Origin of the sequence: Streptomyces sp. MUM 203J (assembly GCF_022414595.1) — a bacterium.
Taxonomy (GTDB): domain Bacteria; phylum Actinomycetota; class Actinomycetes; order Streptomycetales; family Streptomycetaceae; genus Streptomyces.
Genome location: NZ_JADWYO010000004.1, coordinates 115,344 through 202,625 on the forward strand (window position 1 = coordinate 115,344; position 87,282 = coordinate 202,625).

Sequence of the window (87,282 nt, forward strand, 5' to 3'; positions counted from 1 at the left end):
GCGTTCGGCACGGTGGGAGCGCAGAAGAGCGCCCGTGTCGGAGACGCTGTACAGCACTTCCAGATCGAGGTCACCACCTATCGGTCCGAGGCGTACGACCGCACTTCTCGTAAGCCCGAGGTCTCCTACGGTGACTCCATCGAGGAGGATCTCGTGCGGCGCGACTTCACCGTCAACGCGATGGCGGTCGCGCTGCCGGAGAAGGAGTTCATCGATCCGCACGGCGGGCTCGAGGACCTGGCGAAGCGGGTCCTGCGGACGCCGGGCACCCCGCAGGCCTCCTTCTCGGACGACCCGCTGAGGATGATGCGGGCGGCTCGCTTCGCCGCCCAGCTGGACTTCGAGGTTGATCCCGAGGTCGTCTCCGCGATGAAGGAGATGGCGGAGCGGCTGGACATCGTCTCCGCAGAACGCGTGCGGGACGAGCTGAACAAACTGCTGTTGTCGGAGCACCCGCGCACGGGGCTGTCCCTCCTGGTCGACACCGGTCTCGCGGGCCGCATGCTGCCGGAGTTGCCCGCCCTGCGGCTGGAGAGTGACGAGCACCACCGGCACAAGGACGTCTACGAACACTCCCTCACGGTGCTGGAGCAGGCCATCGATCTGGAGGAGGACGGGCCGGACCTCGTCCTGCGGCTGGCGGCGCTCCTGCACGACATCGGCAAGCCGCGCACCCGGCGCTTCGAGCCGGACGGCCGTGTCTCGTTCCACCACCACGAGGTGGTCGGGGCAAAGATGACCAAGAAGCGGATGACCGCGCTGAAGTACTCGAACGACATGGTCAAGGACGTGTCCCGGCTGGTGGAGCTGCACCTGCGGTTCCATGGATACGGATCCGGAGAGTGGACCGACTCGGCGGTTCGCCGTTATGTGCGGGATGCCGGCCCCCTGCTGACCCGGCTGCACAAGCTGACACGTTCCGACTGCACCACGCGTAACAAGCGCAAGGCGGTGACGCTGTCGCGTGCGTATGACGGGCTGGAGGACCGTATCGCGCAGCTCCAGGAGCAGGAGGAGCTGGATGCGATCCGGCCCGACCTCGATGGCAACCAGATCCAGGAGGTCCTGGGTATCGGGCCCGGCCCTGCGGTGGGGCAGGCGTACAAGTTCCTGCTCGAGCTGCGGCTGGAGAACGGACCGATGGGGCAGGACGCAGCCGTCGCCGCCCTCAAGGAGTGGTGGACGGCCAGAGGGTGACGCGAGTGTCGTGTTTCACGTGAAACACGACACGGGCCCGGGCAGGCCCGGCAGGGGGCTGTGTTTCACGTGAAACACAGCCCTCCGCGGCACGGTCAGGGGCGTCGGTGGACCAGTGAGGCCGCGGTCAGGGCGTACAGTCCGGCAACGACGAGGATGAGGGGCGCGGAGCGGCCGTCCGGAGGAAGCATCAGCGCGGCGAAACCTGCTGCCGCGACGAACGCCGAGTTGTAGAGCATGTCGTAGAGGGCGAAGACCCGCCCTCGGTAGGCGTCGTCGACCGCCTTCTGCACGACCGTGTCTGTGGTGATCTTGATGGCCTGAGAGATGAGGCCCAGCACGAACGCGGCGACCAGCGTGGGTACCGGTGCAAAGGGAAGCCCGAGGGCAGGTTCCAGGACCGCCGCGACCGCCGCGCAGACCGCCATCCATCCGGTTGTCCCCAGCTTCGCCACCGACCATGGGGTGAGCACGGCCGCGGTGAAGAACCCCGCACCCGACACAGCCACGGCCAGCCCCAGCAGGGCCAGGCCCTCGGACTCCGTCGAGGTCCAGGCGTACCGGGCCAGCATCAGCACGGTCACCGTCAGCGCGCCGTAACAGAACCGGGCCAGGGTCATCGCGCCGAGCGCGCGTGCCGCCGCCCGTCGCTCCCAGAGGTGCCGCAGCCCGAGCCACAGGCCCCGTACCGTCGAGGCCAGCGCCGCGCCGATGCCCGGTATCACCGCGTCCGGATCCGGACCGAGCAGCTCCCGCCCCAGGCGCAGCGCGGCGAGCGACGAGGTCAGATACAGCGCCGCGGCCAGCAGCACGACCAGTGCGTCAGAGTGAGGGGCGCCCAGGCGGACGAGGAACGCCATGCCGCCGCCCGCTGTCGCGGCCAGCGTGCCGGCGGTCGGGGACACCGAGTTCGCCATGACGAGCCGGTCGGGGGCGTCGACGACCCGGGGCAGGGACGCGGACAGACCGGCCAGCACGAAACGGTTGACGGCCGTGACCGACAGCGCGGAGCCATAGAAGAGCCAGTCGGGAACGGACGCCAGGATCAGCAACGCGGTGCCTGCGGCGAGCAGGGCCCGGAGCAGGTTTCCGTACAGCAGGACCTGGCGGCGTCGCCAGCGGTCGAGCAGGACGCCGGTGAAGGGGCCCAGAAGGGAGTACGGGAGCAGGAGGACCGCCATGGCCGAGGCGATGGCCGCGGGTGAGGCCTGCCGCTCGGGGGAGAACACCACGTACGTGGCCAGCGCCACCTGGTAGACACCGTCGGCACCCTGCGAGAGGAGCCGTACGGCGAGCAGGCGGCGGAAGTTCGACAGGCGCAGGAGTACGCGCAGGTCACGTACGACGGACATGCCAGCAAGCGTCACATACGCCGAAGGCCCCCGGGCTGAGCCACGGGGGCCTTCGGGCGGGAGACACGGCCTCCGCAGGAGGGTGCTCCGGGGCGGGTCCTAGCGCTCGACCTCGCCCTTGATGAACTTCTCGACGTTCTCACGGGCCTCGTCGTCGAAGTACTGGACCGGCGGGGACTTCATGAAGTACGAGGACGCGGAGAGGATCGGGCCGCCGATACCCCGGTCCTTGGCGATCTTCGCGGCGCGCAGCGCGTCGATGATGACACCCGCCGAGTTCGGCGAGTCCCACACCTCGAGCTTGTACTCCAGGTTCAGCGGCACGTCACCGAAGGCGCGGCCCTCCAGGCGGACGTACGCCCACTTGCGGTCGTCCAGCCAGGCGACGTAGTCGGACGGGCCGATGTGGACGTTGTCCTCACCCAGGTCGCGGTCCGGGATCTGGGAGGTGACGGCCTGCGTTTTGGAGATCTTCTTGGACTCCAGGCGCTCGCGCTCGAGCATGTTCTTGAAGTCCATGTTGCCGCCGACGTTCAGCTGCATGGTGCGGTCCAGGATGACGCCCCGGTCCTCGAACAGCTTCGCCATGACGCGGTGCGTGATGGTGGCGCCCACCTGGGACTTGATGTCGTCACCGACGATCGGGACGCCGGCCTCGGTGAACTTGTCGGCCCATTCCTTGGTGCCCGCGATGAACACCGGGAGGGCGTTCACAAAGCCGACCTTGGCATCGATGGCGCACTGCGCGTAGTACTTGGCGGCGTCCTCGGAACCCACCGGCAGGTAGCAGACCAGCACGTCGACCTCGCGGTCCTTCAGGACCTGGACGACGTCGACGGGCTCCTCGGCGGACTCCTCGATGGTCTGGCGGTAGTACTTGCCGAGACCGTCGAGGGTGTGCCCGCGCTGGACCTTCACGCCGGAGGCCGGCACGTCACAGATCTTGATGGTGTTGTTCTCGCTGGCGCCGATGGCGTCTGCGAGGTCGAGGCCCACCTTCTTCGCGTCCACGTCGAAGGCGGCGACGAACTCGACGTCCCGCACGTGGTAGTCGCCGAACTGGACGTGCATCAGTCCCGGCACCTTGCTCGCCGGGTCGGCGCCCTTGTAGTACTCGACGCCCTGGACCAGCGAGGCGGCGCAGTTGCCCACGCCGACGATGGCTACGCGAACCGAACCCATTCCGGTTGCTCCCTGTTTGTTCTCTACGAGTCCCTGCGGCGCAGGGACTCAGGTGGTGGTGTCGTCGGACGGATCCGGCCGGGTACTGCCCCCGTGCCGGGGCAGGCCGCCCGTCTCTCCGGATGTGCCGTGCTGCCCGGCGGGCTCCTCGGAGTGCCCCGGACCGGATCGTCGCTGATCCCGCCCGGCGCGCTCGCTCTCGATGAGCTCGTTCAGCCAGCGCACCTCACGCTCCACGGACTCCATGCCGTGGCGCTGCAGTTCGAGCGTGTAGTCGTCCAAACGCTCACGCGTCCGCGCGAGCGAGGCACGCATCTTCTCCAGCCGTTCCTCAAGGCGGCTGCGACGGCCCTCCAGGACCCGCATGCGCACCTCGCGCTCGGTCTGCCCGAAGAAGGCGAAACGGGCCGCGAAGTGTTCGTCCTCCCAGGAGTCCGGACCGGAGTGGGAGAGCAGCTCCTCGAAGTGCTCCTTCCCCTCGGCCGTCAGCCGGTAGACGATCTTGGCGCGCCGTCCGGAGAGGGAGGCGGCCAGGGCTTCTTCGGGGGCGCTTCCCGGTTCCTCGATCAACCAGCCGTTGGCGACCAGCGTCTTGAGGCAGGGATAGAGGGTCCCGTAGCTGAAGGCGCGGAAGATGCCCAGTGAGGTGTTGAGCCGCTTGCGCAGCTCGTACCCGTGCATCGGGGCTTCCCGGAGCAGACCCAGGACGGCGAACTCGAGGATGCCGGAGCGTCTGCTCATCAGCCGTCTCCTTCTCCGCGCCGCTCGCTATACCGCCCTGATGTATCGACTCGATACATCAAGACGATAGAGCGGTGTCGGAGTGCGGACAAGTGGGGTGGTCGTGAACGGCGTCACATCCCCAATTCGCAGTAAAGGACTTGCCTGGTTTGGGGTGAAGTCGCTGTCAAGGGGGGTTTTGGCCGTGCGTAGTCTGTGCGGCATGCACACCACCGGGAACCAGGTGACGACGGGGAACGTCATCGTCGTGGGGGCATGGCGGACAAGCCCGTCGGGCGTGTCCGCGCCATTTCGGGGGGACCGGAACTCAGCTGCCGCTTCCAGGCGTACGCGCCTGCCCGAGGAGTAGTCGTTCGATGAGCGAGCACCGTCGTAAACCGCCGCAGCCGCAGGGTGGCGGCCGTGCCGCGGCCCGGCGAGCTGCAGAGCAGCCCTCCGGCCGCCGGTCGGCGCGGGGGCGTGATGTCAGTACAGGATCCCCCTCCGAGCCGTACGGCGAGGGTCGCCCCCCCCGGAGGCCGCGCCGAGGCCCGCCGGGCAGCCCAGCGGGGCGGTCGGCGGCGCGGCGCCGAGGGCGCCGGACACGGGGGCCACGGGGGAGGCGGCGCTCGGCGCGGCGCCGGCGCCGGGGGCCATGACGGCCGGGGCCGCGGCGGTGGGCCCGGCAAGAAGCGGCTGATCGACTACCCGCGGTACGACAAGTACGGCTGGCGCCGCTGGCTGCCCTCCTGGAAGCTCGTGACCGGGCTCTTCGTCTTCTTCGTGGGGTCCGGTGTGGGTGCCGCGGCGTTCGCCTACGCCACGGTGGTCGTGCCGAAGCCGGAGGAGGCGGCGACGGCGCAGAACAACGTCTACTACTGGTCGGACGGCTCTCAGATGGCCGCGACCGGTGGCGAGGTGAACCGCCAGATCATCGGGATCGACAGCATCCCGAAGGACATGCAGAACGCGGTGATCTCCGCCGAGGACAAGACCTTCTACGAGAACTCCGGCGTCGACCCCATGGGCATCGCCCGGGCCTTCTGGAACATGGCCAAGGGCGGCAACACCCAGGGCGGCTCCACGGTCACCCAGCAGTACGTCAAGAACAACCGGCTGAACGACCAGTCCCAGACCCTTGAGCGGAAGTTCAAGGAGCTGTTCATCTCCATCAAGGTGAACAACGAGATGGACAAGCCGCAGATCATGGCCGGCTATCTGAACACCGCGTACTACGGGCGCGGTGCGTACGGCATCCAGGCCGCCGCGCGCACGTACTACGGGAAGGACGCCAAGGAGCTCACCACCAGCGAGTGCGCGTTCCTCACCTCCCTGCTCAAGGGATCGACGCTCTACGACCCGCACGGGGCCACGGAGCTCAACCCGATCGCCACGGGGCCGGAGAACCGGAAGCGCGCCACCAAGCGGTGGAACTGGATCCTCGACGAGATGGTGGCGGACGGGCATCTCGACGCCGCCAAGCGCGCGAAGATCAAGGACTTCCCGATGCCGGACCCGCCGAAGAAGAAGGCGGAGCTGAGCGGGCAGATCGGCTATCTGGTCGACCTGGCCAAGGCGAACTTCGTCAACACCAACGAGCAGGGCTACACGGCGAAGGACCTCGCCGACGGCGGCTTCGAGATCCACACGACCTTCGAGAAGGAGAAGGTCAAGGCGATGGAGGAGTCGGTCAAGGCCGTCTACGACAAGCACATCAAGCCGGAAGAGCGGCCCAAGACGGACACCCATGTGCAGTTCGGCGGTGCCACCGTCGAAGCGGAGACCGGCGCGATCGTCGCCATCTACGGCGGCACCGACGCCACCAAGCACTTCACCAACAACTCCGACACGACCGGCGCCCAGGTCGGATCGACGTTCAAGCCCTTCGTCCTCGCCGCCGCGATGCGCGACGGCGTCCGCGATCCGAACCTCGGCGTGCAGCAGGGCCCGGAGAGCCGCACCCGGATCGACCCGGACACGGCGATCTACAACGGCAAGAACAAACTGAAGATCAGGAACTACGACGGCTCCATCTGGCACGACGAGAACGGCGGGGAGTGGCACCAGGTCAACGACGATGACCAGAGCTACGACGACATCAACCTGCGCGAAGCGATGATCCACTCCGCCAACTCGCCCTTCGTGCAGCTCGGCATGGACGTCGGCATCCCGCAGGTCCGCAAGGCCGCGATCGACGCGGGACTGCTGGAGAGCAGCCTCAGCCCGGGCAACGTCCCGTCGTTCTCGATCGGCATCTCGGAGCCCAGCGCCATCCGTATGGCCAGCGCCTACGGCACCTTCGCCGCCAACGGTGTGCAGCGTGACCCGTACTCGGTCGAGAAGGTGCTGAAGCAGGGCAAGGAGATCTTCAAGCACGAGGACAAGTCGAAGCCGGTCTTCACGTCGGCGATCGCCAGCAACATCACCGATGTGCTGGTGGACGTCATGGAGAAGGGCACCGGCACGAACGCCAAGGTCCCCGGCCACCCGATGGGAGGCAAGACCGGTACGACCGACTTCAACAAGTCGGCCTGGTTCGTCGGCTACACCCCGAAGTACGCCACCGCCATCGACATGTACCGCTTCGACGACGACGCGTCGAACAAGAACCGCGAGTTCCTGAGCATGTTCGGCACCGGCGGTGAGCCGAAGGTGCACGGTTCCGGCTTCCCCTCCACGGTCTGGAACTCGTACATGTCCAAGATCCTCAAGGGCCAGTCGGCGGAGAAGTTCCCCGCGCCGGAGGATCTGGACGCCGAGCCCGTGTACGGCGGCGGTGCGAAGACCCCGAAGCCTTCGCCCACCGAGGAGGCCCCGGAGCCCAGCGACACGCCGGACACAAGCCCCTCCCCGAGCATCTCGGAGGAGTCGAAGCAGCCGCCCAGGCCCAGCAAGGAACCCAAGCCGGGCAAGTCGAGCTGCAGCCTGCTCGACTGGGACTGCGACCCGGATGCCACCGGCGGCACGACGGGCGGAACCGATACCGGAGGTACGACGGGCGGAACCGATACCGGAGGTACGACGACGGGCGGGACCACCGACGGCGGGACCACCGACGGCAGCACCACCGGCACCGGCGGGACCACCACGGACGGCGGGACCACGACCGACGGCACCACGACCGACGGCACCACGACCAACGGCAACGGAAACGGCAACGGAAACGGAGGCGGCTGGTTCGGCTGACGCCGCCACCCGCAGCCCCTGAGGGGCGTCCGGGCGGTCCCGCACCAGACGAGGGCCGCCGCACCGGGGATGTACAGCATCGCGCTCCCCGGTGCGGCGGCCCTCGCCGCGCTCCCGGCGCGGTGCGGCAGGATAGCCCCCATGCCGAGCCCACAGCAGACGCCCCAGCAGACGACTGCGGCCCAGGACGAGCCCGTCGTGGCCCCCACCCGCCGCGACAAGGTCGCGGCCACCGGCAGTGAGGTGATCGGCGGGCCCCTCGGCCGCTGGGCACGGCTCGGCGGCAGCCGGCTCACCCCGGTGCGGGTGGTGGCCCTGGTGGCCATCGGCATGTTCGCCCTGGGCATGGTGCAGAAGCTGCCCTGCTACGAGTGGGCCTGGTTCCGGGGCGCCGCGTCCCAGTACACCCACGCCTGCTACTCCGACATCCCGCACCTGTTCGTGGGGCGCGGCTTCGCCGACGGGCTGATCCCGTACTTCGACCGGTTCCCCGGCGACATGCAGTACCTGGAGTACCCGGTGCTGACGGGGCTCTTCATGCAGGTCGCGGCCTGGCTCACGCCCGGCGGCAGTGACCTGCAGTTCCGCGAGCAGATGTACTGGATGGCCAACGCGGGCATGCTGCTGGTCTGCACCGCGGTCATCGCGGTGTGCGTGGCCCGCACGCATCGCCGCCGCCCGTGGGACGCGCTGCTGATGGCCCTCGCCCCGGCGTTCGCGCTCACCGCGACGATCAACTGGGACCTGCTGGCGCTGGCCCTGACCGCCGCCGCGATGCTGATGTGGAGCCGGGGCCGGGCGCTGGCCTTCGGCGTGCTCCTCGGGCTCGCCACAGCCGCCAAGCTCTACCCGGTCCTGCTGCTGGGGCCGGTCCTGGTGCTGTGCTGGCGGGCCTGGAAGTGGCGCGAGTTCACGCTGGCCCTGCTGGGTGCGGCCGGGGCGTGGCTCGCGGTGAACCTGCCCGTGATGCTGCTGGCCCCCGACGGCTGGAAGCGGTTCTACGTCTTCAGCCAGGAGCGCACCATCGACTTCGGCTCCGTGTGGCTGGTCATCACCCAGCGCTTCGGGGTGGGCATCGACGTCGAGGCGGTCAACCGGTACGCGACGCTGCTGATGCTGCTGGCCTGTGCGGGCATCGCCGCGCTGGCCCTGGCCGCGCCCCGCCGCCCCCGCTTCGCCCAGCTGGCCTTCCTCGTGGTGGCCGCGTTCATCCTGACCAACAAGGTCTACTCACCGCAGTACGTACTGTGGCTGATCCCGCTGGCCGCGCTGGCGCGGCCGCGCTGGCGGGATTTCCTGATCTGGCAGGCCTGCGAGGTCGCGTACTTCCTGGGTATCTGGATGTACCTGGTGTACGTCACGACCGACAACAAGCAGGGCCTGCCGCAGGAGGGCTACCACATCGCGATCGTCCTGCACCTGGCCGGCACGCTCTTCCTGTGCGCGATGGTCGTCCGCGACATCCTGCGGCCCGGCCACGACCCCGTGCGGCAGGACGGCTCCGACGACCCGTCCGGAGGCGTGCTCGACGGCGCGGAGGACGTCTTCACGGTGGGGCGGGCGGCGGCTGGGCCGACGCCCGCCCAGGAGGCGTACGCGTCGGCCGACCGGCGGGAGGACCGGCAACCCGCCTAGCGGTCGACGAGCCGGTCGTACTGCGTCGTCGTGTGGCGCAGGTGGGCGACCAGCTCGTCACCGACCTTCGGTTCCTGCGCGTCCGAAGGAACGAACAGGATGGACACCTGCATGTGCGGCGGCTCCGCGAACCAGCGCTGCTTGCCCGCCCACACGAACGGTGAAAGGTTCCGGTTGACGGTCGCCAGACCGGCCCGGGCCACGCCCTTGGCACGCGGCATCACCCCGTGCATGGCCTTCGGCGCCTCCAGACCGACCCCGTGCGAGGTGCCGCCGGCCACCACGACCAGCCAGCCGTCGGACGCGGCGCGCTGCTGCCGGTAGCCGAAACGGTCACCCTTCGAGACCCGCGTGACGTCCAGGACCGCGCCCCGGTACTCCGTCGCCTCGTGGTCGCCCAGCCACAGCCGGGTGCCGATCCTGGCCCGGAACCGGGTCTGCGGGAACTGCTGCTGGAGCCGAGCCAGCTCGTCGGCGCCCATATGGCTGACGAACATGGTGTGCAGCGGCAACCGGGCGGCCCGCAGCCGCTCCATCCAGCCCATGACCTCCTCGATGGCGTCAGAGCCGTCCGTGCGGTCCAAGGGCAGATGGATCGCGAAGCCCTCCAGGCGGACGTCCTCGATCGCCGCGTGCAGCCGCCCCAGATCCTCCTCCGCGATGCCGTGCCGCTTCATGGAGCTCATGACCTCGATGACGACCCGCGCGCCGACCAGGGCGTGCACGCCGTCCACGGACGACACGGAGCGAATGACGCGGTCCGGCAGCGGCACCGGCTCCTCGCCCCGCCGGAACGGGGTCAGAACGAGCAGGTCACCCCCGAACCAGTCCTTCATCCGGGCCGCCTCGTAAGTGGTGCCGACGGCCAGCATGTCGGAGCCGAAGCGGTTCACCTCTTCCGCCAGGCGCTCGTGCCCGAAGCCGTACCCGTTGCCCTTGCAGACCGGGACGAGCCCGGGGAACTGGTCGATCACGGACTTCTGGTGCGCCCGCCAGCGAGCGGTGTCGATGTAGAGGGAGAGCGCCATGACCGGTCCGGAGCCTTTCTTCGGCGGTGACTGACTGAGGTGTGCGAGACGCGTACGAGCCTACGGAGGCGTCAGCGGCGCGACATGTAGATGTCGAGAGCCTTGTGCAGCAGCTTGTTCAGCGGGAAGTCCCACTCGCCCACGTACTCGGCCGCCTCGCCGCCGGTGCCGACCTTGAACTGGATCAGGCCGAACAGGTGGTCCGTCTCGTCCAGCGAGTCCGAGATGCCCCGCAGGTCGTACACCGTCGCGCCCATGGCGTACGCGTCGCGCAGCATCCGCCACTGCATGGCGTTCGAGGGCCGGACCTCGCGGCCGATGTTGTCGGAGGCACCGTACGAGTACCAGACGTGCCCGCCCACGACCAGCATCGTCGCCGCCGCCAGGTTCACGCCGTTGTGGCGCGCGAAGTACAGCCGCATCCGGTTGGGGTCCTCGTTGTTGAGGACGGTCCACATGCGCTGGAAGTACGACATGGGGCGCGGCCGGAACTTGTCGCGCACGGCCGTGATCTCGTACAGCCGCTGCCACTCGGCCAGATCCTCGTAGCCGCCCTGGACGACCTCGACACCGGCCTTCTCGGCCTTCTTGATGTTGCGCCGCCACAGCTGGTTGAAGCCCTTGAAGACATCGTCCAGAGAGCGGTTGGCCAGCGGCACCTGGTAGACGTAGCGAGGCTGCACGTCTCCGAAGCCCGCGCCGCCGTCCTCGCCCTGCTGCCAGCCCATCTTGCGCAGCCGGTCCGCCACTTCGAAGGCACGGGGCTCGATGAACGAGGCCTCGACGTCCCGCAGCCGCTTGACGTCGGGGTCCTGGATGCCGGCCTTGATCGCGGGCGCGTTCCACCGGCGGATGACCACCGGCGGGCCCATCTTGACCGAGAACGCACCCTGGTTCTTGAGGTGCTGGAGCATGGGCTGCAGCCACTCCTCCAGGTTCGGCGCGTACCAGTTGATGACCGGTCCCTCGGGCAGGTACGCGAGGTAACGCTTGATCTTCGGGAGCTGGCGGTACAACACCAGTCCGGCGCCGACCAGTTCGTTGTTCTTGTCGAACCAGCCGAGGCTCTCCGAGCGCCATTCGGTCTTCACATCGGCCCATGCCGGAACCTGGCAGTGACTCGCCGCGGGCAGGGTCTGGAGATACGCCAGATGCTGCTCTCGGCTGATGGTCCTCAGGGTCAGGCTCATGTCGGGGCGCTCCTCGGCTGGTAAGTCCCCCATCGGTCAGGGGTTCCGGCTCTCGCGCCGAAGCCTACTTGCAGCGAGGAGCGCCCTGGAGTGGGCGTACGCCAGGATCGTTCAGCCGATGACTCCGCCGAAGAGTCCGCCGCGGGCCATACCGAGGAAGAACCCGACCGCCGAGGCGCCCAGGCCCACGATCAGGAAGGTGCGCTCGCGGGTCGTCACGGAGATGAACTGGCCGTAGGCGCCGGTGAGGATGCCGATGAGCCCGGACCAGGAGGCGAGCAGGTGGAGGTTGTGGAACTGGGCGGTGACGACGGCCAGCGCTCCCAGGACCAGGGTCACGACCATGAGCGTGTCCTGGAGGGGATGGGGCTTGCCGTCGGTGGCGAACAGGGACGAGGAGGGATGACGCTGGAATGCCTGAGCCATTGGGAGACCTCCTGGCTGTGCCGGAAGGCGGCGCAATGTAGCACCGCCCGTACCCGTTGTGTACAGGTTGCGTCCCCTCGCCACCGGATTTCAACCGGAAGCCGGTGTGCGGGTACTCTGTACCGTCTGCACAGGTGTCTGCCCATGTTCGGGACCGGACGCCGTGCGGAACGCATCACGACCCTCCTGCCACGGAACGACCGTGGCCGCTGAGTCCAAAGGAGGTGGGTTCCACATGCGTCACTACGAGGTGATGGTCATCCTCGACCCCGATCTCGAAGAGCGTGCTGTCTCCCCGCTGATCGAGAGCTTCCTCTCCGTCGTCCGCGAGGCCGACGGCAAGGTCGAGAAGGTCGACACCTGGGGCCGTCGTCGTCTCGCTTACGAGATCAAGAAGAAGCCCGAGGGCATCTACTCGGTCATCGACCTGCAGGCCGAGCCTGCGGTCGTCAAGGAGCTCGACCGCCAGATGAACCTGAACGAGTCGGTCCTCCGGACCAAGGTCCTCCGCCCCGAGACCCACTGAGCCTCGGGCTCACAGGTCTTCGGGTCCGAGTAGCAGCAAGCAGCCAGCAGCAATCCCGCCGAGAGGTTCACCCATGGCAGGCGAGACCGTTATCACGGTCGTCGGCAACCTTGTCGACGACCCCGAGCTGCGCTTCACGGCGTCCGGTGCGGCGGTCGCGAAGTTCCGCGTCGCGTCCACTCCCCGTACCTTCGACCGCCAGACCAACGAGTGGAAGGACGGCGAGAGCCTCTTCCTGACCTGCTCGGTCTGGCGCCAGGCGGCCGAGAACGTCGCCGAGTCGCTTCAGCGAGGCATGCGCGTCGTCGTGCAGGGCCGCCTGAAGCAGCGGTCGTACGAGGACCGCGAGGGCGTCAAGCGCACGGTCTTCGAGCTGGACGTCGACGAAGTCGGCCCGAGCCTCCGCAACGCCACGGCCAAGGTCACCAAGACCACCGGCCGCGGCCAGGGCGGCTACGGCGGCGGCAGCGGTGGTCCGCAGGACAGCGGCCCCTGGGGCGGCGCCCCGGGTGCCGGTGGTCCGCAGGGCGGCGGCGGTGCTCCCGCCGACCCCTGGGGCTCCAGCGCTCCGTCGAGCCCGCAGCAGGGTGGCAACACCGGCTGGGGCGGCAACAGCGGCAGCGGCAGCGGCGGCGGCTACTCGGACGAGCCCCCCTTCTAAGGAGCCACGGCTCTGGGGACGGTTCGTAACCCCACTTCTTGATCACACAGGAGATACACATGGCGAAGCCGCCTGTGCGCAAGCCCAAGAAGAAGGTTTGCGCTTTCTGCAAGGACAAGGTCGCGTACGTCGACTACAAGGACACGAACATGCTGCGGAAGTTCATTTCCGACCGCGGCAAGATCCGTGCCCGTCGCGTGACCGGCAACTGCACGCAGCACCAGCGTGACGTCGCCACGGCCGTCAAGAACAGCCGTGAGATGGCGCTGCTGCCCTACACGTCCACCGCGCGCTAAGGGAAGGGTGACCGACTGATGAAGATCATCCTCACCCACGAGGTCTCCGGCCTCGGTGCCGCCGGCGACGTCGTCGACGTCCGTGACGGCTACGCTCGCAACTACCTGGTCCCGCGCGGTTTCGCGATCCGCTGGACCAAGGGCGGCGAGAAGGACGTGGCGCAGATCCGCCGCGCCCGCAAGATCCGCGAGATTGCGACGATCGAGCAGGCCAACCAGATCAAGGCCCAGCTCGAGGGTGTGAAGGTGCGTCTGGCTGTTCGCTCCGGCGACACCGGCCGCCTCTTCGGCTCCGTCACCCCGGCCGACGTCGCCTCGGCGATCAAGGCCGCGGGCGGTCCGGACGTCGACAAGCGTCGTGTCGAGCTCGGCGCGCCGATCAAGAGCCTGGGCTCGCACCAGGTGTCCGTGCGTCTGCACCCCGAGGTCGCCGTGAACCTCGGCGTTGAGGTCGTCGCCGCCTGAGTGACGCTTCAGCGAAGCTGAGCACGTGGAGGGCCGCATCCCCTGAGGATGCGGCCCTCTTGCGTTTCACGTGAAACATGATGTCGGGATGACAGGGACACTGCGCCGTGTTTCACGTGAAACACGGCGTACTCAGCGGGTGGCTCCCGTGACGAGCCAGTGGCCCGAGCGAGTCCGCAGCCAGAGTGTCAGCAGCCGGACCGCCATCATCAGGGTCATCGCCCACCAGAGCGCGGTCAGCCCGCCGCCCAGGGCCAGCACCAGCAGGGCGACCGGAGTGAACGCCACCAGGGTCACCACCATCGCCCCGGCCAGGTACGGCCCGTCGCCTGCGCCCATCAGTACACCGTCCAGGACGAAGACGACCCCGGCGACGGGCTGTGAGAGAGCGACGACCACGAGCGCGGGCAGCAACGTGTCCTGCACGGCTCCGTCGCCGGTGAAGAGCGGGATCAGCGCGGGCCGGGCGGCCACGAGGAGGATGCCCAGGGCCAGCCCCGAGACCACACCCCACTGCATCATGCGACGGCAGGCCGCCCGGGCGCCCCCGGTGTCCCCGGCGCCGAGATACCGACCGATGATGGCCTGCCCGGCGATGGCGATGGCGTCGAGCGCGAAGGCCGACAGGCTCCAGAGCGACAGGATGATCTGGTGAGCGGCCACCTCGGTGTCGCCCAGGCGGGCCGCGATGGCCGTAGCGATCACCAGTACCGCGCGCAGGGAGAGGGTACGGATCAGCAGTGGCACCCCGGCCTGGGCGCTCGCCCTGATGCCTGCGGTATCGGGCCGGAGGGAGGCCCCGTGACGCCGCGCTCCCTGGACGACCACCACGAGGTACGCCGCCGCCATGCCGCACTGGGCGATCACGGTGCCCCAGGCCGACCCGGCGATGCCCAACCCCATGCCGTAGACCAGGGCGAGGTTGAGGGCGACGTTGGCGCTGAAGCCGCCGATGGCGACATACAGCGGGGTGCGGGTGTTCTGGAGACCGCGCAGGACGCCTGTGGCGGCGAGCACGACAAGCATGGCGGGGATACCCAGGCTGGAGATCCGCAGGTAGGTGATGGCATGCGGGGCGGCCGTGGGGGAGGCTCCGAAGATGTCGACGACCCAGGGGGCGGTGGGGAGAGTGACGGCGACGACGGCCAGTCCCAGGAGCAGGGCGAGCCAGATACCGTCCATGCCCTGACGAATCGCGGCAGGAAGATCGCCCGCGCCGATCCGCCGGGCGACCGCGGCGGTGGTGGCGTAAGCGAGGAACACGAAGACGCTCACGGCGGTGGAGAGCAGGGTGGCTGCCACGCCCAGGCCGGCGAGCTGGGGAGTGCCGAGATGGCCGATGATGGCACTGTCGGCGAGCACGAAGAGAGGTTCCGCGACGAGGGCGCCGAAAGCGGGCAGGGCGAGGGCGAGGATCTCTCGGTCGTGGCGGCGCCGGGTACTCTTCGGGGCCGGGGGAGCCTGGGACATGAGGGCTAATGTAGTCGTCCACAGGTAATAGACACAATGTGTTTGTGGTCATTACATGGGAACGTGCTGCCGGAGTGGGCCCGGGAGGCCTGCGCTGATCTTGAGCCGCCTGGGGAAGTTTTTCTCCCCCACAGGCAGTGGATGGAAAACTCGCAGCTCAAAGAGGGTGCGCTGAAGAGCTTATGAGTTTGTCCACATGGCTTTCCCCCGCTCCGTGCACAGGATCCGGAGAGTTGTCCACAGCATCAGAGTGTTCATTCACAGGGCCTGTGGATAACCAGATTGGCTGACGCCCCCGGTGGGCCTACCGTTGTGCGGCGCCCGAGTGGGCGCATGGCAAGGTCCGCCCCGGTGCGGACGGGAGGAGGTGGGCCGGTGAGCATCCCCGAGCCCTTGGACGACCCCTGGACCGAGAGCGGCCCGAGCGACCGTCTGCCCGTCTCCCGCCGGCGTGGTGAGGGCCCCGGTCCGGAGGGCCGCGGAGGTCCACGCGGCGGTCGTGGCCGAGGGCGGGACGAGCAGCACGAGCGGGGCGGCGACGACGCCGCTCCCTGGGACGGCGGCGCGGCCGGTTTCGAGCGGGTCCCACCGCAGGACCTGGACGCCGAGCAGTCGGTGCTGGGCGGCATGCTGCTGTCGAAGGACGCCATCGCGGAAGTCGTGGAGGTCATCAAGAGCCACGACTTCTACCGGCCTGCCCACGAGACGATCTACCAGGCGATCCTCGATCTCTATGCCAAGGGCGAGCCCGCGGACCCCATCACCGTGGGCGCCGAACTCACCAAGCGCGGGGAGATCACCCGCGTCGGGGGTACTCCCTACCTCCACACCCTCGTGCAGTCCGTGCCGACCGCGGCGAACGCCGCGTACTACGCGGAGATCGTCCACGAGCGGGCCGTGCTGCGCAGACTCGTCGAAGCGGGCACCAAGATCACGCAGATGGGATACGCCGCCGACGGCGACGTCGACGAGATCGTCAACTCGGCCCAGGCCGAGATCTACGCGGTCACGGAGCAGCGCACCAGCGAGGACTACCTGCCGCTCGGGGACATCATGGAGGGCGCGCTCGACGAGATCGAGGCGATCGGCTCTCGCAGCGGTGAGATGACCGGTGTCCCCACCGGCTTCTCGGACTTCGACTCTCTCACCAATGGGCTCCATCCGGGCCAGATGATCGTCATCGCTGCCCGTCCCGCCATGGGTAAGTCCACGCTTGCGCTGGACTTCGCCCGGGCCTGTTCCATCAAGCACAACCTGCCCAGCGTGATCTTCTCCCTGGAGATGGGGCGCAACGAGATCGCGATGCGTCTGCTGTCGGCCGAGGCCCGGGTCGCGCTGCACCACATGCGGTCCGGGACGATGACCGACGAGGACTGGACGCGGCTGGCCCGTCGGATGCCGGACGTGTCGCAGGCGCCGCTCTACATCGACGACTCGCCGAACCTGTCGATGATGGAGATCCGTGCAAAGTGCCGCCGCCTGAAGCAGCGCAACAACCTGAAGCTGGTCGTCATCGACTACCTCCAGCTCATGCAGTCCGGCGGTTCCAAGCGGGCCGAGAGCCGCCAGCAGGAGGTCTCCGACATGTCGCGGAACCTGAAGCTGCTGGCGAAGGAGCTGGAGGTCCCGGTGATCGCGCTGTCGCAGCTGAACCGTGGCCCCGAGCAGCGCACCGACAAGAAACCGATGGTGTCGGACCTCCGTGAGTCCGGCTCGATCGAGCAGGACGCGGACATGGTCATCCTGCTCCACCGTGAGGACGCTTACGAGAAGGAGTCCCCCCGCGCCGGCGAGGCCGACCTGATCGTCGCCAAGCACCGTAACGGCCCCACCGCCACGATCACGGTCGCCTTCCAGGGCCACTACTCCCGTTTCGTCGACATGGCCCAGACCTGACGGATCCAGGAACGAGGTGCCCGGTCGCGAAGGCTGCTGCCCGGCGGCCGGAAATGGCTTGCCCCACCGGCCGGGCGTCGCGAGGATGCCGCGCATGACGAAGAACTCCGCCCTCCCGCTCCTGCTTCTCTCCCGCGCCTCCTCGCGTGGCGAGCAGCAGCAGCCGACGGCCCGGGAACGGGGTACGACGCCTGTGCGCCCGTGACGGGGGCGCTGGTCTCCGGGCTGGTGGCCGGGTACGGCATCGCGGTACCGGTCGGGGCCGTCGGGGCGTATCTGGTCGCGGTCACCGCGCGAACGGGTCTGAAGGTGGGAGCCTGCGCGGCGCTGGGGGTCGCTGCGGCTGATGGCGCGTACGCCCTGGGCGCGGCCTTGGGCGGAGCAGCCCTGGTGCCGTTCCTTCAGCCTGTGACGGTTCCACTGCGGTGGGCTGCCGCCTTCGTGCTCGTCGGCCTGGCGGTCTGGAGCGGGGCCGGGGCGATCACGCGGTACCGCCGGGACCGGAGCGATCCCGGGCGGGTCCAGCAGGCTCTGACAGGCGGCCGGGCCTTCCTGGGGTTCCTGGGCATCACGCTGATGAACCCCGTGACCGTGGTCTACTTCACCGCGCTGGTGCTGGCCACCAGGACAGCCTCCGATCCCACACGCCTGGAGCAGCTCCTCTTCGTCGGAGGTGCCTTCGTGGCGTCTGCCAGCTGGCAGCTCCTGCTGGCCGGCGGCGGCGCTCTGCTGGGGAAGGCGCTGACCGGGAGACGCGGGCGACTGGTGACCGCACTGTCGTCCAGCACACTGATCGTGGTGCTGGCCGTCCACCTCCTTCTCACGGCCGGTGAACGGTGAGCGGTTCGTCAGCGAGTGCGTACGCACCTGCGACCGTGCTGTTTCACGTGAAACAGCACGCCGGTGTACTCACAGTGTCATTTTGAAACCGACGTGGGAGGCGACGAAGCCGAGGCGCTCGTAGAAGCGGTGCGCTTCTCCGCGGGAGGTGTCAGATGTGAGCTGCACCAACTGCGCTCCCTGACGGCGTGATTCATCGATGGCCCACTGGATGAGGTCGGTGCCGAGGCCGTTGCCGCGTGCGTCGGCACGGATGCGGACCGCCTCGATGAGGGAGCGGGAGGCTCCGCGCCGCGACAGCCCGGGGATGATCGTCAGATGAAGTGTGCCAATCACCCGGCCGCCGCGGACGGCGACGACCAGATGCTGGTTCGGGTCAGCAGCCACGCGCTCGAACGCGGGCAGATACGGGGAGAGGTCATCGGGCGACTCGCGCCGGGAGCCCAGGGGATCGTCGGCCAGCATCGCCACGATCACCGGTATGTCGTCGGAAGTCGCTCGTCGGATCTCAAGATCGCTCACGAAAGGAACGCTACCCGGTACCTGCGCCCCCTGGGTCCGGTCACCCCAGGTCGGGTGCGTGCATGGCCCGTACTCCCTCGATGTTGCCGTCGAGGTAGTGCCGCAGTGACAGGGGCACCAGATGCACGCCGGCGATTCCGAGCCGGGTGAACGGCACCCGTACGATCTCGTACTCACCGAGAGGCTCGTCGACCTCGGGGCCGTGTCGCTGCGCCGGGTCCATGGACTCCAGACGGCACACGAAGAAGTGCTGGACCTTCACCCCGGCGACGCCGCCGTTCTCGATGTGCTCGACGGTGTCGACGAAACAGGGCACCACGTCGGTGATCTTGGCGCCCAGCTCCTCGTGGACCTCGCGGTGAAGGGCATCGACGACGGTAGCGTCCCCGGGCTCGACGCCGCCGCCCGGAGTGAGCCAGTACGGATCCATCCCGGGTTTGGTCCGCTTGATCAGGATCAGGTCGTTTTCGTCGAGGAGGATGGCGCGTGCGGTGCGTTTGACCACTGGACGTTCGGTCATGGCATGAAAATGGCCCGTGCCGCCCGCTCTGAAACTCCCCGGTGGAGCCCGCCACTCCGTGTCACCAGTCGGCAGCGGCCCGCAGCAGCACCTCATGGGCCCGTGCGATGTGCGCCAGAGTGAGCGTGCCCGTGCGGACGACCAGGAAGTATGTCCGCAGCGGCGGCACGGGCGGATCGAGCAGCGCCACCAGACGGCCGTCGGCCAGTGCGCTCTCACACAGATAGCGGGGCAGAACGGCCAGACCGGCACCCGAGACAGCGGATGCCAGTACCGCTCGCAGATCCGGCACCACGACCGTGCCGGATGCGGCCGGTTTGGACTCGAAGACCGCCGCCCAGTAGCGGCTCACGAACGGCAGCGACTCGTGGACCTCGATCACCGGCAGTCGGTCCAGTGCCACAGCCCCCTTACCTGGCAGGGCGTCCGGCCCCAGCCGAGCCGCCCACCGCGGTGCCGCCACCAGCACGTGCTCCTCGTCGCACAGCGGTGTCGCTGTGAGCAGTCCGCCCCGTGGCCGTGCCGTGGCCACCGCCAGGTCATGTCGCCCGGCGGCCAGTCCGTCCAGGCTCTCCTCGGCTGCGCCGAACAACGAGGACCGCAAGGTCAGCCCCTCGGACACGAGCGGCGTCAGCGCGGGTAACACCCGCAGCGAGACGAACTCCGGAGGTCCGGCCAGATGCAGCGTCCGAGCTCCGGCCCGTCCGTGCGGCCCTGTCTCAGTGATCTCGACGAGGGCGTCCAGATGCGGCGCTGCGCGGTGGGCGAGTTCGTCACCGATGGTCGTGGGCGTGACGCCCCGTGCCTGACGCAGGAACAACGGGCGCCCCAGCTGGCGCTCCAGTGAGCGGATCTGGCTGGTGACCGCGGGCTGCGAGAGTCCCAGCAGGGCGGCGGCTCGGGTGAAGGAGCCCGCGCGGTGCACGGTGACGAAGGTCCGCAGCAGGCTCAGGTCCATGTCAGTCCCACCCCCTGCTTCCCCCCGTGTCGGCTCTCCCGGAGGCGTACAACTATAAATATGTCGATAGGTCGCTGTCGCTGGTGTGATTGGACACTGACGTAGGGTCAACTAGCCTGGTTCAGGCCTGATACAGGCACACAGACCAGGACGGTCCGAGCCACGAGGGGGGAGGCTCGGACCGTCCTTCCTGCGTAGGGCGCCTAGTTGGGCGGTGTAGGCGGGAGACGCCTGGACCGGGGTGCGTGCGGCACGCCGCCCCCACGCTCCCGGCTGCGGCGGGGCAGGAGGTATCCCCCCGGGGGCGTCGTCGCGGCTGCAGGCGCACCGCACCGATGCCCTCCGCCGCCGTGTATCTGCACGCACCAGTCCGCGGTCGCCAACCGTGGGGGCGCGCCCGGCCCCGAGTCCGGCGTGATCCGTCGAGCGCTCCCTACCCCGCCGCCGCGTCCAGAGCACGCAGGACGTCCGCCACCAGGTCGTCCGGGTCTTCGGCGCCCACGGAGAAGCGGATGAAGCCCTCCGGGACGTCGTCCCCGCCCCACCGGGCGCGCCGCTCCGCAGTGGAGCGCACGCCGCCGAAGCTGGTGGCGTCGTCCACCAGGCGCAGCGCGTCCAGGAACCGTTCCGCCCGCTCCCGGTCGGCCAGGGCGAACGACACGACCGAGCCGAAGCGCCTCATCTGCCCGGCGGCCACCTCGTGTGACGGGTCACCCGGCAGACCCGGATGACGCAGCCCCGAGACTTCGTCCCGATCGGCCAGCGCCCGCGCCAGCAGCAGGGCGTTCTCGCACTGCCGGTCGACCCGGAGCTGCAGGGTGGCCAGCGACCGGTGCGCCAGCCACGCCTCCATGGGCCCGGGGATCGCGCCGGCCAGCTTGCGCCAGCGCCGGACGGCCGCGGTGAGATCCGCGTCCAGGCAGGCCACATGTCCGAGCAGGATGTCGCCGTGCCCGGTCAGCCCCTTGGTGCCGCTGGCAACCGAGAAGTCGGCACCCAGCTCCAGCGGGCGCTGCCCGAGCGGAGTGGCGAGCGTGTTGTCGACGGCGACAAGTGCGCCCTGGCCGTGCGCGGCCTTCACCAGCCGTCGTACGTCGCATACGTCGAGGCCCGGGTTCGAGGGCGTCTCGATCCACAGCAGGCGCGCCCCCGCCAACACGTCCAGCTGGGCGTCCCCACCGGTCGGGGCGGTGCGTACCTCGATCCCGTACGCCTCCAGCTGCTCCCGTAGCAGCGCAAGCGACTGGTAGCCGTCGCTCGGCAGGACGGCCACGTCCCCGGTCTTGAGCAGCGAGAAGAGCACGGCGGAGATCGCGGCCATGCCCGAGGCGAAGACGGCCGTCTCCACATCAGGGCTGCCAGGGGCCTCCAGCTCTCCGATGGCCCGTTCCAGGTGCGTCCAGGTCGGGTTCTCGTCCCGCCCGTACCGGTACGGGCCGGTCGGCTCGCCGGGCAGGTGGTAGTGCGCCGCGAAGACCGGCCCGGGGAGGGTCGGCTCGTGCTTCTCCGGCTCGGGCAGCCCGGCCCGTACGGCTCTGGTGCCGTCGCCCCAGCCCCGCTGGTCGGTCATGGCGTTTCAGTCCCGGCCGTCGGGGAGCACGACGTTCAGCGCCCAGGACACGACCGAGATGATCAGGCCGCCGAGTACCGCCGTCCAGAAGCCCTCCACATGGAAGCTGAGGTCCAGCTTGTCCGCGAGCCACGAAGTGAGCAGCAGCATCAGGGCGTTCACGACCAGGGTGAACAGGCCGAGCGTCAGAATGAACAGCGGCAGCGTCAGCAGCTTCACGAGCGGCTTGACGAAGACGTTCACGACACCGAACAGCAGGGCGACCAGCAGCAGGGTCCACGCCTGCTTGCCGGTGCTGTCACCGGTCAGTGTGATGTTGTCGACCAGCCAGATAGCGACGGCCAGGGCACCCGCGTTCGCGAGCGTCTTGACGAGGAAATTCATCATGTGTCTGATCGTGGCAGACACGATCGGAACAAGGCAGGGGCGAGGACGAACCTCATGAAGGCATTCCGACTGGACGAGCTGGAGGCGGAGCGCGCCGCGAACGACGGTGCGTATCTGCAGTTCCTGCGCGAGCGGAACATGTCGGTGGGGCTGTACGCCCTCAACGCGGGCGAGCTGGACCCCCAGCAGCCGCACAAGGAGGACGAGGTCTACTTCGTGGTCAGCGGCCGTGCGGCGATCACGGTCGGCTCCGAGACCCAGGCGGTCGGGCGGGGCAGCGTGGTCTATGTACCGGCCGGGGTCCCGCACAAGTTCCACCACATCACCGAGGACCTCCGGGTCATGGTGGTGTTCTCCCCGCCCGAGAGCTGACGGCCCGGACCGGTGCGGCCGGAGCCTGGTTCCCTAGGGGGTGCCTCAGGGGACTTCAAGGGATGCGGGGTCCCCGGGAGCCCGGTGCTCCGCCCTAGCATCGAAGCAGCGACGCTCGACCGCGGCGCACACGACAGAGGAGTGAGGCGGGGAACATGACGGCGATAAAGGACATGCTCGCGGGGCTGCCCTGGTGGGTGAAGTGGGTGGCCATCCCGGTCATCGCGGTGGCCGTCTTCGGCGGGATGATCGCGTCGGCGGTCTTCTTCCTGGTGAACGTGCTGTTCAAGGTGCTGCTGTTCGTGGCACTCGTCGGCGGACTTGTGTACGTCGTCCGCAAGGTCACCGGAAAGTCCTCGTCCTCCTCTTCTTCCGGCTGGTGACGCCGGTCGGCCGGTGACAATCGGCCGCCGGTGTCAGGCGACCGGCTGCCGTTAGTCCGCTCGGGGGAACGGCCCCGGCGGAACGCACCCCCGAACGGGGGCTGCCATTAGAGTGGCAGCGCTTCCGCCGCCCTTGGATTCAGGGGCCGAGTGAACGCCCTGCCAGCGGTTTGTACGACTTGTCGACGGCGCCGACCGGAGACCGGCGACGACCTGCGACCGCTGGGGGCGAATGCCTGGGGGTGACCTTTGGTCATGGCTTCGACTTCCGCTGCCCCAACCCTGATCGGCTCGGTGCAGCGGGCGCTCAGACTGCTGGAGGCCGCTGGTTCGCACCCCGGCGGTGCCCCGGCCAAACAGCTCGCGCGCGAGACCGGGCTGGCCCTGCCCACTGCGTACCACCTGCTGCGCACGCTGGCGCACGAGGGTTATCTGCTGCGCGACAAGGGGCTCTTCGTACTCGGGGACGCGGCCAGGCGGCTGGCGGACGCCGAAGCCCTGCAGAATCGTCGCACCAAGATCGAGGATTCGCTCGCGGAGTGGCGGGACGCCATCGGCGTACCCGTCTATTTCGCTGTCTACCGGGACGGTGAGATCGAGCTCGTCGCCGTCTCGGACACCCCGGCCGCTCCTGCTGTCGAAGCGTGGGCCGACTTCCGCGAGACGGGACACGCCCACGCGATCGGCCAGTGCCTTCTCGGCCAACTCGACGAGGAGTCACGTGAGGACCACCTGGACCGCCATCCCGTGAACGCGATCACGCCGTACACGGTGCGTGACCGGCGGACGCTCCTGGAGCGGCTTGGTCAGCGGCAGTCGACGCTCCCGTTTATCGAACGCCAGGAGTACGCGCTGGGGACCGTCTGCGCCGCGATTCCGGTCACGTCGGCCGGTGCTACGGCCGCGATGGCCATCTCTCTGCCGCTCCATCAAGCAGACCGGCTGCTGCCCGCGATCGAACAGCTTCGCCACGAGATCGGAAAGCTCCTCACTGCGCTCGCCCTCTCTATCAGTATCTGAAAAATCACTCCTTGTGATCTGTTGGCGGTTCCAGGACTATTGCGTCAAGAGGGCCAGGAGCGATCAATCCTGGCCGTTTTCACATCATTGCTCACACGGCACCAGCGGGGTACACGATGCGCGAGTCGGTTCAGGCCGAAGTCCTGATGAGCTTCGTCGTCTCGGAAGAGCTCTCCTTCAGGATCCCGGTCGAACTCGGTTACGAGGGGCGGGATCCGTTCGCGGTCCGGATGACGTTCCACCTGCCGGGGGACGCCCCGGTGACCTGGGCTTTCGGCAGAGAGCTGCTCCTGGACGGCATCAACGCCCCCAGCGGTGAGGGGGATGTCCGCATCGAGCCGGCCGACGGCGAGGAGCTGTCGGACGTGAGTATCCGGCTGTGTGTCGGACCCGACCAGGCGGTCTTCCGGGCCAGCGCCCCGCCTCTGATCGCGTTCCTCGACCGCACCGACCGGCTGGTGCCGCTGGGGCAGGAAAGCACCTTGGGCGACTTCGGAGATGACCTGGAAAAGGCACTCGGCCGTATCCTCGCGGAGAACGCGGGCTGAGACGATGTGCCGGCCCGCCTCAGGCCGGCACTCGGCGGGGTCGGCAGGCGGCCGGGCGGGCGTCTCGACGGGTCGTGGCAGGACCCCCGGCGCGCCGGACAGAACGGCTGCCTAGCGCTTGCGGCGCCGTCCGCGCCCGGTGCGGGCAGCCGGGGCGCCCGGCTCGCCTGCCGACGGCCGGTCCGCCGACACGACCAGCGCGGCCAGCCCGGTGGTGACCGGCACCGAGGCCACCAGACCGATCGAACCGACCAGCGTCCGGACGATTTCCTCCGCGACCAGCTCGCTGTTGGCGACCGTCCCCACACTGCTCTGCGCGATCGAGAACAGCAGCAACAGCGGCAGCGCCGCGCCCGCGTAGGCCAGGACCAGTGTGTTCACCACCGACGCGATGTGGTCCCGCCCGATCCTGATGCCCGCCCGGTACAGCGCCCGTGGCCCCATCCTCGGGTCGGCCTGATGCAGCTCCCACACGGCGGAGGTCTGTGTCACCGTCACATCGTCGAGCACCCCCAGCGAACCGATGATGACCCCGGCCAGCAGCAGACCAGACATGTCGATATCGGGGTACAGCCCGTGGATCAGCCCCGTGTAGTCGTCCGTGTTGCCGCTCAGCCGCGCCCAGCCGATGAACAGCGAGCCGAGCAGACCGATCAGCAGCAGGGAGAGCAGCGTGCCGAGCACCGCGACCGAGGTACGGGCACTGAACCCATGGCTCAGATAAAGCGCCACCAGCATGATGGCGCTCGCCCCGACGACGGCCACCACCAGCGGGTTCGAGCCCTGCAGGATCGCCGGCAGGATGAAGAAGGTCAGGAACGCGAAGCTCGTCCCCAGCGCGACCAGCGCCATCACGCCCCTGAGCCGACCCACCGCGACCACCGCCAGGGCGAACAAGGCGGCCAGCAGGACCAAGGGGAACTTCCGGTTGACGTCCGTCACCGAGTACTGGAGCTCCTCCGGCGCGTCCGGCGCGTACGCCACGATCACGCCTTGGCCCTGCTCCAGCTGACGGGGCGCGTCCGGCTGCACGATCTCCGTGAACGTCCGCCCTTCGTGCGGACCTGTGGTCACCTCGATGGTGACCCGCTTGCAGTCTCCCTGCTGGGCGTTGACTGCCTCTCGGCCTTCCGGGGTACTGGTGTCCCCCGTCGGCGGCACCTGGGCGACGTTGACGTCCTTGCAGTTCACCTGCTCGACCTGGACGACCTTGCCCTGCTCCGTCTGCCGGTCGAAGCCGACGCCGCTGGGCTCGTGCGCAGGGGCTCCGCCCGGCCACAGCACGGCCAAGCCCACCAGGACGGCGGTGGCGAAGGGAATCAGCACCGCGGCGATGACTCTGCGCAGATGGGTGGAGACAGGGGCGGCCGGACCGTGCGCGTGCGTATGGACGTGCGCCAACGCATCGCCCTGGTGCGGGCCGTGGCCGGAACCCTGCTCGGAGCCGTGGCTCGAGCCATGGTCCGGGCCGTGATGCGGGTCGTGCGCCGGGGGCTGCTGTGAGGAAGTCACCGACCGATCATCGCAAGAACGCCAGGGGCCCCCTGTTCAGCGTGGCCGGAAGGGCGCTAGCGTGGTGGCACCTTTGCACACGCGGGAGCTCGGAGCACCGGGCTGAGAGGGCGCTGACCTTCGTCCCGCGGTGTTTCACGTGAAACGTGGCGTTTCACGTGAAACACCGCCGACGAGAGCCGCTGCGCCGACCGCCGAACCTGTTACCGGGTAATGCCGGCGTAGGGAGTAGGTCAAGATGACCGTTCAGGACGCACGCACGCCTGCCTCCAGCAGCACCAGCGGCTCTGCCGCCGAGGAGAGCGGGAAGTCCATCGGCTGGCACAAGGGGTACGTCGAGGGTTCGCGCCCTGACGTCCGGGTGCCGGTCCGCAAGGTGCACCTCACCAACGGCAAGGACGTCACCCTTTACGACACGTCCGGGCCGTACACCGATCCGAATGTCGAGACCGACGTACGTCGCGGACTGTCACCCCTGCGAGAGAACTGGATCATCGCGCGCGGCGATACCGAGGAGTACGCGGGCCGCCCGGTCCGCCCCGAGGACGACGGCATCAAGCACACGTCGCCCCGCGGCGGGCTGCGCAACCTCGACGCCGTCTTCCCAGGCCGGCCACGCCAGCCCCGACGGGGTCGCGAGGGCCAGGCGGTGACCCAGCTCGCGTACGCACGCCGGGGCGAGATCACCCCGGAGATGGAGTACGTCGCGGTCCGCGAGAACGTCTCTCCGGAGGTCGTACGGGAGGAGATCGCGGCGGGCCGCGCGGTGCTTCCGGCCAACGTCAACCACCCGGAGATCGAGCCGATGATCATCGGTAAGCGGTTCCTGGTGAAGGTCAACGCCAACATCGGCAACTCGGCGGTGACGTCCTCCATCGAGGAGGAGGTCGAGAAGATGACCTGGGCGACCCGCTGGGGTGCCGACACGGTCATGGACCTCTCCACCGGCCGCAACATCCACACCACCCGTGAGTGGGTGCTGCGCAACTCCCCGGTCCCGATCGGAACCGTGCCGCTCTACCAGGCCCTGGAGAAGGTGGATGGCCGGGCCGAGGATCTGACCTGGGAGATCTACAAGGACACGGTCATCGAGCAGGCCGAGCAGGGCGTCGACTACATGACCGTCCATGCCGGGGTGCTGCTGCCGTATGTGCCGCTGACAGCCCGGCGCAAGACCGGCATCGTGTCGCGCGGTGGCTCGATCATGGCCGCCTGGTGCCTGGCGCACCACAAGGAGAACTTCCTCTACACCAACTTCGAGGAACTCTGCGAGATCCTCGCCCGGTACGACGTCACCTACTCGCTGGGTGACGGTCTGCGGCCCGGCTCGATCGCGGACGCCAATGACGAGGCGCAGTTCGCTGAGCTGCGGACACTGGGTGAGCTGAACACGATCGCCAAGCGCCACAACGTCCAGACCATGATCGAGGGCCCGGGGCATGTCCCGATGCACAAGATCAAGGAGAACATCGACCTTCAGCAGGAGATCTGCGAGGAGGCGCCGTTCTACACGCTCGGCCCGCTGACCACGGACGTCGCCCCGGCGTACGACCACATCACGTCGGGTATCGGTGCGGCGATGATCGCCTGGTGGGGCACGGCCATGCTCTGCTACGTGACCCCGAAGGAGCACCTGGGCCTGCCGAACCGTGACGACGTGAAGACCGGAGTCATCACGTACAAGATCGCGGCTCATGCCGCAGACCTGGCCAAGGGCCACCCGGGCGCTCAGGAATGGGATGACGCCCTGTCGGACGCGCGGTTCGAGTTCCGCTGGGAGGACCAGTTCAACCTGGCGCTCGACCCGGACACGGCACGGGAGTTCCACGACGAGACCCTGCCGGCGGAGCCCGCCAAGACGGCCCACTTCTGCTCGATGTGCGGACCGAAGTTCTGCTCGATGAAGATCTCCCAGGACATCCGCCGCGAACACGGCGGTGACCTCGGCGGTGAGGCTGAGGGCAACCTGAAGCCGGAGGAGATCGAAGCGGGCATGGCGGAGAAATCCAAGGAGTTCGCCGCCCAGGGCAACCGCGTCTACCTGCCGCTCGCCGACTGAGCCGAATGCGGACCGGTCGGCCGGGAGGCCGGTCGGTGCAGTCATCAGCGCCGTCCTGAGGGGGATTTCCTCCTGGGGCGGCGCTGTCACGTTACGGAGAACGCAAGGCATACATGACGTTGCGTCGGCATCGAACGGGACACGGTTGGACGGCGGGTCGGTGTCCTTGTGCGGCAGCGGCTGCCGATGCCTTGACCTTACCTCTCGCGAAGCGCACGCTTTCGGCCGCTTGACCGAAAAGTTGCGTCCCTGACAAGGGGCCAAGGGGAGGGAACCTCAGTGAACTGGTACCTGGCCGTACTCAAGAACTACGCCGGATTCAGCGGTCGTGCCCGCCGCAAGGAATACTGGATGTTCGTTCTCTTCAACTTCCTCGTCGCGGTCGTCCTCGCGGGCATCGGCATGGCGATCGAGACGACGATCCTCTCCGCCGTCTACTGGCTCGCCGTGCTGATCCCGAGCCTGGCCGTCGGTGTCCGCCGGCTGCACGACACCGGCCGCTCGGGATGGTGGCTGCTCCTCGCCTTCGTCCCGCTCGTCGGCGCGATCATCCTGATCGTCTTCTTCGCCGGCGAAGGCGAGACCGCTCCGAACAAGTACGGTGCCAACCCGAAGCTCGCGCCCGCGGCGTGAGACACCGCTCCGACCGGGTCTAAGCCCACACGGAACGAAGGCCGGACGCGCCACGAAAGCGCTGCTCCGGCCTTCGTCACGCCGTCACTCCGGCCGCGGATCCGGGGCCGTGAGGTCCGGGCTGGTGAAGCCCGTGCCGGGGGAGCGGCCGAGGGCCGACGGTGGCGCCGGGGCCACAGGCGTCGTGCCGGGCTCTGCCAGGACGGTGCGGAGGAACGGGAGGATGCCCCGCTCCACCAGGGCGTGCCGCCAGGCCTCCCGGGCCCGGGAGATCTCGTCGGGCAGGTCGCCGCCGGGCTCCTGAGTGGCGTGCACCTCGGTGGAGCGGTTCCGCAGGGCCGTGACCAGCAGTCCGATCGCGGCTGTCAGCAGGCCGGCGGCCGTGACGGCGGCGAAGAACCAGCCGGCTGTGACCAGCGGATCCGCGACCTGCGGCGGCGGGTCCAGCAGCTTGAGGACGTATCCCACCAGAAGCAGGACGAGCGCTGCCACGCCGGCGAGGACCGGAGCCAGGACGGTGATGACGACACCGATGCCCGCGCCCCGGGCCGTCTCGTCGCCCGAGCCGCCGAGCACGGACGCCATGACGGCCACGCCCGACGGTCTGCGGTGCTCTGCACGGACCCGTACGAAGTGGTCGTACTCGGCGGCCGCCGCCGTGCTGATGACGGCCGAGGCGTCCATGGCCATGGTGCGCAGCTGTTCGTTGTTCAGCCGCTGTCCGACCGCGGCCAGTTCCGGGCGGTCCTGCGCGGTGCGCAGCACCTCGTCCAGCAGCCGCTCATAGTCGGCGCGGTCCTCCGGCAACAGGTGCGGAGCACTCTTCATGTGCGATCCCCCGATACTCCCGTGGGGCGTTGTACGCCCGCGCAACAACGGCAGTTGGGCACGCTGATGGTAGAGCCGTCACGGTGAGCGGTGACAGAGGGTTCCGGGAATTCGCCTTCCCCGGATGCGCTCAGTCATGTAGCGGGAGCTGCCGGACCAGCAGCTTTCCGGCCATGGTCACGCCGCCGTCCATGGCGATGGCCAGCCCGTCCGCGTACACATGCGGGCCGTTCACCGCGGGTCCGCCGCCCTCGCCGTCGGGACCGTCCTCCGTGCCGACCTCACCGAGGAGGTACGGGATGGGGCTGTGCCCATGGACGACGCGCTGCCCGCCGTAGGCCTCGAGCAGCTCCCGCACGGCGGTGGAGCCGCCCTCGTCGCGGAACGCGAACCGCTTGGTGAACTTGCGGAACAGGTCCCAGCACTCGTCGGCGTCGTTGCGGTTGAGGATCTCGTGGACGGTGTCGTTGACGTCCTCGATGGTGCCGCCGTATTCCAGGTAGGCGGTGGTGTCGGAGTGCAGGAGGAGGTAATCGTCCTGCACGGCGACCGCGTCGAGGCGGGACATCCACTGGAGGTGGACATCCTGGAGGCGGTCCATGTCGTTCTTCTGGCCGCCGTTGAGCAGCCAGGCCGCCTGGAAGGTGGCGGTGCCCGCACCGGAGTTGACGGGGGCGTCCCCGAACCGTTTGGCGCCGAGCAGCAACAGCTCGTGATTGCCCATCAGGGCCTTGCAGTAACCGCCAGCTGCGGCGGCCTCGGCGGACAGCCGCATGACCAGGTCGATGACGCCGATGCCGTCGGGGCCGCGGTCGGTGAAGTCGCCCAGGAACCACAGGCGGGTGTTGCCGGCCGCCCAGCGCCCGTCGGCGTCGACGAGGCCCTGTTCGCGCAGGGCGACGACCAGTTCGTCGAGGTAGCCGTGGACGTCTCCGACGACGTACAGCGGGCCGGGAGCGTGCCCCCCGTCGGCAGTGGGGTCGGCGTCGGGCTCCGGGGGCGGGGTCACCGCCACCTGGAGGGTGTCACCGCGGTTGATCACCGGCAGGTCCCGCTCGGTCGGGGTGTACCCGTCCGGGTGATCCCCTTCAGGCAGCGCATTGCCGGGATGATCGTCGGCGGACTGACCGCCCTGTACCGGCACCTGGGCGTACGGAGGTACGCGGAAGTCGCGCAACGTCGCCGTCCGCACCACGGGTCCCTGACCGGCCCCCTGAGTCATCGACCCCTCCACCACCGTCGCGACGCCCTACACCTCGCGGACCGGCCTGGTCGGGGCGGCCCGCGGTGTCGTGCGCCCATCATAGGAATGAGCCTTGTGCTCTGTGACGCACCAGGGGTGGTGAATCGGCGAGCACGCTCGGTTCACCGGTTGTTTTGCCCCAATTGGGAAGGTCTCGCTCGGGGCGGAGCGGAAACCGGACGGATCGGTGCCAGGTGTTGCACCGGTGTTCCACTGGTGTTCGCCCAGGGTTGACGCCGGGTTCCGCCCGGCCGGATGGGGCTGGATCTCAGCCCGTCCGGTGTGAGAGGAGGAACGCCGGGGCGCGAGCGTGTCAGGGGTGGCGTGGTGAGCGGGGCGGGCTGACCGTGGTGCGGGGCGGCCTGCGCTGGGACGACGTCCGCACGATCAGGTCGGTCGGTATCACCTGCTGCACCGGCCGGTCACTGTCGATGCCCTCGATCGCGTCGATCAGCAGCTGGACGACCGCCGTGCCGATCCGGCGCGGCTTGAGCGACAGCGTGGTGATGGGCGGCTCGGTGCTCGCGTACACGGTGGACTCGCTGCAGCAGACCAGCAGCAGGTCGTCCGGGACGCGCAGCCCGTACCGCCGTGCTGCCGCCAGCAGGTCCGTGCCGTTCGGGTCGAACAGCCCGTACACCGCGTCCGGCCGGTCCGGCCGGGCCAGCAACCGGTCGGCGGCCACCGCGCCTGCACACGGGTCGTGGGCCGGGTACGCCTCGTACACCGGGTCCTGTCCGACCCGCTTGCACCAGTTCAGGTACGCCTCGGTGGAGAGGCGTGTGTACGTGTCGGTGGAGGTGCCGGTGAGGAGCCCGATCCTGCGGGCCCCGGCCTCCGCCAGGTGGTCCAGCAGGCCGAGCACGGCGGCCTCGTGGTCGTTGTCCACCCAGGCGGTGACCGGCAGGGTCCCGGCCGGCCTGCCGTCGGAGACGACGGGCAGGCCCTGCCGGACCAGCTCGGTCACGACCGGGTCGTGGTCCGACGGATCGATGACGACCGTGCCGTCCAGGGCGACGTTCGACCAGATGTCGGCCGGGCTGCGCCGCGAGGTCGCCGGCAGGATCACCAGGGCGTACCCGCGGGCGAGAGCGGCGGAGGTGGCCGCCCGGGCCATCTCCGCGAAGTAGGCGAACTCGGTGAAGGTGAAAGGTTCATCCCCGTACGTCGTCACGGTCAGGCCGATGAGGCCGGATTTGCCGGTACGGAGGGTGCGCGCCGCTGCCGAGGGCCGGTAGCCGAGCCGGTCCGCGACCTCACGGACATGGCGGCGGGTGGTGTCCGGGAGCCTGCCCTTGCCGTTGAGCGCGTCTGACACGGTCGTGATGGAGACGCCCGCCGCGGCGGCCACGTCCCGGATGCCCGCGCGCCCCTGCCGGCTGCTCCGGGCCTGTGCCCGGCTCACCTGGTGCTTCCCTGCTGCTGTCATGGCGAGCCGATAGTAGGGCGACCGGCGCGGGGTGGGACGGTCGCATATTCACTTGTTGACAGGCACGTTTCTGCATGGTCGAGCCCGGTCAAACGTATGGAATCCCAAGTAAGTTGGGGGATCCTACGGCAGTCAGCCAGTGGTCCTCATGCGCGGGCCCGGTCTCTGGACGAGGTTTCGAAGAGTCTGCAACTCACCCCCACGGGGGATGCGCGCCACGGCGCGAGCCACCGGCGCGCGACGATTTCGCGTGCGCTCCCCCTGGGGCGGCCCGGACCGTCTCCGGCGCGGCCGATGTCCCGGATCAATCGGGGACGGGGTCCCGGATGAGCAGACCGAACTTCCGGTCGGCCATTCGCACGGAAGCGGAATCCTCATAAGGTGTGCAGTAGTCGGTTGGTACATACGGTCGAGGAGGACCACACAGTGAGCGAGACCAGCCCCAAGCTGCGCGCCGTGCTGGACGACATCCCCACGTACAAGCCGGGCAAGCCGGCGGCTGCCGACGGCCCGGTCGCGTACAAGCTGTCCTCCAACGAGAACCCGTATCCGCCGCTGCCCGGGGTGCTGGAGAGCGCCCTGGCCGCCGCGCACGGCTTCAACCGTTACCCGGACATGGCCTGCACCGGGCTGATGAACGAGCTGTCCGAGCGTTTCGGGGTGCCGGTGACGCATATCGCGACCGGTACCGGGTCCGTGGGTGTCGCCCAGTCCCTGGTGCAGTCCACCGCCGGTCCGGGTGACGAGGTGATGTTCGCCTGGCGGTCCTTCGAGGCGTACCCGATCATCACTCGGATCAGCGGGGCCACCGCGGTCAAGGTTCCACTGACCCCGGGCGCGGTCCACGACCTGGACGCGATGGCCGCCGCGATCACTGACCGAACTCGACTTATTTTCGTCTGCAATCCGAATAATCCGACTGGCACGGTGGTGCGCCGGGCCGAGCTCGAGCGCTTCCTCGACCGGGTGCCGAACGATGTCCTGGTCGTGCTGGACGAGGCATACATCGAGTTCATCCGGGACGATCAGGTGCCGAACGGCATCGAGATCTACCGGGACCGGCCGAACGTGGCGGTGCTGCGCACCTTCTCCAAGGCGTACGGCCTCGCCGGCCTGCGGGTAGGCTTCGCGATCGCGCATGAGCCGGTGGCGGCGGCTCTGCGCAAGACGGCGGTGCCGTTCGGGGTGAGCCAGCTGGCGCAGGACGCGGCGGTGGCCTCCCTGCGCGCGGAGGACGAACTGCTGGGCCGGGTCGGTTCGCTGGTGTGCGAGCGCTCGCGGGTGTGCGAGGCGCTGGCGGCCCAGGGGTGGAAGGTGCCTGAGACCCAGGCCAACTTCGTGTGGATGGCGCTGGGCGAGCGGACCATGGAGTTCGCCGCCGTGTGTGAGGCGGCCGGTGTGGTGATCCGGCCGTTCGCAGGTGAGGGTGCCCGGGTCACGATCGGTGAGACCGAGGCCAACGATCTGTTCCTGCGGACCGCCGAGACCTTCTACAAGGAGAAGTTCTGAGCGGCTCCGGTCCTGGGTGTGCGTCAGTCGGTGACGTGTTCCACCCGGATCGGGTCGCCGTCGCGGACCGTGGCCAGGAGGCGTGGGTCGTCCTCAAGCTCTCCCAGGATGTTGCATGGGCTCGCGAGCCGGGACTCCTCGCCGTGTGAGGCCGGCGTCGGTCCGTACGGCAGCGCCAGGGCGTCGCCCTCGGTCCAGAACGCCACTGTGCCCGCCTCCACCACCTGGCGGGCGTCCGCCTCCAGTGCGGCGGAGACCGGAGTCTCGAAATAGACCTCCTCGCCCCAGGTCCGGGCGGTGGAGGTGATGGGAAGAACCCCTGCGAGCGCCTTGCTCGTGGGGGTTTCTTCGATGGTCGCGGTCGTATGGCCCGCAGGCCAGGAGATGCGGATCAGCATGGCCGAATTCAACATTATGTTGAAGCTCTTCGGAAGAGGGGACCAGTGGCGTCCTCCGGGGGACCCCTCTCCCGTTTGAAGGGACCCCCCGCCGCTCGCTATGGATTCAGTGTCAGTCATAATTGCTTGTGCTTGTGAACACATTCACAAGCATGCAAGGCCGCGGCCCGCGAGGCCGGGGTGCAAGCCAGGGCGGCAGCCCGTGCAGCCCGTAAGGAGAAGATCGTCGTGGACCTGGCTCTGGCGCCAGAGACTCTGGCGCGGTGGCAGTTCGGTATCACCACCGTCTACCACTTCCTCTTCGTCCCCCTGACCATCTCACTCGCCGCCCTCACCGCCGGTCTTCAGACGGCCTGGGTGCGCACCGGCAAGGAGAAGTACCTCCGAGCGACCAAGTTCTGGGGCAAGCTCTTCCTGATCAACATCGCCATGGGTGTCGTCACCGGCATCGTGCAGGAGTTCCAGTTCGGCATGAACTGGTCGGACTACTCCCGCTTCGTCGGTGACGTCTTTGGCGCACCGCTCGCCTTCGAGGCGCTGATCGCCTTCTTCTTCGAGTCCACCTTCATCGGTCTGTGGATCTTCGGCTGGGACAAGCTGCCCAAACGGATCCATCTGGCCTGCATCTGGATGGTCTCGATCGGCACCATCCTGTCCGCGTACTTCATCCTGGCCGCCAACTCCTGGATGCAGCACCCGGTCGGCTACCGGATCAACGAGGAGAACGGCCGCGCCGAACTCACCGACTTCTGGCTGGTACTGACCCAGAACACCACCCTGACCCAGGTCTTCCACACCCTGTCCGCGGCCTTCCTGACCGGCGGGGCGTTCATGGTCGGCATCGCCGCCTTCCACCTGGCGCGCAGGAAGCACATCCCGGTGATGAAGACCTCGCTGCGGCTGGGCCTGGTCACCGTCGTCATCGCGGGCATGATGACCGCGCTCAGCGGCGATGTGCTCGGCAAGGTCATGTTCCAGCAGCAGCCCATGAAGATGGCGGCGGCGGAAGCGCTGTGGGACAGCGAGGCCCCCGCCCCCTTCTCTGTCTTCGCGTACGGAGACGTGGACAAGGGCCACAACAAGGTCGCCATCGAGATCCCGGGCCTGCTGTCCTTCCTGGCCAACGACGACTTCACCTCAGAGGTCCCCGGCATCAACGACACCAACGAGGCCCTGGAGGAACAGTTCGGGCCCGGTGACTACCGGCCCAACATCCCGGTCACCTACTGGGCCTTCCGCTGGATGATCGGCTTCGGCATGGCCTCCTTCGGGCTCGGCCTGCTCGGCCTGTGGCTGACCCGCAAGAGGTTCCTGCTGCCACCGGTCCACCGGGTGGGCGAGGAGGAGGTGCCGCATCTGGTCCTCTTCCAGAAGCCGCTCAGCCCCAAGCTCACCAAGCTCTACTGGTGGGTGGCCCTGTGGACGCTGGCCTTCCCGCTGATCGCCAACTCCTGGGGCTGGATCTTCACCGAGATGGGCCGCCAGCCGTGGGTCGTCTACGGTGTCATGCGCACCCGTGACGCCGTCTCCCCCGGTGTCACTCAGGGCGAGGTTCTCACCTCGATGATCGCCTTCACGCTGCTCTACGCGATCCTCGCCGTGATCGAGGTCAAGTTGCTGGTCAAGTACGTCAAGGCCGGACCGCCCGAACTCGCCGAGGCCGACCTCAACCCGCCCACCAAGATCGGCGGAAACGACCGAGACCCCGACCGGCCCATGGCCTTCTCGTACTGAGGGAGGGGAGACGCAACATGGAACTCCACGACATCTGGTTCGTCCTTATCGCCGTCCTCTGGACCGGCTACTTCTTCCTCGAAGGGTTCGACTTCGGGATCGGCGTCCTGACCAGGCTGCTCGCCCGCGACCGGTCCGAGAAGCGGGTCCTCATCAACACCATCGGACCCGTCTGGGACGGCAACGAGGTCTGGCTGCTCACCGCCGGCGGCGCCACCTTCGCGGCCTTCCCCGACTGGTACGCCACTCTCTTCTCCGGCTTCTACCTGCCGCTGCTGCTCATCCTGCTCTGCCTGATCGTGCGTGGCGTCGCCTTCGAGTACCGGGCCAAGCGGCCCGAACCACGCTGGCAGAGCAACTGGGAGCACGCGATCTTCTGGACCTCCCTCATCCCCGCCGTGCTGTGGGGCGTGGCCTTCGGGAACATCGTCCGAGGCGTGAAGATCGACGCGTCGAAGGAGTACGTCGGCGGTCTCGTCGACCTGCTCAACCCGTACGCGCTGCTCGGCGGCCTCGTCACACTGACACTGTTCACCTTCCACGGGACCGTGTTCGCCGCCCTCAAGACGGTGGGCGACATCCGGGAGCGGGCCCGGAAGCTGGCCTTCGCCCTCGGGCTGGTCACCGCCGCGCTCGCACTGGGCTTCCTCACATGGACCCAGGTGTCGCGCGGCGACGGAATCAGTCTGGTCGCCATGGCGGTCGCCGTGCTCGCGCTGGTCGGGGCGGTCGGGGCCATCAAGGCGGGGCGTGAGGGCTGGTCGTTCGCCCTGTCAGGGGTGACGATCGCCGCTGCGGTGGCGATGCTGTTCCTCACACTCTTCCCGAACGTCATGCCGTCCTCGCTGAACCCGGACTGGAGCCTGACGGTGACCAACGCGTCCTCCAGCCCGTACACCCTGAAGATCATGACTTGGTGTGCCGTGATCGCCACTCCGCTGGTGCTGCTGTATCAGGGCTGGACCTACTGGGTGTTCCGCAAGCGCATCGGCACGCAGCACATCGCGGACGCCGCGCACTGAGGCCTCACTGGCAGGGGATGTTTCACGTGAAACCGATCGACCCGCGTCTGCTCCGGTACGCCCGTGCCACGCGCCTCTTCCTCATGGCGGTGGTGCTGCTCGGACTGCTCGGGGCAGCGCTGGTCATCGGTCAGGCGATGCTTATCGCCGAGGTGGTCGTGGGGGCATTCGAGCGTGGGATGGACGTCTCCGCGCTCGGTACGCCCCTCGCGTTGCTGACGGCGGTCGCCGTCGGGCGGGCCCTGGTCTCCTGGCTCACCGAACTGGCCGCGCACCGGGCGAGCGCAGCCGTGAAGTCCGAGCTGCGGGGGCGGTTGCTGGAGCGGGCGGCGAGGCTGGGGCCCGGCTGGCTGAGCGGCCAGAAGACCGGGTCGCTGGTGGCGCTCGCCACTCGGGGTGTGGACGCGCTGGACGACTACTTCGCCCGCTACCTGCCGCAGCTGGGACTCGCGGTGGTCGTCCCGGTCGCCGTTCTCGCGCGAATCGTCACGGAGGACTGGGTCTCTGCGGCGATCATCGTCGTCACCCTGCCGCTGATTCCGGTCTTCATGGTGCTGATCGGCTGGGCCACCCAGGCTCGGATGGACCGGCAATGGAAGCTGCTGTCCCGGCTGTCCGGCCACTTCCTCGATGTCGTGGCGGGGCTGCCGACGCTGAAGATCTTCGGCCGTGCGAAGGCGCAGGCGGCGTCGATCCGCGCGATCACCTCCGAGTACCGGCAGGCCACTCTGCGCTCGCTGCGGATCGCGTTCCTGTCGTCGTTCGCACTGGAGCTGCTGTCGACACTGTCGGTGGCACTGGTCGCCGTCGGGATCGGCATGCGGCTGGTCCATGGCGACCTGGATCTGTACACCGGGCTGGTCATCCTGATCCTGGCTCCCGAGGCGTATCTGCCGCTACGGCAGGTGGGTACGCAGTACCACGCGGCCGCGGAAGGACTGTCGGCAGCGGAGGAGGTCTTCGCCGTCCTGGAGGCAGGGCACGGGCGGGGCGGCTCGGGGGAGCCAGCACACTCGCAAGCCGGGCCTGAGCGGGGCGGTGTTTCACGTGAAACGCTACGGATCGAACTGGACCGGGTGACGGTACGCCATGAGGGACGCGCGGAGCCGTCCCTGGACCGGGCGTCGCTGGTGGTCGAGCCGGGCGAGACGGTCGCTCTGGTCGGACCGAGCGGCGTGGGCAAGTCGACCCTGCTCGATGTGGTGCTGGGCTTCGCCGTCCCTGAGAGCGGCGGTGTACGGGTGGGGGATGTCGCACTCGCCTCGCTGGATCTGGAGTGGTGGCGGGAACAGCTCGCATGGGTGCCGCAGCGGCCGTATCTGTTCGCCGGGACCATCGCGGAGAACGTCCGCCTGGCCCGGCCGGATGCCGACGATGCCGCTGTGAGCCGGGCGCTGCGGGACGCCGGCGCCGAATTCGTGGCCGAACTGCCGGACGGTGCCGACACGGTGCTGGGCGAAGACGGCACCGGACTCTCGGCCGGGCAGCGGCAACGGCTCGCCCTGGCCCGGGCGTTCCTGGCCGACCGGCCGGTCCTGCTGCTGGACGAGCCGACAGCCGCGCTGGACGGTGCCACCGAGGCGGCCGTGGTGGACGCGGTGCGGCGGTTGGCCGCCGGGCGGACCGTCCTCCTGGTCGTCCACCGCCCGGCCCTGCTGGCGGTCGCGGACCGGGTGGTCACGCTTGGGGCGGTGCCCGAGCCGGTGATGGAGCAGGCCGCCGAAACAGGGACGGCCCCCGAGGCCGGGCCGGGGAAGCCCGTGCAGGTCGACTCGTCCGTCGGTGCCCACATGGTCGATGACGCCTTCGGGGTCGTGGGCGGGCTGCGCGGTACCGCTCATCCGGCGGAGGCCGCCGGTGCCGGTGCCGGATCTGTGGTTGTGGGGCCTGAAGCGCGGCCGGTAGACGGCCGGGTGCTGTCCCGGGTGCGGGCGTCGGCTGGGGAACTGCGGGGGCGGCTGGCGCTGGGGCTGCTGTTCGGGAGCCTGGCGCTCGGGTCGGCCGTGGGGCTCATGGCCGTGTCCGGATGGCTGATCTCCCGGGCGTCCGAACAGCCGCCGGTCCTGCACCTGATGGTGGCGGTGACGGCCACCAGAGCGTTCGGCATCGGGCGGGCTGTGTTCCGGTATGCCGAGCGCCTGGTCTCGCATGACGCGGTGCTGCGCATGCTGGCCGAGCTGCGGGTCGCTGTGTATCGGCGCCTGGAAGGGATCGCCCCTGCGGGGCTGCGCCGTACGCGGCGCGGTGACCTGTTGTCCCGGCTGGTCGCGGATGTGGACGCGCTTCAGGACTACTGGCTGCGCTGGCTGTTGCCTGCCGGAACCGCCCTCGTGGTGGGCGCGGGTGCTGTCGGGTTCACCGCCTGGCTGCTGCCCGAGGCGGGCGCGGTGCTGGCGACCGGACTGCTGGCAGCCGGGGTGGCCGTCCCGGCTCTGGGCGGTGTCGTGTCCCGGCGGGCCGAGCAGCGGCTGGCGCCGGCGCGCGGCACCCTGGCCGCCCGTGTCGTGGACCTGTTGCACGGGTGCGCCGAGCTGACCGTTGCGGGTGCGCTTCGGAGCCGTATCGCCCGGGCGAAGGAGGCGGACCGGGCGCTCACCCGGATCGCGGCCCGCCAGTCCGCCGCGACGGGGCTCGGCGCCGGGCTCACCGTGCTGGTCACCGGGCTGACGGTGGCGGCTGCCGCGCTGGTCGGCGTGCAGGCGGTGCGGGACGGGCGGCTCGGCGGCGTCGCGCTGGCCGTTGTCGTGCTCACCCCGCTCGCCGCGTTCGAGGCCGTCATGGGACTGCCGCTCGCCGTCCAGTACCGGCAGCGGGTGCGGCGCAGCGCGGAGCGGGTCTTCGAGGTGCTCGACGCCCCCGTCCCCGTACACGAGCCGGAGCGGCCGGAGCCGATGCCCGCGTCGCCGTTCCCGCTGGAGCTGCGCGGGGTGTGCGCCCGGCACCCGGGGCAGGAGCGGGACGCGCTGCACGCGTTCGACCTGCGGCTGGAGGCGGGGCGGAGGGTCGCCGTCGTGGGGGCGTCCGGATCGGGCAAGACCACGCTGGCGCAGGTGCTGCTGCGGTTCATGGACGTTGAGGCGGGGACATACATGCTGGGCGCGGATGGGGTGCACGCGGAGGCGCTCGGCGGAGACGCGGTGCGGAGGTTCGTCGGACTGTGCGCCCAGGACGCCCATCTGTTCGACAGTTCGATCCGGGAGAACCTGCGTCTGGCGCGGACCGACGCGAGCGACGAGGACCTGCGCAGAGCGCTGTCCGGAGCACGGCTGCTGGACTGGGTGGACGCCTTGCCGGACGGGCTCGACACGCTGGTCGGAGAGCACGGGGCCCGGCTGTCGGGGGGCCAGAGGCAACGGCTTGCCCTGGCACGGGCGCTGCTTGCGGACTTTCCCCTGCTCGTACTGGACGAGCCCGCCGAGCATCTGGACCTGGCTACCGCGGACGCGCTCACCGAGGACCTGCTGCGGGTCACCCAGGGCCGTACCACCGTGCTGATCACACATCGGCTGGCGGGGATCGCCGCGGTCGACGAGGTCGTGGTGCTGGAGGCGGGGCGGGTCGTCCAGCGTGGTTCCTACGGCGAACTCGCCGCGGTCGACGGGCCGCTGCGGCGCATGCTGGAGCGGGAACACGCGGCGGACGCAGTGGTGGGACAGGCCGGGTAGCCGTTTTCGCGACCGGACGAGGGGCTGCTGGGGTCCAGGGCCGCCCTGGCGGCGGTGGGCGGTGTGGGCCGGATGGCGGTACGGGTGTAGGCCGGTCGGCGGGTGCGGGGCCGACGGGAGGCGCAGGGTACGCGAGAAGTCCCGGCGGAGGGGTCACCATCCGACGGTGCTCCGCCCTCACCTTCGGTGCCCGTCGTGCTTCGTGTTCCTTGCCCTGAGCACGCTGCTCGGCGTGCTGTCCCCTGCCACTGCCGCCGCAGGAAGGCCGGTGGCCGGCTCTGACGGGCCTGCGATAAGCGCGCGGGTCGCGTTGCTCTTCACTGAGGCGGCGCGGATGACGGAGACGTACGAGGAAGGACGTCGGGCGGCCGACGCCCAGCAGATCCGGGTCGGGCTGGTCCAGAGGGAGCTGGCCGTACAGCGGCGTGAAGTGCGGGCGCTGCACGCACGGGTCGGTGAGGTGGCCCGTGCCCAGTACCGGGCGGGCGGGTCGCTTGCGGTGACCGCGCGGCTGCTGCTGGCCCGGGACGCGGAGGACGCGTTGCAGGCCGAGCACTCCGCTCGCCAGGCCGATCAGGTCGTGGACCGGCTGATGGAGCGGTCGGAGCTGGCCGAGAGGCGGCTGACGACGGTTGAACGGCGGGCGCGGACGGCCTGGCGGGATCTGGAGCTGCGGCAGTCGCGGCTGGCCCTCGTCAAGGAGGATCTGGAGAAGCGGCTGGAGCAGGCGCAGTGGCAGCTTCAGGCGGAGGCCGCGCGCAGTGTGGCTGCCGGACGCTGCCGTGGCGCCGTGCGGCTCGACCAGCCGGAGACTGCGACTGCCGGGCGTGCGTGGGTGGCTCCGGTCGCGGAGGCGGACGGGTACGCGCTGTCGGCGGGTTTCGACCGGGCAGGCGCGCACTGGGCGAGGCGGCACACCGGGCAGGACTTCGCGGTCGCCATCGGGACGCCGGTGCGGTCCATCGGGGCGGGCCGGGTCGAGTCGGTGAAGTGCGGGGGCCCGTTCGGGATCGAGGTGGTGGTGCGGCACGCGGACGGCTGGTACTCGCAGTACGCGCACCTGGCCTCGGCCGCCGTGGAGCGGGGTGAGGCCGTCGCAGCGGGGCGGCCGATCGGGCAGGCGGGGACGACGGGCAACTCGACGGGACCGCACCTGCACTTCGAGGTGCGGCTCACCCCGCATCTCGGGTCGGGGGTCGACCCTGTGCGATGGCTGCGGGAGCGCGGGGTGGAGCTGCGGGGAGCCGGGTAGCGGGCCCCGGCGCGTGTCGGGGGCCGGCCGTCAGTAGTCGCTGAGGATGGCCTCGATGACGGCGGCGACACCGTCCTCGTTGTTGCCGACCGTACGGCCGGAGGCGGCGTCCACGACATCCGGGTGCGCGTTGCCCATCGCGTAGGACGTACCGGCCCAGGCGAGCATCTCGATGTCGTTGGGCATGTCCCCGAACGCCACGACCTCGTCCGCCGAGATGCCGCGCTCGGCGCAGCACAGGGCGAGCGTGCTGGCTTTCGACACTCCCAGGCCGCTCGCCTCCAGCAGCGCGGTCGGGCTGGAGCGGGTGATGGCGGCGTGTTCACCGGCGGTCGCGCGGGCCAGGGCGAGGAAGTCGTCAGGTGCGAGGGTGCCGTGGAAGGCCAGCAGTTTGAGCAGGTGCACACTCCCGTCGGAGGCCTGGCCCTGCACCTCCTCCAGTAGCTTCTCCGCGGGGCCGATGGTCACGGCCGGGTCGAAGTGGAGGGGCGGGTAGTCCGGCTCGTGGTGGAAGCCGTTGGTGTACTCCATGGCGAAGGCCGCGCCCGGGGCCGCGTTGCGGAGGGCGTCGACGACGTGCAGCGCGGTCTGTCGCTCCAGGGCGCGCCACTCGGTGATCCGGCCGCCGTCGTGGAGGTCGACGACAGCGGCTCCGTTGGAGCAGATCGCCAGGCCGTGGCCGTGGACGTGCTCGCTGACGAGTTCCATCCAGCGGGCGGGGCGGCCCGTGACGAAGAAGACCTCGATTCCCGCCTGCTCGGCGGCGGCCAGCGCCGCGACGGTACGGGACGACACCGATTTGTCGTCGCGCAGAAGCGTTCCGTCAAGATCGGTGGCGATCAGTCGCGGACGGCTGCGGGGCATAGGACGGGGGCATGGAGGAGGTGTCGTCGTTGGTGAGGTCACGGCGCTCATTCTCCCGCAAGGGCACCCCGCAATGTGCACGGACGTGCGAAAGGATGCGCATTTGAGCCGCTCGATCAAGAGAACGAACAGCAGGGGCCTCATGCGTCTGAAACGGGAGGAAGCCGTTGTGATGTGAGAGGCGGGGGCGAAGGCCGGGAACCGGCGCCGGTTCCCGTTTCGGCGCGATCCCGACGCTGCCACCCCCGCCTCGGTGGTGTCCGGTTCAGCGGAGCTGGGCTGCGGCCTCGGTGGCGATCTTCTCGAACACGGCTTGGTCGGCGGCGAAGTCGGAATCCGGGATCGGCCAGTGGATCACGATCTCGGTGAAGCCGAGTTCCCGGTGGCGTCCCGCGAAGTCCACGAAGGCGTCCAGGGACTCCAGCGGGCGGCTGCGGTCCGGGGTGAACCCGGTGAGCAGGATCCTGTCGAGGCCGGCCGCGTCCCGGCCGATCTCCGAGCACGCCTCGCCGAGCTTCTCGGCCTGGCGGCGGATCGCCGCCACCGACTGCTCCGGGGTGCCCTCCTCGAACAGCTTCGGGTCGCCCGTCGTCACCCAGGCCTGGCCGTGTCGGGCGGCCAGCTTCAGACCGCGCGGTCCGGTCGCCGCCACGGCGAAGGGCAGCCGGGGGCGCTGGACACAGCCCGGGATGTTCCGGGCCTCGTCGGCGGAGTAGAACGTGCCCCGCTGTGAGACGGCGTCCTCCGTCAGCAGCCGGTCGAGCAGTGCGGTGAACTCCGCGAACCGGTCCGCCCGCTCCCGCGGCGTCCATGCCTCCTGGCCGAGGGCGGTGGCGTCGAAGCCGTTGCCGCCGGCCCCGATGCCGAGAGTGATACGCCCGCCGGATATGTCGTCCAGCGAGATCAGCTCCTTGGCCAGCGTCACCGGGTGCCGGAAGTTGGGCGAGGTGACGAGGGTGCCCAATCGCATACTCTGTGTAACCAGAGCTGCGGCCGTCAGCGTCGGGACCGCCCCGAACCACGGCCCGTCCCGGAAGCTCCGCCACGACAGGTGGTCGTAGGTGTACGCGGCATGGAAACCGAGGTCCTCGGCCCGTCGCCAGGTCTCTTGCCCTTTGCCCCACCGGTGGACAGGGAGGATCACAGTGCTCAGACGCATGTCCCAGACGATACGCGGAATACCGGCCAACAACTGCTGTGCGAGGTACGGAAAGCCGCCCGGGCAGGCCCCAGGCCGCTGCGGATTCCTCTCGGATGCGGCACCGGCGAACTCCAGGCCGTGATGCGGTGACTGCCGACGCATGTAAGGGAGCCGGCGGCCGACTGACCTGTTCGCCATGATCGACCGGCGGTTCGTCGCATCTTCCGGCGGGCCGCCGGTTCGACTGCGAGCGGAGCGAGCCACGCCGCCGAGTGCGATCAGTCGGCGCAGTCGCCGGAGAGCTGCCCCGCGATGACGGCGGACGCCGCGTCGCCGTAGACATCGGCGGACAGCTCCGGCTGCCAGGCCGTCTGCAGGATGAAGCCCTGGAGCAGGGACAGCAGGACACCGGCTGCCGCGGCGGGATGAACCGCGGCAGCCACTTCGCCCTCCGCCTGCCCATGCGCGATGCGCTCGCTCAACGCGTCGCGTACTCCTCGCAGGCCATGCTGCATCGCGGCGGACAGCGTGGGGTTGCGCAGTGCTTCGCTCCAGGCCTGGACCGCCAGCCGGAACCGGTCCTCGGCGCGATCAAGGCCTGCGAGCGTCCGGGGCAGGTCTGCGAAGAGCTCGGAGAGCGGCTGACGGGTGCTCAGGGCATCGCGTACGGCCGTCTCCACCATGGCAGTCGCGTCGAGCGAGATCGCTGCGATGATCTCGTCCTTGGTGCGGAAGTACCGATAGACCGCGCCGGGGGACATACCCGCCTCGTCGATGACGTCCTGGACGGTCGTGCGGTGGAAGCCGTCGCGAGCGAAGCACGTGGAGGCCGCCGCGAGGATGTGGTCGCGGCGGGCTGCGCGGTATGCGGGGCTGACTCGGGGCACGCCCCCACGTTAAAGCGAGCACTCGCTCTTGACAACAACCTGCCTGGCAGCCAGTCTCCATAAAAGAGAGCGAACGCTCCCCTTTTTTTAGGAGGTGTGATGCAGCGCACCCAGGTACTGATCGTCGGGGCAGGTCCGACCGGGCTCGCCCTCGCTGCCCGGCTGAACCGCTTCGGAGTGATGGCACGCATCGTCGACAAACACGCCGGAGTGCTGGAGGCCACCAAGTCGGCAGCCCTGCACGCCCGGACCCTGGAACACCTGCGAACCCTGGAGGTAGCCGACCGAGTCCTGGCCGAGGGACAGCGGGTCGACATCCTGCAGCTGCGCACGGCCCATCGCGACCGGATCGCGGTGGACTTCCGCACTCTGCGCGACACGGCCTATCCGCACATGACGGATATCCCACAGGCCCGCACCGAGCACGTCCTCATCGATCATCTCGCCGACGCGGGCATCTCGGTCGAGCGCAACACCACCTGCACTCGTGTCGAGCAGACCGACGACGGGGTGACGGTCACGGTCGCGACCCCGGAGGGCGGGACCGACATGATTACGGCGGACTGGCTGGTCGGCTGCGACGGCGCGCACAGCACGGTCCGTTCGCAGCTCGGCATAGCCTTCGCCGGTGACGCGTACGCCGACGACTGGGTGCTGTGCGACGCGATTGTCGACTGGCCGCTGCCCCGCAATGAAATGACCTTCTCCGCCGACGCCGACGGCATCTGCGGGGTGTTCCCGCTGCCCGGCGAGCGGCGCTACCGGCTCGCCTACACCCAGAACCATGCCGCCGACGGCACTCTGATCGAGCCCAGTCTGGCTGACGCGCAGCAGGCTCTCCGCCGGACCGCCGTCACCGGCACCATCCGGTCGGTCGACGAGTTCTGGACCTTCCGCCTCGCCCACAAGCAGGCCGTCCGCTACCGCAGCGGCCGGGTGTTCCTGGCCGGGGACGCCGCTCACGTCCACACGCCTTTCGGCGGACAGGGCCTGAATCTCGGCATCGGGGACGCCATGAACCTGGGCTGGAAGCTGGCCTCGGTAGTCACCGGCCAGTCCCCCGGCTCCTTGCTGGACACCTACCAGCCCGAGCGGCACCGGATCGCCCGGGACGTGGTGGCGTTCACCCATCGTGGTGCCACGGCCATGCTGCTGCGTGACGATGCACGCCGTCACCTGCGCGACGCGGTGATGACTCTGCTGCAGCACACGCCTCCGGCACAGCACGGCCTCGCCCGCCGGTTCTCCCAGCTCGGCCACAGCTACCGCCGTACACCGCACATCCCCGGTCGTGGAAGCTCCCTGGTGGCCGGTGACCGGCTCCCTGATCCACTGCTCTTCGACGGCCTCACCAACCGCTCTGCGCGTCTGCACGACCTGCTGGCATCCGACGCGTGCACGCTGCTGCTCACCACCACGGCGGACACGGATCCGGTGGACGCGTCACTCGCCGAGCTGTACCGGCGTTGGCACGGCGTGCTCACCGGGACGGTACTGACCACCCGGTGGGGACCAGCCGTCCGGAGGGGCACGGCCGACGCCGTGCCCGCAGTACTCGACCGGGGCCGCCAAGCCGCCCGGTTGTACGGCCGCGGGCCCCTGGCCTACCTCGTCCGCCCGGACCAGCACCTGGCCTACGTCGGCCCCCCGGACGCCGCCCGTATCGAGGACTGCCTGGGCTCGATCCACACAGCACCCACTCGCCCCTCCTCGGGCACCGCGGCAGAAATGGTGTGACCGGCATGAACGGCATCGTCAGCATCCATCTGAAGCAGTCCACCGCGCACGCCGTCCTTGCGGAACACGGCACAGTGCTCGTGGATGCCGGGCCGGCCGGCTCCGCCCGCACGCTGCTGCGCCGCCTCGGCAGGGCCGGAGTCGACCCTGACGGGATATCACTGATCGTCCTGACCCACTGCCACCCCGATCACGCGGGGGGCGCCGCCGAGCTGAGCCGCGAGCTCAGGGCACCGGTCGCGGTGCACTCGGCCGAAGTTGACTGGGCCACCACCGGAACCAGTCGGCTGTACGAACCCCAGCGGCTGTTCGGCCGCATACTGCGAAGCACCCTGAACCCCGCGTTCCCCGCGTTCACCCCGGATCTCGTACTTGAGGACGGTGCCACACTGGACGCATACGGCCCACCGCTGACCGTGCTGCACACCCCCGGCCACACGCCCGGGTCCATCACTCTGCTCCACCACCCGGACGGCAGCGCCCTCCTGGGTGACCTCCTGACCGGTGGAATGCTGCGGCGCGACCGCCCCGGTATGCCCTTCCTCGCCCAGGACCCCGCGCAAGTGACCGCGAGCGTACGCGCGGTACTGGAACACGGCCCGAACCGGCTCCTGTTCGGACACGGCCGCCCCGCCTCGGCCACGGCGGCACGAAGGCTGGTGCGACGGTGACGGCGGGGTGAGGCGGGCCGCCCGTGGGGCGGTTCGCGCCGGCTCGCAGTGTTGACCTCCGGAAGTCCGGCCCCCACGGCACACCGCCGGTCCGCCACAGGCAGACGGGGGCATGCACGGTCACGGCGAGCGCTGCGCTCCAGGCCGTCGGCGGTGAACGAGCCGACGGCGCCGCCGTTGCCGTGCGGCCACAGCCCCTCCGGTACTCCGGTGGGGCTGTGCGCAGTCCGCAGGACGGTCAGCAGTACCTCAGCGCGGCGCAGCAGGTGCGTCGCGACCGGGGCCGCCACCGTGGCGTCATGGGGTCCGCTGGTGCTCCGGGACCTGCCGTTGTCCGGCCCGGCGGCCGTCTGCGCGAGCTGGTCAGTACCGGACTCCTCAAGGCTGTCCGCCCGGATCTCGTGGGACCGGGTCGTGCTCGCGGTGCTCCGGTCCTTCCGTCTGATGGCGGCCGAACCCCCCCGACCGGGCCGGGTCCTCTCCCGGGGTCGAGGCGGAAGCGGTGACGGAGGGGACGGCGAGAGCCGCGGCCGGTCTGCGCGGGCACATACGCGCGATCGACGCCACCGTCACCGAGCCGGCGCTCCGTCGGCCAGGCCCGGTGGCCATGCTCATGCAGGACCTCGACGACGTGTTCCGACTGTGCTGCAGCCAGATCGGGCTCATCGGCCTCTGAGGCGACGCGCGGGTCGGGCCGCGAGAGACGAAGGGGGCTTGACCGAGGTCACGAGTGCACTGGGCGGAGGCGGGCGTGGGGCCATGACCGATGAGGCTGTCCGTCCGTCCGGCCTTCTGCTCACGGTCAGCCGTCCCGGAGCAAGCGTGCCACCAGCGTGGGGGACAGCCGGTGCAGGACCGTCAAGGCGCGGGCCTTGCCGACGCGGACGAGGGGGCGATTGCGGTCGAGGCCGCGCAGCAGGTCCGCGGCGGCCCGCTCCGGACTGATCTTGCCGCTGCCCCGGCCGGCGGTCATGGCCGTGTCGACGAGGGGCAGCATGGCCTCCGTCACCTGTATGCCCCGCTCGTCGTCGGTGAGCTGGTAGCGCAGGGCGGTGGTGTAGCTGCGCAGTGCGGCCTTGGTGGCGCAGTACAGAGGAGCGGCGCGCTTCGGGGTCAGAGCCAGGGCCGAGGTGACGTTGACGATCAGACTCCCGGGAAGCATCAGTGGAAGGGCCAGCGAGGTGAGCTTGACCGGCCCGGTCAGGTTCGTCCCGATCTCCGTGTCCATGTCGCGCAGCAGGCCGACGGGGTCGCGCTCGGCCGGCCGGTAGCCCAACTGCACTGCCGCGTTGTTGACCAGCAGTCGAACGCCGCCCCTGGCGCGCAACTGCTCCGTCATGGAGACGATCTCGCTCTCCACGGAAAGGTCGCACCGGATGGCCTCGATCCCCGGAAGGGCGTCGGCGGCGGCCAACCGCTCCCGGTCCCGACCGCAGACGACGACCCGCTCGCCGCGCCCTGCGAGCTGTCGTGCCAGTGCCAGACCGACGCCCGCCGTGCCGCCGGTGATCACGGCCAGTCCCGTTCGTTGCGTACCGGACACGTCTACCTCCTGCTCGTTCTGATTTAATTACAGCACTGTACTGTAATGACATGGGGAAGTAAGGAGTGCGCGCACATGAGGCGCGCACGATGCGCGCATGAGAGGGAGCATCGTGACGTACGTGGTGATGAACATGCTGCAGTTCCAGCCCGCCTGGCTCCGGTTGGAGCGCGGTGAGCGGGCCCGTGTCTGGGAAACGGTCAGGATCCTGGCCGCCCGCGCGGGGGAGGTCCGTCTGCGCTGGTTCGACACGGAGGCGTTCTGCGCCGACTACAGCGACATCCTGTTCGTCGAGACAGAGGACCTCTCCGGCTACTACATGTTCTGGGAGGCGGTCCGGGACACCGAGCTGTTCTCGGTGCCGTACGTCGAGGTGAAGCAGATCGTGATCGGGGTGGAAGACGGGTTCGCCGCCTACGACAGGGCCGTCGCCGCGCAGGGGCCGGTGGCCGGTGAGTGAGCGACGACCCGCGCCGGGCCGGCCGCGCAGCGACGAAGCCTCAGCACGGATCCTGCAGGCCACGGTCGAGCTCCTGGCCGAGAGCGGGGCTGCCGGAGTGTCGGTCGACGCGGTGGCCGGCCGTGCGGGCGTCTCACGGCCCACGGTGTACCGGAGGTGGAAGGACCGCACGGCGCTGATCGCGGCCGCGGTCCGGGACGCCTTCGCGCAGACCAACCCTGAAGCCCCGCACACGGCGGACCCACGGGCGGACCTCGTCACCGTGCTGTCCAACACCATGCGCCTGCTCACCCGCACCGGACTCGGCCGAGTCATCGCCGGACTGGTCAGCGAACTCCCAAGATCACCCGAACTCGCCGACGCCCTGCGTGAGGTGGAGCGGGAGAGGCGCGAGGTCCTCCGCCAGGTGCTGCGACGTGCCGAAGAGCGGAGCCTGCTGCGGCCGGCCGATGTGGAGCTGGCCGTCGATCTGCTGCTCGGCCCGGTCTACTTCAGGTTGCTCATCACCGGCGCCCCCGTCTCCCCGGAACTCGCCACGGAACTCGCCGAACTGGTGGTCGCCCCATCGCGTCCCGGCTGACCGGCCCGGCGAAGTGACCGATCGGGCGAACCAGGGTCCTGCCCCCGGTCCGGTGCCGCCCGCGCGGATCCTCTTCCAGCAGACCCGCAGGTCAGGCCGCGATAGGTGAACAAGGCCTGACCAAGGTCACGAGGGTGCCCAGGCGCAGCCGCGCGGTGGCCGTGGCGGCGGCGGTGAGCGTCGGCAGGACACCGAACCAGGGGCCGCTCCGGAAGGACCGCCAGGACAGGTGGTCGCAGGTCTACGCGGCGTGCGAACCGAGGTCCGCGGCCCGCTGCCAGAGGTGCTGCCTCTCGTTCCACCGGTGGACGGGGAGGATCGCGGTACCCGGCCGCACACCGGTGACCTCACGCCCCGCTGGTCGGGAACGGCGGGCCCGCGGTGGTTCTCGCGCCCGATGTGCGACCGGGCCGCTGGGCGACCGAGGCGGCGACGGCCGGGAGCTGCCCGCGGCGCCGGAAGGCGGCGGCCGGCTTCGTGCCGCGACGCGGGCCGTCGAAGCCGGATCCGTCATCCGACACGACAAGCACCCGAGACACGGCCCCCTCGGGCTCCGGTACCGACCCGTGGGTTCCGTCTTCGAGGGCTGCGTTCTGACGTGCCTCTCCGAGGACGACGTTCTGCTGTCCGTCTTCCGTCCGTCTTCCTTCGGTCCCGCTGTCCCTCCTTTCCCCCCGGCCCTCTGCCGATGAGACCGGCCAGGTGGCGTCCGCCGAGCCTCATGAGCGGGGGAGCCGGGGCCCGTCGCGGTGCTGTGGCCGCGGTTCGCGCCGGCGTCCATGGGGCCGCTGTCCGTGCGCAGGGGGGCGGCTTCCGCCCGTGCTGCGGCGGGCGTAGCGGCACTCCCCCTCCGGCCGGGTTCACCAGGGCCGTTCGGTCGCGGTGCGGTCACTTGAACGGGTGGCACCCGTACCCCTGTGGGTGGAGATCCACAGCCCGAGCCGTGCCGCTGACACCGTGAAACGTGTCCGCCGAGGCGTTGCGCGCATGCCGGAAGAGCGTCCGGCGGCACGCTGTCATCCGCCACAGAACGGAGTTTCTCGTGCGTCCTCGCAAAGCTGCATTGCTCACCGCTCTCCTGGCCTCTCTCGCAGTGGGGGCCTCGTACCCGGAGGCCGGTGGTGGACCGTCGCCCGCACACACCGGCAAGGATCAGCGCGGTGTAGTGCGCAGCGGCGACCGGCCGATCGCCGGTGCCGAGGTGACGCTGCTTCAGGCAGGCGACCAACCCGGTGTCCACGCCCGACCACTGGCCCGCACCCGAAGCGACTCCCGAGGCCGGTTCAGCCTCTCGTACCGTGCCCCGCACAACCCTGACGCCGTGCTGTACCTCACCGCGGACACGGGACGGGCCCACCACGGGGACACCCGGGCAGGGCAGCGTGAGCGGCCGGTCAGGATGGTCGCGATGCTCGGCACCGGCCGACGCACCGGAAAGGTGGTACTCAACGAGCGCACCACCGTCGCGGCGGGTTTCGCGATGGCGCAGTTCACCCGCGACGGCGAGGTGGCGGGCCGCAAGCCCGGGCTGCAGAACGCTGCGGCCGTCTCGCACAATCTGGCCGACATCGGTGACGGCTCGGTGGCCGACATGCTCGCCACCGCCCCCAACGGCGACCAGACGTCCACCCTCCGCGCCTTCAACACGCTGGCGGACATCCTGTCCGGCTGCACCGCGGGACAGACCTGCGACACGCTCTTCGAACTGGCAGGACATCCCGGGGCGAAGGCGCCCAGGGAGACCTTTCAGGCCGTCGCGGACATCGCCAGGCTCCCCGGCAACCACGCCGCGGAACTCTTCGCGCTGGCCGACGGCCGCACCACCTATCGCCCCAGGCTGGCGGAGGCCCCAGACGCCTGGACCCTCGCCCTCCGCTACGTGGGCAACGGACATGAGCTGGACGGTCCGGGCAACGTCGCGTTCGACGCGGAGGGCACGGCCTGGATCGGCAACAACTACACGTTCAACGCCGATCCCTCGCAGTCCGTCTGCGGTTCGCACATCCTGTCCCGGCTGACTCCGGACGGCCGTGACGTACCGGGTGCCCCCTACAGCGGCGGCGGACTGTACGGGGTGGGCTTCGGCACCGCCATCGACCCCCGGGGCCAGGTCTGGGCGGCCAACTTCGGTTTCCAGGGCACAGGCTGCCCGCTCGACGCCAGCCGTCTGTACCGCAGCGTCTCGCAGTTCACCGCTGACGGCCGGCCCCTCTCACCACCCCTGGGATGGCGGCAGGGTGACATCGTGCAGCCGCAGGGCGCTCTCTCGGACAGCGACGGCAACATCTGGATCGCCAACTGCGGCGGCCGAAGCGTGACGCGGATTCCGGAGGGCGACCCCCGCCGGGCCCGGAACATCGCACCCGGCGGGGACAGCCTGATCAAGCCCTTCGACGTCACGTTCGACACGCGCAAGCGTGCCTGGGTGACCGGCAACGGGAGCGACAGCGTCATGCTGATGTCCCCGCACGGCACGCCCCTGCGCTCGATCACCGGCGGCGGGATCAAGCGCCCCATGGGCATCGCCGCCGACAGCCTGGGCAACGTCTTCGTGGCCAACGGCGGTGCTGTGGTCGCGCCTTGCGAGGGAACCACGCCGGCCATGGTCGCCGAGGCGATCAAGGACATCGTCACCCGGCACGTCGACGCGTCGGTCACGATGATCCGCCCCGACGGCACGACCCCCGACAAGCCCTTCGTCAACGACGGCCTGTTCCTGCCTTGGGGAATCGCGGTCGACGGCAATGACACCGTCTGGGTGGCGAACTTCGGCGGCCATCGCCTGGCCAACCTGTGCGGCGCCCGCCTGTCCGCCTGCCCGCCCGGACTCCGCACGGGTGACCCGATCTCACCGGCGGACACCGGTTACACCAGCGACGGGCTGGAGCGGAACACCGCCATCCAGATCGACCCCTCCGGCAACGTCTGGCTCGCCAACAACTGGCGGAACATCCCGGTGCAGACCAACCCCGGTGGCCGCGAGATGGTGGTGTTCGTCGGGCTCGCCGCCCCGGTGCGCACTCCGCTGTTCGGACCGCCCCGGCAGCTCTGACGGAGCGGGGGCCGGATCGGGTGCGCGGTGTCCCGCGTGGCCCGTGTCCGGCCCCGGCCCGGACCCTCATGGTCCGGATGATCTCCGTGGGCACATGGCGCGACGGTTCCGGGCCTGTCACGAGGCGGTCGCCGGTCGGATCGGATATACCGGACGCTCGGTGAGGAGCCGCGTTGCTGTCATGGGAGAAGCGCGGCTCTGCCGGACCGGATCGCACGCACAACGAGTGCCGGATCGGGGTTCCCCGGGCCGGGTCGGCGGATCGTCGGCCCGCTCCGGGGCCGTGATCACGTCTCGTGGTCGCCACCACGGCCGAGCTGCGCGGCGACCGCATCAGAGGAATCGCGACACCGTCCGTTCCGGACGGACGGTGTCGCCCACCCGGCGCACGAAGCCCCCTTCCGGCCGCGAGTGGCGGACGAGGCCCGGCCGTGACCCGGCGCCTCGCCCGGTCACGTCGTGCAGCGGAGGTACCGCGGCGGTACCGAGTCCGTGAGCCACACACCGTTGTCACTGACGTGGAAGACATGGCCGTCGCGGTGCATGGCCCCCGCGTCCACGGCCAGCACGAGCGCCCGCCCCCTGCGCGCCCCGACCCGGGTCGCGGTCTCCCGGTCCGGTGACAGGTGCACATGGTGGCGTCCCATCGGGCGCAGCCCCTCGGTGCGGATCGACGCCAGGTTCCGGGCGACCGTGCCGTGGTAGAGGTGCGCGGGCGGGGTGGTCGGCGGCAGGGCCAGATCCACGTCCACGGAGTGACCCTGGACCGCCCGGATCTGGTCGCGGTCCGTGTCGATCGTGAAACGCCGTTTGTCGTTCACCGCGACGACGTGCTCCAGCTCGGCACGACTGATCCGCATCCCGTGCCGTTCCATCGCCCGCAGCAGATCCATGACAGCCACCCAGCCCTGGGGATCCAGGGCCAGGCCGATCCTCTCCGGCTGGTGGCGCAGATGCCTGGACAGGTACTTCGACACCTTCACTGTGCGCAGTTCGTCCATGGAGGCAGCGTGGCACCCGTACCGCCCGGACGCCACGGAAATACGGCGGGCGCGGTGACGTAGATCACCCGCCATGCGGGAGAACAGTCGGCGAATGAGGTTTGATCCACAGGCAACTGCCTTTCTCCACAAGCAGAGAGCATGCACTTGTGGACAACTCGCTGTGATCTCAGCTTTGTTCAGGGCCGGACGGGTCTCTGGCCGTGGCGGTCAGTTCATCCAACGTCCTTGCGTGCACCTCTCGTTCGGCGGCAGCCGCGATGAACGCGGCCGTGTTCTCCGTGCCGACCAGTTCCCGTACGGCGCGTACCGTCTCCGCCGGGAGCGCGACGGGACGGGGCTCGTCGGCGGTCGCCGCCGGGGCTCCGGGCGCCAGCTGCTGCTGCAGGTGGCGGGGAGCGAACGTGCGCATGGCGCGGGCCAGTTCCGCGTCCACCGTCTGCTGGGCGAGCGGTCGCAGCCGCCGTACCAGTCCGGCCGCCTCGGCGGCCTCGGCGTCGCTGGGCGGACGGTGGCCGAGATAGCGCGCGAAGACATGCTCCGTGGTGAACTCCAGGAACCGGGTGGCGATGTGCTCAACCTGGGTGCGCAGCTCCCGCAGATGTTCGGCGATCGCCAGCAGGGGCACCCCCGCCGTGTACAGCTCCGCTGCCACGGCGAGTTCCTGCGGGCTCGGTACGAGAAACTCGTCCTCGCGCCCCGGCACCGGCTCCAGCACCCCCAGCTCGACCGCCTCCCGCACGGCCCGCTCGTCCGGTACGCCGCCGAACCGCTCGTCCAGTTCGGCGCGGGTGATCCGGTCGGCCTGCTCATCCGTCCACGGGCCGTTCACCTCCGCGACCAGCCCCAGCACGCCGCCGAGCCCGCGCCCGGTGTCCCACGCCTCCAGCAGCTCCTTGATCGAGGCCAGGGTGTAGCCACGGTCCAGCAGATCCGCGATCTGCCGCAGCCGCGCCAGATGACCGTCCCCGTACACGTTGGACCGGCCACGCCGCTCGGGCCGGGGCAGCAGCCCTCTGTCCTGGTAGGCCCGGATGGTCCGGACGGTGGCGCCGCTCAGATGCGCCAGGTCCTCGATCCGGTACTCGGCCGCAGCCGCCCGCTCGGACACATTCCACTCCCTACTGCCCCTGGCCTTCCTGCCAGGGATGGTACGAGGGCTCACGGGCCCGGCCGCGGGAGCGGCCGGGCACCGTGCCTTCTCACAGCCGCGGCTCGATCCGGGCCATGGCGCGCAGCGCGGCCGGGGCGAGCCGGGACATCAGGTGGGCACCCCTGGCCTCCGGGGTCACGGGCACCACTGCCCGGTTCTCCGCCACCGCCCGCAGGATCGCGTCGGCCACCTTCTCCGGCGGGTAGTTGCGCAGTCCGTACAGCCGGGAGGTCCGGCGCTGCCTCCGCCGCTCCTCGTCCTCGGGCACCCCGGCGAACCGGGCCGTGGCCGTGATGCCGGTGTTGACGAGGCCCGGGCAGATCGCCGTGACGCCGATGCCCTGCCCGGCCAGCTCCGCGCGCAGGCACTCGCTGAGCATCAGCACCGCGGCCTTCGACGTGCCGTAGGCGGGGAGCACCCGCGACGGCTGGTACGCGGCGGCCGACGCCGTGTTCACGATGTGCCCGCCCTGGCCACGCTCCGCCATCTGACGCCCGAAGAACCGGCAGCCGTGGATGACGCCCCACAGGTTGACGTCCAGGACCCGCTTCCAGTCCTCGCTCGTGGTGTCGAAGAAGGAACCGGAGAGCCCGATCCCCGCGTTGTTCACCAGCACGTCCACCACGCCGTACTCGGCGGCGACCTTCGCGGCGAGCTTCTCCATGGCCTGTTCGTCGCTCACGTCGGCCACCTCGGCCCAAGCAGAGGGCGCCCCGACCAGCAGGGCGAGCTCCGCCGTACGGGCCGCGCCTTCGGCGTCCCGGTCCACGGCCACCACCCGTGCGCCCGCCTCCGCGAACGCGAACGCGGTGGCCCGTCCGATGCCGCTGCCCGCCCCCGTCACCAGCACCAGTCGGCCGCCGAACCGGTCCGCGTACCGCCGGCCCGCCGTGACCGGCTCCGGGAGCCCCGCACCGCCCGGCGCGCCCTGCTCGTCGTGCGCCGTCACGAACTCCCCGATCCACGCCGCCACCTGGTCCGGCCGGGTGCGGGGCACCCAGTGCTTCGCCGGCAGCGTGCGGCGTACGAGCCGCGGCGCCCACCGCGCCAGGTCGTCGTAGAGCCGCTCCGACAGGAACGCGTCCCCGGTCGGCGTGATGAGCTGCACCGGCACATGGGCGTAGGCGTCGTCCCGGGGGCGCAGCAGCCGTGAGCGCACGTTGTCCCGGTACAGCCATGCCCCGTTCGCCGCGTCGGACGGCAGCGACGCCGTCGGGTAGCCGTCGGCCGGCACCCGCTCCACGCGGCGCAGGAGGCCCGGCCACCGTTTGCCGAGCGGCCCCCGCCACGCCGCCTCCGGAAGGGCAGGCGTGTGCAGCAGATACACGTACCAGGACTTGGCCCCCTGTCCCAGGAGCTGGCTGACCCGGCGCGGGGTCGGGCGGGCCGCTCGTTCCTTGATCCAGTGCCCGAAGTGGTCCAGGGACGGGCCGGACAGGGACGTGAACGACGCGATCCGTCCCTCGGTCCGCTGCACGGTCACGAACTCCCACGACTGCACCGACCCCCAGTCGTGGCCCACCAGATGCACTGGCCGGTCCGGGCTGACCGCGTCCACGACCGCGAGGAAGTCGTCCGTCAGCTTCTCCAGCGTGAATCCGCCGCGCAACGGCGCCGGCGCCGTCGAGCCACCGTGCCCCCGCACGTCGTACAGCACCACATGGAAGCGCTCGGACAGCCGGTTCGCCACCTCGGACCAGACCTCCTTCGAGTCCGGGTACCCGTGTACCAGCACCACCGTCGGCCGGCCCGGCTCACCCAGCTCGGCCACACACAGCTCGACCCCGCCCGTACGCACCCGGCGCTCCCGCGCGCCCTTCAGCAGACCCGGCCCGCTCATACGCCCGCCACCTCCTCCGTCTCCCGCGTCTCCTCCGCCCACCGCCGGACGTGCGGCAGGTCGTCGTCCAGCCAGAACGCGCTCTCCTCCGGGTCCTTCGAGTCGGTCACCACCAGCAGCTCCTCGAACTTCGCGCCCGTCCCCCGGAACCCCAGGTGCGGCTCGACGGCCCACAGCCCCGGCCGCGGCGGATGGTCCGAGAACCGGTACGGCGACCAGAGCGGCGACCAGCCCTCCCGGTGCCCGTGCAGGGCGTCGCTCGCCAGTCCCCGCAGCGAGCGCGTACCGAACCCGAACAGTGTCGGCGCCCAGCGCCGCTCCCGTACCCGGTCCACCTTGTGCGCGATGACGCCGAACGGATACGCGCGATGCCGGTTGGCGTACCCCTGCCGAACCATGAGCCGGTCCACGTCCTCGTAGATCTCCCGCAGCGGTCGTCGCTCCCTCACCTCCCGCAGGATGAGCACGCGGTGCTCACGCAGATCACTGAGCAGCCTGGCGTGCACCGCGTTCGGGCCGAGGCAGCCGGAGTAGCCGATGTCCGCGGTGTGGCCCTTGTATATGGGTGCCATGTCGAGGATGAACGGCATCCCCGGCTCCAGTCTCCGGTTCGTCGGGAAGAACTGGAGCGGCACCCGGAACCCCGTGAAGGCCGTGCGGTCGCCGAACCAGGCGAACGGCAGATGGAACCAGTCCCGAACACCTCGCTCACGCAGCCACTCCCGCTGCATCCGGGCCGCCTCCCGCTCCGTCACTCCCGGCCTGAGCCGCGCCGCCACCGCCTCCGCGCAGCTGTACGCGAGCCGCTGTACCTCCCTGAAGCCGCGCAGCTCCTGCGAGTCGCGCGTCCCTGTCATCGCTGCTGCCACGCCACACCCCGCCCGTCTGTCCGCCCGGCACCACCCCGCCGTGTCCGCCGGGCAGCACCGCATCACGTGAGCGCCCGTGTGCGCTACGCGTTCGTAACTTGACATCAACGAATGTGACAATGCCCGGCGGCTGCGTCAAGAGGTGTGCGTGGCCTGTGGACAACCCGTCCGCCCGCCCGGCCTACATCTCCCGTACGGGCCACCGCACGGTCACGTACTCCTGGAGTCGGAGACAGATCCAGCCGCCAGGGCTGACGCCCGTTGTGGCCCGCGCCACTAGCGTCGGAGCGTGACTGTGATCGCGACCGAAAGCCTCAGCAAGCGGTTCCCCCGGGTGACCGCTCTCGACCGGCTGTCGCTGGACATCGGGCCCGGTGTGACCGGCCTGGTGGGTGCCAACGGAGCCGGCAAATCAACCATGATCAAAATTCTGCTCGGGCTGTCGCCGGCGACCGAGGGCCGCGCCGAGGTCCTCGGTCTCGACGTCGCGGCACACGGCCCCGGCATCCGCGAGCAGGTCGGCTACATGCCGGAACACGACTGCCTGCCGCCGGACGTCTCGGCCACCGAGTTCGTCGTTCATATGGCCCGCATGTCCGGCCTGCCGGCCACCGCGGCACGGGAACGCACCGCCGACACCCTGCGCCATGTCGGCCTCTACGAGGAGCGCTACCGCCCCATGGGCGGCTACTCCACGGGCATGAAACAGCGCGTGAAGCTCGCCCAGGCCCTCGTCCACGACCCGAAGCTGGTTCTCCTGGACGAACCGACCAACGGTCTGGACCCGGTCGGCCGCGACGAGATGCTCGGCCTGATCCGCCGCGTCTGGACGGACTTCGGCATCTCCGTCCTCGTCACGTCCCACCTGCTCGGGGAACTGGAGCGCACCTGCGACCACGTCGTCGTCATCGACGGCGGCCGGCTTCTGCGCTCCAGCTCCACCAGCGACTTCACCCGGACCACCACCACCGTCGCCGTCGAGGTCACCGACTCCGACGCCCACCCGGACGGCACCGCGGCGCTGAGGACCGCCCTGACCGCCGCCGGAGTCAACCTCCACCTGCGTGAGGAAGAAGGCCTGCCCGGCGCGGGTCACGTCCTCCTGGTCGAGGCCACCGGCGACGACACCTACGACATCGTCCGCGACACCGTCGCCGACCTGGGCCTCGGCCTCGTCCGCATGGAGCAGCGCCGCCACCACATCGCGGAGGTCTTCCATCCCGGGACCTCCGACGCGGCACACGGCGACGGCCAGTCCCTGGAGGTTCCGGCCTGATGAGGACCGACATGAGCAGCCAGCCCCAGCCCGAACCCCAGGCCCAGGCCCAGACGCAGATCCACAACATCGGCTACCGCAAGTACGACGGGCCCCGCCTCGGCCGTGCCTACGCGCGCCGGTCCCTTTTCGTGCAGTCCCTGCGGGGCTCCTACGGGCTGGGCCGCAGCGCCAAGTCCAAGGTCCTGCCGATGATCCTGCTCGGCATCATGTGCGTCCCGGCGCTGATCATCGTCGCCGTGGCCGTCACCACCAAGATGACGAAGCTCCCCGTCGCGTACACCCAGTACGCGATGATCATGCAGCTTGTCATCGCCCTGTTCGTGGCCTCCCAGGCGCCCCAGGCCGTCTCTCTCGACCTGCGCTTCCGCAGTGTCCCGCTGTACTTCTCCCGACCCATCGAGCGGCTCGACTACGTCCTCGCGAAGTTCGGGGCGATGGCGACCGCGCTCTTCATGCTGACGGCGCTGCCGCTGCTCATCCTCTACATCGGCGCGCTGCTCGCGAAGATGGACTTCGTCGAGCAGACCAAGGGCCTGGCACAGGGGGTGGCCTCCGTGGTCCTGCTGGCGCTCCTGCTCGGCGGGATCAGCCTGGTCGTAGCCGCCCTGACACCCCGTCGCGGGTTCGGCGTCGCCGCGATCATCGGGGTGCTGGTCATCTCGTACGGCGCGGTCAGCACCCTCCAGGGCATCGCCTGGGCCACCGACAACTTCGACGCGGTGGCCTGGCTGGGCCTGTTCTCCCCGATGACTCTCATCGACGGCGTCCAGACCGCTTTCCTCGGAGCCTCCTCGACGTTCCCCGACGCCCTCGGCCCCAGCACCGGACAGGGTGTCGTCTACCTGCTGGCCGTCCTCGCGCTGATCGCCGGTTCGTACGGCATCCTCATGCGCCGCTACCGAAAGGTCGGGCTGTGAAAACCGCGCACCCGTCGCCCGCCACCACCCTTCCAAGGAATGGGCTGCGTCCATGAGCACTATCTCCATCGACCACGTCTCCCGGTGGTTCGGAAACGTCGTCGCCGTCAACGACATCACCATGTCGATCGGGCCCGGCGTCACCGGTCTCCTCGGCCCCAACGGCGCGGGCAAGTCCACCCTCATCAACATGATGGGCGGGTTCCTCAACCCCTCCACCGGCACCGTCACGCTCGACGGGCAGCCCATCTGGCGCAACGAGTCCGTCTACCGCCGCATCGGTGTCGTCCCCGAGCGGGAGGCGATGTACGACTTCCTCACCGGCCGAGACTTCGTCGTCGCCAACGCCGAACTCCACGGTCTGGGCGCCGCCGAGGCCCAGCGGGCCCTTGCCACCGTGGAGATGGAGTACGCGCAGGACCGGCAGATCGGTACGTACAGCAAGGGCATGCGGCAGCGCGTGAAGATGGCCTCGGCCCTGGTCCACGAACCGTCCGTGCTACTGCTCGACGAGCCGTTCAACGGTATGGACCCGCGCCAGCGCATGCAGCTCATGGACCTGCTGCGCCGTATGGGCGCCGACGGCCGCACCGTGCTGTTCTCCTCCCACATCCTGGAGGAGGTCGAGCAGCTCGCCGCCCACATCGAGGTGATCGTCGCCGGACGGCACGCCGCCAGCGGGGACTTCCGCCGGATCCGCCGCCTGATGACGGACCGCCCGCACCGGTACCTGATCCGCTCCAGTGACGACCGCGCCCTGGCCGCCGCGCTCATCGCGGACCCGTCGACGGCGGGCATCGAGGTGGACGTCCGTGAAGGCGCCCTGCGCGTCCAGGCGGTCGACTTCAGCCGGTTCACCGAGCTGCTGCCCCAGGTCGCCCGGGCCCATGGCATCCGGCTGCTGACGGTCTCGCCCTCCGACGAGTCCCTCGAGTCGGTCTTCTCTTACCTCGTCGCGGCCTGAAGGGAGCCCACGACCATGTACCACCCCACTGTCGCCCGGCTCACCTACCGGGCCCTGCTGGGCCGCCGCCGTGCCGCGGTCCTCTTCGTCCTCCCCGCACTGCTGCTGATGCTGGCGGCCGCCGTCCGGATCTTCAACGGACCGGACGACCAGGTCGCCGCGGACGTGCTCGGAGGGTTCGCGCTCGCCACGATGGTGCCGCTGATCGGCGTCATCGCCGGTACGGGCGCGATCGGCCCGGAGATCGACGACGGCTCGATCGTCTATCTGCTGGCCAAGCCGGTGAAGCGGCCCACGATCATCCTCACCAAGCTGACCGTGGCCATCGCCGTCACCATGGTCTTCTCCGCGCTGCCCACACTCCTCGCGGGGCTGATCCTCAACGGCAACGGCCAGCAGGTCGCCGTCGCCTACACGGTCGCGGCACTGGTCGCCTCGATCGCGTACAGCGCGCTGTTCCTGCTGCTCGGCACGGTCAGCCGGCACGCCGTCGTCATCGGTCTCGTGTACGCGCTGATCTGGGAGGCGCTGTTCGCCGGGCTTATCTCCGGGGCGCGCACCCTCAGCGTCCGGGAGTGGGCGATGGCCGTGGCCGAGAAGGTCACCCGGGGCGAGGGCCTGGTCTCCTCCGAGGTGGGCCTGCCGCTCGCGGTGGGGCTGCTGGCCGCGGTGACCGTGGCCGCCACCTGGTACGCGGGCCAGAAGCTGCGCACTCTGACGCTGGCGGGCGAGGAGTAGGAGAGCGTCCGCAGGCGGGAGACAGGCGAGAGGCAGGTCGCACACGCGCCTCTTCACGCGGACGGGGGAGGGAGTTGTCCACACAGCCTCCCCCGTCCACAGGGGGAGACGGCCGTCGCAGCAGGCTGACCTCCCCAGGATTACTGTGGGCACGGGCGCGACCCACACGGCCCGTACGACCCGCACTCACAACCTGGGGAGCAAGTCATGACAGACCGCTTCGACGTCGTCGTACTCGGGGCAGGGCCCGGCGGATACGTCGCCGCCATCCGTGCAGCGCAGCTCGGGAAGCGGGTCGCGGTCGTCGAGGAGAAGTACTGGGGCGGCGTCTGCCTCAACGTCGGCTGCATCCCCACCAAGGCCCTGCTGCGCAACGCCGAGCTGGCGCACATCGTCACGCACGAGGCGAAGACCTTCGGCATCAAGGTCGACGGCCAGGTCTCCTTCGACTACGGCGAGGCCTTCCGCCGCAGCCGCCGGGTCGCGGACGGCCGCGTCAAGGGCGTCCACTACCTGATGAAGAAGAACGGCATCACCGAGTTCACCGGCCGGGGCACCTTCCTGGACGCGCACACCCTTCAGGTGGCCCTCGCCGACGGCACCACCGGCACCATCGGTTTCGACAACTGCATCATCGCGACCGGCGCCACCCCGCGCCTGCTCCCCGGGACCAGCCGCAGCGACCGCGTCGTCACCTACGAGGAGCAGATCCTCGCCGACGACCTGCCCCAGTCGGTCGTGATCGCCGGCGCGGGCGCCATCGGCATCGAGTTCGCGTACGTGCTGCACAACTACGGCGTGAAGGTCACCGTCGTCGAGTTCCTCGACCGGATCGCGCCACTGGAGGACAAGGACGTCTCGGCGGAGCTGGCGAAGCAGTACCGCAAGCTCGGCATCGACGTGATGACCTCGACCCGTGTCGACTCCATCGACGAGTCGGGCGCCCAGGTGCGCGTCACCGTCACCACCAAGGACGGCTCCCAGCAGGTTCTGGAGGCCGACAAGGTGCTCCAGGCGATCGGCTTCGCCCCGAACGTCACGGGCTACGGGCTGGAACACACCGGTGTACGGCTCACCGAACGCGGCGCGATCGACGTCGACGCACGCTGCCGTACGTCCGTCGCGCACATCTACGCGATCGGTGACGTCACCGCCAAGCTGATGCTGGCACACACCGCCGAGGCCATGGGCGTGGTCGCCGCCGAGACCCTCGCGGACGCCGAGACGATGGAACTCGACTACCCGATGATCCCGCGCGCCACCTACTGCCAGCCGCAGATCGCCAGCTTCGGCTGGACGGAGGAGCAGGCGCGGGAGCGGGGCTTCGACGTCAAGGTCGCCAAGTTCCCGTTCACCGCGAACGGCAAGGCGCACGGGCTGGGCGACTCTACCGGCTTCGTGAAGCTGATCAGCGACGCGAAGTACGGCGAGATCATCGGCGCCCATCTGATCGGCCCGGACGTGACCGAGCTGCTGCCTGAGCTGACGCTGGCCCAGCAGTGGGATCTGACGGTCCACGAGGTGGCGCGCAACGTACACGCGCACCCCACGCTGGGGGAGGCGGTCAAGGAGGCGGTGCACGGACTCGCCGGGCACATGATCAACTTCTGATCGCGCAACGTCCCCGTCCCACGGGGTAATTCGCTGGCGCGGGCGGTCGCTCCCCGGCACAGTGGTGGACGTACCGCGGACACCACGAAGCCGGGGAGGAGCGAGGCGGGGAACGGGAACAACCCGGGACCGCCGAGCTCCCGCAGGGCAGCGCGGGGCAGGCACCGGAGTGGTCATCGAGACCCCCGGCGTGAGCCGCCCGTCGGCAGCTGCCCGGGGGCGGCCGCTTCGAGCGCGCGTACACGCACATACGCGCGGGCCGCCCCTCCCCCTTCGGGGCCGCGGCGACGGGCGCCTTCCGCACTCCGTCCCTGCCCGCAGCGGGTACCGGCAGCGTGCGGACACGGTCCGCACGCTGCGCCTCAGCCCTCTTCAGCGTGGCCGACGGCAGCACGTCAGCCGCCTTGCAGCAGCCGTCAGCCGGCCAGCAACTGCTCCAGGACCACCGCGATACCGTCCGCGTCGTTCGACGCGGTGACCTCGTGGGCGACGGCCTTCAGCTCGTCGTGCGCGTTGGCCATCGCCACACCGTGCCGCGCCCATGCGAACATCGGGATGTCGTTGGGCATGTCACCGAACGCGATCGTGTCGCCCGCCTTGACGCCCAGCCGCCGCGCCGCCAGCGAGAGCCCCGTCGCCTTGGAGAGGCCCAGCGGCAGCAGCTCCACGACGCCCGGGCCTGCCATCACCACGTCCACCAGGCCGCCCACTGTCTCCCGCGCGACCGCGGTGAGCGTGTCGTCGTCGAGTTCCGGGTGCTGGATGTAGAGCTTGTTCAGCGGCGCAGCCCACACCTCCGCAGGGTCCCTGTACGGCACGTACGGCAAGGGCCCGTCATGGACCTGGTACCCGGGCCCCACCAGCACGTCCCCGTCCAGCCCGTCGCGGCCCGCGGCGAGTGCCAGCGGACCCACCTCGGCCTCCAGCTTCGACAGGGCGAGCCCCGCGAGCTGCCGGTCCAGGGTCAGCGAGGTCAGCAGCCGCCGCTCGCCCGCGTGGTAGACCTGCGCGCCCTGCCCGCACACTGCGAGCCCCTGGTAGTCGAGGTCCTCCAGGATCTGCCGGGTCCAGGGGACGGCCCGCCCGGTCACGACGATATGGGCCGAGCCCGCCTCGGTGGCGGCGATGAGCGCGTCACGGGTGCGCTGCGAGACCGACCCGTCGGGGCGCAGCAGCGTCCCGTCGAGGTCGGTCGCGACGAGCCGGAAGGGGAAGGGGCTCACTTGGCGACGGGCTCCAGCAGCTCCCGGCCCCCGAGGTACGGCCGGAGGATCTCCGGGACCCGCACCGAGCCGTCGGCCAGCTGGTGGTTCTCCAGGATCGCCACGATCGTGCGCGGCACGGCGCACAGCGTGCCGTTCAGCGTCGCCAGCGGCTGCACCTTTTTGCCCTCGCGCATGCGCACGGACAGTCGGCGTGCCTGGAAGCTGTCGCAGTTGGACGCGGAGGTGAGTTCGCGGTACTTGCCCTGGGTCGGGATCCAGGCCTCGCAGTCGTACTTACGGGAGGCGGAGGCACCCAGGTCACCGGTGGCGACATCGATCACCTGGAACGGCAGCTCCAGGGAGTTCAGCCACTGCTTCTCCCACTCCAGGAGCCGCTGGTGCTCGGCCTCCGCGTCCTCGGGCGCGACGTACGAGAACATCTCGACCTTGTCGAACTGGTGGACGCGGAAGATGCCGCGGGTGTCCTTGCCGTACGTACCTGCCTCGCGGCGGTAGCAGGGGGAGAACCCGGCGTACCGCAGCGGCAGCTTGTCGGCGTCGAGGATCTCGTCCATGTGGTAGGCGGCGAGCGGTACCTCGGACGTGCCGACCAGGTAGAAGTCGTCCTTCTCCAGGTGGTACACGTTCTCGGCGGCCTGGCCGAGGAAGCCGGTGCCCTCCATGGCGCGCGGGCGGACCAGCGTCGGCGTCAGCATCGGGGTGAACCCGGCCTCCGTCGCCTGCGCGATGGCGGCGTTGACGAGGGCCAGCTCCAGCAGGGCGCCGACGCCCGTCAGGTAGTAGAAGCGGGAGCCGGACACCTTGGCGCCGCGCTCGACGTCGATGGCGCCGAGCGCCTCGCCCAGCTCCAGATGGTCCTTGGGCTCGAAGCCCTCGGCGGCGAAGTCGCGGACGGTCCCGTGCGTCTCCAGGACGACGAAGTCCTCCTCGCCGCCGACCGGGACGTCGGAATGGACGATGTTGCCGAGCCGGAGCAGCAGGCGCCGCGTCTCCTCATCGGCCTCGTGCTGCTCGGCGTCGGCAGCCTTGACGTCGGCCTTCAGCTGCTCGGCGCGCTGGAGCAGCTCGGCCCGCTCCTCCGGGGAAGCCTTGGGGATGAGCTTGCCGAGCGATTTCTGCTCGGAACGGAGTTCGTCGAAACGGACGCCGGACGACCTGCGCCGCTCGTCGGCTGAGAGCAGGGCGTCGACGAGTTCGACGTCCTCTCCACGGGCGCGCTGGGAGGCGCGAACTCGGTCGGGGTCCTCACGGAGCAGGCGAAGGTCAATCACCCCACCAGGCTACCGGTGTGGACTCGGCTCACCCCACCGCATATCACCGAGCGTATCGATTTGCCCCATTTTGCAGGAATGCAACCGATATGGGGAGGGAAAGTCGCGCCCTTGGTTGTCCACAGAGTGCCGTGCGGCGCGGATGTTATCCACAGGCTGTGCGGATAGGTGTGAACTCCGGAACTGATCACTCCGAAAGTGCCGGACGGAGGGGGTGAATCGTCGACCAAACCGACCTCCCGCACTCATTTCGGGTGGGAATTGCTCACTCCAAGGGGTTGATTGAAGGAATTGGAGTGACGCGCCCGACCGTGGGGTGCTGAAGGGCTCTGAAGGATGGCTACACCGATTTATCGACCTTGTCCCGTTCCGCTCGAACCGAGGTGGACGCCCGATGTCGACTTGTCCCCAGGGAGGGCCGCCGCCCTGTGGATAACTTTGCGGCTACGCTCCGCGTCCGTCCTGGCAGCGTGCCAGCCAGTCCGCCGCCGCCGTGAAGTCCCCGTCCGACGTGCCCGGCCGGAGCGTCCGCACCTGGTCCGGGGTGACCCCCGCGCGGGGATACGAGCCGAGAAAACGCACCTTCGGGCAGATCCGCTTCAGCCCCATCAGCGCCTCACCCATACGACGGTCCGAGACATGGCCTTCGGCGTCCACGGCGAAGCAGTAGTTGCCGATGCCGGCCCCCGTGGGCCGCGACTGGATCAGCATCAGGTTCACACCCCGCACAGCGAACTCCTGGAGCAGTTCCAGCAGGGCACCCGGGTGGTCGTCGCGCAACCAGAGGACCATGGACGTCTTGTCCGCCCCGGTCGGAGCGGAAGGCCGTGCCGGACGCCCCACCAGCACGAACCGCGTCTCGGCGTTCTCCGCGTCGTGGATGTCGGTGACCAGCGCCTCAAGCCCGTACGTCGCAGCCGCGAAGGCCCCGGCGAAGGCCGCGTCGTACCGGCCCTCCTGCACCAGCCGTGCCCCATCCGCGTTCGACGCGGCCGATTCCCACACCGCCTCCGGCAGATGAGTCCGCAGCCAGTTGCGCACCTGAGGCTGGGCCACGGGGTGGCCGGTCACCGTCTTGATGTCGGACAGCTGGGTCCCCGGCCGCACCAGCAGTGCGAACGCGATCGGCAGCAGCACCTCGCGGTAGATCATCAGGGGCTTGCCCGACGCCAGCTCGTCGAGGGTCGCGGTGACCCCGCCCTCCACCGAGTTCTCGATCGGTACGAGCGCGGCGGCCGCCTCTTCGTTCCGTACGGCGTCCAGTGCCGCCGGCACCGACAGCATCGGTACCAGCTCTCGTGTCGCGGCTTCCGGCAGCGTTCGCAGGGCGGCTTCGGTGAACGTGCCCTCGGGGCCGAGATAGGTGAATCGCGTGGCCGACATACCGGTCACCCTAATGCGCCGAAGCCCCAGGTGGCCGATCTTCGCCCGGGGATCATGCGTTCCCTGATGCGCCGTTTCACGTGAAACCTCAGAGCCGTTTCACGTGAAACATGGACACCCTGAGCCATCCAGCCCAGCCCCATCCCGGTCTCTGCCTCTTGGCCCGCGTCAGCTCTCCAGCAGTCGCTGCCCCACGTACTCGCCCTCTTTCGGCCCGCCAGGGACTGCGAACAGGCCGCTCGCCTCGTGCCGGATGAACGCGGACAGCGCGTCGCCGCGGTCCAGCTTCCGCTGCACGGGCACGAAGCCCTTCAGCGGATCGGCCTGCCAGCAGACGAACAGCAGTCCTGCGTCGGGTGCCCCGTCCGGCCCGATGCCGTCGTGGAAGGAGAAGGGCCGCCGCAGCATCGTGGCCCCGCCGTTCTGCTCCGGTGCCGAGATGCGGGCATGTGCGTCGGCGGCGATGACCGGCTTACCGTCGGCCCCCAGCTTGTCCAGGTCCGGCTCTGTCGTCTCCGTGCCCCCCGAGAGCGGGGCACCGTCTGACTTACGCCGCCCGATGACGGCCTCCTGCCGCTTCAGGGGCAGCTGGTCCCAGTCGTCCAGCAGCATGCGGATCCGGCGCACCACCGCGTACGAGCCGCCCGTCATCCACGGCTGGTCGCCGCCCGCCGCGACGAAGATGTGCCGGTCGAAATCGGGGTCGGTGGGTTTCGGATTGCCCGTGCCGTCGACCTGGCCCATCAGATTGCGGGCCGTCATCGGCTGCGCGGTGGCTCCGGGTGAGCGGTTGAAGCCGTTCATCTGCCAGCGCACAGCGGCCGTGCCGCCCGCCTCCTTCTGGAGCGTGCGCAGCGCGTGGAACGCGACCAGCGCGTCGTCCGCGCCGATCTGCACCCAGAGGTCGCCGTTGGACCGCTTCTGGTCGAGCTGGTCGGCGGAGAACGCGGGCAGCGGGTCGAGCTGGCGCGGTCGCTGGGCCTCCAGGCCCGTCCGGTCGAAGAAAGAGGCACCCAACCCGAAGGTGACGCTCAGCGAACTGGGTCCCGCGTCCCGGGCCACGCCGCCGTCGGTGGTGCCCGTCGGCTCGCCCGCCATCAGTCGCTCCGCCGCCCCCGACCAGCGGCGCATCAGCGCGACCGCCTCCTTGCGGCCCGCGCCCGGTGCCAGGTCGAAGGCGACGAGATGGCCGCGTGACTGGAGAGGCTGGAGGATGCCCGCCTGGTGGGCGCCGCGGAACGGCACCCGGGTGGATCCGACCGTGGCCAGCGCCGGTACGTCGCCGGAGCCTCCGCCCAGCGCCGCATACCCGCCGGCGCCCGCGGCCGCGCCCACCACCAGGCCGGTCGCGCCCGCGGCGCCCACGGTGCCCAGCAGCCGCCGTCTCGACATCTCCGGATGCGCTTCCGTCTGCGCGTCGGTGTTCAGGTCCATGTGCAGGTCAGCCGATCTTGACGTTCTTGTCGATGGTGGTCTGGTCGATGTCGGACGTACGGACCGTCACCCGGATCCGCCACTCGCCCGGCATGGGAAGCTGCGCGGACCGGGCCTTCCACTGCCCGGTCCCGGTCGGCTCCAGAGCGACCGGCAGCGGGCCGATCTCCTGGGCGTCGAGCGTGAACGACACCTTCAGTTCCGGCACGTCACGCGGCTTGTCGTCGGGGCCGGCCACGAACACCTGCAGAGTGTTGCCGCCCGAGCGGCCGGGGTCGAGGGCCAGTCGGACCGTTCCCCTGCCGTCCGGCCCGCCCGTGTCGTACGGCAGCTTCACATCGACGGGCCGGTCCGGGACGGCGGTCGAGGAGGCTGCCCGGGCCTGGTCGGCCTGCTCCTGGGTCCGGCCCGGCTCGGTCGCGGTGAGGGCGGTGGTCACCGCCAGGACCAGGACGGCGACGGCGGCCTCGGTGAGGACGGAGCGCCGGAGTCCGGCCCGAGCCGGGTCGGCGTCCCGGATGCGCCGACGGCGCGCGGTCGCCACGGCGGCCCGTTGCCGGGCGAGCTGAGCGGCCCGCAAGGGATCCTCGTTCCCGACGTCCCGAGGCCCCGCATCCGGCCCTTCCATGGGATCTTCCTCCAGCGCCGCTTCCCCCGCGTCCTGGCGCGTGCCCTTTTTGACCGCTTCCCGCTTCTCATGCGAGGAGGCCGGCACGGTCTCGGTGAGCAGCCCCGTCCAGCGGCGCGACGCCCAGGCGACCGCCAGCAGGACACCGATCAGTCCCGCCTTCACCAGCAGCAGTTGCCCGTACGCGGTTCCGGTCAGCGCCGTCCAGGAACCGACCTGCCGCCAGGACTGATACAGCCCGGTCGCGACCAGGACCACCACGGAGCCGAAGGCGACCTGCGAGTACCGCCGCACCGCGGCCGGGCCGATGGCGCCCTCGCCGTCGGACCCCCGGTGCAGCGCCACGAGCAGAGTGGCGAGCCCGCCCAGCCAGCCGGCCACGGCGAGCATGTGCAGCACGTCCACCGGCATGGCCACCCCGGGCTGACGCCCCGTCGACGGGTGCTCCGACAGCGCCCAGGTCCCGGCGAGCCCGGCCGCCAGGACCATCCCGCCCACAGCGAGCCCGAAGGACAGGTCCTTCCGCTCCGCCTGCCCGCCACCGGCACCGTCCCCGCGCCGCGCGTACGCTCCGAACAGCACCGCGAGGAACAGCGCCGCCGCTCCGAGCAGCAGCAGCCGGGACGTGAGTGCCGCACCGGTCTTGGTGTCCAGCACGGCCCGCAGCCCGCCCAGGTCCAGAGCATCGCCCAGCTCACCCGACCCGGTGTACGGGCTCCGCAGCATCAGCAGCGCCAGGGTCGCCGCCGTCAGCGTCACCCACCCGTACGCGACCAGCCGCTGCACCGGCCGCACCGCCGCCCCACCAGGCCAGCAGACCAGCAGGAACGCGGTGCCGCCGACCAGCACGATGAATCCCGCGTACGAGGCGTACCGCCCGGCGTCGTACAGCGCGCCCACCGGTCCGCCACCGGCCTTCTGCGCGGGCAGGGCCACCGTCGTCTCCGAGGGTGCGCCGATGGAGAAGGTGAACGCGCCCGAGATCGGGTGACTGTCGGCGGACACGGCCTGCCAGGCCACGGTGTAGGTGCCGTCCGGGAGCCCGGACCGCAGATCGACGCCGTACTGGACGACCGAGCCGCTGCACAGGTCCTGCAGTTCCCCGACGTCGGCACGCTTGCCGCTCGGTTCGAGGACCCGGATCGAGTCGTCGCCCATCGCGACCTTCTCGGAGAAGGTGAGCGTGACGCGCCCGGGCGCCGTGGCGACCACCGCCCCGTCCTCCGGGTCGCTGCCGGTCAGTGTGGAGTGCGCGGCGGCCGTGCCGGAGAGCACGGTGCCGAGCAGCGCCACGGTGAACACCAGCAGCGCCCACAGGCGTAGTGCCGCTGCGGGGGGTCCGCAGCGGGAGGCGGTGGCCGTCATCAGCTCGCGTTCCTTCTCACTCGGCCGTTCAGTGGTGCTGGTGCGCGTCGGCCGCCTTGGCCGGGTTGTGGGTCCGCGCTTCCACCGGGACCTCGACGGTGACCGCGTCGGCGTCCTTGAAGCGCAGCTCGACGCGGACCTTGTCGCCCTGCTTCAGCTCCCGCTTCAGCGCCATGAACATCAGATGGCTGCCTCCGCGCTCCAGCTTCAGCTCACCGTTGGCCGGTACGTCGAAGGACTGGACCTGCTGCATCTTCTGGTTCTTCGTCTCGTGCATCTGTACGTCGTCCGAGACATCGCTGCTCACCGAGGTCAGGGTGGCGTCGGCTCCACCCGTGTTGGTGAGGGTGAGGAAGCCCCCGGCCATGTCGCGGTTGACGGGTTCCGGGATGAACGCGCCGCTGACCTTCAGCTCGGGCGCGGTGCCACCGGAGGCGTCGGCGGACGAGCAGCCGCCGAGGGCCAGCCCGCCTACCAGAGCGAGTGCGGAGGTGAATATGACGGTAGTGCGGCGGTTCACGGGTTCTCTCCACGGATGAGCTTCGGCAGGTCGTTGGTGTAGTCCTCGACGGTCGTGTCATCGCCGTAGAGGACATACCCCTGGTCCGTCTTCGGGGAGAAGGCGATGACCTGGGCGCCGTGCATGGAGACGACCTTGCCGTCCTCGTCCTTCGTCGGTGGGTCGATGCCGATGCCCATCGTCTTGGCCCCCGCCTGGATGGCGGAGAAGTCGCCGCTGAGCCCGATGAAGGACGGGTCACCGGCGGACGGCAGCCACTTGCCGAGTTCCTCCGGGGTGTCGCGCTCGGGGTCGGTGGTGATGAAGACGACCTGAAGCTTGTCCAGCTCCTCCTGAGGGAGCTTCTTCGAATCGGACAGGTCCCTCAGCGCGGTGGAGATGTTGCTCATGGTCAGAGGGCAGACATCGGGGCAGTGGGTGTAGCCGAAGTAGATCAGAGTCGGCTTGCCCTTGGTGCGCTCCCGCAGGTCGAACGGCTTGCCGGTGGTGTCCGTCAGGACCAGGCCGGGCTTGGTGAACGGCCGGTCCAGGACGGTGGCCGCCTTGGTGGATCCGGCGGCGACGGACACGTCCGCGACAGGCTGGTCGCCGGGTGCGCTGCCGGTGCCGCAGGCGGACAGCGCGAGCGCCGCCGCCGTGACGAGCGCCGCCGCGAACAGCGGGGTGCGCCGGGCCGCGCGGCGGGGCCGCGCGGCGCGGTTGGGGTTGAGCATGGGTTCTCTCTCTGGTGAGGGGTGGACGACGTCAGGCGGAGCGGCGGCGTCCGGCCAGGACGCCGAAGGCCACACCGGCGGCACCGACCAGGATGCCCACGATGCCGAGCACCCGGGCTGTGGTGTCGCTCGCATCGGCGGCGGCCGCTACGCCCTTCGTGCCGGTGCCCGCGTCGCTCTTCTCGGTCCTGCCGCTGTCGGCAGCGGCCTTCGCACCGGCGTCCGCCGCACCGTGGTGACCCTCGGCAGCCGCTGCAAGCTTCAGAACGGGGGCGGGACTGTCCGGCTCCTCGCCGCCTTCCTTCGGCTCCTCGATCCAACGGACGACCTCGTCGTTGTCGTACGTCTGGAGAGCCTTGAAGACGAGCTGGTCGGTGTCCTCGGGCAGGCGGCCCAGGGAGACCGGGAACTGCTGGAACCGCCCGGGCTCGATCTTCGCACCGTCGGCCGTCCACGTGATCTTGGAGGGCGCCTCGGTGATCTTCTTGCCGTGCAGCTCCAGCGGCTTCTTCAGCTCCGCGCGCTCGACCTCGACCTTCCAGCCGGGCACGGCCTGGGGCATCACGGACGCCAGCGGGTGATCGGTGGGCAGGGTGACCTCCAGCTTCACGGTGGAGGCGTTGTCCCGCTCGTTCGGGACCTTGAAGTTGACCGTGGCGTAGCCGCCCTTGGCGGCCGCGCCCTGCGGCTGGACGCTGACGTGTGCGTACGCGGACGGGGACAGCAGCAGAACGGACGAGACGGCCAGCCCCCCGGCGACAGCCATACGGCCGAGCGCGGAAGGGACGGACCGGGCGGAAGCGGCGGACGTGGTACGGCTCATGACGGAACACACTCCACAAGTCGGGTAGCGGTGGATGCGCCGGCGCCCGCCGCGGCAGCGGCAAGACGTGTCGGCGCCGCGCCCCGCCCATCGGAGCGGGTCGCGTCAGGCGGCGAGTGCGTATGCGGCCGGGGGGCCGCGCCTGATCACCGAGTGCTGGAGTGCGTCCGCCGCCGACGGCAGCGGAACGTCGTCATCACCGCGCGGCGCCCGCCGAGCCTGGGAGGGCGGCGTGTCCGCCCCGGCGACCAGAAGTCGTACGAGGGTGAGGGCGTCCCGCAACGACCGCACGAGGGCCTGTTCGGCGGCCTCGGCCACGCCCCGGGCCGACAGGCGGGCCAGCCGGGAGAGCCGCAGCAGTGCCAGGTCGCCATGGCGCAGCAGCCAGCCGGAGGCCAGGGCGGCCACCAGGTGCCCGAGCACCATGGCCAGGCCGGGCAGGGCCGCCAGCGCCGCAGGCTCGACGGGGACCCCGGCTCCGACGGCCGCGGCGCCGGTCGCGGGACCGGCGGCGGCTGCGGCTGCCACCGGGTCGAGGCCCGCCGCCGTGACGATCCGGTGCGCCTCGCCGGGGCTCAGCTGGGTTGTGCCGGCGCCGCAGAGCAGCCGCGCGGCGGCCCGGATCAGCGCGTCGCTCCCCGCACCGCCCTGCGCCGCGCCCTGAACGGCGGTGCCCGCGCCGGCCGCGGCGTGCTGCTGCCCCACGCCGAAGAGCGTGTGCAGCGCAAGCTGGCCGGTGACCAGCGCGGAGGTGATCGCGGGCAGGGAGCGCTCGCGTCCGGTGAAGGGCAGGGCGAGCAGGAACACGGCGGCGAGACCGGCGCTCAGCGTCCACCACGGAACGGTCTCGCAGGCGGCGAGGGCGTGGCCCAGTGCGGACAGCACGACACAGACCGCGGTGAACACCGCGGCCCTCAGCAGTCGTGGACCGGTGAGCGCAGGCATGGCCGGGCCATCATCCCACCACCCTTAAGCCGTCCATACGGCAGGTCCGGAAGGTCGCTTTTGCCGTTGGGCTTTTCCCGCTGTTGCTGCCGGACTTCCCCCATACGTATCCGGCCGAACGGGGGATCGTCCGTCAACTCCACGCTTACCTGTCTGATATGTGGCAATAGGTAATGACATGTCGAGCCGCGCCGGGAGGCTGCGCATGAGCATCTGGTGGTCCCTCCACTTGCGGCGCGAGGCTGCGAGCGTCCCGCTCGCCCGGCGGCTGCTCCTCGGCGCGATGGAGACCGCGGGAGTCGACCCGGACACCTCCTACGACCTGTCACTCGCTCTCGGCGAGGCCTGTGCGAACGCGGTCGAGCACGCGGGTGAGAAGTCGGCGGAGTTCCGCGTGACCGCCTATCTGGACGACGAGAGGTGCTGTATCGAGGTGGCCGATTCAGGACCCGGATTCCCTTCGGAGCCGCACTTCTCACGGCTCCGCGGGCCGGTGCCGGCGGATGCCGAGAACGGGCGAGGGCTGCGCCTCATCGAAGAGCTGGCCGACCATGTCCACTTCGGCAACCGGGCGGGCCGGAGCGGGGCGGTGGTGAGCTTCGACAAGAGTCTGAAGTGGCGTCCGGACGCGCCGCTGACCCTGACGGGCTGAATGACCGATGGGTCATGTTTCACGTGAAACATGACCCATCAGCGGAGCGGTGGGAGTCAGCCCTTCAGCTGAGCCATCCAGGCCTCGACGTCGTCGGAGCGGCGGGGGAGCGCCGCCGACAGGTTCCGGTTCCCGTCCTCGGTGACCAGGATGTCGTCCTCGATCCGGACACCGATGCCGCGGTACTCCTCCGGCACGGTGAGGTCGTCCGCCTGGAAGTACAGCCCCGGCTCGACCGTCAGGCACATACCCGGCTCCAGGGTGCCTGCGGCGTACGCCTCGGTGCGCGCGGCAGCACAGTCGTGGACGTCCATACCGAGCATGTGCCCGGTGCCGTGCAGGGTCCAGCGGCGCTGGAGGCCCAGCTCCAGGACGCGTTCGACCGGGCCCTCCACCAGGCCCCACTCGACGAGCTTCCCGGCCAGCACCCGCTGGGCGGCGTCGTGGAAGTCGCGGAACTTGGCACCCGGCTTCACCGCCGCGATACCGGCTTCCTGGGCCTCGTACACGGCGTCGTAGATCTTCCGCTGGAGGTCCGTGAACGTTCCGGAGACCGGCAGTGTGCGTGTGATGTCGGCGGTGTACAGCTCGGTGGTCTCCACCCCGGCGTCGAGCAGCAGCAGATCGCCGGAGCGGACCGGGCCGTCGTTGCGGACCCAGTGCAGGGTGCAGGCGTGAGGACCGGCGGCGCAGATGGAGCCGTAGCCGACATCGTTGCCCTCGACCCGGGCGCGCAGGAAGAAAGTGCCCTCGATGTAGCGCTCGGACGTCGCCTCGGCCTTGTCCAGGACCCTGACCACGTCCTCGAAGCCGCGGGCGGTGGAGGCACAGGCCTTCTCCAGCTCGCCCACCTCGAAGTCGTCCTTCACCAGGCGCTGCTCGGAGAGGAAGACCCGCAGCTCCTCGTCCCGCTCCGCGGTGACCTTGTCGGTGAGCGCCTTCTCGACGCCGGCGTCGTAGCCTCGCACGACCCGGACCGGGCCGTCGGCCTCTGTGAGCGCGTCCGCGAGCTTCCGTACGTCACCCGTGGCGATGCCGTACAGGGTGGCGGCCTCGGTCAGCGAGTGGCGGCGGCCCACCCACAGCTCACCCTGGCCGGACAGCCAGAACTCACCGTTCTCCCGGTCGGAGCGCGGCAGCAGGTAGAGCGTCGCTTCGTGGCCTTCTCCGGCCGCCCTCGGCTCCATGACGAGGACGCCGTCCTCGGTCTGGTTGCCGGTGAGATACGCGTACTCGGTGGCGGCACGGAAGCCGTACTCCGTGTCGTTCGCGCGGGTCTTCAGGTTGCCGGCGGGTACGACGAGGCGCTCACCGGGGAAACGGGCGGACAGCGCGGCCCGCCGGGCAGCGGTGTGCGAGGCCTGGGCGACGGGCCGCAGATCGCGCAGCTCCGTGTCGGCCCAGCCCGACTGCATGTTGGCCGCCAGCTCGTCGGACACGCCCGGGTACAGGCCGTTCTTACGCTGCTTGATCGGCTTCTCTTCGCTCTCCGGGGTCTCCGGCGTGAGCTCCTCGGCCACGGGTCCGCCTCCTTGGGTGCGATGAAACAGAACCCCTTCCTCATCGTACGGGCGTGCGGAAGCGACCCTGAATCACACCTTCCGGTTCTGGCGGCCCCTCCCCGGAGGGACACCCTGGTGCTCAGTCGAAGCGGGCGGCCAGCATCACCACGTCCTCGCCGCCCTCCGCACCACTGTCCCGGACACCGTCGTCCCCGGCCGCGGCGCCGGACAGCACCGCATGCAGGACACGGTCGGCCACGGCCTCCGGGTCGGCGCGGTCGGGCTGAGGGACGCTCGCCGCCGCCGCGTGCAGCCGGGCGAACGCCCGGTCCACCGGGCCGCCGATCCGCCGCAGCAGCCCGTCCGTGTAGAGCAGCAGCGTCTCGCCCGGCGCCACGACCAGTTCCACGCTCGGCGCCTCCCAGCAGGCGAGCATGCCGAGCGGCGCCGAGAGCGAGGTCTCCACGAACTCGGTGCGCCGGTCCCCGAGGATCAGCGGTGGGGCGTGCCCGGCACCGGCCAGCACGAGCTTGCGCAGCCCGGGCTCGGCGTACGCGAAGAGCGCCGTGGCGGACCGCGCGGGCTCGGTGAGCCGCAGCAGCAGTTCCAGGTCGGACAGCACAGCGACGGGGTCCTCGCCCTCCATCACCGCGTACGCCCGCAGGGACGCACGCAGCCGCCCCATCGCGGCCAGCGCGCTCGGCCCCGAGCCGCACACGGAGCCGACGGCCAGCCCCAGCGCGCCCTCGGGCAGCGCCAGCGCGTCGTACCAGTCGCCACCGCCCCGCCGCCCGGACACGTGCCGCCCGGCCAGCCGCACGCCGGGAACCCGGGGGAGCCGGGTCGGCATCAGCTCCTCGGCCAGGGTGGCGACCTCGGCGCGGGCCCGCTCCAGCTCCAGCAGCCGGGCCAGGTGCTCGGAGGCGTACCGGCCGTAGAGACCCACGAGATGGCGCTGCCGCTCCGTGGGCTCGGCGGGCTCGTCGTACAGCCAGACGGCCGCGCCCAGCCTCCCGGCGCCTTCGGTGACGAGCGGGACGGCGTAACTGGCGGCGAAGCCGAGACGGGCGGCGACCTCACGATGGCGCGGGTCCAGGTCCTCCTCACCGAGCAGGTCGGGGACGGCGACGGGCCGGGGTGGCGGGCCGGAGCGATCACCGGCCGGGCCCGCTGTCCCCGGCGGCCCCGACCCGGCCGGGCCGTCCTCGCAGCGGCCGTTCCCGCGCGGGGCTTCGGGCAGGCCGTCCAGTATGCGGCCGTAGGAGGTGGCGCTGCGCGGCACGGTCTCGATGGTGCCGAGGTCGGCGTGGGCGAGACCGAGGCCGATGGTCGTGGTGGGGCCGCGCCTGTCGGCGGGTTCGAGAACGGCCATGCCGCGGCGGGCGCCGACGAGTGCGGCACCCGCGCGCAGCAGCTCGTTGAGCGCGGCGTCGAGGGTGGCGGTCCGAGTGAGCCGCTCGGTGAGTTCGTGGAGGGTGGAGAGGTCGGAGACCCAGCCTGCCAGCCGGTCCTGGATCAGCGTGCCGGGTGCGGGAGCCGCGGCCGGGATGCCTGGGAGAGGCGTTGCAGTGTGCGCAGGAGCCGGAACCGTTGAATCGATTCCGGCCACTTTCGGCAGGTGAGGGGTGCTCATGGCAGTCGGCTTCCCGACTGCGTCCGTTTGCTCAATAGCATCGCAAACCCCCATGTCAATCCGCATGTCATGCTGCGCCGCTATCACTGCATCCACATGTACACGCACTGGGAAGGGGATGTCCAGCATTGTCCAGCGGGACGCGTGGTGTTTATGCGATGCTGAACTTGGCCAAAAAATGGCCCCGATGGGGAGGTTTTGCGGTCGACTGAGCGCGTTCGACAAGGGGGCACCACCCGGGACGACACCAGACAGACCCGGGCGGAGCGTCATTCCGAGCGCGTGGGGTACGTAATCGTTAGGTGGCCAGGGGAAGTTGGGGCCGACCCGGAACCCGGCGGGGAGACCCTGGCGTCCCCACCACCGACAGCGCGCCCCGTCCCGGTGGGCGGAAGCGGACGGAAGATGATTCGCCCTGCGCGCGCCACCCCTCACCATGCGTCAAATGGACTCAGCCGACGCTCGGCCCCCAGCGGTGTTGTCCTGACCGCGCCGGAGCGGGAATCCCGTGCCGCCTCCGGGTGGCGGGGGCGGCGAATCGCCGCCTCGTACGCACAGTGAAGTAACGCACACGTGTTGTGATCTGGACCTCGGCGTTCAACGGAAAGGAACGAGCGCTCATGCGCGAGATCCTCGGAAGGCGACGCAGGCTCCCGTTCGGGCGGAAAAAGGGGCCTGACCACCTCGACGCGGCGCTGCTCTGCGCCACTCGGTGGCACTGGCCCGTACTCCCCGGCGTGGGGCTCAAGGCGGCGAAGGCGACGAAGAAGGCCAAGGAAGCCGGCCAAGCCAGGGAGACGAAGGCGGCGGCGGTGAAGTGGGTACGGGCCGCTGCATCGGCCAACACGCGGTGGGAAGAGGCCCCGGTCTGTGCCTGCCCGGACCCGGAGTGCGTGGTCCCGGGCGCGCACCCCTTCGACCCCGGCATCCTCGCCGCCACCACGGACCCCCGCATGGTGCGCTGGTGGTGGACCGAGAGGCCGGACGCCCCGGTCGTACTCGCCACCGGCGGCCGCGCCCCCTGCGCGGTGAGCCTGCCCGCCCTCGCGGGTGCCCGTGCCCTCGCCGTACTGGACCGTCGCGGTCTGCGGTCCGGCCCGGTCGTGGCGACCCCCACCCGCTGGTCGCTGCTGGTCGCGCCGTACAGCCTGGAACGCCTGGGCGAGCTGCTGTACGCGCAGGACCGGGTGCCCAGCTCTCTGCGGTTCCACGGGGAGGGCGGCTACCTGATGCTGCCGCCGTCTCGGACCGGCGCGGGGTGGGTGCGCTGGGAACGGCCACCGCCCGCGAAGGACTGCGCCCCGTGGCTGCCCGAGGTCGAGTCGGTCGTCGACGCCCTGGTGGCCGCGAGCGCCGGCATCCCGGACAGCGGCACCCGCCTCCGCTACTGAGCGCGCCGGTGCCGGCTCCTCCTCGCACGGCAGCTGTACGGCCCGGCCCCCGTACGGCTCCGACCGGCGGGGGCGCCGGGGACGGTACGGCTCCTACGGGTGCGGCCCCGGTACCAGGCCGGTGACGGCTGGAGGCTGACGGCGGCAGCGGTGTCACTCGTCCGGGTGTGAGCCGAGCCCTCCCTGTACGGGAAACGGGGGCGAGGCCCACGAGGCCCGCGTGCTCCGCCGCTATCGTCGGCCCACCGTCGGAACTCGCGAACTCGGGAACACGCCCATGAACCTCCGCATGATCGGGCTGGGCGCGGTCGTGACCGCCGCCGCGCTGCTGCCGTTCGTCGCCACCGCCGGAACGGTCGCGAGCCCCGAGCAGCCGAACCGCGCCGCCGCCGGGCCCGAAGCGGCGGCGCACCGCCCGGCGGCACCCCCGCTGCTCACCCCTCTCTCCGACCCCGCACCAGGCGCCTCGACGCATCCCGAGGCGCAGTCAGGGGCGGAGCCGCCCGCGCCAGGCCCCGACCCGGGCCGGGACGAGGGGCCCGTGTCCGGCACGCGTGCGGTGCGGCCCAGCGGTGCCCCGGACGACGACCCGGCCCTGGACCTCCCGCTTCTGGCCGAAAGTGACGGTCCGCCGACCGCACCCTCCGACGGCTCCGCGGACGCTCCGGACGGGCGCGCCGCCCACTGCGGCCCGGCGCTGGCGTCGCCCGAGGGTGTGGAGGCACAGACCTGCGTGCTCACCGAGGGCGGGCAGACCTGGGGTCGCACGTACTACCGGAACACCAGCGGCCGGGAGCTGCGCGCGATCCTCAGCCTCATGGGCCCGGCCGGTCGGACGGTGCGCACGCACTGTGCGATCCCCGCGCGCGATGAGCCGGGTGCTTGTGAAACCCCACGTGAGAACGGGCAGGGCCCGGCTGAGGAGTACACGGCGGTGGCGGAGTTCGCGACGAACGGTCACCCCGACAGCCCGCTGCTCCTGCGCTCCGGCAGCAATCCCGGGCCGTCATCCAGGCGTTGACGATTGCAACGACCAAGAGGCGGCGTGGCGGGTTCCGGAGGAGCGGATGTGGCGGAGGCTCACATTCCGAATCCCATGGAGAAACCCGGTCGCTGGCGACGGGGGATGCACCAGCGACCGGGCTTCCAGAACGGTAACAAGAGATCCGCCGTTCGCAAATTCGATCTCTCTTATTCGGACAGGGATTTACCGATCAGTAGAGAGGTGTCCCCGCCTCAGCTGAGCGTCACCTGACGGTTCGTGAGTCCGCCGCGAGCCCGACGCTCCTCGCCGGTCAGCGGCGCGTCCGAGGCCAGCGCGGCCGCGAGCCGCTCCGCGAACTCCGCGGCCGGCTTCTCGCACTCCTCCGCGCCCATCCCGCTCGGCAGGTCCCACACCGGGACGACCAGTCCGTGCGCCCGGAACGAGCCGACCAGGCGGGTGCCCTCGCCCAGCGACGAGGTGCCGGCGGCGTGCAGCCGCGCCAGCGCGTCCAGCAGGTTCTCCTCGGCGTGCGGCATGACCCAGCGCAGGTGGTTCTTCTCCGGGGTCTCGCACCAGTAGGCGGAGTCCACACCGGCCAGTCGCACGGTCGGGATGGCGGCGGCGTTGGCGCGCTCCAGAGACGCGGCGACCTCCGGCGAGGCGCTGTCCGCGGACTCGGGCACCCAGAACTCGAAGCCCGTGTGGACGGCCGGCTCGAAGGCGGCCCCCGGGTCCAGCAGGTCCTGGAGCCGCGGCCCCTCCGCGGGAACCCGGCGGGCGGTGACCGGCGTGCCCGGCGCGGCTTCCAGCGCGCGCTGCAGCGTGTCCGCCAGGTCACGGCTCAGATCGCCGGAGGACGTGTCGTTCTGGAGCGCGACCAGCACGGAGCCGTCGTCGCGGCGCAGGGCGGGCCAGGCCATCGGCAGCACCGTGGCCAGCGTGACGGACGGCACGCCCTCGGGCAGTCCGTCCCTGAGGTGCAGCGGGGCGGTCGCGGCGGGGACCAGCTCGCGCAGCGCGACCCAGTCGCACTCGCCGGCCAGGCCCTCGAACGGGCGCTGCACCGGCTCGGTCACCGCGTGCGCGGCGCTCCGGCCGTGGCAGGCCTTGTAGCGGCGGCCCGAACCACAGGGGCAGGGTTCACGGGCGCCGACGACCGGCACCTCCCCGTCCGTCACCTGCGGCTTTCCGGCGGCCTTCGTCTGCGGGCGCTTCTTGGCCATGCGTGGGTTCTCCCGTTGGAACGCGATGCTGTGTCGGCCGCGAGCCTAGCCCCACCGGGCAGCGAAGGGGTCTGCCGACGCCGGGCCCGGAGCCATGCGGAGGCGGCGGCACACGGAGGGAGCGGCGCGGGAGCGATGGCCGACGCGCCCGGAGCCGTACAGGAGCGGCAGCACACGCCGGGAGCCGGGAGAGCGCCATGGCCGACGCACTCGCGGGCTCAGCAGGAGCGGAGCCCCCCGGCCCCCGCTAGGACGCCCCGCACGAGCCGTACGTCCCCAGGAATCCGAGGTCCCCGTCGAAGGCGGCCACCACATCCGCGATGCCCGTCACGCCCGTTGGCCGCCGACCGCCGGGAGAACTCACCGGCCGCGCCGTGTCCGCCTCCGGTCCCTCGGGCGCGTTCCGCGCGGCCGGCCTCCGCCCGGCCGTGCCTTTCCTCGCCGCGATGTTGCGCGGGGTCCCGTTCCGCCGGGTGCCCGTACCGTCGTCCTTCGCACCCGCGCTGGAACCGTTCGCAGACGTGACGCGCGTAGCGAGAGGGTCACGCTGCGGAACCGATCCCGCGACCAGCACCCACACCGTGACTTCGCCGCCCGTTCCGTCCCGCACTCCCCAGTCCTGGGCGAGGGCGCTGATGATGTTCAGCCCGCGCCCGCCGCGCGCGGTGACCGAGGGGGTGCCCGCGACCGGGCGGGTGGGCCCGCCGCCGTCCGTGACCTCCAGGGTCAGGGCGCCCTGGGCGTCGATCCGCCAGGCGGCCCGGACGGCACCGTCACCGATCTCGGTGGCGTCCAGTGGCCTGCCGTGCCGACAGGAGTTGCTGAGCAGTTCGGAAAGGATCAGTACGGCGTCGTCGACGACCGTGTCGGAGACGCCGCAGCGGCGGAGTCCCTCCCGCATCCGGCGCCGTGCCTCGCCCACGCCGGCAGGGCCGTGGGGTACGGCCATGCTCGACGACGTCGGCACTTCCTGTGCCATCACCAACGCCACCCCCGAGACCTCCTTCGCCCCACGCCACGGTGTGGATGCCCCCTTGGCCTGGACCGGAAACCGGTCAGTCCGGATACCGTGACGCATTCGACACGCTCCGACACGGAGTGGATGCGCCGGGGCACTCCCCGTAACTACTGAGGCGTGCGACCCAGTTGGGACAGGATGTGTTTGGGGCGATTGGTGATGATTGCGTCCACCCCGAGGCGCACGCACAGCTCCACGTCCTCGGGCTCGTCGACCGTCCATACATGGACACGGTGGCCCGCCCGCTGGAGTCGCGCGATGTACGCGGGATGGTTCCGGGCGATGCGGATGGACGGCCCGGCGATCCGGGAGCCGGCCGGGAGGCGCCCGTCGCGCAGCAGCGGTGAGAGGAACTGGGTCAGGTAGACGGTGGGGACGGCCGGCGCCGCCGCTGCGACACGGTGCAGCGAACGGGCGGAGAAGCTCATGATCCGTACGGGGGAGGCCTCGGGTGACACCGGGTCCGCGAGTCCGAACCGCCTCAGCAGCTCGACCAGCCGCTGCTCCACCTGCCCGCGCCAGCGGGTCGGGTGCTTGGTCTCGACGGCCAGCTCGATGGGGCGCCCGGCGTCGGTCACCAGCTCCAGGAGCCGTTCCAGGGTGAGGACGGAGGTGTTCCCGGGGCCGCCCCAGTCAGGGCTCTCGTCCGTGTCCAGCCAGCCCGGCCGGTCGCCCTTCGCGTCCCTCCAGGCGGCGAAGTCCAGCGCGGAGAGGTCCGCGAGCTCCAGGGCGGAGACGGCGCCGCGGCCGTTCGAGGTGCGGTCGACACGCCGGTCGTGCACGCACACGAGGTGCCCGTCGGCGGTGAGCCGTACGTCGCACTCCAGGGCGTCCGCCCCGTCCTCGATGGCCTTCGTGTACGCGGCGAGGGTGTGCTCGGGTGCGTCCTCGGAGGCGCCCCGGTGGGCGACGACCTGGATGGTGTGCGGGCGTGCTTGGGTCACCGCGCCATGGTGCCACCGCGCGCGGGGCGGCCGGGAGCCACAGGGGACAGCTGGGGGAAATGTGCCTGAATTGTCGGGGATAAAGGATGGGCGCGGGGCGCACAGGTCCTGCTTACAGTGGCCTGACGGGCCGTGGGAAAAGCTGTACGAGGACCGTGCGACGCCCGGGCCGAGAGCGCGGCCGGACAGCAGGCCGGACGGACGACGGACATTCGCCCACCGAGGAACCGAGGAGAAGAAGCTGTGAGCACCGAGAACGAGGGCACCGCGGTCCCGTCAGGGGCTCCCTCCCCGCCGCCCGCCTCTCCCGCTCCGGCGCAGCCGAGGCCCCCGGCCGACCAGCCGCAGCCCCCGGACGGCCAGACGCCGCCCGGTCAGCCGACGGCCGACCACCCCACGGCCGACCACCCCACGGCCGTACAGCCCACGGCCGTACAGCCCACTGCCCCCGGCCGGCCGCCCGCCGCCGTGCCGACACCCCCGACCGGGATGCCCGCAGCGGCACCCCCGCCCCCTGGCGTACCGCCGACCTCCCCCGCGTACGGCTCCGAGGGCTACGGCCCGAGCGGGTACGGCTCCGGGGCCGCCGCCCAGGGATGGCCCGCCGCGCCGGGCGTACCCGGTGCCCCCGCCGCTCCCGGCACCGGCAAGCGCTCCCGCGGCGGTCTGATCGCCGCGGCACTGATCACGGCGCTGCTCGCGGGCGGCGTCGGCGGCGGAGCGGCCGGCTACTGGGCGGCGGACCGCCAGTCCGGCGGAACCACCGACAGCACGACCGTCTCGGCCGTCGGGAACGCCCCGGCCGACTTCAAGCGCGAGCCGGGCACGGTCGCCGCCGTGGCGGCACAGGCACTGCCCAGCGTCGTCACGATCGAGGCCAGATCCGGCGCGCAGGGCGAGGGCGGCGGCACGGGCACCGGCTTCGTCTACGACAAGGAAGGCCACATCCTCACCAACAACCACGTGGTGGCCTCGGCGGCGGACGGCGGCAGGCTCCGGGTGACGTTCCCGGACGGCAAGAAGTACGAGGCGGAGGTCGTGGGCCGGGCCCAGGGCTACGACGTGGCGGTGCTGAAGCTGCGCGACGCGCCGAACGGTCTGACCCCGCTCCCGCTGGGCGACTCCGACAAGGTCGCGGTCGGGGACGCGACGATCGCGATCGGCGCGCCGTTCGGCCTGTCCAACACGGTGACCACCGGCATCGTCAGCGCCAAGAACCGCCCGGTCGCGTCCAGCGACGGCGCGTCGAGCCGGAACTCGTACATGAGCGCCCTGCAGACGGACGCGTCGATCAACCCCGGCAACTCCGGCGGCCCCCTGCTGGACGCGCGGGGCGCGGTGATCGGTATCAACTCGGCCATCCAGTCGCCGGGCTCGGGCGTCCCGGGGGCGTCGCAGGCCGGTTCGGTGGGCCTCGGCTTCGCCATCCCGGTCAACCAGGCGAAGAACGTCGCCGAGCAGCTGATCAAGACGGGCGAGCCGGTGTACCCGGTGATCGGCGCGGTGGTGAACCTGACGGAGAAGGGCGAAGGTGCGCGGATCGTCTCGGACGGCGTGAACGGCGCGGCCTCCGTCGAGCCGGGCGGCCCGGCCGCGAAGGCGGGGCTGAAGCCCGGTGACGTGATCGTGCGCTTCGGGGAGCGGGAGATCGACAGCGGCCCGACGCTGATCAGCGAGATCTGGACGCACCGGCCGGGCGACAAGGTCGAACTGACCTATGAGCGCGGGGGCGAGCAGAAGGAGGTCACGGTCACACTGGGCGAACGCACCGGAGACTGACCGACGGTCAGGCCTCGGCCAGCGAGAACGCGGCCATCTCCCCGAAGCAGGCGACGGCGAGGACGGTGAGGGTGCCGATGAGCGCGGACAGCGAGAACTGCGCGTCGGCACCCAGCACCGCCGCGGTGATCTGGAGGAGCGCGAGGACCAGACAGGTCCCCCACATCATGGCGCGCGGGAAGTGCCGGGCGCTGCTGCCGGCGGCCTCACTGACCAGGTGCGGGACGCCCGCCAGCAGGGCGATGAGCGCGAAGGCGACGGAGACGAACAGCGCGGCGGGCCCCTCCCAGTGGCGGTAGTGGGCGAGCGTGTAGGTCATGGCACCGAGGTAGACGACCGCGGCGAGCACCGCGCAGGCACCGGCGGCGAGGAACGAGACCGTGTGCTCCCGCGACCCGTGGGCCAGCCCGGCCACGGAGATCGGTGCGGCGCCCCGCCTGGTCGCACGGGCACCGGCCACGGGAACCGACATGGGAGCCTCCACTGCGTCATCTGACGGACGAAGCCAGAGGCTATGGCCGTACGCGGTCCCCCGCTCCCCCCGGCCAAACACCGCAACCGGGACGACCCGCCCCAACGCCGCCCCGCGCACCGGTGACAACCCCACGCCACCCCCACCCCCTTTCACCCGTACGGAGGACCCACCCCCACTCACCCCGCCCCGCCCCGCCCCCACTCCCCGACCCACCCCCGCTCTACCCCCGCCAGCCGGTAGTCTGTAGTCCGCTCCGCGCCAGGTGAGGCGGGGCGAGGGTGGGTTGCCCGAGCGGCCTAAGGGAACGGTCTTGAAAACCGTCGTGGCGCGAGTCACCGTGGGTTCAAATCCCACACCCACCGCGGCAGTTCGGCGAACGCACTGGTCAGAAGGGGTGTCACCATTCCGGTGACACCCCTTTCGCGTGCGCCTTGTCTTGTCTGCAACCGTCTCGGGATCCGTCGCGTTCCCGCCCGGCCCGGAGTCGGCAAGGGTGCGAGTGCGCTGTCGTGCGGCGCCGAGGCCGAGGGGGCGGCGGGCCGAGCCGTCCGTGTCGTGCGGATGCCCGATCCGCACGGCGCGGCAGAGAGCTCCTCGACGCGGAGCAGGAACACGCGCGGTGGGGGAGCGGAGACCAGGGAACGACGAAGGCCCCGGCCGCTGTGCGGTCGGGGCCTTCGTGTCGGCTGGTGAGCCGTGGCGGAGGATACGAGATTCGAACTCGTGAGGGGTTGCCCCCAACACGCTTTCCAAGCGTGCGCCCTAGGCCTCTAGGCGAATCCTCCGCCGGAAACATTACATGACTCTGAGCCGTGCTCGCGAACTCGTTCGCCGGGCGGAGGATCGGGTACCCTTGGCGCAGCCCCTCACGTGGCGCTATCTGACTGAACTCCCCCAGGGCCGGAAGGCAGCAAGGGTAGGTCGGCTCTGGCGGGTGCGTGGGGGGCGCTTGCGTTGGGGCCGGGGTGTGCGGGCGGGTGGCCGCGGGCAGGCGGTGATCACGGGCGGGCTGGTTGTCGGCGGGGCCCTATATCGTCGTAAGGGTGTCGTCCCTCGCGCTGTACCGCCGCTATCGACCCGAGACCTTCGCGGAGGTCATCGGGCAGGAGCATGTCACCGACCCGCTGCAGCAGGCGCTGCGGAACAACCGGGTCAATCACGCGTACCTGTTCAGCGGGCCGCGCGGGTGCGGCAAGACGACCAGTGCGCGGATCCTCGCGCGGTGCCTGAACTGTGAACAGGGGCCCACACCCACACCGTGCGGGGAGTGCCAGTCCTGCCGGGACCTGGCCAGGACCGGGCCCGGTTCCATCGACGTGATCGAGATCGACGCCGCCTCGCACGGTGGTGTCGACGACGCGCGTGAGCTGCGGGAGAAGGCCTTCTTCGGGCCCGCGAGCAGCCGGTACAAGATCTACATCATCGACGAGGCCCACATGGTCACCTCGGCGGGCTTCAACGCCCTGCTGAAGGTGGTCGAGGAGCCGCCCGAGCACCTGAAGTTCATCTTCGCGACCACCGAGCCCGAGAAGGTCATCGGGACCATCCGGTCGCGGACCCACCACTATCCGTTCCGGCTCGTGCCCCCCGGCACGCTCCGGGACTATCTCTCCGAGGTCTGCGGGCGCGAGGACATCCCGGTCGAGGACGGGGTCCTGCCGCTCGTCGTGCGTGCCGGCGCCGGGTCCGTGCGGGACTCCATGTCCGTCATGGACCAGCTCCTCGCTGGCGCCGGGGAGGAGGGTGTGACCTATGCCATGGCTACCTCCCTGCTCGGCTACACGGACGGGTCCCTGCTGGACGCCGTGGTCGAGGCATTCGCCACGGGGGACGGGGCCGCCGCCTTCGAGGTGGTCGACCGGGTCATCGAAGGGGGCAACGATCCCCGGCGGTTCGTCGCCGATCTGCTGGAGCGGCTGCGGGATCTGGTGATCCTCGCCGCTGTGCCCGACGCCGCGGAGAAGGGGCTGATCGACGGGCCCGCCGATGTCGTCGAGCGGATGCAGGCACAGGCCTCCACCTTCGGGGGCGCCGAGCTCAGCCGGGCCGCCGACCTCGTCAACGCCGGGCTGACCGAGATGCGCGGTGCCACCTCGCCGCGGCTCCAGCTGGAGCTGATCTGCGCGCGCGTGCTGCTGCCCGCCGCGTTCGACGACGAGCGGTCCCTGCAGGCCCGGCTGGAGCGGCTGGAGCGCGGCACGCACCTGCAGACCGCCGGGGCTGGACCCTCTGCGGGGTATGCGCCCGGGCCGGGCGCACATGTGCCGGCCCCGCCTGGGCCCGGGGCGGGGACGGAGGCCGCGCCCGCCCCGCCCGCGCCCGCCCCGCCTGCTCCCGCCCCGGCTGCTCCCGCGCCCATTCCCGCCGCTGCTCCTGTCCCCGCTGCGTCCGCTCCTGCACCCGCACCTGCCTCAGCGGCCCCCGCCCCCGC

75 protein-coding genes, 2 tRNA genes, 1 other RNA gene, 2 pseudogenes and 1 riboswitch (1 of these 81 cut by a window edge) are annotated in these 87,282 nt (G+C 70.4%); of the genes and pseudogenes, 38 read left to right on the forward strand and 42 right to left on the reverse strand.

The features are described from left to right. A protein-coding gene (locus tag I3F58_RS04300) for a CCA tRNA nucleotidyltransferase (RefSeq protein WP_240106819.1) crosses the window boundary here: on the forward strand, window positions 1–1,197 show its 3' portion. The gene continues 270 nt to the left of window position 1, outside the view; the window shows 1,197 of its 1,467 coding nt (coding positions 271–1,467); the start codon falls outside the window, past its left edge; its stop codon occupies window positions 1,195–1,197. 95 nt (window positions 1,198–1,292) lie between these two features. Here the strand turns inward: I3F58_RS04300 and I3F58_RS04305 are convergent, their stop codons facing one another. The 3 genes from I3F58_RS04305 to I3F58_RS04315 all read right to left on the reverse strand — a co-directional run bounded on the left by I3F58_RS04305 (window position 1,293) and on the right by I3F58_RS04315 (window position 4,472). Next, window positions 1,293–2,549, reverse strand: coding sequence for an MFS transporter (locus tag I3F58_RS04305; RefSeq protein WP_240106820.1), 1,257 nt, complete (start codon window positions 2,547–2,549; stop codon window positions 1,293–1,295). 99 nt (window positions 2,550–2,648) lie between these two features. Continuing rightward, window positions 2,649–3,731: an inositol-3-phosphate synthase gene (locus I3F58_RS04310; RefSeq protein WP_240106821.1), complete on the reverse strand. Its 1,083-nt coding sequence runs from the start codon at window positions 3,729–3,731 to the stop codon at window positions 2,649–2,651. Between the two features lie 48 nt (window positions 3,732–3,779). Further along, window positions 3,780–4,472: a PadR family transcriptional regulator gene (locus I3F58_RS04315; protein WP_240106822.1), complete on the reverse strand. Its 693-nt coding sequence runs from the start codon at window positions 4,470–4,472 to the stop codon at window positions 3,780–3,782. Between the two features lie 462 nt (window positions 4,473–4,934). Between I3F58_RS04315 and I3F58_RS04320 the strand changes: the two genes are divergently transcribed. Together I3F58_RS04320 and I3F58_RS04325 are read left to right on the forward strand one after the other, a co-directional pair. After that, window positions 4,935–7,637 carry a transglycosylase domain-containing protein gene (locus I3F58_RS04320; RefSeq protein WP_240106823.1) on the forward strand — a complete coding sequence of 901 codons (2,703 nt, stop codon included), beginning with the start codon at window positions 4,935–4,937 and terminating at the stop codon, window positions 7,635–7,637. Between the two features lie 141 nt (window positions 7,638–7,778). Continuing rightward, entirely contained in the window at window positions 7,779–9,272 is a 1,494-nt protein-coding gene (locus tag I3F58_RS04325; protein ID WP_240106824.1) for a glycosyltransferase family 87 protein, read from the forward strand. Here the strand turns inward: I3F58_RS04325 and I3F58_RS04330 are convergent. From I3F58_RS04330 to I3F58_RS04340, 3 genes are all read right to left on the reverse strand, one after another. Beyond that, a complete protein-coding gene (locus I3F58_RS04330; protein WP_240106825.1) occupies window positions 9,269–10,300 on the reverse strand; it encodes an alanine racemase in 1,032 nt (343 codons plus the stop codon). The two genes, I3F58_RS04325 and I3F58_RS04330, sit on opposite strands and share 4 nt — an antisense overlap. Window positions 10,301–10,371: 71 nt before the next feature. After that, a complete protein-coding gene (locus tag I3F58_RS04335; protein WP_240106826.1) occupies window positions 10,372–11,490 on the reverse strand; it encodes a peptidoglycan bridge formation glycyltransferase FemA/FemB family protein in 1,119 nt (372 codons plus the stop codon). A gap of 111 nt (window positions 11,491–11,601) precedes the next feature. Then, a complete protein-coding gene (locus tag I3F58_RS04340) occupies window positions 11,602–11,916 on the reverse strand; it encodes a hypothetical protein (protein WP_240106827.1) in 315 nt (104 codons plus the stop codon). A 235-nt stretch (window positions 11,917–12,151) separates the two neighbouring features. On the opposite strand from I3F58_RS04340, the gene rpsF reads away from it, so the two are divergent. The 4 genes from rpsF (at window position 12,152) to rplI (ending at window position 13,864) form a co-directional block, all read left to right on the forward strand. Further along, window positions 12,152–12,442: a 30S ribosomal protein S6 gene (gene rpsF / locus I3F58_RS04345; protein WP_240106828.1), complete on the forward strand. Its 291-nt coding sequence runs from the start codon at window positions 12,152–12,154 to the stop codon at window positions 12,440–12,442. A 73-nt stretch (window positions 12,443–12,515) separates the two neighbouring features. Beyond that, complete coding sequence (locus tag I3F58_RS04350) at window positions 12,516–13,103, forward strand: single-stranded DNA-binding protein (protein WP_240106829.1); 588 nt, start codon at window positions 12,516–12,518, stop codon at window positions 13,101–13,103. Window positions 13,104–13,162: 59 nt separating this feature from the next. Continuing rightward, the gene (rpsR, locus tag I3F58_RS04355; protein ID WP_128983236.1) at window positions 13,163–13,399 is read left to right on the forward strand and encodes a 30S ribosomal protein S18; all 237 of its coding nucleotides are present in this window, start codon (window positions 13,163–13,165) and stop codon (window positions 13,397–13,399) included. A gap of 18 nt (window positions 13,400–13,417) precedes the next feature. Continuing rightward, on the forward strand, window positions 13,418–13,864 hold the full coding sequence (gene rplI, locus I3F58_RS04360) for a 50S ribosomal protein L9 (protein ID WP_240106830.1): 447 nt from the start codon (window positions 13,418–13,420) through the stop codon (window positions 13,862–13,864). Window positions 13,865–13,996: 132 nt separating this feature from the next. On the opposite strand, the gene I3F58_RS04365 is transcribed toward rplI, so the two are convergent. Next, the gene (locus tag I3F58_RS04365) at window positions 13,997–15,334 is read right to left on the reverse strand and encodes an MATE family efflux transporter (RefSeq protein ID WP_240106831.1); all 1,338 of its coding nucleotides are present in this window, start codon (window positions 15,332–15,334) and stop codon (window positions 13,997–13,999) included. A 375-nt stretch (window positions 15,335–15,709) separates the two neighbouring features. Here I3F58_RS04365 and dnaB point away from each other — a divergent pair, with 375 nt between their 5' ends. After that, entirely contained in the window at window positions 15,710–17,230 is a 1,521-nt protein-coding gene (dnaB, locus tag I3F58_RS04370) for a replicative DNA helicase (protein WP_240106832.1), read from the forward strand. Between the two features lie 201 nt (window positions 17,231–17,431). After that, window positions 17,432–18,070 carry a LysE family transporter gene (locus tag I3F58_RS04375; protein WP_240106833.1) on the forward strand — a complete coding sequence of 213 codons (639 nt, stop codon included), beginning with the start codon at window positions 17,432–17,434 and terminating at the stop codon, window positions 18,068–18,070. A 69-nt stretch (window positions 18,071–18,139) separates the two neighbouring features. Here I3F58_RS04375 and I3F58_RS04380 read toward each other — a convergent pair whose 3' ends face one another. The 5 genes from I3F58_RS04380 to I3F58_RS04400 form a co-directional block, all read right to left on the reverse strand. Beyond that, window positions 18,140–18,592: a GNAT family N-acetyltransferase gene (locus I3F58_RS04380; protein WP_240106834.1), complete on the reverse strand. Its 453-nt coding sequence runs from the start codon at window positions 18,590–18,592 to the stop codon at window positions 18,140–18,142. Window positions 18,593–18,632: 40 nt separating this feature from the next. Then, window positions 18,633–19,112, reverse strand: a complete 480-nt coding sequence (locus tag I3F58_RS04385; protein WP_240106835.1) for an NUDIX domain-containing protein — start codon at window positions 19,110–19,112, stop codon at window positions 18,633–18,635. Between the two features lie 61 nt (window positions 19,113–19,173). Then, the gene (locus I3F58_RS04390) at window positions 19,174–20,070 is read right to left on the reverse strand and encodes a LysR family transcriptional regulator (protein ID WP_240106836.1); all 897 of its coding nucleotides are present in this window, start codon (window positions 20,068–20,070) and stop codon (window positions 19,174–19,176) included. 433 nt (window positions 20,071–20,503) lie between these two features. Then, entirely contained in the window at window positions 20,504–21,640 is a 1,137-nt protein-coding gene (locus tag I3F58_RS04395) for a cystathionine gamma-lyase (RefSeq protein WP_240106837.1), read from the reverse strand. A gap of 6 nt (window positions 21,641–21,646) precedes the next feature. Further along, on the reverse strand, window positions 21,647–22,027 hold the full coding sequence (locus tag I3F58_RS04400; protein WP_240106838.1) for a phage holin family protein: 381 nt from the start codon (window positions 22,025–22,027) through the stop codon (window positions 21,647–21,649). A gap of 54 nt (window positions 22,028–22,081) precedes the next feature. On the opposite strand from I3F58_RS04400, the gene I3F58_RS04405 reads away from it, so the two are divergent. From I3F58_RS04405 to I3F58_RS04420, 4 genes are all read left to right on the forward strand, one after another. Next, window positions 22,082–22,399 (forward strand): cupin domain-containing protein, encoded by a 318-nt coding sequence (locus tag I3F58_RS04405; protein ID WP_240106839.1) that lies wholly within the window; start codon window positions 22,082–22,084, stop codon window positions 22,397–22,399. Between the two features lie 155 nt (window positions 22,400–22,554). Beyond that, entirely contained in the window at window positions 22,555–22,782 is a 228-nt protein-coding gene (locus I3F58_RS04410) for a DUF5326 family protein (RefSeq protein WP_275678103.1), read from the forward strand. A gap of 255 nt (window positions 22,783–23,037) precedes the next feature. Beyond that, window positions 23,038–23,802, forward strand: coding sequence for an IclR family transcriptional regulator (locus tag I3F58_RS04415; RefSeq protein ID WP_240106840.1), 765 nt, complete (start codon window positions 23,038–23,040; stop codon window positions 23,800–23,802). A 116-nt stretch (window positions 23,803–23,918) separates the two neighbouring features. Continuing rightward, the gene (locus I3F58_RS04420) at window positions 23,919–24,350 is read left to right on the forward strand and encodes an SsgA family sporulation/cell division regulator (protein WP_240106841.1); all 432 of its coding nucleotides are present in this window, start codon (window positions 23,919–23,921) and stop codon (window positions 24,348–24,350) included. Between the two features lie 111 nt (window positions 24,351–24,461). Here the strand turns inward: I3F58_RS04420 and I3F58_RS04425 are convergent, their stop codons facing one another. Further along, window positions 24,462–25,751: a YibE/F family protein gene (locus I3F58_RS04425; RefSeq protein ID WP_240106842.1), complete on the reverse strand. Its 1,290-nt coding sequence runs from the start codon at window positions 25,749–25,751 to the stop codon at window positions 24,462–24,464. A 182-nt stretch (window positions 25,752–25,933) separates the two neighbouring features. Continuing rightward, window positions 25,934–26,107, forward strand: a riboswitch (TPP riboswitch). On the opposite strand from I3F58_RS04425, the gene thiC reads away from it, so the two are divergent. Together thiC and I3F58_RS04435 are read left to right on the forward strand one after the other, a co-directional pair. Beyond that, window positions 26,101–27,921, forward strand: coding sequence for a phosphomethylpyrimidine synthase ThiC (gene thiC / locus I3F58_RS04430; protein WP_240106843.1), 1,821 nt, complete (start codon window positions 26,101–26,103; stop codon window positions 27,919–27,921). It overlaps the preceding riboswitch by 7 nt. 279 nt (window positions 27,922–28,200) lie before the next feature. After that, window positions 28,201–28,554 (forward strand): DUF805 domain-containing protein, encoded by a 354-nt coding sequence (locus I3F58_RS04435; RefSeq protein WP_240106844.1) that lies wholly within the window; start codon window positions 28,201–28,203, stop codon window positions 28,552–28,554. Window positions 28,555–28,638: 84 nt separating this feature from the next. Here the strand turns inward: I3F58_RS04435 and I3F58_RS04440 are convergent, their stop codons facing one another. From I3F58_RS04440 to I3F58_RS04450, 3 genes are all read right to left on the reverse strand, one after another. Beyond that, complete coding sequence (locus tag I3F58_RS04440; protein ID WP_240106845.1) at window positions 28,639–29,382, reverse strand: hypothetical protein; 744 nt, start codon at window positions 29,380–29,382, stop codon at window positions 28,639–28,641. 130 nt (window positions 29,383–29,512) lie between these two features. Then, complete coding sequence (locus I3F58_RS04445; protein ID WP_240106846.1) at window positions 29,513–30,604, reverse strand: metallophosphoesterase; 1,092 nt, start codon at window positions 30,602–30,604, stop codon at window positions 29,513–29,515. A 334-nt stretch (window positions 30,605–30,938) separates the two neighbouring features. After that, window positions 30,939–32,054, reverse strand: coding sequence for a LacI family DNA-binding transcriptional regulator (locus I3F58_RS04450; protein ID WP_240106847.1), 1,116 nt, complete (start codon window positions 32,052–32,054; stop codon window positions 30,939–30,941). A gap of 426 nt (window positions 32,055–32,480) precedes the next feature. Here I3F58_RS04450 and hisC point away from each other — a divergent pair, with 426 nt between their 5' ends. Next, window positions 32,481–33,563, forward strand: a complete 1,083-nt coding sequence (hisC, locus tag I3F58_RS04455; RefSeq protein WP_240106848.1) for a histidinol-phosphate transaminase — start codon at window positions 32,481–32,483, stop codon at window positions 33,561–33,563. 23 nt (window positions 33,564–33,586) lie between these two features. Here the strand turns inward: hisC and I3F58_RS04460 are convergent, their stop codons facing one another. Next, a complete protein-coding gene (locus I3F58_RS04460; protein WP_240106849.1) occupies window positions 33,587–33,961 on the reverse strand; it encodes a cyclophilin-like fold protein in 375 nt (124 codons plus the stop codon). Window positions 33,962–34,189: 228 nt separating this feature from the next. Between I3F58_RS04460 and I3F58_RS04465 the strand changes: the two genes are divergently transcribed. The 4 genes from I3F58_RS04465 (at window position 34,190) to I3F58_RS04480 (ending at window position 41,634) form a co-directional block, all read left to right on the forward strand. Then, window positions 34,190–35,695, forward strand: coding sequence for a cytochrome ubiquinol oxidase subunit I (locus I3F58_RS04465; RefSeq protein ID WP_240106850.1), 1,506 nt, complete (start codon window positions 34,190–34,192; stop codon window positions 35,693–35,695). 17 nt (window positions 35,696–35,712) lie between these two features. Beyond that, window positions 35,713–36,717, forward strand: coding sequence for a cytochrome d ubiquinol oxidase subunit II (gene cydB / locus I3F58_RS04470; RefSeq protein ID WP_240106851.1), 1,005 nt, complete (start codon window positions 35,713–35,715; stop codon window positions 36,715–36,717). 26 nt (window positions 36,718–36,743) lie between these two features. Next, window positions 36,744–40,382, forward strand: coding sequence for a thiol reductant ABC exporter subunit CydD (cydD, locus tag I3F58_RS04475; RefSeq protein ID WP_240106852.1), 3,639 nt, complete (start codon window positions 36,744–36,746; stop codon window positions 40,380–40,382). Between the two features lie 334 nt (window positions 40,383–40,716). Beyond that, complete coding sequence (locus I3F58_RS04480) at window positions 40,717–41,634, forward strand: M23 family metallopeptidase (RefSeq protein ID WP_240106853.1); 918 nt, start codon at window positions 40,717–40,719, stop codon at window positions 41,632–41,634. Between the two features lie 30 nt (window positions 41,635–41,664). Here the strand turns inward: I3F58_RS04480 and I3F58_RS04485 are convergent, their stop codons facing one another. From I3F58_RS04485 to I3F58_RS04495, 3 genes are all read right to left on the reverse strand, one after another. After that, on the reverse strand, window positions 41,665–42,498 hold the full coding sequence (locus I3F58_RS04485) for a Cof-type HAD-IIB family hydrolase (RefSeq protein ID WP_240106854.1): 834 nt from the start codon (window positions 42,496–42,498) through the stop codon (window positions 41,665–41,667). Between the two features lie 265 nt (window positions 42,499–42,763). After that, entirely contained in the window at window positions 42,764–43,657 is an 894-nt protein-coding gene (locus I3F58_RS04490) for an LLM class flavin-dependent oxidoreductase (RefSeq protein WP_240106855.1), read from the reverse strand. Window positions 43,658–43,917: 260 nt separating this feature from the next. Further along, window positions 43,918–44,526, reverse strand: a complete 609-nt coding sequence (locus I3F58_RS04495) for a TetR/AcrR family transcriptional regulator (protein ID WP_240106856.1) — start codon at window positions 44,524–44,526, stop codon at window positions 43,918–43,920. Window positions 44,527–44,625: 99 nt separating this feature from the next. On the opposite strand from I3F58_RS04495, the gene I3F58_RS04500 reads away from it, so the two are divergent. The 3 genes from I3F58_RS04500 to I3F58_RS29570 all read left to right on the forward strand — a co-directional run bounded on the left by I3F58_RS04500 (window position 44,626) and on the right by I3F58_RS29570 (window position 47,610). Then, window positions 44,626–46,263: an FAD-dependent monooxygenase gene (locus I3F58_RS04500; protein ID WP_240106857.1), complete on the forward strand. Its 1,638-nt coding sequence runs from the start codon at window positions 44,626–44,628 to the stop codon at window positions 46,261–46,263. 5 nt (window positions 46,264–46,268) lie between these two features. Beyond that, window positions 46,269–46,934, forward strand: a complete 666-nt coding sequence (locus I3F58_RS04505) for an MBL fold metallo-hydrolase (RefSeq protein WP_240106858.1) — start codon at window positions 46,269–46,271, stop codon at window positions 46,932–46,934. Between the two features lie 502 nt (window positions 46,935–47,436). Further along, entirely contained in the window at window positions 47,437–47,610 is a 174-nt protein-coding gene (locus I3F58_RS29570) for a hypothetical protein (protein ID WP_308354948.1), read from the forward strand. 126 nt (window positions 47,611–47,736) lie between these two features. On the opposite strand, the gene I3F58_RS04515 is transcribed toward I3F58_RS29570, so the two are convergent. Continuing rightward, on the reverse strand, window positions 47,737–48,477 hold the full coding sequence (locus tag I3F58_RS04515) for an SDR family oxidoreductase (RefSeq protein ID WP_240106859.1): 741 nt from the start codon (window positions 48,475–48,477) through the stop codon (window positions 47,737–47,739). Between the two features lie 97 nt (window positions 48,478–48,574). Between I3F58_RS04515 and I3F58_RS04520 the strand changes: the two genes are divergently transcribed. Both I3F58_RS04520 and I3F58_RS04525 read left to right on the forward strand, forming a co-directional pair. Next, a complete protein-coding gene (locus I3F58_RS04520; protein WP_240106860.1) occupies window positions 48,575–48,937 on the forward strand; it encodes a darcynin family protein in 363 nt (120 codons plus the stop codon). Then, window positions 48,930–49,517, forward strand: a complete 588-nt coding sequence (locus I3F58_RS04525; RefSeq protein WP_240106861.1) for a TetR/AcrR family transcriptional regulator — start codon at window positions 48,930–48,932, stop codon at window positions 49,515–49,517. The genes I3F58_RS04520 and I3F58_RS04525 overlap by 8 nt, the downstream gene beginning before the upstream one ends. Window positions 49,518–49,641: 124 nt before the next feature. On the opposite strand, the pseudogene I3F58_RS04530 reads toward I3F58_RS04525, so the two are convergent. Continuing rightward, window positions 49,642–49,854: pseudogene (locus I3F58_RS04530) on the reverse strand (LLM class flavin-dependent oxidoreductase); the annotation flags it as partial. Window positions 49,855–50,838: 984 nt separating this feature from the next. On the opposite strand from I3F58_RS04530, the gene I3F58_RS04535 reads away from it, so the two are divergent. Further along, window positions 50,839–52,569, forward strand: coding sequence for a hypothetical protein (locus tag I3F58_RS04535; protein WP_240106862.1), 1,731 nt, complete (start codon window positions 50,839–50,841; stop codon window positions 52,567–52,569). 452 nt (window positions 52,570–53,021) lie between these two features. On the opposite strand, the gene I3F58_RS04540 is transcribed toward I3F58_RS04535, so the two are convergent. The 4 genes from I3F58_RS04540 to I3F58_RS04555 form a co-directional block, all read right to left on the reverse strand. Further along, window positions 53,022–53,570, reverse strand: coding sequence for an RNA 2'-phosphotransferase (locus I3F58_RS04540; protein WP_240106863.1), 549 nt, complete (start codon window positions 53,568–53,570; stop codon window positions 53,022–53,024). A 169-nt stretch (window positions 53,571–53,739) separates the two neighbouring features. Next, complete coding sequence (locus I3F58_RS04545) at window positions 53,740–54,681, reverse strand: MerR family transcriptional regulator (RefSeq protein WP_240106864.1); 942 nt, start codon at window positions 54,679–54,681, stop codon at window positions 53,740–53,742. A gap of 91 nt (window positions 54,682–54,772) precedes the next feature. Next, window positions 54,773–56,563, reverse strand: coding sequence for an SDR family oxidoreductase (locus tag I3F58_RS04550; protein WP_240106865.1), 1,791 nt, complete (start codon window positions 56,561–56,563; stop codon window positions 54,773–54,775). Then, window positions 56,560–57,420, reverse strand: a complete 861-nt coding sequence (locus I3F58_RS04555; RefSeq protein ID WP_240106866.1) for a M24 family metallopeptidase — start codon at window positions 57,418–57,420, stop codon at window positions 56,560–56,562. The genes I3F58_RS04550 and I3F58_RS04555 overlap by 4 nt, the downstream gene beginning before the upstream one ends. Window positions 57,421–57,727: 307 nt before the next feature. On the opposite strand from I3F58_RS04555, the gene I3F58_RS04560 reads away from it, so the two are divergent. From I3F58_RS04560 to lpdA, 5 genes are all read left to right on the forward strand, one after another. After that, window positions 57,728–58,708 (forward strand): ABC transporter ATP-binding protein, encoded by a 981-nt coding sequence (locus I3F58_RS04560; RefSeq protein ID WP_240106901.1) that lies wholly within the window; start codon window positions 57,728–57,730, stop codon window positions 58,706–58,708. A gap of 11 nt (window positions 58,709–58,719) precedes the next feature. After that, window positions 58,720–59,628, forward strand: a complete 909-nt coding sequence (locus I3F58_RS04565; protein WP_240106867.1) for an ABC transporter permease — start codon at window positions 58,720–58,722, stop codon at window positions 59,626–59,628. 52 nt (window positions 59,629–59,680) lie between these two features. Then, window positions 59,681–60,592 (forward strand): ABC transporter ATP-binding protein, encoded by a 912-nt coding sequence (locus tag I3F58_RS04570; RefSeq protein WP_240106868.1) that lies wholly within the window; start codon window positions 59,681–59,683, stop codon window positions 60,590–60,592. A 15-nt stretch (window positions 60,593–60,607) separates the two neighbouring features. Next, window positions 60,608–61,330 (forward strand): ABC transporter permease, encoded by a 723-nt coding sequence (locus I3F58_RS04575; RefSeq protein ID WP_240106869.1) that lies wholly within the window; start codon window positions 60,608–60,610, stop codon window positions 61,328–61,330. A gap of 207 nt (window positions 61,331–61,537) precedes the next feature. Then, entirely contained in the window at window positions 61,538–62,941 is a 1,404-nt protein-coding gene (gene lpdA, locus I3F58_RS04580) for a dihydrolipoyl dehydrogenase (RefSeq protein WP_240106870.1), read from the forward strand. A gap of 416 nt (window positions 62,942–63,357) precedes the next feature. On the opposite strand, the gene I3F58_RS04585 is transcribed toward lpdA, so the two are convergent. From I3F58_RS04585 to I3F58_RS04625, 9 genes are all read right to left on the reverse strand, one after another. Next, window positions 63,358–64,164 (reverse strand): HAD family hydrolase, encoded by an 807-nt coding sequence (locus I3F58_RS04585; RefSeq protein WP_240106871.1) that lies wholly within the window; start codon window positions 64,162–64,164, stop codon window positions 63,358–63,360. Beyond that, the gene (gene serS / locus I3F58_RS04590; protein WP_240106872.1) at window positions 64,161–65,438 is read right to left on the reverse strand and encodes a serine--tRNA ligase; all 1,278 of its coding nucleotides are present in this window, start codon (window positions 65,436–65,438) and stop codon (window positions 64,161–64,163) included. Before serS ends, I3F58_RS04585 begins: the two co-directional genes overlap by 4 nt. Before the next feature lie 444 nt (window positions 65,439–65,882). Further along, window positions 65,883–66,821, reverse strand: a complete 939-nt coding sequence (gene pheA / locus I3F58_RS04595; RefSeq protein WP_240106873.1) for a prephenate dehydratase — start codon at window positions 66,819–66,821, stop codon at window positions 65,883–65,885. A 168-nt stretch (window positions 66,822–66,989) separates the two neighbouring features. Beyond that, window positions 66,990–68,255 (reverse strand): iron uptake transporter deferrochelatase/peroxidase subunit, encoded by a 1,266-nt coding sequence (gene efeB, locus I3F58_RS04600; RefSeq protein ID WP_240106874.1) that lies wholly within the window; start codon window positions 68,253–68,255, stop codon window positions 66,990–66,992. 7 nt (window positions 68,256–68,262) lie between these two features. After that, window positions 68,263–70,248: a copper resistance protein CopC gene (locus I3F58_RS04605; protein WP_240106875.1), complete on the reverse strand. Its 1,986-nt coding sequence runs from the start codon at window positions 70,246–70,248 to the stop codon at window positions 68,263–68,265. 28 nt (window positions 70,249–70,276) lie between these two features. Then, on the reverse strand, window positions 70,277–70,768 hold the full coding sequence (locus I3F58_RS04610; protein ID WP_240106876.1) for a copper chaperone PCu(A)C: 492 nt from the start codon (window positions 70,766–70,768) through the stop codon (window positions 70,277–70,279). Further along, complete coding sequence (locus I3F58_RS04615) at window positions 70,765–71,481, reverse strand: SCO family protein (RefSeq protein ID WP_240106877.1); 717 nt, start codon at window positions 71,479–71,481, stop codon at window positions 70,765–70,767. The genes I3F58_RS04610 and I3F58_RS04615 overlap by 4 nt, the downstream gene beginning before the upstream one ends. A 31-nt stretch (window positions 71,482–71,512) precedes the next feature. Continuing rightward, window positions 71,513–72,304 (reverse strand): YcnI family protein, encoded by a 792-nt coding sequence (locus I3F58_RS04620; RefSeq protein ID WP_240106878.1) that lies wholly within the window; start codon window positions 72,302–72,304, stop codon window positions 71,513–71,515. A 105-nt stretch (window positions 72,305–72,409) separates the two neighbouring features. Then, window positions 72,410–73,249 carry a hypothetical protein gene (locus I3F58_RS04625; RefSeq protein WP_240106879.1) on the reverse strand — a complete coding sequence of 280 codons (840 nt, stop codon included), beginning with the start codon at window positions 73,247–73,249 and terminating at the stop codon, window positions 72,410–72,412. A 205-nt stretch (window positions 73,250–73,454) separates the two neighbouring features. Between I3F58_RS04625 and I3F58_RS04630 the strand changes: the two genes are divergently transcribed. Next, on the forward strand, window positions 73,455–73,901 hold the full coding sequence (locus tag I3F58_RS04630; protein ID WP_240106880.1) for an ATP-binding protein: 447 nt from the start codon (window positions 73,455–73,457) through the stop codon (window positions 73,899–73,901). A 56-nt stretch (window positions 73,902–73,957) separates the two neighbouring features. On the opposite strand, the gene I3F58_RS04635 is transcribed toward I3F58_RS04630, so the two are convergent. Next, on the reverse strand, window positions 73,958–75,421 hold the full coding sequence (locus I3F58_RS04635; RefSeq protein ID WP_240106881.1) for an aminopeptidase P family protein: 1,464 nt from the start codon (window positions 75,419–75,421) through the stop codon (window positions 73,958–73,960). A 121-nt stretch (window positions 75,422–75,542) separates the two neighbouring features. After that, window positions 75,543–77,165, reverse strand: a complete 1,623-nt coding sequence (locus tag I3F58_RS04640) for a PP2C family protein-serine/threonine phosphatase (RefSeq protein WP_240106882.1) — start codon at window positions 77,163–77,165, stop codon at window positions 75,543–75,545. 491 nt (window positions 77,166–77,656) lie between these two features. Here I3F58_RS04640 and I3F58_RS04645 point away from each other — a divergent pair, with 491 nt between their 5' ends. Next, window positions 77,657–78,427 carry a bifunctional DNA primase/polymerase gene (locus I3F58_RS04645; RefSeq protein ID WP_240106883.1) on the forward strand — a complete coding sequence of 257 codons (771 nt, stop codon included), beginning with the start codon at window positions 77,657–77,659 and terminating at the stop codon, window positions 78,425–78,427. Window positions 78,428–78,704: 277 nt separating this feature from the next. Continuing rightward, window positions 78,705–79,448: a hypothetical protein gene (locus I3F58_RS04650; protein ID WP_240106884.1), complete on the forward strand. Its 744-nt coding sequence runs from the start codon at window positions 78,705–78,707 to the stop codon at window positions 79,446–79,448. A 215-nt stretch (window positions 79,449–79,663) separates the two neighbouring features. Here I3F58_RS04650 and I3F58_RS04655 read toward each other — a convergent pair whose 3' ends face one another. From I3F58_RS04655 to I3F58_RS04665, 3 genes and pseudogenes are all read right to left on the reverse strand, one after another. Then, a complete protein-coding gene (locus I3F58_RS04655) occupies window positions 79,664–80,635 on the reverse strand; it encodes a DUF5926 family protein (RefSeq protein ID WP_240106885.1) in 972 nt (323 codons plus the stop codon). A gap of 517 nt (window positions 80,636–81,152) precedes the next feature. Next, window positions 81,153–81,713 (reverse strand): annotated as a pseudogene (locus I3F58_RS04660) (ATP-binding protein); the annotation flags it as partial. A gap of 47 nt (window positions 81,714–81,760) precedes the next feature. Further along, on the reverse strand, window positions 81,761–82,597 hold the full coding sequence (locus I3F58_RS04665; RefSeq protein ID WP_240106886.1) for a glycerophosphodiester phosphodiesterase: 837 nt from the start codon (window positions 82,595–82,597) through the stop codon (window positions 81,761–81,763). Window positions 82,598–82,840: 243 nt separating this feature from the next. On the opposite strand from I3F58_RS04665, the gene I3F58_RS04670 reads away from it, so the two are divergent. Beyond that, window positions 82,841–84,376: a S1C family serine protease gene (locus tag I3F58_RS04670; RefSeq protein ID WP_240106887.1), complete on the forward strand. Its 1,536-nt coding sequence runs from the start codon at window positions 82,841–82,843 to the stop codon at window positions 84,374–84,376. A 7-nt stretch (window positions 84,377–84,383) separates the two neighbouring features. Here I3F58_RS04670 and I3F58_RS04675 read toward each other — a convergent pair whose 3' ends face one another. After that, complete coding sequence (locus I3F58_RS04675) at window positions 84,384–84,848, reverse strand: hypothetical protein (RefSeq protein ID WP_240106888.1); 465 nt, start codon at window positions 84,846–84,848, stop codon at window positions 84,384–84,386. Between the two features lie 280 nt (window positions 84,849–85,128). Between I3F58_RS04675 and I3F58_RS04680 the strand changes: the two genes are divergently transcribed. Next, a tRNA-Ser gene (locus tag I3F58_RS04680) sits at window positions 85,129–85,213 on the forward strand. Between the two features lie 335 nt (window positions 85,214–85,548). On the opposite strand, the gene I3F58_RS04685 is transcribed toward I3F58_RS04680, so the two are convergent. After that, window positions 85,549–85,636, reverse strand: a tRNA-Ser gene (locus I3F58_RS04685). A gap of 72 nt (window positions 85,637–85,708) precedes the next feature. On the opposite strand from I3F58_RS04685, the gene ffs reads away from it, so the two are divergent. Then, window positions 85,709–85,807, forward strand: an RNA gene (gene ffs, locus I3F58_RS04690) — signal recognition particle sRNA small type. Window positions 85,808–85,894: 87 nt separating this feature from the next. Beyond that, window positions 85,895–87,282: DNA polymerase III subunit gamma and tau (locus I3F58_RS04695; RefSeq protein WP_240106889.1), on the forward strand; the 1,388-nt coding region annotated here is incomplete at its 3' end.

Coding starts and splice junctions, on each gene's coding strand:
- I3F58_RS04305 (WP_240106820.1), bottom strand. CDS start 2,549: ATGTCCGTCGTACGTGACCTGCGCGTACTCCTGCGCCTGTCGAACTTC.
- I3F58_RS04310 (WP_240106821.1), bottom strand. CDS start 3,731: ATGGGTTCGGTTCGCGTAGCCATCGTCGGCGTGGGCAACTGCGCCGCC.
- I3F58_RS04315 (WP_240106822.1), bottom strand. CDS start 4,472: ATGAGCAGACGCTCCGGCATCCTCGAGTTCGCCGTCCTGGGTCTGCTC.
- I3F58_RS04320 (WP_240106823.1), top strand. CDS start 4,935: ATGTCAGTACAGGATCCCCCTCCGAGCCGTACGGCGAGGGTCGCCCCC.
- I3F58_RS04325 (WP_240106824.1), top strand. CDS start 7,779: ATGCCGAGCCCACAGCAGACGCCCCAGCAGACGACTGCGGCCCAGGAC.
- I3F58_RS04330 (WP_240106825.1), bottom strand. CDS start 10,300: ATGGCGCTCTCCCTCTACATCGACACCGCTCGCTGGCGGGCGCACCAG.
- I3F58_RS04335 (WP_240106826.1), bottom strand. CDS start 11,490: ATGAGCCTGACCCTGAGGACCATCAGCCGAGAGCAGCATCTGGCGTAT.
- I3F58_RS04340 (WP_240106827.1), bottom strand. CDS start 11,916: ATGGCTCAGGCATTCCAGCGTCATCCCTCCTCGTCCCTGTTCGCCACC.
- rpsF (WP_240106828.1), top strand. CDS start 12,152: ATGCGTCACTACGAGGTGATGGTCATCCTCGACCCCGATCTCGAAGAG.
- I3F58_RS04350 (WP_240106829.1), top strand. CDS start 12,516: ATGGCAGGCGAGACCGTTATCACGGTCGTCGGCAACCTTGTCGACGAC.
- rpsR (WP_128983236.1), top strand. CDS start 13,163: ATGGCGAAGCCGCCTGTGCGCAAGCCCAAGAAGAAGGTTTGCGCTTTC.
- rplI (WP_240106830.1), top strand. CDS start 13,418: ATGAAGATCATCCTCACCCACGAGGTCTCCGGCCTCGGTGCCGCCGGC.
- I3F58_RS04365 (WP_240106831.1), bottom strand. CDS start 15,334: ATGTCCCAGGCTCCCCCGGCCCCGAAGAGTACCCGGCGCCGCCACGAC.
- I3F58_RS04385 (WP_240106835.1), bottom strand. CDS start 19,112: ATGACCGAACGTCCAGTGGTCAAACGCACCGCACGCGCCATCCTCCTC.
- I3F58_RS04390 (WP_240106836.1), bottom strand. CDS start 20,070: ATGGACCTGAGCCTGCTGCGGACCTTCGTCACCGTGCACCGCGCGGGC.
- I3F58_RS04395 (WP_240106837.1), bottom strand. CDS start 21,640: ATGACCGACCAGCGGGGCTGGGGCGACGGCACCAGAGCCGTACGGGCC.
- I3F58_RS04400 (WP_240106838.1), bottom strand. CDS start 22,027: ATGATGAATTTCCTCGTCAAGACGCTCGCGAACGCGGGTGCCCTGGCC.
- I3F58_RS04405 (WP_240106839.1), top strand. CDS start 22,082: ATGAAGGCATTCCGACTGGACGAGCTGGAGGCGGAGCGCGCCGCGAAC.
- I3F58_RS04410 (WP_275678103.1), top strand. CDS start 22,555: ATGACGGCGATAAAGGACATGCTCGCGGGGCTGCCCTGGTGGGTGAAG.
- I3F58_RS04415 (WP_240106840.1), top strand. CDS start 23,038: ATGGCTTCGACTTCCGCTGCCCCAACCCTGATCGGCTCGGTGCAGCGG.
- I3F58_RS04420 (WP_240106841.1), top strand. CDS start 23,919: ATGCGCGAGTCGGTTCAGGCCGAAGTCCTGATGAGCTTCGTCGTCTCG.
- thiC (WP_240106843.1), top strand. CDS start 26,101: ATGACCGTTCAGGACGCACGCACGCCTGCCTCCAGCAGCACCAGCGGC.
- I3F58_RS04440 (WP_240106845.1), bottom strand. CDS start 29,382: ATGAAGAGTGCTCCGCACCTGTTGCCGGAGGACCGCGCCGACTATGAG.
- I3F58_RS04445 (WP_240106846.1), bottom strand. CDS start 30,604: ATGACTCAGGGGGCCGGTCAGGGACCCGTGGTGCGGACGGCGACGTTG.
- I3F58_RS04450 (WP_240106847.1), bottom strand. CDS start 32,054: ATGACAGCAGCAGGGAAGCACCAGGTGAGCCGGGCACAGGCCCGGAGC.
- I3F58_RS04460 (WP_240106849.1), bottom strand. CDS start 33,961: ATGCTGATCCGCATCTCCTGGCCTGCGGGCCATACGACCGCGACCATC.
- cydB (WP_240106851.1), top strand. CDS start 35,713: ATGGAACTCCACGACATCTGGTTCGTCCTTATCGCCGTCCTCTGGACC.
- I3F58_RS04480 (WP_240106853.1), top strand. CDS start 40,717: ATGACGGAGACGTACGAGGAAGGACGTCGGGCGGCCGACGCCCAGCAG.
- I3F58_RS04485 (WP_240106854.1), bottom strand. CDS start 42,498: ATGCCCCGCAGCCGTCCGCGACTGATCGCCACCGATCTTGACGGAACG.
- I3F58_RS04490 (WP_240106855.1), bottom strand. CDS start 43,657: ATGCGTCTGAGCACTGTGATCCTCCCTGTCCACCGGTGGGGCAAAGGG.
- I3F58_RS04500 (WP_240106857.1), top strand. CDS start 44,626: ATGCAGCGCACCCAGGTACTGATCGTCGGGGCAGGTCCGACCGGGCTC.
- I3F58_RS04505 (WP_240106858.1), top strand. CDS start 46,269: ATGAACGGCATCGTCAGCATCCATCTGAAGCAGTCCACCGCGCACGCC.
- I3F58_RS04520 (WP_240106860.1), top strand. CDS start 48,575: ATGAGAGGGAGCATCGTGACGTACGTGGTGATGAACATGCTGCAGTTC.
- I3F58_RS04540 (WP_240106863.1), bottom strand. CDS start 53,570: ATGGACGAACTGCGCACAGTGAAGGTGTCGAAGTACCTGTCCAGGCAT.
- I3F58_RS04550 (WP_240106865.1), bottom strand. CDS start 56,563: ATGAGCGGGCCGGGTCTGCTGAAGGGCGCGCGGGAGCGCCGGGTGCGT.
- I3F58_RS04555 (WP_240106866.1), bottom strand. CDS start 57,420: ATGACAGGGACGCGCGACTCGCAGGAGCTGCGCGGCTTCAGGGAGGTA.
- I3F58_RS04565 (WP_240106867.1), top strand. CDS start 58,720: ATGAGCAGCCAGCCCCAGCCCGAACCCCAGGCCCAGGCCCAGACGCAG.
- I3F58_RS04570 (WP_240106868.1), top strand. CDS start 59,681: ATGAGCACTATCTCCATCGACCACGTCTCCCGGTGGTTCGGAAACGTC.
- I3F58_RS04575 (WP_240106869.1), top strand. CDS start 60,608: ATGTACCACCCCACTGTCGCCCGGCTCACCTACCGGGCCCTGCTGGGC.
- lpdA (WP_240106870.1), top strand. CDS start 61,538: ATGACAGACCGCTTCGACGTCGTCGTACTCGGGGCAGGGCCCGGCGGA.
- pheA (WP_240106873.1), bottom strand. CDS start 66,821: ATGTCGGCCACGCGATTCACCTATCTCGGCCCCGAGGGCACGTTCACC.
- efeB (WP_240106874.1), bottom strand. CDS start 68,255: ATGGACCTGAACACCGACGCGCAGACGGAAGCGCATCCGGAGATGTCG.
- I3F58_RS04605 (WP_240106875.1), bottom strand. CDS start 70,248: ATGACGGCCACCGCCTCCCGCTGCGGACCCCCCGCAGCGGCACTACGC.
- I3F58_RS04615 (WP_240106877.1), bottom strand. CDS start 71,481: ATGCTCAACCCCAACCGCGCCGCGCGGCCCCGCCGCGCGGCCCGGCGC.
- I3F58_RS04620 (WP_240106878.1), bottom strand. CDS start 72,304: ATGAGCCGTACCACGTCCGCCGCTTCCGCCCGGTCCGTCCCTTCCGCG.
- I3F58_RS04625 (WP_240106879.1), bottom strand. CDS start 73,249: ATGCCTGCGCTCACCGGTCCACGACTGCTGAGGGCCGCGGTGTTCACC.
- I3F58_RS04630 (WP_240106880.1), top strand. CDS start 73,455: ATGAGCATCTGGTGGTCCCTCCACTTGCGGCGCGAGGCTGCGAGCGTC.
- I3F58_RS04640 (WP_240106882.1), bottom strand. CDS start 77,165: ATGCTGGACATCCCCTTCCCAGTGCGTGTACATGTGGATGCAGTGATA.
- I3F58_RS04645 (WP_240106883.1), top strand. CDS start 77,657: ATGCGCGAGATCCTCGGAAGGCGACGCAGGCTCCCGTTCGGGCGGAAA.
- I3F58_RS04650 (WP_240106884.1), top strand. CDS start 78,705: ATGAACCTCCGCATGATCGGGCTGGGCGCGGTCGTGACCGCCGCCGCG.
- I3F58_RS04655 (WP_240106885.1), bottom strand. CDS start 80,635: ATGGCCAAGAAGCGCCCGCAGACGAAGGCCGCCGGAAAGCCGCAGGTG.
- I3F58_RS04675 (WP_240106888.1), bottom strand. CDS start 84,848: ATGTCGGTTCCCGTGGCCGGTGCCCGTGCGACCAGGCGGGGCGCCGCA.